The sequence below is a fragment of the Bradyrhizobium genosp. P genome (assembly GCF_049949265.1).
Classification (GTDB): Bacteria; Pseudomonadota; Alphaproteobacteria; order Rhizobiales; family Xanthobacteraceae; genus Bradyrhizobium.
On record NZ_CP188195.1, the window covers coordinates 2,194,720 to 2,308,258 of the forward strand.

Sequence of the window (113,539 nt, forward strand, 5' to 3'; positions counted from 1 at the left end):
CGCCATCCTGCAACGCAATTCCGAGATTGAGTGCGGCCTCGGCATAGTGGGGCTTGAGCTCGAGCACCTTGCGATAAGCGTGTGCGGCTCCGCCGTGATCCCGCTGGTCCTGCCGCGCGACGCCGAGATCGAACCAGACCGAGGCCGGCGCATCGCTCGCGGTGGCGCGTTCCAGCAGGTCCACGGCATTGGCGAGATCGCCGTCGTCCCAGGCCAGCCGGCCGAGCCGCGCGGTGGCTTCCTGATGCTGCGGGATAACCTTGAGGATCGCCTCCCAGGCCTCGCGCGCCTGCGCCTTCCGGCCGGCCAGTTCGAGCATGCGCGCCTTCTCGACGAAGACATCGCGCTGCGGCCTCAGCGCGATGGCGCGATCGAGATGCGTCAGCGCCGCATCGAACTCCTTTGCGGCGCCCGCGATGCGGGCGGCCAGCAGCCGGGCCGGGGCATTGTCCGGCCGCGCCGTCAGGCTCTTTTCGATATGCACGCGGGCCGGCGCGATCGCGCTCTCGGCATACAGCACCGCGGCCAGGAAATGGCTCAGCACCGGTTCTCCAGGCCGCCGGCGCAGACCCTGCTCGCAGAGCTGCTTTGCTTCGTCGCCCCGCCCGGCATTGAATGCAGCGGCCGCGCGGCGAACGATATCCTCGGCGTTGTCCTTGCTCATCCCTGTACGACCGTATTCAGCCCTGATCGATACGGTCTATGCCATGCGGCGCCGGACTCCAAGATCAGCGTTCATGGCCAGCGCTCACCGCGCAACAGAGGGGCTGGCCGCCGCGCGCATCTGGATAAAAGCCTGGTATTGCGCCAGCGTCAGCTCCTGGCTGACATGGGACAGCTCGGTCGCCGCGGCTTCGGCGGCCTGGCCGGCCGGCTCGGCGACACGGGCGAACATCTCGGCCTCATAGGTGCGCACCGCATCGCGCCAATCCTGCGACCCGGTGAGATGCTGCGCCAGCTCGGCTGCATCCAGCATCGCGGCGTTGACGCCTTCGCCGCCATAAGGCGACATCACGTGCGCGGCGTCGCCGAGCAGGGTGATGCCGGCGCGGTTGGTCCAGTGATGTCCGACCGGCAGCGCATGGATCGGGCGAATGGCGAACCGGTCGTTGCTGGCGCGGAACAGGTCGAGCAGGGCGTCGGCCCAGCCGGTGAATTCACCGACCAGCGCTTCACGCGCCGCCGCCGGCGAGGTGAGGTCGAACCGGCGCTCGGCCCATTCGACCGGCACCCGGAAGATCGCATAGCCGCGCAGATGGGCGTTGCCGTTGCGCTGGACGATCAGGCTTCGCCCGCCGCCTTCGATACCGATCTTGCCGCGACCCACGAGCCGCGACAGCGCAGGGTGCCGCGTATCGACCTCGTCAATGCCGAACTCGATGAAGGTGAGGCCGCTGTATTGCGGCTGGTAGCGCGACACGAGCGGTCGCACCTTCGACCACGCGCCGTCGGCGCCGACCACGAGATCGAACGGCCCCTTGCGCGCTTCGTCGAAGACGAGATCATAGCTGCCGTCGTCGCGCGGTGCGACCTCGCGCAAGGCGTGGCCCCAATAGACGGTGCCGGACGGCAGGGATTGCAGCAGCAAGGCGCGAAGGGCCGTGCGGTCGACCTCCGGACGGTCGCCGGTCGTGTCGTCGTCCGCAAGCAGCAATTGGCCGGCGCCGTTATAGAGCCGGCTGCCCTGGTCTTCGTAACGCGCGATGCGCAGGAATCCCTCATGGAGTCCGGCGCGCGTGAGCGCCAGTTGGCCGCTCTCGGCGTGCAGGTCGAGCGTGCCGCCTTGCGGCCGTTCGCTCGCGCTTGTCTCTCGTTCGAACACCCTGGTTTCGATTCCGGCAACATGCAGCAGCCGGGCGAGCGTCAGGCCGCCAGGACCGGCGCCGATGATGGCAATGCGGAGAGGGCTTGAATTCATTGACATCACGCCTTCACTGAGATACATAGGTGCCTATATAATATGGATAGGGACCTATGTAAATGGCTGATGCAACCGATTGGGAATCATTCGATCGTCCCGCGCCGCTGATCAACATGGCCTCGCGCAGTATCTTGAGACTGGGCGAACGCCGGGTGAAGCCGCTCGGTTTCAGCATCGGGCAGTTGCCGGTGCTCTATCTGCTGCGCGACGGCAAAGCCATGTCGCAACGTGATCTGGCCCGCACTCTCAGGGTCGAGCAGCCGTCGATGGCGCAGATTTTGGCGCGGATGGCGCGTGACGGATTGATCCGGCGCACGCCGATGCCGGGCGACGGCCGCAGCCAATTGGTGTCGCTGACCAAGGCCGCCATCCCGAGGCTGCCGGCCGCGCGCAAGGCGTTACACCGCAACCAGGATCAGGCGCTCGCGGGTTTCAGCGCGGCGGAGACCGCAACGCTGATGGATCTGCTGCGGCGATTGAATCGAAACCTCGACCGCATGGTCACCGAGGAAACGGAGAGCGATCAAGCCGTTGACGCATAGGATTGGTCCAGCGCGCGGCGCGCAATGAAAAAAAGGCCGGGAATGTAACCCGGCCTTTTTGTTCGGCGTCATTCCGGGATGGTCCGAAGGACCAGACCCGGAATCTCGAGATTCTCAGGTGCGCAATTGCGCACCATAATTCGATGCTTCGCATCGCCCCGGAATGACGGCGTAATATTTGCCGGCTTCCTTCCGTCATCCCAAGCGAAGCGAAGCAATCCATTGATCCGCGTACGCGGAAGGATGGATTGCTTCGTCGCTTCGCTCCTCGCAATGACGGCAGGAGGGAGAGATCGGAGTTGCCTTACTCCGCCGCTTCGGTCGCCTTGAGCGTCGGATAATCCGTGTAGCCCTTGGCGCCGCCGCCATAGAAGGTGTTCTTGTCCCAATCGTTGAGCGGCGCGCCCTTCTTCAGGCGCTCGACCAGATCGGGGTTGGAGATGAACGGCTTGCCAAATGCGATCAGGTCGGCGGCGCCGGATTCCAGTACCTTTTCGGCGAGCGCAAAGTCATAGCCGTTGTTGGCCATGTAGGCCTGCTTGAAACGCTTGCGCAGGCTTGCATAGTCGAACGGTGCGATATCGCGCGGGCCGCCGGTCGCGCCTTCGATGACGTGGAGATAGGTCAGCTTCAGCGCGTTGAGGTGGTCGACGATGTAGTCGAACAGCGGCTGCGGGTTGGAATCGGAGGCGTCGTTGGCGGGCGTCACCGGCGAGATCCGGATGCCGGTGCGGTCGCCGCCGGCTTCTCCAACCACGGCCTTGGACACTTCGAGCATCAGCTTGGCGCGGTTCTCGATCGATCCGCCATAGGCGTCGGTGCGCTTGTTGGTGCCGTCCCTGGCGAACTGGTCGAGCAGATAGCCATTGGCGCCGTGGATCTCGACGCCGTCGAAGCCGGCGGCCAGCGCATTCGCGGTGCCGCGTTTGAAGTCCCCTATGATCCCTGGGATTTCCGAAAGCTCCAATGCACGCGGCTCGGAGACATCGGCGAAGGTGCCGTTGACGAAGGTCTTGGTCTTGGCCTTGATCGCACTCGGCGCGACCGGCGCGCCGCCATTTGGCTGCAGCGCGACATGCGAGATGCGGCCGACATGCCAGAGCTGGATGAAGATGCGGCCACCGCGCTCATGCACGCGATCGGTGACCTTCTTCCAGCCTTCGACCTGCTCCTTCGAATAGATGCCGGGCGTGTCCTGATAGCCCTGGCCCTGATGCGAGACCTGGCTCGCTTCGGTGATCAGAAGGCCGGCGGAGGCGCGCTGGCTGTAATAGTCCGCCGCAAGCGGGCTCGGCACCATGCCAGGCGGCACCGCGCGGTTGCGCGTCAGCGGCGCCATCACCAGGCGGTTCGGCAAGTTCAGCGGGCCAAGCTTGAAGGGCTCGAAAAGTTTGGTCGGTTGGCTCATGGGCAAATGTTCCAGGATGTGACGGATAGGGGACAATTGTGCATTGCGGCGACGAGCGCAATGGCCGGACGCATTCGCGCCTTGCAGGTTAGCTGCGCACGATCCCGCCCATGTGGCCGGCATCCAGGAATAGTGTGTGCGCGTTCACGTAGGAGGATTCGTTCGAAATCAGGAACAGCGCGGTATAGGCCACCTCCCAACCGGTGCCCTGGCGGCCGAAAGGCACTGTCAAGGCCCGGTCCGGCCGCCTCCGGCTGGCGTCGCGGCCCATCGGCGTGTCCATGAGGCCGGGTGCGATCACATTGCAGCGAATGCCCTTTTCTTCGCCGGCCCGAGCGATCGCCCGGCCCAGCGCGATCTGCGCGGCCTTGGAGGATTCATAGGCCGGGTTGCGACCATTGGCGCGCTGGCTCGCCATCGACGAGATCAGGATGATCGCCCCGCCCGGAGCCATCACGTCCAGTGCCTTCTGCGCAAACAGCATGTGGCTGCGCACGTTGACCGCGTAATCCCGGTCCCACGCCTCCGCCGTCATTTTGGGCAGCGACAGGCCGGAGGAGATTCCGACGTTCAGTGCCAGACCGTCGAGGCCGCCGAGGTTCTGCGTGCAGCGCTCGACCGCAGGCGCGATCTGCGCGATGTCGGAGACATCGACCACGTCGGTGAACGCCTTGCCGCCTTCCTTCGTGATCTGCGCGACCGTGTTGTCGGCCGCCTCCTTGTTGACGTCGATACACGCGACCGATGCGCCCTCACGCGCGAACAGCACGCTCATCGCACGGCCGTTGCCGACAGGCGGCTCTTCATCGACGATTGTACGCTGTCCCGCGCCGACCACGATGATGCGGCGGCCGGCAAGCCGGCCATGGTTCTTCGCCAGCCCCAGCGATTCCGCATGCAGCGACGCGGAGGGATCGACGGATTTGGGTGCGTGGGTGGTGGTCGACATGGCGTGCTCCCTGACGTCTTGTTGTTGTCAGGGAGCAGTAGCACGGGTGCGCGGGGGAGGCGACGTGTCCGCCGAAGGCGGAAAATCCCGCGGCGGGGAATATCGTCTCAGTTCGCGCCGAGGAAATCGCGCTTGCCGATCTCGACGCCGTTGTGGCGCAGGATGCCGTGAGCCGTCACAGCGTGGAAATACAGGTTCGGGAACGAGAAGCCGGAGAGGAATTGCTGGCCCGTCACCGTCATGGTGCGACCGGCACCGATCGGGAAGGTGACCTCCTTGGCGTCGGCGCCGTCGAATTGCGCCGGGGTGAACGACTTCACATAGTCGATCGTCTTCGCCAGCCGCTGCTTCAATTCGCCGAACGTCGTCTCGGTGTCGGGCGTCGATGGCACCTCGCTATGCGTCAGCCGCGCGCAACCCCGCGAAGCGTGATCGCAGACCAGCTGCACCTGCTTCGACAGCGGCAGCATGTCCGGATAGAGCCGCGATCCCAGCAGCACCTCGGGCTGGATCTTCTTCGCCTCGCAATGCGCCTCGGCCTTGGTGAGAATGCCGGTGAGGCTGTTGAGCATTTGCAGGTAAGCGGGGACGACGGCGTCGTAAAAGGACATATGATGCTCGCTGTGCTGAGATGGATCCGGATCTTGCCGAACGGCGATGCTGCACATGGGGCGGGGGAGGGAAGAATACAACTGCGGAAGGCCGTAACAGGTGGTTAAATCTTCCTTCTCTTCACCTCGCCCCGCTTGCGGGGAGAGGTCGGATCGCATCGCAAGATGCGATCCGGGTGAGGGGGACTCACCGCGAGTCGTGTGCGTGGAGACAGCCTTTCACCCCAACCCTCTCCCCGCAAGGGCGGGGCGAGGGAGCGCCAACAACTACCGCATCCCCGGCATTGCGGCTTCCGTCGGCTGGGGGCGCGGACCGCGCATCCGGGCGAGCAATTCCGCGGATGGCCATGAATCCGCCGGCAGGCCGTATTTCACCTGCATCGCCTTCACGGCGGTGCGGCTTGCCTGTCCCAGCACGCCGTCGACCTTGCCGACGTCGTAGCCCGCGCGCACCAATAGCCCCTGCAGCTCCTTGATCTCGTTGAACGGCAGTTGCGCGACCGGCTGATGCGGCCGCTGCATCGGCGGTGCGCCCGCGATGCGGCTGGCGAGATAGCCGGCCGTGGTCGAATAGATCAGCGAGTTGTTCCACTCGGTGTAGGCGGCGAAATTCGGATAGGCCAGGAACGCCGGCCCGGTGCGGCCCATCGGCAGCAGCAGCGAGGCCGGCATGTCGTCGTTCGGCAACGGCTTGCCGTCGGTCGAGCTGACGCCGAGCGCGACCCATTTCGAACGCGGCAGCTTGACCGTCAGGTCGGCCTGATCCCACGGAAAATTCGCATTCTGCGGCACGCGCACTTCCTGCAGCCACGGCTCGCCGCGCCGCCACTTCAATCCGTTGGCGATGTAGTTCGCGGTCGAGCCGATCACGTCGGGCCCAGAGCGCAGCAGATTGCGTCGGCCGTCGCCGTCGTAATCGACCGCGTAGTTGAAGTAATGCGTCGGCAGGAATTGCGTCTGCCCGAGTTCGCCCGCCCAGGAGCCGACCATCTCTTCGGGCGTGAGGTCGCCGCGCTCGACGATCTTCAGCGCCGCGATGGTCTCGCCTTGGAACATCTCGGAGCGGCGGCAATCATAGGCGAGCGACACCAGCGATTTCAGCGTCGGCAGATTGCCCATGTTGGCGCCGAAGTCGCTCTCCAGTCCCCAGAACGCGGCGATCACCGCCGGCGGCACGCCGTATTCCTTCTCGGCGCGCGCAAACGCCGCCGCGTAGGTCCTGATGTATTGCTGGCCCTGCTGCATGCGATAGGTCGCGGCCATGCGTCCGGCGAACTCGGTGAAGATCTGCCCGAACACGCGCTGGCCGCGGTCGCGATTGACGATGCCCTGGTCGTAGGTGAGGTAGGGCGAGGCTTCCGCGATGGTCTGCTGCGAGACGCCGGCGGTGACCGCCTGGCTCTTCAGCTCGGTGAGGAAGCGATCGAAGCTTTGCCCGTTGTGGCAGGACGCCGCGCGCGGCACAGCCGCCGGCCGTGGCCTGGCAGGCGTGGGTTTTACGGGGGCCGGCAACAATGGCTGTTGCGCCGAAGCAACGGATGAGAGGGCCAGCGCAGCCGCTAACGCTGCGATCCTGATCGGGGCGCGAAGGGAAGCTGCTGGCATTGAAGTCACCGGCCGGAGATCGAGGGAAAGGTCTGCCCTGCATACACCAGCCCGGCACCGGGCAACAACGGGGTGGCCGCCGTTAGACCAATTGGGCTTCGGCAGGCGGATCGGCCGCCGCTATGATCGGCAGGTGATTCGCGGGCAGGTGTGTCGGCGGATCGATTGCGCCCGGAGGGACCCATGTGGAGTTTTCTCGAGCGTCTCTTGGACTCGTCGACGCTCTCGCCTCACGGCATTTGTCTGCTGTGGGAGCCGGAGCTGATCTGGCTTCATGTCATTTCCGACGCGATCATTGCCGCTTCCTATTTCTCGATTCCGTTCGCGCTCGCGATCGTCGTCTCCAAGCGCCGCGATTTTCAGTTCGGCTGGATGGCCTGGCTGTTCGCCGGCTTCATTCTCGCCTGCGGGCTGACGCATGTGTTCTCGATCTACACGCTATGGGTGCCGATCTACGGCATCGAGGGCCTGCTCAAGGCGCTGACCGCGATCATCTCGATCTTCACGGCAGTGCTGCTGTGGCCACTGATCCCGAAAGTGCTGGCGATCCCGACCGAAGCGCAATTGCGCGAGGCGCATGTTGCGCTCGAGGAGGAGGGACGGCAGCGCCAGCATTCGGAAGTCCTGCTGCGGCGCTTTCGCGAGGCCGAGGTCAACGAGAGCAAGATCCGCCAGGCGCAGAAGATGGAGGCGGTCGGCCAGCTTACCGGCGGCATCGCGCATGACTTCAACAACATCCTCACTGTCATCACCGGCACGATCGATATCCTGGCCGAAGCGGTGACGCACAACCGGCAGCTCGCCGAGATCACCGGCCTGATCCGCGACGCCGCCGAACGCGGCGCGTCGCTGACGCGGCATCTGCTGGCCTTTGCGCGGCGGCAGCCGCTGCAGCCGACCGCCGTCGACGTCAACGCGCTGATGGTCGACGCCATCGAGCTGCTGCGGCCGACCATCGGCGACCATGTCGACATCGACTTCCGCCCCGCGCACGATCTGCCGCGCGCGTTGGTCGATGCCAACCAGCTCGTCACCGCGATCATCAATTTGGCGCTGAACGCGCGCGACGCGATGCGGAAGGGCGGCAAGCTCAGGATCGAGACCTCTGCCGCCGAACTCAAGCCTTCCGATGTCCAGGGACATGACGGGCTGGTTGCGGGAGGCTATGTCGCGATCGCGCTGATCGACGACGGCCAGGGCATCGCGGAGGCGGATCTGGCGAAGGTGTTCGAGCCGTTCTTCACCACCAAGGAGGTCGGCAAGGGCACCGGGCTCGGGCTCAGCATGGTCTATGGTTTCGTCAAGCAATCCAACGGCCACATCGTGCTCGACAGCGAGGTCGGCCGCGGCACCAGGGTCATGCTTTATCTGCCGCGCGCCGCCGCGACCGTGCAGCCCGCCATCGCCCCGCCGCGGCAGCCGGATCTGCGTGGCGCGCAGGAAATCGTGCTCGTCGTCGAGGACGACAAACTGGTGCGCTCTTACGTGCTGACCCAGATCGCGAGCCTCGGCTACACCACGCTGTCGGCCAGCAACGGACCGGAGGCGCTCGCCGTGCTGGAGAGCGGCGCGGCGGTCGACCTGCTGTTCACCGACGTCATCATGCCAGGGCTGATGAACGGGCGCGACCTCGCCACCGAGGCCGAGAGGCGGCGGCCCGGCCTGCGTGTGCTCTTCACTTCCGGCTACACCGAAAACGCCATCGACCATGACGGCCGGCTCGACGAGGGCATCCTGTTCCTCGCCAAGCCCTACAGCCGTGCCGAGCTCGCGCGCATGCTGCGCGTCGCGCTGCGCGAGAGCGAATTGATCCCCGCGCGCGTGGCGGCGGGATGAGCCTGGCGTGTGTTCAGCCCCGCGCCGTCAGAAACACATCGTCCATGAACAGCGCGTCGATGCCGGACTTGCGAAACGTGACGATCGCGTCGTTGGGTGTGCAAACGATTGGTTCGCTGTCGTTGAAGGACGTGTTGACGACCAGCGGCACGCCGGTTTTCGCGAAGAAGCAGGAGATCAGCTCGTGAAAGCGCGGATTTGATTTGCGGCTGACGATCTGGACCCGCGCACTGCCGTCCCTGTGCACCACGGCAGGGATCAGATCGCGTCTGTCGGCCTTCACCGGGCACGCAAACAGCATGAACTCGTGGCTTGCCGTCTGCGCGCCGACATCGAACCATTCCTCGGCGTGCTCCGCCAGCACGCTCGGCGCAAAGGGGCGAAAATCTTCCCGGTGCTTGACCTTTTGATTGAGGATCGTGCGCATGTCCGGCCGCCGCGGATCGGCGAGCAGTGAACGGTTGCCCAGCGCGCGCGGCCCGAACTCCATGCGGCCCTGAAACCAGGCGACGATCTTGCCGTCGGCGATCATGGCGGCGGCATCGCGCGCGGGAGATTTGCTCTGCCGCGCCTTGAGGCCGGCCGACTTGACCGCAGCCAGAATGTCGCGCCGCTTGAATGCGGGTCCCAGATACGGCGTGGAATTGCCGCGCTCGGGGGGGCGCTTGTTCGTGGCGCAATGCACGGCAAAGGCGGCGCCGATCGCCGTGCCGGCGTCATGCGGCGCGGACGGGATGAACACATTCGCGAATTCACCGGATCGCCTGACCAAATCGTTGGTCACGCAATTGAGCGCGACGCCGCCGGCAAGGCACAGATTGTCAAACGGTACCCTGCGTTTGATGCGCCGTACGGCCGCCATGACCGCGGCGTCCGTTGCTGCCTGCAGCGCGGCCGCCATGTCGGCATGCCGCGGCAGGATTTCGTCGTCCTCGTAGCGCGGCGGACCGAAGATGGCTTCCATTCTGGCGAACCTGTCCGGGTGCGTGCCGAGAAACTCCCGCGCCACCCCGTAATTCACCTCGTCGGCATGCATGATCGACAGGAACTGCGGACGGAAAACCTCGGGATCGCCGTAAGCCGCCAGGCCCATCACTTTCGAGGCGTCGTAGTGCGAGAAGCCGAGATAGCCGCTGAACACCTCCCACAGGAAACCGATCGTATGCGGATACTCGAAGGTCTCGACGCTCACGATCCGCGTGCCGACGGCCTTCGCCAGCGAGGTGCCGGCGGTCTCGCCGATGCCGTCGATGCTGAGGATGGCCGCGCGGTCGAAGCCCGACGGGAAGTACGCGGACGCGGCGTGCGCCAGATGATGCGGCATGAAATGCAATCGTTGCCCGAGCGAACGTCCAAGCAGGTCGTCGATCGCGCGGGGTACTTGAGCAAGCCGCAGCCGAAAGGTCTCCTCCGACCGCGGATCCCACCACTCGGGGCGATATCGCCGCCGGCGCAGCCTGGGATCGAACGAATATGCGACATGATCGATATCGCCGGCGGTGAGCTTGGCGTGGTTCAGGCAAAAGCGGATCGCGCGTTCGGGCAGTTGATGGGGGTTGTCGAATTCAGACGGCTTGCCGTGCTTGATGCGATTGAACCGCTCCTCCTCGACGGCTGCGACGAGCTTGCCGTCGATCAGCAGCGCGGCCGCGGACTCGTGATACACCGAGTTGATTCCAAGAACGATCACCTTCCCTCCCAATACGCCTGGTTCCCGCAACGTATTACCCAATGTGTCGGGGCGAGTCAGGTGGTATTGCGGCCGGTGGGCTGCGGAAGCGCGGTGCGGCCGATGGCCGCGATGGCGGTGTTGCCAGCGATGGCGGCGCGTCGGGCACGCGCGGGCCGTGGTGACGCGATGCGCGTCCTCCTCGGACGCGGTGCGGCTGATGGCTGCTATATGCTCGAAGCGGCTGAAACGGTTCGTCGTTCCGTATTCTCAAAAGTGATGCAGAGCATAGGACCACAACGGCAGCGTCAAGAAAGAAAGCGATATGCCGAGCCCGACCATCAACGACACCAGGGGTGGGTTGAGGCCATGCTGCACGGCGACGATCGCGCCGCCGATTTGCGGACCCATCGCGGCTTCGAACAAGGTCACGCGCGTCGTTTCTTCCGTTGCGCCCAGGATGCCGAAATACAATACGGCGAGCGCGGCAGGCGCGAGAAGCAACTTGAACCCGAGGCCGGTCGCCAACGCGGTGACAAGCCCGCCGCTTTGATCGAACCTGAGCTGCAGGCCGACCGAAACCAGCGCCAGCGGCGCGAGCGTGTCGCCCAATCGCTTCAAGGCGTCGGTGATCCAGACAGGGAACTCAAACGGCATCAGGGCGAAAGCGATGACCAGCGCAATCAGCGGCGGAAACATGATAATCCGCTTGACGATGGCAGCCTTCGATTCCTTGCCGGCGGAATAAATGGCTGCAACAGTGATGCCCAACGTGCTCAGCACCAGATAGGTGCCGAGCTGATCGATCAGAATGCCGGTCGCCATGTCGGACGCGCCAAAAAACGCTTCAATCATCGGCAGGCCGACAAAAGACGTATTGGCGAGGCCACCGGCAAGCATCAGCGCGCCGGTCGTCTCCCGCGAAAACTTCAAACGAGCAGAGAGCGCCCAGAAGAACCAGACGCCGAGGCCGAACATCAGCCATGGCATCGCGATGCTGTACAGCAATGACGTCTGCAGCTTGACGGTATGGATCTGCAAAACGATCAGCGCCGGCAGCGATATGTGAATGATGAAGGCGTTGAGCGCGAGATGGGCGTTCTCCGGGGCTTTCTTGGCGACGCGGAGACCCATCCCGAGCAGCAGGCAAAGAAATAGCAAAACGATGTTGTTCATTGCATTTCTCCGAACGCCGCCTGTGCTGCAGGCGCCTAACGAGGGCCTTTACGTCAATGCGGAATACAAAAGGTGCGTGCCATTGAGGACCAGGAACAGCGCGAATAGCCCGGCCAAAATGCGCGAGGGCAGCCAATGCGCAACCGCCACGCCGAGACGCACGGTGAGCAGCGTTCCGGCAACGAGCGCTGCCAGCGCAGGCAAATTGATGTAACCGAGCATCCAATGGCCAAGTGGGATGTTGCGCCCCTCCCAGGCGTAGGCAAAGGCGCCCGCCAGACTGACCGGCAGTCCGATCGCCGCCGACGTGCCGATCGCAAGCTTCGGCTCCATGCCTGCCGCCTTGAAGTAGGGCGTGAACAGCGTTCCGCCTCCGATCCCGGCGAGGGCTGCAATGCCGCCAAAAGCCAGGCTGAATATTTTCAGTGAGAAGCCACGGCGCGCGATGATTTGCAGCGCGCTCATCTTCGATACGTCGGTCACCATCAACGCCGCCGCGAACAACTGGAAACAAGCCACAAAGATGAGCAGCGAGATTGCCTGCGCTTCGGCTGCGACTGCACTGCCAAATGCGACGCCGACGACGACCCAAGGCGTGGCTCGACGGATCATGACGGTGGAGGTGCTGCCGCGGCGATAATGGCCGTATGCGCTCTGCGCCGCCGAAAATACAATCGCAGCCATCGACGTTCCAAGCGCCATCGCCACTGCGTGCTCTGTGCCGGTGCCCGTTGTCTTGAAGGCGTACACCAGCACCGGGACCATGATCAGTCCTCCGCCGATGCCGAACAATCCCGCGAAGAACCCCGCGGCAACTCCACTTAGCCCGAACACGGCGAGAGTTAGCTCAGCGCCCACTTCGCCCTCCCTCGGCTCTCGCATCGCTGAGAGCAACCCGCCTTGTCTCTGAACGCACGAAAGGTTTACTACGGCGCCTCAACGAACGGAGGAGCGCGCCCATGAATGTCGTGGTCGATCGGAACCGCCAACGCTGCTTGAGGAGAACAGTGAACCAGAGAGAGGCGTCGACGGAGCGGCGCCGTTGTGCGTTCCGCCAGACCTCGGCAAAATCATCGCTGCCTGGATCACGCTGTTCATGTTGCACGGTCTAACTCCCAATAATATTCGGAGAAGTGCAATTTGCGCTGCGAGGACACGTCACCTCAGTGAGGCGGGTGAGCCTGCACGAAGCGCTTCCTGTATTTCCGGAGTGCCCGAAATCGCTTCCAGGCCGCTACCGAACGAAAATGATCTGTTACAAAGATAGACTGGCATCCCGGACCGTTGATAATCGGTCCACGATGAATGCAATACCGGCCTCTGCCAACGGCAAGGTGCGGTCAGGTGAGATTCACAAGCGTGCGCTACGGAAAAACTGTCATTGTGGCGAGATCGCCGGCTGCCGTTCCCGACGACAAGGCGTCTAGGTATATTGCGATCATGAGCACGATGGCGAAGGCCAGATAGCCCAGCATAATTGCCGTGTCGTGGCTTGTGCCTTGGCGTTGAATTGTCTGGGGCCTGACGCGCTGCACGATTTCCATTGTCTTGTCTCCAATGTGGTCGACGCGATCCAGTGCATCGCTGAAAATACATTCGAGGGCGACGGGGAGGTGTGAGACCGTTCACACCGGCCAAAATTAAAAAGTAGCAATCAACTTCTTCCAATACGTGTCAGCTTAAAGTCGCAACCTTTTCAGTTTTGCGACGAAGATGCGGGCAATCCGCAGATTTTATGCGATATCGGCATTTGAAACGTCGCGGCTTCGCTCGCGACTGGTTATCAGCAAGCCCCATACCAAAGTCGTCGCGATTGAAAACTCTATTGATTTTGTTTTCTGGCGAATCTGCCGTCTGCTTGGCAGGCTATCTTTTGTGCACGGTGCTCCGAAACGTGCAGCCGGTCGCGCCGATGGTCCGAGTGGGGCCAAGAGCCGACGTTCGCGCCCGGCGAACGGAAACTGGGGTTTGAGAAGCGTCGGGCGAGCGTCAGTTCCTTCTATGTGCTTGCTGTATCCAGGCGTTCAACCTGACTCTTTGTAAGCTCGAGCCGGGTTGCCGCAACGAGCGTTGCGACGTGCTCGGGCTTGGTCGCGCTCGCGATCGGCGCCGTGACGGACGGTTTTGCCATCAGCCAGGCGAGCGCGACCGCGGCAGGCTCGGTGCCGGTCTCGGCTGCAACCTCGTCGAGGCCAGCCAGGATGCGCATGCCGCGTGGATTCATGTATCTTGGAACGCTGCGTGCCCCGCGCACGCTCTTGCCGAAATCGGCCTCCGAGCGGTACTTGCCGGTCAGAAATCCCGCCGCGAGCGACCAGAACGTGATCACGCCGACGTCGTTGTCCTGGCAGACGCGTTGCAGCGCGCCTTCGTAGCTCGACCGCTCCGCCAGGCTGTATTCGGGTTGCATGCTTTCGTAGCGCGGAAGCCCGTCCCTCCCGGAAATTTCGAGCGCGTCCTTCAACCGCTCCGCGGAGAAGTTCGATGCGCCGATCGCCCTGACCTTGCCGGCCTTGATCAGCCTATCGTAGGCCGCAAGCGTCTCTTCCTGCGGCGTCGTTTCGTCGTCCTTGTGGGACTGGTACAGGTCGATGCTGTCGGTCTGCAGCCGTCGCAGCGAGTCCTCGACGGCGCGCGCGATATAGTCCGGCTTCAGCCCGACATTGCCGTTGCCCATGTCCATCCCGACCTTGGTGGCGAGGATGATCCGGTCGCGGTTGCCCCGCGCCTTCATCCATTTGCCGATGATCGCCTCGGACTCACCGCCGCTATGGCCCGGCACCCACCGCGAATAGACATCTGCCGAATCCAGAAACGTCAGCCCGTGGTCGAGCACGGTGTCGAGCAACCGAAACGACGTGGCCTCGTCCACCGTCCAGCCGAACACGTTGCAGCCGAAGCACAGCGTGGGAACGGTGAGGCCGGAACGGCCGAGCTGACGATGCTTCATGAGTTTCTTTCGCTTGTTCTTGGTAGCAGGTACTGACAACAGAACACTGAGGCAGATCGCCCTTGTTTGCAAGGATGCTAAGTCAGCAATCACAATCTGGCACGCGCAAGCGTCGCTTGACGGTTTCGTAGGATTGGTGGAGCGAAGCGATACCCATCGTGGGGCTGCTGCGGGAATGATGGGTATCGCTTCGCTCCACCCATCCTACGTCTACTGAAAGCCGACGTGCGAGCACGCGCCCTATGCGCGAAATCAGGCGGAGGTCTCGTGCGTGTGCGCTCGCCGCAGCTCCGGCCGCTGATGCCGTTTCTTGATCTCGGCGACCTCGTCCAGCATGTTTTTCAGCGCAATGACAGCGGGCTCGTCATCGAGTTCGTAGTTCTTCGGCATACGCTCGATCAGCACCAGCAGCGCGTCGCCGATCTGGCCGAGCTGCCGGCCGTAGGTGCCGACATCGGAGAGCACGTCGGATTCGACCGCGGGTGCGGAGGATTTGCCGAGCGTAATGTTGATGAGGCCGAACTGGCTCCCGATCGGGCTCATGAACGCGGTAAAGGGGCTGATGTTCTGCATGACATCGCCCGAAAGCGGCAGCTTGAAAATGGGCATGGCAACAAGTCCGCGTATGGTGGCAATGATGCCACCATAGCGTGTTTGGTCCGCCGGCCCGGTCACAATCGCCTCATCCGACGTCGGGTGCGTCCTCTGCCTCGGAATCCTGCTCCACCGCCTTCGGCGGCCAGGCGCCGCGCCGGATCAGCGCCTCGTGCAGCAGCTTCTCGATCTGCCCCTGCCGCGAGCGCAATTCCGCGGCGGCCAGCCGATCGAGGAGCTCCAGCAAGGGGCTGCCAAGCCGCAGCAGGACCGGCTCCTTGTCCGGCCCCTTGGGGCGGCCGCGCTTAGGCATAGAGCGTTCCGGTGTTGACGACCGGGGTGGCGTCCTTGTCGGAGACCAGGACGACGAGCAGGTTCGACACCATGGCGGCCTTGCGCTCGGGGTCGAGATCGATGTCGGTTTCCTCCCGCAGCTTGTCGAGCGCTTCCTTGACGATGTCGACCGCGCCCGCCACGACGAGCTTGCGGGCGGCGATGACGGCGCTGGCCTGCTGACGGCGCAGCATCACCGGCGCGATCTCGGGTGCATAGGCAAGATGGTTGATCCAGGCTTCGTCGACGGTCACGCCGGCGACGGCGAGGCGGTCCCTGAGGAGGGCGACGAGCTCGTTGGTGACCTGGTCGCCGCTCTCGCGCAGCGACAGCGTGCGTGCGGCCGGGTCTGATGTCGCGGCCACCTCGCTGACCGGGTGCGCGCCTGCTTCGTCGAAATCGTAGGGATGGCGACCGGCGATGTGCCGGAGCGCGGACTCGGTCTGCGCGCCGACGAAGTCGGCATAGTTGTCGATCTGGAACGTCGCCTTGGCACAGTCGTTGACGCGCCAGACCACGACGGCGCCGATCTCGATCGGATTGCCGATCAGATCGTTGACCTTCAGTTTCCCGCATTCATGATAGCGGACGCGCTGCGAGACCTTCTTGGCGCGGAACAGCGGAATGGTCGCGCGCAGGCCTGACGCGGAATCCGTGCCGGCATAGGATCCGAACAAAGTGAGCACCGCGCTTTCGTTCGGCTGCAGCGAATAGATCGAGCCGGCGAACAGCACGGCGATGATGAGGAGGCAAAACGCGCCGAACAGCGCGAGCCAGGAGACGTGGACGTCGCCATAGCCATCCCTTGAGAACGCGCCATAAGTGATCCAACCGGCAAGGACGAGGCAGACGAATCCGATCAGAAGCGCGACATATCCGCTGCCGACGACGATGGCGGGGCGGTCCTCCACCCTGGTGATGACCTTGATCGCGGGCGAACCGGAAGGGGCTTGAACGGTCATGGCAGCAATCCCTGATACAGTCAGCATAATTACTGATATTTTTTGATATCAGAAAATAGAGCTGAGTGTAAGGGGATGCTCGAGGCGGGGCCCTCAGCTCCGATTCCGTAGGTAAGACAATTGCATAGCTCGAGATGAAGGGTTGTCGTCGGTTGCCTCGGAAGGCCTTCCGGCAGAGGGGCGCCCTAGTCGCGCGGCGCCAGCGCAAGCTCCAGCAGTGCAATCCGTTGCAATGCGACGACCTCGCGTTCGCCGTCGTTCGCCGTGCGCAGGATCGATTCCGCGATCACATTGATATGTGAGGTGCTGACGGGATCCGGCAGCGTCGCAACCGACGATTCCAGCGCCCGCGTCATCAGGGCGATCACCTCAGGGGAAAACGCGGCATCGGAAAAATTCTTCATGGGTCCGGCCATCGCTAACTGCCCCCTGCTGCGATCTTAACTCCGGAGGCGTTGGACCGGTTCCGGCGTCATAACGCTGCAAAGTTGCGCGATCCGCGGGAACCAATGGCCCGACGGGCAACTCAGTGAAAACCTGTCAATCCCTGCGCATGATATATTCCGATTTTCGGAAGTGCAGATATGCCCGTCCCACCCGATTGAGGGGCGAGCGCACGTAGTGTTTCCGGTTACACCTGTGGTCCTACTCCCGTGCTTTTTGTTGCACGGGACCCATAGGTGCGATCGGCCCCCGGCTTTCCCTGCGCCCTCTATATCACGAGAGGGCAAACGAAATGCAGAGCTCGGGCAAATCATGTCGCGAGAATGCCAAGCTGCGTCCCCATCCACCGCGTCATCGCCCGGCCTTGTGCGCAATTGCGCATTGGGACCGGGCGACCCAGTACGCCGCGGCCCATCGGCTCAAGCACAACTGTCTCTGGAATACTGGATCACCCGCGTTCACGGGTGATGACACCGAACTTGCCCCCGATCGTGCAACAAACTCACTGTCGTCCCTGCGAAAGCAGGGACCCATATGTGGACGGCCCCCGTGGCACAAGAGCTTTTTGAGCGGATCGGATCGCTTGCATCCATATGTCCGGCCTTTTGAGTGCGATCGGATGGATCGCTGGCCAAGATGGTTTGCGCGATGCGAGTTCCAAACAACCACGCGGCCTGTTGACGGCCGATGGGTCCCACGGACTGTCTCGCATCGTTGCTCGATCGATCGCTCCATCTGCTCCTGCAGCTCCGGGTCGGCTGACGAGCGAGCCCGCCAGCCGGCCAATCTGTTAGACGGCGACTGCCGCGGTGGCATTGATCCGTGCGGCGTCATAACTCTCGCCGGTCGCCATCAGCTTCCAGGCGATGCGGGCCACCTTGTTGGCGAGCGCCACGGCGGCAAGCTTCGGTGGCTTGCGCTTGATCAGGGCCAGCAGCCAGCGCGAGTGATGGCCGCGCCCGCGTCTGGCCTGCTGGATGACCGCCGTTGCCCCGATCACCAGCAGGCGGCGCAGGTCCTCGTCGCCCGCCCGCGTGATCCTGCCAAGCCTGGTTTTGCCGGCGGTGGAGTGATCCTGGGGGGTGAGGCCGAGCCAGGCTGCGAAGTGACGGCCGGAGCGGAAAGCATGGGGATCGGGTGTCTTCATCACGAGCGTCGTTGCAACGATCGGCCCGACAGAAGGGATCTGCGCCAGACGCCGGCCCACGGCGTCGGAGCGGTGCCAGGCCATCAATCTGGCTTCGATCTCCTGCAGCTCGCCCACGAGTCTGGTGTAGTCGCGGCCCAGCACCGTAAACAGCTCGCGTGCCAGGGCAGGAAGCGTCTCGTCCTGCGCAATCCGCGCCAGCAGCGGCTCGATCTTGTCGGTCCCTTGGGCCCCGATCAGGCCAAACTCCGCCGCATGGCCGCGGATCATATTGCCGAGCTGGGTGCGCCGGGCGATCAATCCAGCGCGGACACCCGTCAGCATCAGCGCGGCCTGCTGCTCGACCGTCTTGACCGGCACGAACCGCATGCTCGGCCGGCTCATCGCTTCACACAGCGCCTCCGCATCCCGACCGTCGTTCTTGTTCCGCGACACATAGGGCTTCACCAATTGCGGCGCCATCAACTTCACCTCGTGGCCCAGCTTGCGAAGCTCCCGTGCCCAATGGTGCGAGGCCCCGCAGGCCTCCATCCCGATCACGGTCGGCGGCAACTTGGCGAAGAACTCCAGCACCTGCTTGCGCGCAAGCTTCTTGCGCAACACAGGCTGTTCCGCCGCATCAACCCCATGCAGCACAAAAATATACTTCGACGTATCCATTCCAATGCGGATAATCTCTCTCACGGACGGCTCCCTTGTCTGAGATTTGCAACAACCTCATTCTGGCACACTGATGCCGTAGGGGGCCGTCCACACCATCAACCGCGAATGAGAATTGTTGTACGATGCTGGGGCCACGGCCTTCTCTAACAACGCAATCCTGTGGTTATGGGTCCCTGCTTTCGCAGGGACGACGCGTGGGGTGAACACCATGGTCAAACAACAAAATGGAAATTCGCGTCGCGCGTTTATAGGTGCTGCACTCGCTGGACTTCCCGCGACGCTCCTCGTTCGGAACGCCCTTGCCTCGGACAAGATGACCAAGCCGCAGGCCGCATACCAGGAGACCCCGAACGGCATCTACTCCTGCGGCCTGTGCACGCTGTTCGTGGCGCCTGATGGTTGCAAGGTGGTCGAGGGTGCGATCAGCAAGGACGGCTGGTGCAAGGCGTTCGCGGCGGTGGATTGAGCGCTTCACAACTCGCGTGCGTTGGAGAACGCAAACGAACTCACCCGCCGCGTGTTCTCGTCGAGGATCAGACTGCGCGTGATCGGCGGCTCGGCGCGCTGGCTGCAATTCTCGCGCTCGCAGAGCCGGCAGTTGACGCCGATCGGGGTGCCCTCGACCTTTTCGAGGTCCATGCCGGTAGCATAGACGAGCTTGGCGGCGTGACGGATTTCGCAGCCCAGACCGATCGCAAAGCGCGGCTGCGGCTGCGGATACGGCGCCACCGGACGGCGCACCATCTGCGCGATCGAGAAATACCTGTTGCCGTCGGGCAATTCGATCACCTGGCTGAGCAGGCGATCGGGCATGTCGAAGGTCGAATGCACGTTCCAGAGCGGGCAGGTGCCGCCGAATTTCGAGAACGGGAAGGTGCCGGAGGAGAAGCGCTTCGAGACATTGCCGGCATTGTCGACGCGCAGCATGAAGAACGGCACGCCGCGCGCGTTCGGCCGCTGCAGGGTGGTGAGGCGGTGACAGACCTGCTCGAAGCCGGCGTTGAAGCGCTGTGCCAGCACGTGGACGTCGTAGCTCAAGGCTTCGGCCGCGGCATGAAACGCCTGATAGGGCATCATCGCAGCCGCCGCGAAATAATTGGCGAGCGTGATGCGGTAGAGCCTGCGCGCGGTGTCGTCGAGCGGACCGGCGCGGCTGACGATGGCATCGATGCCGGGCCCGCATTCGGCAAAGCCGATCTGCAGCGCGAGCTGAAAACTGCGGCTGGGATTGTCGACGAGTTCGGAGATCAGAAGTTGCCGGCGATGGCGATCGAAACGTCGCAGCGTCTCGCGCATCACGTCGACAGGCATCACGCGGGTGACGATCGAATGCTTTTCGCGCAAGCGAGTAGCGAGTGCGGCGAACAGGCTCTCGGCCGGCACGTTGAGTTCATCGCGCAGGTTTTCGGCGGCGGTCTCGAGCTCCGGGAAATAGTTGCGGTTGGCCTCGATCAGGTCGCGGACCCGCTCGATCGGGTTGGCCTCGAACTGCGAGCCTTCGCGGTCGGCCATCTGCGCGGCCACCAGCGTCTCGCCACGGCGCGCCTCGGTATAGGCGGCGTAGAGCCGCTGCAGCGCATGGGTCACGCCGGGGCAGAGCTCGGCCAGGTCGCGCAGCTCCTGCTTCGGCAGGTCGATCTGGCGAAACAGCGGGTCGGAGAAGATTTCGTTCAGCTCGGCGAAGAAGCGGTCCTCGTCGGCGGTGGCGAGGTCGCGCAGGTCGAGGTCGTAGGTCTCGGCCAGCCGCAGCAGGATCTGCGCCGTCACCGGGCGCTGGTTGCGCTCGATCAGGTTGATGTAGGAGGGCGAGATGCCGAGCCCCTCGGCGATCTGGGTCTGTGACAGCCCCAATTGCTGGCGAATCCGCCGGAAGCGGGGCCCGACGAACAGCTTTTTTCCGGACTCAGAGGGCATGGGTGGCTCCCGCCTCTCGCCGCAAGCTCTGATCGCCTCGCCCCGCTTGCGGGGAGAGGCCGGATCGCATCGCCAGATGTGATCCGGGTGAGGGGGATTCTCCGCGAGTCCAGCTGCGGAAAGAGCCCCTCACCCCAACCCTCTCCCCGCAAGAGCGGGGCGAGGGGGCTGAGAGACCGTCGTCGGAGTTGGCAGTCATGGCAGTCTTTCTGACCTATTTTGTGACAAGATTTACAAACCGACATTTATTACAAGTATGGATGTTACATGACATCACCATTCGGAAACAAGCTATCTATCCGAACTTCGTTTTCTCGCGTTTATGTCCCGCCACGCATTTCGCAATGCACTGTCAAGAATGTATGGCGAAGACAAACCCTGCTTCGGCAGGTTTGTCGTCACCGAAAGGGATCACGGACATGAACTACCAGCCACGCGGAATCAGTGACCAGGCACTCCAGGGACCGGCTTCCTATCTGAACGAGGTTGGAGCTGCTGAAGCGCTCCTCAAGACGCAGCCGACCTGGGACGGTATCACCGCCGAAGCCGTGGCGCGCACGCGTCTGCAGAACCGCTTCAAGACCGGTCTGGACATCGCTCGTTACACCGCGGCGCTGATGCGCGCCGACATGGCGGCCTATGACGCCGACCCGACCAAGTACACCCAGTCGCTCGGCTGCTGGCATGGCTTCATCGCGCAGCAGAAGCTGATTTCGGTGAAGAAGCATTTCGGCACCACCGACCGCCGCTATCTGTATCTCTCCGGCTGGATGATCGCAGCACTTCGCTCCGAGTTCGGACCGCTGCCGGACCAGTCGATGCACGAGAAGACCTCGGTGCCGGCCCTTATCGAAGAGCTCTACACCTTCCTCCGCCAGGCGGACTCCCGTGAGCTCAACGATATCTTCCGTTCGCTCGATGCCGCCCGCAAGGCGGGCGACAAGGCCAAGGAAGCCGCGTTGATCGAGAAGATCGACAACTTCCAGACCCATGTCGTGCCCGTCATCGCCGACATCGACGCCGGCTTCGGCAACGCCGAGGCGACCTATCTGCTCGCCAAGAAGATGATCGAAGCGGGCGCGTGCGCCCTGCAGATCGAGAATCAGGTCTCCGACGAAAAGCAGTGCGGCCATCAGGACGGCAAGGTGACTGTGCCGCACGAAGTGTTCCTGGCGAAGATCCGGGCCTGCCGCCACGCCTTCCTCGAACTGGGCGTCGAAGACGGCATCATCGTGACCCGCACCGACTCGCTCGGTGCCGGCCTCACGCAGCAGATCGCTGTGAGCCACAAGCCGGGCGATCTCGGCGACAAGTACAACAGCTTCCTCGATTGCGAGGAAGTGACCGCCGCCAACGCCAGGAACGGTGATGTCATCATCAACCGCGACGGCAAGATGATGCGTCCGAAGCGGCTTGCCAGCAACCTCTATCAGTTCCGTGCCGGCACGGGCGAAGATCGCTGCGTGCTCGACAGCATCACCTCGCTGCAGAACGGCGCCGACCTGCTGTGGATCGAGACCGAGAAGCCGCATATCGAGCAGATCGCCAAGATGGTCGACCGTATCCGTGAGGTCGTTCCGAACGCGAAGCTGGCCTACAACAACTCGCCGTCGTTCAACTGGACGCTCAACTTCCGTTGGCAGGTGTACGACGCGATGAAGGAAGCCGGCAAGGATGTCAGCAAGTACAATCGCGCCGACCTGATGAAGCCGGAATACGACGAGACGCCGCTGGCCATTGAAGCCGACGAGCGTATCCGCACCTTCCAGGCCGATTCGGCAAAGCGTGCCGGCATCTTCCACCACCTGATCACGTTGCCGACCTATCACACCGCGGCGCTGTCGACGGATAATCTCGCGAGGGAGTATTTCGGCGAGCAGGGTATGCTTGGATACGTGAAGAACGTTCAGCGTCAGGAAATCCGTCAGGGCATCGCCTGCGCCAAGCATCAGAACATGGCGGGCTCCGACATCGGCGATGATCACAAGGGTTACTTCGCCGGCGAGGCCGCTCTCAAGGCGGGCGGCGCCCACAATACGATGAACCAGTTCGGCTAACGCAAAATCCAGGCGACCGGGTAACAGGAGACTGACAATGACCAAAGGCAGCAATTTCTGGGTGATCGGCGGCGAGTTCGGTTCGATGAACTTCCACAAGCTCGTGGAAGGCTCGGCCCAGGTCCAGGGTCCGTTCAAGACCCGCAAGGAAGCCGAGGACGCCTGGAAGGTGGTCTCGGAAGAGAACCGCCACAAGGCCGGCGTACGCTTCTCGATCGTCGAGGAGCCGGCCCGGGTCACGGCCTGAGCGCTGCCTTTTCAACTAAGAAACGTCCAAGGACGGCGGCCCCATCCGGTTCATCCGGGTGGGGTCGTCCGCTTTCGGGACAGGTCTTTGAAGCTTTCGCTGGGGATAAGTGGCGGCGTAACCCCTTGGGAATAAACGCCCTTTGCGGACGTCATGGTTGCTGATAGGTTAAGGAGAGGAAAACCCGTCATCATGAGGCCGCGAGGCATGTCTGACCTCCAGAACATCGGCAACGAGGCGCGCGAGCTGCGGCCGACGCTGCGTGAGGCCCTGCGGCGGGCGCGGATCGAGGCGGCCGATCGTACCGGCGTCGTCGTCGAGTTGCGCGATGCCGAGGTGGCGCGGCTCGAGATCCTCAACGACGCGCTCGATCCGCTGTTTGCCCAGGTGCCTGACAAGGTCGACCTGTTCGACCGCGGCATCAGTCAGGGCGAGACGCCGCGGCTGTGGATCGACGTCGTCGCCCACATCGTGATGGGGCGCGACAAGCGGATCTATCGCTTTGTGCAGGATACGAGGTTCGGCCGCATCGTGCTCGCCGAATCGCACGACGTGCCTGTCATCGTCGATGCCGTCACCGACTATGTCGCGCGTCGCATGATCGAGCGCGAGCATGCGATGGTGGCGACCCCGCTTCCGGCTGCCGAGCAGCCGCCGCCGCTGCCGGTGGCCGCGCCCAAGCGCCGTGGCGGGTTCGGCACGTTCGTGCTGGGCTTCATCCTGGGCGCGTTGGCGCTGTTCGGCTTGGCGCTGTTTGCGAGCTTGCGCAATTTCTAGATCAGCCGCGCCGTCGACAGCTCCACGACGCGCCGCTCGCCATCGAGGCCGCGCACGGTCTGCTCGCACCGCCATCCATTGCCGTCGCGCTCGATCGAAAACAGATTATAGGCCGCCGCCGGATAGTGCTTGCGCGCCAGCGCCGACGCCGACGGCACGCCGATCGCCGGGATCTTGCAGTCAGGACCGTCGAACCACATCGTCGAATGGATGTGGTCGTGGCCGTGCAGCACCAGCTCGACGCCGTGCCGCTTGAGCAGCGCCAGCAGCTGGCGCGAGTCGGTCAGCCGCTTGGCGCGGCCGTCGGAGCGCAGCGGGTGATGCACCAGCAGGACGCGGAAGGCGTCCTCATCAGACAATTGCGCCAGGATCGTCTCCAGTGCGGCGAGCTGCGCACGGCCGAGCCGGCCGGTCGCCATCAAGGGCGGCGTCGGCACCGCCGAGGAGACGCCGATCAGCGCCACCGGGCCGCGCCGGCGCAGGAACGGAAAGCTGACGGGAGCACCATCGGCATCGCCGCGCAGATAATCGCTGAAGATGCCGATGAAACGGTGCCGCGTCGCGCGCACATAGGCGTCGTGATTGCCGGGGACCACGCTGACGTCGGCAGGACGGCCGACCCCTTCGAGCCATTCCCGGGCCGGCTTGAACTCGGCATCCAGCGCCAGATTGACGAGGTCGCCGGTGACGGCAATATGGTCCGGCTGCTGCGCCTGCATGTCCGACACCAGCGCATCGAGCACGTCACGGAGGTGGTATTTGTAACGGTTGCGCGTCCAGTTGAGGTAGCCGAACGCGCGCTTGCCGGCGAGGTCGCGCAGCCGCGCTACCGGCATCGGCGGCAGATGCGGGTCGGACAGATGGGCGAGCCGGAATGCCGTCATCATTCGGTCCCGCTCGGATCGCCTGTGAAAACTGGTCGGCACCCGTTCATGTCGTGCTATCCCGAAAATCCCGCTCTGTATTGGCAAGCGGTGCGCGTCCGCGCAAGGATCAAAGCAAGGATCGAACACGATGATGTCGAGGGTTCAGTGACGGTCCTTGAGGATTTGCGCCAGCGCTTCGAACCACAGATCAGACGGGTGTTTCATTTCTATTGGCGACTGGTCCGCGGCATGACGCTCGGGGTCCGCGCCGTCGTGCTCGATGCCGACAACAAGGTGTTCCTGGTGAAGCACAGCTATATCAGCGGCTGGTATCTGCCGGGTGGCGGGGTCGAGGTCGGCGAGAGCTTCCTCGAATCGCTGCGGCGCGAGCTGGTCGAGGAGGGGCGGATCGAACTCGTTGGCGAGCCGGTGCTGCATGGTGTCTTCTTCAACAGCCACGTCTCGCGGCGCGATCATGTCGCGGTCTATGTGGTGAGACACTTTCGGCAGGACCGCTTGCCGGAGCCGAATCGCGAGATCGTGGCCTGCGGCTTCTTCGACCCGGCGGCGCTGCCCGACGATACCACTCCCGGCACGCGGCTGCGAATCGCCGAGGTGCTCGACGGCAAGCCGTTGACGGTCACATGGCGGTGAACGCCGGCAGGTGAGAGCGATGGACCGCACGCCACTCAGATGCTATCCCGCGCCCCACCATGACTGAACCGTCCCTGACCATCCTGCCCGAGACCCCGAAAGACGCCCGGGCGATCGAACGCCTGCATGAGCGTACCTTCGGGCCGGGCCGCTTCGTGCTCAGCGCCTACCGGCTGCGCGAGCATGTCGATCATCTGCTCGATGTCTCCTTTACGGCGCGGATCGGCACGCTGTTGGTCGGTTCGGTGCGCCAGCTGCCGGTCTGTATCGGCGAGACACAAGCCCTGATGCTTGGCCCGCTGACCGTCGAGCCGCCGTTCCGTAGCCGCGGCGTCGGCCGCGCGCTGCTCGAGCGCGCGATCAACGACGCCCGCGCGAAAGGCCACCGGCTCATCGTGCTGGTCGGCGACGAGCCATATTATGCGCGCGTCGGTTTCAAGCCGATCCCGAAGGGCCGTGCGACCATGCCCGGTCCGGTCGATTACAGCCGCCTGCTGGTCATGGAGCTGGTCGATGGTGCCTTCGACGGCGTGTCGGGGCGGATCGAGCCGGACTGGAGCAAGGCGATTTAGCGTGATCGGGGCTCTGCCGGAACCCGGCTCTATGCTGTTGCGCGCCTCAAAAAACTGAAGCACAGTTGATGTGAAGCGGCGGAACCAGCCGGCGCATGTCACATCAAAGGGAGCGCGTCATGATCAAGGTCAGTGTCATGTATCCAAACAATCCGGGCGCGCGTTTCGATCACGATTATTATCGTGACAAGCACATGCCGCTGGTGAAGGCGCGGCTGGGCGATGCCTGCAAATACTACACGGTCGACAAGGGCCTCGCCGGCGGCGCACCGGGAGCGCCTGCAACGTATGTCGGGATGTGCCACATCTTCTGTGACTCGGTTGAGGCCTTCGCAGCGGGCATGGGGCAGCATGGCAAGGAGATCATGGGCGACATCCCGAACTACACCGATCTGCAGCCGGTGATCCAGATCAGCGAAGTCGTCGTCGGTCACTGACGACGCGCTGCTTCAGAGCTTCAAATCATCCTGGCGTATGGCGTGTGAACGCCATGCGCTGTCGTTCGCATCTGGCCCGTATTGCGGGGCGAACACGCCGATGCCCGAGCCGTCATTGCTCTGGAGCCCATCAAAATAGTTGCGTTCCGTCGAAGTGGTAGTTCACGCCGGCTTTGACTTCGTCGACCGCGGTCTTGATGGTCACGCTGTCGCCGAACGGATTCGCGAACGCCAAGGTTTTGCTGCCGAAATCGAGATGATTGTACTCGAGCTTTGCCGACCAGCGAGACCCGAGCATGTATTCCAGGCCGCCGCCGGCGATCCATCCCTGTCTGGTCGTGTTGGTCGAGGTGACACCGTCGAGCCCGCTATTCACCTGCATTGTGTAATCGGCATTCATCCATGCGGCGCCGGCCTTGCCGTAGAGCATCAGCGGTCCCATGACATAGCCGATCCTGCCGCTCACGGTGTCATACCAGTTGTGGTTGCTGGTAATCGAGAGGGATGCGGTGCCTGCCGGATCAACGAAATTGCTGATGCCTTGCGCCGAGGTCCAGGCGAGATCGCCCTCGATCCCGACCAGCCAGGTCGGAGCAAGCAGATAGTTGTAGCCGAGCTGCAAACCACCGAGCGCACCGGCCGGATTGGTTCGATCGGTGCCGATCGGCGTCGACACGTGCTCGCCCGCGCTGAATGCGCCGCCGAAGTTGGCGCCGACATAAGCGCCGGCCCAATGATATCCGACCGGAGCCACGGCCTTGGTGTAGAAGGCGGGCAAGACACCGGGCATATTCTCCGGATTTCCCAGCTTTTGCGAGATGCCGAAGTAGTATCCGCGGCGCGGTCCGTATTGTGGGGCAAACACGCCGATGCCGCTGCCGTTGCGGATCTGGTAGATGTAGTCGGCCACGTTGACCACGTCGAACCGCACCGTAACCGGCAGTCCGTTCCAGCCATTGGCAAACTCATGCGATACGCCGGTGTTGATCTGCCAATAGGACGGCAGATGGCCGCAGTTGGGACACCCTCCGTCCAGGGTTGTACGCAAACCGCTGCCGTAGATGAAGGTCGCGCTTGCGGTGGTGCCGTCCAGCCAGCCGTAGTGCGTGTCGGACCAGCGGTATGCGACCCGTCCCGAACCCGTGTAGGTTTGATCGTGGTCGGTGTGGATCCAATGGCTTTGGATGTAGACGAGGTCGTCCGGGCTAAACAGCGTCTGGTTTGATACAACAGTGTGTGCGTGCTGGACCCCCCATGCCCAACTGGTGTCAGCGGAGAAGCCGCCATACCTGAACCTGAGTTTCAGCTCGGCGCCGTAGTTCTCGGCTCTGTCGTAGTTGAACGCGGTGAGCGTGTAGGCTTGGCCGAACTGCCCGTCGTCAAGTAGGTCCTTGGCGGTCTTGTAATAGATGCTGGCGCCGAACTCGAGGCTCGGACAATTTGCGGCTGCGGCGGGTGCCTTGGCCGGCATTGCGCCCGCTATCGTCGGACATTGCGGCAGCAATTGCTGCGTGAAGCCCGCATCGTACACATTCGCCCGTTCGGGCTGGATCGCGCCGACGTTCTGAAGAGGCTGACCGGCCACCTGGCCCGGCAGCACGGCGGCTTGATCGGGCGTGACCGTCGGGGTCCCCGCGGTGGTCCCGTTAAAGATGTCGGTAGGAATGGTTCGGCCAAGCACTTGGGGCGGCGGTTCGAAAGTCCGCATGTAGCCGACGTGAAAGACGGTCGACCACCACGGCTTGTAGGTCAGGCTGGCGCGCGGACTGAGCTGGTTCGCATTGGTGTATTGGTAAATCTGGTCGAACCGAAGACCGTAATTGAGGGTGAGTTGCTGGGTCACGCGCCACTCGTCCGAGGCGTAGGCTCCGACCTGCCAGCCGAATAATTTGCTCTGGTCGAGAATGTTGAAGGGCGTATCGATCGCCGTGAGACCGTTCGGATCGTTCGGGTCGAGGGGCTGAACCGTGCTGACGGTCGCGACCTGGGTCTGCTCGCCATGGGTGTAAAAACCGGCGCGAACGGTGTGCGCATCGTTCAAGCGGTAGGAGAAGTCGCCGGAAACGCCGTTGAGGAACGAGCTGCGGTAAACATCAGATGCGACATTGTTGATGAAGAGATCGCCCACCGGGTCTGGAACGAAGTGAAGATCGCTGTAGCGCGAGTAATAGGAAAGCTGCGCATCGAAATTGCCTTCGGATTTCTGCCAGGCAACGACGTTGTAGGCGTTCTTCTCGTATTGGTTTTCATTGAGCGTGGCCGAGTTGAATCCGCCTTTGCCGAAGGCCGTATAAGCGGGAGCAGTCGGGTTCGGAGTACCATCCGCGTTGAGGCAGGGGTTCGCGGGGTCGAACGGACCACCGCAAAAGCCTCCTGCGTTGCCCGGCTGCCCGGGATTGTTGGGAATCTGATAGCGAGTCTCGCCGAATCCCGAAATGGTGACCACCCGCGTCGTCGGATCAAGCACGGTGGACGTATAGGCGAAAAACCGGTTCTGTTCGGAATGATCGTGAATGGCGTTGAGGGAAGGTAGGGGATTCTCGAGGCCGAGGCCGGTGTTGAGATAGCGGCCGGCGACATAATAGTCGGTGTTGCCTGCAACGCCGCCATATTCGAAGCTGGGCGTGATCGTCTGTCGGCTGCCGCCGTAGACGCTGACGCTGCCGCCGGACAGCGCCGCGCCGCTCTTGGATGTGATGTCGAGGACGCCGGCCGTACGCAAGCCATATTGCGCCGGCAGCGCGCCGGTGAGCAACTGTATGTTGCTGATGAAGGACGTCTCCAGAAGCTGCGAGAAGCCAGACACGCCGTCGGGCAGCAGAATCCCGTTGATCCTGTACTGAACGTTGGCGTGCTCGTTGCGGATGTGAAAATCGCCCGCGCTCGTCGAATCCTGATAGACCCCCGGAAATTGCAGCACGATGTCGCTGAGCTGAGCGGCGCCTCCCTGCGGGATGCTATCGAGGTCCTTCTGGGTCAGTTCATAGTTCGATGTGCCGGCCTTCGGCAGGAGGACATTGTCGCGCCGCTGGTCGAAATTCTGGGTCTGCTGGACGACCTGGCGATTGGCTGCGGCCTGGACCTGCTCCGGCGACGGCGGGGCTGGGGCAGGCGCTGCGGTGGCCGATGTTTCGCGGCGGTGGACGGTGACCACGCGCTTCTTGGGAGGCCCCGCGGTCTGCGCTTGGCGCGGTTTGACGACCTCGATTTTTGGCAGCGTGGTGGTGCCCTCCGATCCAGGGGACGGCGTCTGCGCGCTGGCGGCATGACCCAACCCGAGCAACACCGAGGCTGATGTGGACAAGAGGAGGGTAGCTCGGAACGGGGGCTTCATGGCTAGGATCCTGAAGGCCACCAGCAAGTCTGTATCAGTTGAGCTGGCAGGCCTTGCCGTCATTCGCGACGGACCGATTGATATATCTCTCCCGAGGTCGTGCCGCTTAACGTGGCCGAACCTCGGAGGCGCAGAATGCAATCGATGTCAGGACAAAGGAGGCGCGCGGGAGCGAAACGCCGCGGGCGTCGACTTCAGATGGAGGAATTCAGCATCGGTGGTGCGGCGGAGAAACTCCACCGCTTCCGGCAACAGCAGCACCGGCGGGCTTGCGACGAGCACACTGCCGGCCAGCGACATGACGGCGCAGATTGCGCAATTGTCGGCCGGGTCGTTGTCGTGGTGGGCGGGCGGTTGCTTGTGCACGACCTCGATTGCGAGGTCGGGTGTCGCGGAGGTCCCGATATAGGTGAAATCGAGCTGCGACAGTCCGGTTTGAACCGCCGGCGCCGCCTGCGCTGCCGCAATGGGATGAAAATGGCCGAACGACAACACGAGCTGCACAGCGAGCGCGAACAACGCTAGCCGCGAGCCAGTCCTGACGTGTTTACGGAACCACTTCATGCCTGATGACGCCTGCCCCACGGAGCGGCGCGAAGACCCCAGCCGCCCGATGTAACATTATAACATCGGAACACAATCGCGATGTCAACCGGAGTCGAAGCGGCGGCCTCCGATCAGACGAGTGTGTGTGATTGGCGCAACGGGGTCCTGTTGGACGTGACACGTCCAACAGGAAGTTCAGCGTCCTTCGCGCAGCCAAGTGGCTGCGAAGCCGCCCAGTAGCAGCAGCAGGCCGATCACGCCGGCAAACATCGGCAGCACGCCGACGCCCTTGACGACACTGGCATCGCGCATCTTGACGCCGAGCCAGCCGTCACCGCGGAAGATCGAGGAGGAGTGCACCGGCACGATGCGCGGCATGTCGAGGCTCGAGCCGTCGACGATGCGCCGCGCGTCGCCACCGGTTGCCTGCGCCAGCGGCTTCAGCGTCTCTGTTGTGGAGGTGACTTCCGAAAACTCCTTCGGATTGGTCGGGCCGACATTGATCAGCGCCTTCAACGTGCCGTCGGTGGCCTGCCACAGGCCAAGCTCATCGGCGGGCAGCGTCGCGCGCCATTCACCGGGATCGCCGGCGCTCAGGGTCAATTGGTGCGTGGCGCCGCTCGGCGAGGTCACGGTGACGGGCGAGACGGTGTCGGCCATGGTCTGGCGCACCACCATCAGGTCCTTGCCCTGCACCTGCATGCGCAGCGCCTCTTCGTCGAGATCAGGCTGCTTCATCAGCCAGTGCGACATCCGCCGCAACAGATCGAGATGCGGGCCGCCGCCTTCATAGCCGCGCGCCCACAGCCAGATATGGTCGGAGAGCAGCAGCGCGACGCGGCCTTCGCCGAAGCGCGACAGCAGCAGCAGCGGCTTGCCGTCAGCGCCGGTCATGACAGGCGGGGTGATCGCGTTGCGGGTATCGACGGTGCGGAAGAACCGGCTCCAGTGCGGCGGCTCGGAGGCCGAGCCTTCCAGCCCACGCGTCACCGGATGGCGTTTCCCGGCATCGCTCAAATGCGCGTAGAACGGCTTCTCGGTCACGCCGACCGGTTCGGCCGGCAGCACCGCATCCAGCGGCGTGCGCCAGATGCTGGTGGTCGAGGCGTAGTCGGGCCCGGCCGAGACTAGCACCGCGCCGCCGGAGCGGACATAGCGCGCGATGTTGTCGAAATAGGCGATCGGCAGCACGCCCTGGCGGGCATAGCGATCGAAGATGATCAGCTGGAATTCGTTGATCTTCTGCTGGAACAACTCGCGGGTCGGAAACGCGATCAGGGACAGCTCGTTGATCGGCGTCCCGTCCTGCTTCTCCGGCGGACGCAGAATGGTGAAGTGCACGAGGTCGACGCTGGGGTCGGACTTCAGCAGGTTGCGCCAGGTGCGCTCGCCGGAATGCGGCTCGCCCGAGACCAGCAGCACGCGCAGCTTGTCGCGCACACCGTCGATCGCGACCACGGCGCGGTTGTTGACCGGCGTCAATTCATTCTCGAGCGGCGAAGCCTCGATCTCGACGATGTTGGGCCCGGCGTGCTTGATGTCGATGTCGACGCTGGAGGTCTGGCCGCTGGTCAGCATGCGCTCGTTGATCACCTCGCCGTCGCGGCGGATCGTGATCTTGGCGCGCTCGCCGGTGACGCCCTGGTCGTCGAGCCGGTAAGTGATGGTCTGGGTCTGGCCGACGATGCCGAAGCGCGGCGCCGCGGTGATCGCGATGCGGCGGTCGCGCTCGTCCTTGCGGCCGGTGATCAGCGCGTGCACCGGGGCCTGGAAGCCGAGCGCCTGCGCATTGGCGGGAATGTCGTGCACGCGGCCATCGGTGATCAGGAACGCGCCGGCAACGCGTTCGACCGGGACATCCGAAAGCGCCGAGGCCAATGCGCCGAACAGTTTGGTGCCATCGGTTTCGCCGTCGGCCTGGCCACCCTCGACGACGCGGACTTCGAGACCCCTGACCTGCTTCAGGCTGTCGACCAGCGCCTCCCTGGCCTTTTCCGTCTCCTGGTTGCGGGTGCCGAAATTCTGGCTCGGGCTCTTGTCGACCACGACGACGGCGACGGAGGACAGCGGTTCGCGATCCTCGCGGGTGAAGGACGGGTTGGCGAGTGCGAGCAGGATCAGCGCCAGCGCCGCGACACGGATCGCGGCGCCGCGGGCGCGCGACAGCAGCAGCAGCGCTGATATGACGACGATCGCGCTCAGTGCGAGCCACAGCACGAGCGAGGGAACCAGCGGCGTGAACGCGATACCGTAATTCATGGCGTTACTCCGTCATTCCGTGGCGATGCGAAAGCATCGAACCCGGAATCTCGAGATTCCCCGATGCGCAGTGCGCATCTGTGGTCTGGTCCTTCGGACCATCCCGGAATGACGGTATGGGCATTGGAGCACATCACTCGCATCTCACTGTCCCAGCCGCTCGATGAGGGCAGGTGCGTGCACCTGGTCGGCCTTGTAGTTGCCAGTCAGCGTGTACATCACGATGTTGACGCCGGCGCGGAAGGCGAATTCGCGTTGGCGCGGCTCGCCCGGCGTCAGCGGCAGCATCGGCTGTCCGTCGGGACGGATTGCCCAGGCGCCGGCGAGGTCATTCGAGGTGATGATGAGCGGCGACACGCCGTCGCCGCCGCGCGCCGGATGCTGCGCGGTCTCCTCGTCGTCCTCGCGCGGCAGCGCCTCGACCCAGGTCTGGCCGGCGTTGAAACGGCCCGGGAAGTCGTGCAGCAGGTAGAACGTCTTGGTCAGCACGTGATCGCGCGGTACCGGCTCGAGCTCGGGCACATCGAGAGTGGCGAGCAGTTCGCGCAGCGTCTGCATCCCCGGCGTCTGTGCGGCGCCGTTGTCGCCCGGTGACGCCTCGAGCGCGTCGCGGGTGTCGAACAGGACGGTGCCGCCCTGCTTCATGTAGGCGTCGATCTTGTTGATCGCGTCCTGCGGCGGCTTCGGCGCGCCGGGCACGATCGGCCAGTAGATCAGCGGGAAGAACGCAAGCTCATCACGCGCGGGGTCGACGCCGACGGGATCGCCGGCCTCCAGCGCGGTGCGCTGCGCCAGAAACAGCGTCAGCCCGGACAGACCGGCCTTGACGATCGAATCGACATCGGCGTTGCCGGTCACGACATAAGCGAGCCGGGTCTGCGATGTCGCCTTGATGGCGAAATCGTCGCTGCTCTCGGCGCGCGTCGGCGAGGGCGCGATCGCCGCCAGCATGAAGGCGAAGGCAAGCACCGCGGGTGCCGCGCGGCGCCGCAGCAGCGCGGCGAGGCCGGCGCCGAGCATTGCCACCACGATCGCGTCGATCAGGAACAGTGCGAGCGCCGACGACAGCAGGATGCCGCGCAGGTCGCGCGGTTCGGTGTTGGTGTAGCTCGCATGCCGGGCGCGCAGGCCCGAGGTGTCGAGCGGCGCGATGCGGTCGGCGGAGGCCAGCGTGTTGACCGCGATCGGGCTTTCGGCCGGGCCGTAAAGGCCGGGCGGATGATCCACGGTGCCGCGGTCGCGATAGTCCGCCGGCATCGGCTTGGCGGTCGAAGGTGGCGGACCGAATGCGCCGAAACCGTCGAGCGTGCGCAGCGGCGCGACCGTCTCGGCCTTCGGGTCGCTGGCAACGCCGGGGCCGGGCTTCGAGGTGTAGCCGGACATGTCGACCAGCCGGCGGAGCATCTCGACGAAGGTGCCGGACATCGGCAGATCCGACCAGCGCATGTCGGCACCGACATGGAACAGGCTGATGACACCCTTGCCGTGATGTTCGCCGGTGACGAGCGGCGTGCCGTCTTCAAGCGACGCCCAGCTCTTGGTCGCGAGCACGGCATCGGGCTCGGCCAGCACCTGCCGGTTGATGGTGATGTCCTTTGGCACGGTGAGCCCGGCGAACGGGCCGTCGGGGGCGAACGAGGCCATATGCTGCGGCTTCTCCCAGGTCAGGCTGCCGCCGAGCGTGCGGCCGCCCTTGCGCAATTTGACTGGGACCAGGTCGTCGTCGGCTTGCGCAAGGCGGGGACCTGCGAAGCGCACCAGCACGCCGCCTTGCTCGATCCAGGCGTTGAGCCGGTCGCGGATCTCCGGCGACAGCGTGCCGACATCGGCCATCACGATCATCGGCAGGCGCTGATCGAGGAACTGCGCGATCACTTCCTGCGGCGCGCCGCGATCCCCCAACCGGACATCGGCAAACGGAGACAGTGCGCGGGAGAGATAGAAGGTCGAGGCGAGCAGCGGCTGCGCGGTATCGCTGCCTGATCCCGAGACCACGCCGATCGCGCGGCGGCGCCAGCGCTTGTCGAGCAACTGGACCGCTCCGGCCGAATGCTCGCCTGATATCTCGAGCCGTGCGATATCGTTGCGCAGTTCGACCGGAAGGTCGAACGAGGCTTCGGTCTCGCGCTCCTGCGGGCCGAAGGTGTAGCGGGCCTCGCCGATCGGCGAGCCCTTGGCGTCGACGGCGCGCACCGTACCAGCAGCGATCCCGCTCTCAGTGCGCAACACCTTCACGGTCATCTTGGCGGCGGCATTCTCGGCCGCGACCAGCGCCTGCGCGGACGGCGCGCCGCCCTCGAAGATCGTCAGGCTGCGGTTCTCGATCACCTTGCCCAGGCCTTCGGCGAACTCGCTGCCGCGGCCGGTGTCGACGCCGTCGGACAGCCAGGCAATGTCGCAATCGCCGGTCGCCTTGAGGAAGCGTCCGAGCGAAGCGAGGGTGTCGACACGGTCGATCGAGTAGGGTTTTGGCGCGAGCTGACGCAGCGCGACGCGGGCGGCGCCAGCCGGCATCAGCGTGATATCGCGCGTTGGTTCGGACAGCGGCACCAGCGCGACGCCGCGGCGATCGCTGTCGGCATCGGTGATCAGCTCGTCTGCGGCCTTGATCCGCGCGTCCCAGCTCGACGCGGCGCTCCAGCCGTCGTCGAGCAGGATCACCAGAGGCGATTTGCTGGCGGCGACGCCGGTTTGCGGATTCCAGATCGGGCCGGCCGCGGCAAAGATTACCAGCGCGGCGGCGGCGAGCCGCAGCAGCGTCAGCCACCACGGCGTGCGCGACGGCGTCTCCTCCTTCGGCGCGATCTCGAACAACAGCCGCGTCGGCGGGAATTCTATTCGCCGCGGCCGCGGCGGCATCACGCGCAACAGCCACCACAACACTGGCAGGCTGACCAGCCCCAGCAGCAGCATCGGTTCGGCAAAGGAAAGGGGGAGGCCTGCGATCATGCGCTTCGCCCCGCCTTGACCATCGGGCGTCCGCCGCCCTTGCTCACCATCATGCCGGCGTGCAGGAACAGCAGCAGCTCGGCCGCGGAGCGGCTGGTGGTGTGGGTCGAGAACAACCAGTCGAGCTGGTTGGTCTCCTCGCGGATCTGGTCGCGATGCAAGGCGACGCGGGCGACGTAGTCGTTGGCCCAGCTTTCGGCACGGCCCGCGGTGATCACGCTGCCGCCCTCGGGCTCGACGAATTCGACCCGACCTGAATAGGGGAAGGTTTCTTCCGCGGGATCGACGACCTGAATCAGCGTGCCATGCGCGCCGGACGAGGACAGACCGGCCAGCATGGTTGTGATCTCCGGTAACGGTGACCAGAAATCCGACAGCACCACGATCTCGGCGAGCGATGACGGCACGAAGGAGGGCGGCAAGCTCGCGCGGGTCGCGTCGTCGTGCAGCATCGCCTCCGCCATCTTGTCGACGACGGCGCGGCTCGAGGTCGGGTTCATCAGGCCGGGCACGCCGACGCGCTCACCGCCCGCAACCAGCAGTTCGGCAAGAGCAAAGGCGACGATCAATCCGCGTTCGAGCTTGCTGTCGCGCGCATTGCGTGAGGCAAAGGCCATCGACAGCGAGCGGTCGGGCCAGATCCACACCGTGTGCGCGGCCTCCCATTCCTGCTCGCGCACATAGAGATGGTCGTCGCGCCCGGAGCGGCGCCAGTCGACGCGCTGCGACGGCTCGCCGGAGACGAAGCGGCGGTACTGCCAGAAGCTTTCGCCGGCGCCGGCGCGGCGGCGGCCGTGCAGGCCGTGGATGACATTGGCAGCGATGCGGCGGGCCTCAAGCACCAGACGCGGCAGCGATGCGGCGAGCGTTCGGCTTTCGCCATCTGCACGTCGGACCGCCAGTATCTCCTCGTTCAGGTGCCTGTTGTCAGCGGCCATCAACCGATCCGCGCCTTCAATTGCTTGATCACGTCGGTAATGGTGCGGCCCTCGGCGCGTGCCGAGAAGGTCAGCGCCATGCGGTGCTTGAGCACGGGCTCGGCAAGATCGAGCACGTCATCGATCGATGGCGCGAGCCGCCCGTCGAGCAGCGCGCGGGCGCGCACGGCGAGCATCAGCGACTGGCTGGCGCGCGGACCGGGTCCCCATGCGATCAGCTTGCCGGCCTCACCGCCCTCGGGGCCGGGACGCGCGGCGCGGACCAGCGACAGAATTGCTTCGACCACGGAGTCGCCGACCGGCAGGCGGCGCACCAGCCGCTGTGCGGCGACCAGCGTCTCCGCATCCATCGACGCCTTCGCCACCGTCTCTTCGGCGCCGGTGGTTTCGAACAGGATGCGCCGCTCGGCGTCGCGATCGGGGTAGTCGACGTCGATTTCCATCAGGAAGCGGTCGAGCTGCGCTTCGGGCAGCGGATAGGTGCCTTCCTGCTCCAGCGGGTTTTGCGTCGCCAGCACGTGGAACGGCTTCGGCAGATCGTGCCGCGCGCCGGCAACGGTGATGTGCTGCTCCTGCATGGCCTGCAGCAGCGCCGACTGGGTGCGCGGGCTGGCGCGGTTGATTTCGTCGGCCATCAGGAGCTGCGCGAACACCGGACCGGAGATGAAGCGAAACGAGCGCTTGCCGCTCGAGCTCTCGTCCAGCACCTCGGCGCCGAGAATGTCCGACGGCATCAGGTCCGGGGTGAACTGGATGCGCTTGGCGTCGAGCCCGAGCGTGATGCCGAGCGTCTCGACGAGCTTGGTCTTCGCAAGTCCGGGAACGCCGATCAGCAATGCGTGGCCGCCTGAGAGGATCGTCACCAGGGTGTTTTCGATCACCCGGTCCTGACCGAAAATGACGGTGGATATCGCTGCCTTGGCGGCCCGGATCTGGCCGGCGACCTGTTCGGCCGAACGGACGATCACATCTTCCAGTTTCTCGACGCTGTCTGCACCGGCCATTCCGTCAGCTCCTTCTTGACGATGCGCGTGATCAGCGTCGTCATGACATGGCCCTCATGCTAAACCTGTGCGAAGGCCATGTATTCGTTGAATTAAACTATCCCCACCTTATCGGCATTTCAGGGTATGAACGACATCACGATGTGGCGAGAATAATACCCCGCTCACATCTCAAGATACGTGCACCAATCGTGCCAGATTGAGGATTGGAAACTTCAAGGTAAACAATGGCGAAGCAAGGGCAGACCAATCAGGACCGTGAAACCACGGCCCTTGAGCGCAAGGGTCTTGAAGGCCTCACCGCTGCGGCCAACCAGGCTGCGACATCGGCACCTGCCGGCCGCAAGGGCCTGCCTCCGGTGCATCTGTGGAATCCGCCGTTTTGCGGCGATCTCGACATGCGAATCGCCCGCGATGGCACCTGGTTCTACATGGGGACGCCGATCGGCCGTCCCGCGCTGGTGCGGCTGTTTTCCACCATCCTCAAGCGCGAGGACGGCAAGCACTTTCTCGTGACACCTGTGGAGAAGGTCGGCATTCGCGTCGACGACGCGCCGTTCCTTGCGGTCGAAATGCAGACACAGCAAGGCGCGCGCGGCCGCTTGCTCCGGTTCCGTACCAATGTCGACGACTGGGTCGATTGCGAAAGCGGCCACGGCCTGCGCTTTACGGCCGCCGAGGATGGCGGGCTGACGCCCTATCTGCATGTTCGTGCCGATCTCTGGGCCAAGGTCACCCGCGCGCTCTATTACGATCTGGTTGACATGGGCGAGGAGCGGGTGGTCGATGGTGAGGCGATGTTCGGAGTCGAGTCCGGCGGCGAATTCTTCGCGATGGCGGATGCGCAGCAGGTGAGGGACGCACTTTGAACGAGCCGTTGCTGAAGGCGGAGCCGGCGGCGGTCAGCTCGACGGAATTCTTTGCCCGCTGCCGCGCGCGGCTAAACTTCGACGTGCCGCCGGGCCTGTTCGATCCCCACATCATTCCGCGCACCGGCGATTCCGGCAACGACCGCATGCTCGAGATCGTGGCGAAGGAGCAGCCGGTGCGGCCGGCTGCCGTGCTGATCGCGGTGATCGATCGTCACGAGCCGACGGTGCTGTTGACGCAGCGTTCGCCGCATCTGTCGAGCCATGCTGGCCAGATTTCCTTTCCCGGCGGCAAGATCGACGCCACCGACGCCTCGCCGCTCGATGCAGCGCTGCGCGAGGCCTGCGAGGAGGTCGGGCTCAAGCGCGAGTTCGTCGAGCCGGTCGGCTATCTCGATCTCTACGGCACCGCGTTCGGCTTTCGAATCCTGCCGACGGTCGCAAAGGTGACGCCGGGCTTCACCTTGAAGATCAACGAAGCCGAGGTCGTCGATGCCTTCGAGGTGCCACTCGCGTTCCTGATGAACCCGGAGAATCACCAGATCCATACCCGGGAATTTCGCGGCATGGATCGATCCTATTACGCGATGCCGTACGCCGAGCGCTACATCTGGGGCGCGACCGCCGGCATCCTGCGCGTGCTGTATGAGCGGATCTACCTGTCATGATCCGCACGGTATTGACCGAGGTCGGCGTCTTCCTGATCCCGTTCGCGGTCTATGCCATCTTCCTGGTCGCGACCCGCTCCGGCGTAACGGTGCCGGACTCCTGGCCGCTGCACATGCTCGCGAAGCTGACGCTGGGAGCGCTGCTGCTCGTCATCGCGAGCTTCATCCTGCTCGCGGAGTACACCGGCGCGCCGGCGAACTCGACCTACGTTCCGGCCCATATCGAGAACGGCAGGCTGGTGCCCGGAGTCGAGAGATGAGCGAGGTGCGCCTGTTGTCCGACGCGCCATGGCTCGCCTCGGGTCCGGCGGCGCGCGTGCTCGGCTTGCTCAATGCCGGCGGCGAGGAGGCACGGGTGGTCGGCGGCGCCGTGCGCAACGCCCTGATGCGGATTCCGGTCAGTGAAATCGACATCGCCACGTCAGCCGTGCCCGACGAAGTGGTCCGCCGCGCGAAACAGGCCGGCATCAAGAGCGTGCCGACCGGCATCGAGCACGGCACGGTGACGCTCGTCGTCGAGGGCCAGCCCTTCGAAGTGACGACGCTGCGCGAGGACACCGAAACCTACGGCCGCAAGGCGAAGGTGACGTTCGGGCGGGACTGGGTGCGCGACGCCGAGCGGCGCGATTTCACCATCAACGGCCTTTCGGTCGATGCCGCCGGCGTCGTGTACGATCATGTCGGCGGGCTTGCCGACATCGAAGCGGGGCGCGTGCGCTTCATCGGCGATCCTGCGCGGCGGATCGCGGAGGATTACTTGCGCATCCTGCGCTTCTTCCGTTTCCACGCCGCCTACGGCGCCGGCGAAGCCGACCGCGCCGGCTATCTCGCCTGCATCGACGGGCGCGCCGGACTTGCCGGCCTCTCGGCCGAGCGCATCCGCATGGAGATGCTCAAGCTCGTGCTCGCAAACGGCGCCTTGGCCGCGGTCGTCGCGATGGCCGATGGCGGCCTGCTGTTAGAGCTATTCGGCGGCATCGCCTATACCGGGCCGTTCGCGGCGATGATCGAGATCGAGCAGCAGATGGATCTGGCGCCGAGCGCAGTGCGCAGGCTCGCCGCGTTGACAGTTGCCGTGACCGAGGACGCTCGGCGTATTGCGACCAGGCTGCGGCTGTCGAATGCCGAGGCCAAGGCGCTCGATTCGATGGGCCACCGTTGGTGGCGGCTGCCCGGCATGGACGAGGCGCATGCAAAGCGCAGGCTCTACCGGCTCGACGAAGGGCCCTACCGCGACCGGCTGCTGCTGGCCTGGGCGCGAACCGACGCAGGCCGGGACATCGGCCAATGGCGCGCGCTCGCCACGCTGCCGCAGCGCTGGCGTGCGCCTCACTTTCCCTTGAGGGCGTCGGATTTCATCGCACGCGGCATTGCCGAGGGACCGGCATTGGGGCATGTGCTGACACTGGCCGAGGATGCCTGGCTTGCTGCGGATTTTCCGCTGGAGCCGAACGCGCTGTCGGCCATCGCTGACCAGACCGCCTCCCGTTTCACCCGCGACCATCGGCTGTGAATATTCTGTCCGGCTTCGCTGACGGTTGTAGATCCACACCGCGATGCTTGATGCCGCCGTGATCATCGGCGGCGTGGTGATGATCACCACCGCGCTGCGTGGGTTCTGAGCAGCCGCGCAGACGATGCCGCCGGCATGCGCCAGGCAGCATCGCGCCGAGAGGAGTTACGCAACCTTGCGCTTCTTGGGATCGTCGTCGTCCTCTTCGCCCTCGTCTTCGTCCTCGTCGTCCTCTTCTTCGTCGTCTTCCTCATCGTCCTCCGGATCGATTTCGGTCGATTCGAGTGCAACGAGCGGCAGCGTTTCGCGAAACAGGTCGCCGTCTCCGCCCATCCAGAGGCATTCGACCTTGTCATCCTTGACTTCCACCACCGTGAGGGGATGGCCGCCGGATTTCAGCATGACAACGTCGCCTGGTTTCAGTTCCATGATCTTCCCTCGGCGCTTGATGACGCGGACCGCAGGCTATCGACGGCTGATGACAGCCCGATCACGGCCGGCCGCAGTGCGCTGGATTTGATGTGGAAACAGCTACTCGCGCCGGCCCGGCACCAGTTCGGCCAGCGAGCGGATGATCCGGTCGGGCTTGACCGTCGATCCCGGCGGCAGGCCGTCACCATGCACGTCCATCCAGATCGCGTAGATGCCGAGCCGCTGCGGCGCCACGACTTCCCATTCCAGATTGTCGCCGATCATCCAGGTCTCTGATGCGGTGACGCCGAGCGCCTCCATCGCGTGCAGATAGGCGCGCTCCTCCGGCTTGCCGAAGCCGTGCTCGCCCTCGATCTGGATATGGTCGAAGCGATGGCCCAGCGCGAACCGCTCGACCTTGGCGCGCTGCGTGTCGGCGGCACCATTGGTGACCAGCGCGAGCTTGATGCCGAGCGCCTTGAGCGCGTCGATCGCCTCATGCGCACCGGGGAAGACGAACATCTCCTCCTCGCGATAAATGGTGAATCGGTCGGCGATGCGATGGGGCAAGATCATCCGGCAGCGTGCGATGGCCGGCGGCCGCAAGCGCGGCGAAGCCGCCCTTCACGGTCAGCTGCCGTGCTTCGTGGAGCCTGAGCCGCCACACCGGCTCGGCCGTCGACCAGAATTGCCGCGCGTAACTGAGCACGGCAGCCGCGACCTGTTGCGGGGACAGGGGCGCCAGTTCCCCGGCGAATTCTGCGGTGACCTTGTTCCAGGCGATTTCCGGACGTCCATAGGCCGACAGGATGGTGTCATCCATGTCGATCAGCATCGCACGCGGCAGTTTCATCACGGCCATTTCACCTCCGGCGGCAGCGACGACAGGATCGAATCCACATTTCCGCCGGTCTTGAGGCCAAAGATGGTGCCGCGGTCGTAGAGCAGGTTGAACTCGACATAGCGCCCGCGACGGACCAACTGCTCCTCGCGATCCTCCACAGTCCAGGCCTCCGCGAAATTGCGCCGTACCAGGTCCGGATAGATCTTCAGGAAGCTGCGGCCGACGTCCTGGGTGAATACCAGATCCGCATCCCAGTCGCCGCTGTCGTGCCAGTCATAGAAGATGCCGCCGATGCCGCGGGCTTCCTTGCGGTGCGGCAGGTAGAAATACTCGTCGCACCATTTCTTGTACTTGTCGTAGTCGGCGACGCCATTCGCGCCGGTGCAAGCCGCTTTCATCGCGGCATGGAAGGCGACCGTATCGGGATCGTCCTGGGTGCGCCGCCGGTCCAGCACCGGTGTCAAATCGGCCCCGCCGCCGAACCAGGCTTTTGTCGTGACGACGAAGCGGGTGTTCATGTGCACGGCGGGCACGTTCGGATTGCGCAAATGCGCGATCAACGAGATGCCCGAGGCCCAGAAGCGCGGATCGTCGGCGGCGCCGGGAATCTGCGCGCGGAATTCGGGAGCGAATTCGCCGTGCACGGTCGAGCAGTGCACGCCGACCTTCTCGAACAGCCGGCCCTTCATGATCGACATCACGCCGCCGCCGCCCGGCGTGCCGGAGTGGTCGGTGCGGTCCCACGGCGTGCGCACGAACCGGCCGGCGTCGCCCGGATAGAGCGAGGCCGGCGCGTCGTCCTCAAGCCGCTCGAGGGCCGCGCACATATCGTTGCGCAACGCCTCGAACCAGCCTCGTGCACGGGCCTTGCGATCCTCGATGATGGCGGGGTCTGTGGGCAGCATGGCTAGTCCTGCGGTCCGTAGTACGTGCAGCTCTCGCTGCAGCTATCGCGGTGGACGCTGACGCGCGTCAGTTTTCCGGCATGCTGCAGCCGCTCCCAGATGAAGCGCGACAAGTTCTCCAGCGTCGGCGGCCCGAGCGCTGCGATCTTGTTCAAGAGCTTGTGGTCGAGCGTCTTGCGCACCTCCTCCATGCTGCGTTCGAGCAGGCCGAGATCGACCACCATCCCGGTCGCCGGATCGGGCTTGCCGCGCACCGTGACTTCGGTCCGGAAGGAGTGGCCGTGAATCTCCTCGCTGTCGGCGCCAAAGGTCGTTCCGGACAGCGCATGCGCGGCCTCGAACCGGAACGATTTCGTCAATTCCCACATCTCGTTCAACAATCCAGTTCTGTCTGATGGCAATTCATCTGGTGCAAGTTCATCTGGTGCAAGTTCATCTGATTCCAAGCGTCTTGTGCGTTTGCACGCTGAGCCGCCATTGCGGGTGACTGAGGCAATAATCGATCGCGCGCTCGGTGTTCGCGATCACGTCGGGGCCGTCCATCGGCTGCAGCGAGAAGCGCTCGAACGAAAGCTCGGCGAAATCCTCCGGTCTATTCTCCGCCTGCGGATAGACCAGCTTGAGCTCGTGTCCCCGGCGCACCACGAGCTCGGCGTTGGCCTTGGGGCTGACGCAGATCCAGTCGAGCCCGTCGGGCGGCGAGATCGTGCCGTTGGTCTCGATCGCAATCGTGAAGCCCCTTGCGTGCAGCGCCTCGATCAGGGGCCGGTCGACTTGCAGCAGCGGTTCGCCGCCGGTCAGCACCACGTAGCGGTCGGCCTCGCCGCCGGTCCATTGCGCCGCGACGGTGTTCGCGAGCTCGTCTGCGGTCGCATAGCGGCCACCCAGCGTGCCGTCGGTACCGACAAAGTCGGTGTCGCAGAACCGGCAGACCGCGCCGGCGCGATCCTGCTCGCGGCCGGTCCAGAGGTTGCAGCCGGCGAAGCGGCAGAACACGGAGGCGCGGCCCGCATGGGCGCCTTCGCCCTGCAGGGTCAGAAATATCTCCTTGACCGCGTAGCTCACAAAACAGTCCCTCAGATTACCGAGCCGGTGACTGGCGCACCGGTCTGGCGCAGTGCCTCGCCGACGGCCATGGCCACCGAGACGGCCACATTGAGCGAGCGCAAAGACGGTTTGATCGGGATCACCAGCCGCGCATCCGCAGCCGCCACGACCGCGTCGGTGACCCCTGCGGTCTCGCGCCCGAACAGCAGTACGTCGGAGGCGGTATAGCTGAAATCAAGGTAGGATTTCGCCGCCTTGGTCGTGAACAGGATCAGCCGACAGCCTGCCTCGGTACGCCATTCCTCGAATTTTGACCATGAGTCGTGACGCTTCAACCTGACATGGTCGAGATAGTCCATACCCGCCCGGCGGAAATTCCGGTCTGAGCTGTCGAAGCCCGCCGGTTCGATGATATGGGCTGTGACATCCAGGCAGGCGCAAAGCCGCAGAATCGTCCCTGTATTCTGGGGGATATCGGGCTGGAAGAGCGCGATCTGCATGGTGCTCTGGGCCTGTGAAGTTCGGATGAAATTGTCTCAATAAAACATCGCTCGGCGCGGATTTCGTGCATTGCACGCTTGCGAGCCGATAGCGGGCTTGCGCTCGTCCGGCAAGGGTGCCAATAGAACGATTCTGGACTGCTGTTCCGCCGTTTGGGGTGTGGAATGGCAGTTTTCTGCCGCCGCGGGGGCCGCGGGCGCCGGCAGCCTTTCTTGGGGCGCGTTCTGCGTCTCCGGGGCGGTTCCACCGGCTGCAGAAAAGAAAGGGCTTGGAATCGTGACGACAGCGTCTTCGGCGGACCATCCGACACGCCGTGATTTCCTTTTTGTTGCAACTGGAGCCGCCGCAGTAGTCGGCGCAGCCGCTACGGTCTGGCCGCTGGTTGCCCAGATGAACCCGGATGCCGCGACGATCGCGGCTGGCGCGCCGATCGAGGTCGACCTTGCGCCGGTTGCCGAGGGGCAGGACATCAAGGTGTTCTGGCGCGGCAAGCCGATCTACATCATGCATCGTACCAAGAAGCAGATCGAGGAGGCCCAGAAGGTGCCGCTCTCGAGCCTGCCCGATCCGCAGCCCGACTCGGCCCGTGTCAAGGCTGGCCATGATCAGTGGCTGATCGTGATCGGCATCTGCACCCATCTCGGCTGCATCCCGATCGCCCATGAGGGCAATTACGACGGCTTCTTCTGCCCCTGCCACGGCTCCCAGTACGACTCCTCCGGCCGTATCCGTCAGGGACCCGCGCCCGCCAACCTGGCGGTGCCGCCCTACCAGTTTGCTTCCGACACCAAAATCCAGATCGGCTAAGTCCCGGACCTCCCGGGATTTAGGCCTTCGCTTGGACCCATCGCGTCGTTTTTCTTCCTCAGGATCGCATCAATGAGCGGACCATCCGATTTTCAACCGACCAACCCCGCCCTGAAGTGGATCGAACGGCGCCTTCCGATCTTCGGCCTGATCCACTCCTCCTTCGTGGCCTATCCGACGCCGCGCAATCTGAACTACTGGTGGACCTTCGGCGCCATCCTTTCGCTGATGCTGGGGTTGCAGATCCTGACCGGCGTGATCCTGGCGATGCATTACACGCCGCACGCAGACCTCGCCTTCAAGTCGGTTGAGCTGCTCGTCCGCGACGTCAATTACGGCTGGCTGTTGCGCAACATGCATGCCGCGGGCGCGTCGATGTTCTTCTTCGCGGTCTACATCCACATGTTCCGCGGTCTCTATTACGGGTCGTACAAGGAGCCGCGCGAGGTGCTGTGGATCCTCGGCGTCATCATCTACCTCCTGATGATGGCGACCGGCTTCATGGGCTACGTGCTGCCCTGGGGCCAGATGAGCTTCTGGGGCGCCACCGTCATCACCAATTTGTTCTCCGCCATTCCCTATGTCGGTGAGAGCATCGTGACGCTGTTGTGGGGCGGCTATTCGGTCGGCAACCCGACGCTGAACCGCTTCTTCTCGCTGCACTATCTGCTGCCGTTCGTGATCGCCGGCGTGGTCGTGCTGCACATCTGGGCGCTGCATGTCGCGGGCCAGAACAATCCGGCCGGCGTCGAAGCCAAGACCGAAAAGGACACGGTGCGGTTCACGCCGTATGCGACGATCAAGGACGCGTTCGGCGTGTCCTGCTTCCTGATCTTCTTTGCCTGGTTCATTTTCTACATGCCGAACTATCTCGGCGACGCCGACAACTACATCCCGGCAAACCCGGGCGTGACGCCGGCGCACATCGTGCCCGAATGGTACTATCTGCCGTTCTACGCGATCCTGCGTTCGATTCCGAACAAGCTCGCCGGCGTCATCGCGATGTTCTCGGCGATCGTCGTGCTGGCGTTCCTGCCCTGGCTTGACAGCGCCAGGACCCGTTCGTCGAAATATCGTCCGCTGGCCAAGCAGTTCTTCTGGATCTTCGCCGTGGTCTGCGTCCTGCTCGGTTATCTCGGCGCGCAGCCGCCGGAAGGCATCTATGTGATCGCCGGCCGCATCCTCACGTTCTGCTACTTCGCTTTCTTCCTGATCGTGCTGCCGCTGCTCGCTCGCATCGAGACGCCGCGGCCGTTGCCGAACTCGATCGCCGACGACGTGCTGGCCAAGCACGGCGGCAAGGCGGCGACGATGGCCTCGGCGGTGATTGCGTTGCTGGTTGCCGGCGGGTTGCTGGTCGGAAGCGCGCAGAACGCCCGCGCCCAGGAGCACGACGTTTCGCCGCCGTCGCAGAAATGGTCGTTCTCCGGCCCTTTCGGCAAGTATGACCGCGGTTCGCTGCAGCGCGGCCTGAAGGTCTACAAGGAAGTCTGCTCGGCCTGCCACAGCCTGAACTACATCGCGTTCCGCAACCTCGCCGATGCCGGCGGTCCGGGCTATTCGGAGGCGCAGGCCGCCGCGTTCGCGTCCGACTACAAGATCAAGGACGGCCCGAACGACCAGGGCGAGATGTTCGACCGGCCCGGCCGGGTGGCCGATTACTTCCCGCCGCCGTTCCCGAACGAACAGGCCGCGGCCGCCGCCAATGGCGGCAAGGCGCCGCCTGACCTGTCTCTGATGGCCAAGGCGCGCTCCTACGAGCGCGGCTTCCCGCAGTTCATCTTCGACTTCTTCACCCAGTTCCAGGAACAGGGCCCGAACTACATCGACGCGATCCTGCAGGGCTTTGAAGACAAGCCGCCGGCCGGCGTCGAAATCCCGCAAGGCACATACTACAACAAGTACTACCCCGGCCACGCGATCAAGATGCCGAAGCCGCTGTCCGACGGCCAGGTGACCTTCGACGACGGTTCGCCGGCGACGGTGGCGCAATATGCCCACGACGTCACGACCTTCCTGGCGTGGGCCTCCGAGCCGCACATGGAAGAGCGCAAGCGGATCGGTATGCAGGTCTTCGTGTTCCTGATCCTGTTCGCCTTCCTGATGTACTTCACCAAGAAGAAGGTGTGGGCCAACGCGCACTGACGCGAGGCTCGGTATCGCGAACGATGAAAAAGCCCCTACGGGGGCTTTTTTGTTGCCTCGCGACGAACGCGCATGTTTGGGCTGAGATGACGAGTGCGCGAGCATGCCGCGGGACGATTGCGTCCATCACCGAGTGCGGACAAGATGCCGGCCAATCAGCCGGCAAACATTGTGGAGGAACTCATGGGTACCAGCATCAGCTTCAAGCGCCCCGACGGCAAGGACGCCAACGGCTATCTCGCCAATGCCGCGCGCGGCAACGCGCCGGGCGTGGTCGTGATCCAGGAATGGTGGGGGCTGTCGGACCAGATCAAGGGCCTGTGCGACCGCTTCGCGATCGCGGGCTTCGATGCGCTGGCGCCCGATCTCTACAACGGCAAGGTGGTACCGTATCATGACAGTGATGCCGCCGGCAAAGAGATGAACTCGCTCGACTTCATGGACGCCACCACGCAGACGGTGCGCGGCGCCGCGCAATATCTCGCGAGGAACGGCGCCAAGGTCGGCCTGACCGGCTTCTGCCTCGGCGGCGCCGTGACCATCATCGGTGCGGTGCATGTGCCGGAACTGACCGCGGGCGTCGTGTTCTACGGTATCCCGCCGGAGCAGGCTGCCAAGCCCGCCGACGTCAAGATCCCGCTGCAGGCGCATTTCGCCAATAAGGACGACTGGTGCACGCCCGAGCTGGTCAACGGCTTTGAGAAGGCGATGAAGGCCGCCGGCAAGTCGCTCGAGCTGTTCCGTTATGACGCCGAGCACGCCTTCGTCAACGAGCAGCGCCAATCCGTTCACGACCGCCACGCCGCCGAACTCGCCTGGGGCCGGGCGACGGATTTCTTCCGGAAGCATTTGGGGTAGGTCGGCCTGTCATCATCACCGCGTCGTCCCGGCGCAGGCGGGAACCCATACGCCGCGGCGGTCGTGGTTGAAGGAAGCTGGTCGACGGCTTCGCCAAGCAATGTTGGCTTGTGGTTATCGGTCCGGACTTCGCCGGGGCGACGCGGAGATTTAGCTCTCCGCCTTCACCCCGTCCCACCACGGGCACGTCCCCGACATCAGCTTGAAATTGCCGTCCATCACCTGCACGGGTGCGCGCTTGCCCTCGGCGGCAGCGCGCATGCGCATCTCGCGTGCCACCGCGCGGTCTTCCAGCGACAGCCAGACGCGCTCATGGCCCCAGAGGCTCGGGCCATCATGCATCTCGAACGGCATCCAGTCCGCCGGATCGATCTCCCGGCCGCCCCAGCCGCATTCGACCATGAAGGATGACGGCGATTTGACGTAGAACGACGTCATCAGATCGTTGGTGTGGCGGCCGAGCGTGACGTTGACGCGGTCCTCCTTCTGGGCGATGTCGTAGGCTTGGCCGACATCGTCGAGCGAGAACAGCTCCACCATCAGATGGTGCATGCCGTTGGTCCCGGTCTCGATCAGAGCCAGGCTGTGGTGGCGCGGATTGACGTGGAAGAAATAGGCGCGGAACGGCTTTTCGATGTAGTCGCTCAGACCGAAGCCGAGCACGTCGACATAAAAGGCCATTACCGGCGCGATGTGCTCGACCGTCAGCACGGCGTGACCGAGGCCTTGCGGTCCGGTGCGGAAGCCGGAGATCGAGCGGCCCGGCTTGAATGGCGTGTCGTCGATCTCGGCGCCGTGGAACGCCTCGAGGCGGTTGCCCGCAGGATCGTGGAACGAGATCAGGCCGCGCACCCGCCTGATATCGGCGAGCGATTGCGGTTCGGCGGTGACCGCAACACCGGCCTGCTCCAGCCGCGCCGCCAGCGCGTCGAGCGCTGTGGCATCCGCCACCTCCCAGCCGAAGAATCTTGTACCTTCGCCCAGCGCCCGGTCGATCACGATCCGTTGCTTGCGGTCGTCCATCCGGAAGGCGAGCAGTGAATTGCCGCGCTCGATGGCCTGCAACCCGACCAGGCCGGTACCGAACTGCCGCCAGTCGTCGAGTGTATCCGAGCCGAACCCGGCATAGCCGAGACCTAAAATCGCCATCTGCGCACCTCCGACTGTTGTCTATTTTTTGGGCGGTTCACGGCCCGCCAGCGAGGCAAATCCTACGCGAATTTCCGCCCTTTCAAACCGGAAAAGCCGTCCCGGCCCGGGGGCAGGGCGGCGGCCTCTCCCTTGACACGGCCAGCGCCGGATGGTGAGTAGCGCCCATGCGTACCGTTGCCATTCCATCCCGTCTTTGGTGGCCCACCTTCTCATAGGTGGCCGGTGCGATTTCATTTCCCTGAAACGTCGAAGGTCGCCATCGCAGCGCGACCGTTGGTTTGTTTGCCCTTCGTTTGTCCTGTGTGGCGCTCTCTCGGCAAGTCTCGTAAGAGGATCACATGAACAGGACAGCCTTCTCCTTGCCGGCCAAGAGCGAATACCTGACCCATGGCGGCCTTGCGGTCGCGCGCGTGGTCGAGCAGTTCAGCGGCGGCGCCAATCGTCTCGATGAGTTGATCGCGCTGCTGGATCGCCGCCGCGGCGTGGTGCTGTCCTCGGGCACCACCGTCCCGGGCCGCTACGAAAGCTTCGACCTCGGCTTTGCCGATCCGCCGCTGGTGCTTGAGACATCAGGCACCAATTTCTCGCTTTTGGCGCTCAATCCGCGCGGCGAGGTGCTGATCGCCTTCCTCGGCGACGTCTTGCGCGAACCCTGTGTCGTGATCTCCGAGCGGAGCGCGACGAAACTGGTCGGCCATATCATCCGCGGCGCCGCGCCGGTCGACGAGGACCAGCGCACCCGCCGCGCCAGCGTGATGTCGCTGGTGCGCGACATGGTCGCGGCGTTCTCCTCCAACGCTGATCCGCTGCTTGGCCTGTTCGGGGCCTTCGCCTACGACCTCGTGTTCCAAATCGAGGACCTCGTGCAGAAGCGCGCGCGCGAGGCCGACCAGCGCGACATCGTGCTCTATGTGCCGGATCGCCTGCTCGCCTATGACCGCGCCACCGGCCGCGGCGTCGCGCTTGCCTACGAATTCGCCTGGAAGGGCAAGTCCACCGCGGACCTGCAGCACGACACCGCGACAAGCGTCTATGCCAAGTCACCGCGGCAAGGCTTTGCCGATCACGCGCCGGGCGAATACCAGGCAACCGTCGAGGTTGCGCGCGCGGCCTTTGCCCGCGGTGATTTGTTCGAGGCGGTACCGGGACAGCTGTTCGCCGAGCCCTGCGAGCGCTCGCCGGCGGAGGTGTTCCAGCGGCTGTGCCGTATCAACCCGTCGCCCTATGGCGCGCTGATGAATCTCGGCGAGGGCGAATTCCTGGTTTCCGCGTCGCCGGAGATGTTCGTGCGCTCCGACGGCCGCCGCGTCGAGACCTGCCCGATCTCGGGCACGATCGCGCGCGGGTCGGATGCGATCGGCGATGCCGAGCAGATCCGCCAGCTCCTGAATTCGGAGAAGGACGAGTTCGAGCTCAACATGTGCACCGACGTCGACCGCAACGACAAGGCGCGCGTCTGCGTCCCCGGCACCATCAAGGTGCTGGCGCGGCGGCAGATCGAGACCTACTCAAAGCTGTTCCACACCGTCGATCACGTCGAAGGCATGCTGCGGCCAGGCTTCGATTCACTCGATGCCTTCCTGACCCACGCCTGGGCGGTGACGGTAACCGGGGCGCCGAAATTGTGGGCGATGCAGTTCGTCGAGGACCACGAGCGCTCGTCGCGGCGCTGGTATGCCGGCGCGATCGGAGCCGTGAATTTCGACGGCAGCATCAACACCGGCCTCACCATCCGCACCATCCGCATGAAGGATGGCCTCGCCGAAGTGCGCGTCGGCGCCACCTGTCTGTTTGACTCCGATCCGGCAGCCGAGGATCGCGAATGCCAGGTCAAGGCAGCCGCGCTGTTCCAGGCGCTGCGCGGCGATCCGCCGAAGCCGCTGTCGGACTTCGCGCCAGATGCCACCGGCTCCGGCAAGAACGTGCTACTGATCGATCACGACGATAGTTTCGTGCACATGCTGGCCGACTATTTCCGCCAGGTCGGCGCCAACGTCACCGTGGTCCGGCACATCCACGCCCATGACATGCTGAAGCGGAAGGGCTGGGATCTGCTGGTGCTGTCGCCCGGGCCCGGCAGGCCTGAGGACTTTGGCATCGCGAAAACCATCGGCACCGCGCTGGAGAACAAGCTGCCGATCTTCGGCGTCTGCCTCGGCGTGCAGGCGATCGGCGAATATTTCGGCGGCCAACTCGGTCAGCTCAGCCAGCCCGCGCATGGCCGCCCGTCGCGCGTTCAGGTGCGTGGCGGCCGCTTGATGCAGAACCTGCCCAATGAGATCGTGATCGGCCGTTACCATTCGCTCTATGTCGAGCGCGACAGCATGCCCGATGTGCTGACGGTGACCGCGACCACCGAAGACGGCGTCGCGATGGTGATCGAGCACAAGTCCCTGCCGGTCGCCGGCGTCCAGTTCCATCCGGAGTCGCTGATGTCGCTCGGCAACGAGGTGGGACTGCGTATTGTCGAGAATGCATTCCGGCTCAAGGCGCCGGCCAATTGAGGATTGCGAGACAGCAATGACCTTTGATCAGGACATCAAGTCGACCGTTCGGACCATCCCGGACTACCCGAAGCCGGGCATCCTGTTTCGCGACATCACCACGCTGCTGGCGGACGCTCGCGCGTTCCGCCGCGCCGTCGACGAACTGGTGCATCCCTGGGCAGGCTCCAAGATGGACAAGGTCGCAGGCATCGAGGCGCGCGGTTTCATCCTCGGCGGCGCGGTAGCGCATCAGCTCTCGGCCGGCTTCGTGCCGATCCGCAAGAAGGGCAAGCTGCCGCACACCACGGTGCGGATCGCCTATTCGCTGGAATACGGGCTCGACGAGATGGAGATGCATGCCGACGCCGTGCAGCCCGGCGAGCGCGTCATCCTGGTCGATGACCTGATCGCGACCGGCGGCACCGCGGAGGGCGCAGTGAAGCTATTGCGCCAGATCGGCGCCAACGTGATCGCCGCCTGCTTCATCATCGACCTGCCCGATCTCGGCGGGGCTGCCAAGCTGCGCGCGATGAACGTTCCCGTGCGCACGCTGATGGCGTTCGAAGGGCACTGATCTTCTTGCCTCGCCTCGCTCTTCATATGCGTTTGCGCGATTTCGGAATAATGGAATATTGCCGCTGATTTGCCCGACGTGTCAAGTTGTCGTGTTGATGTCGGCTGCCGCCGGCTACTTTGCATGGGGTTGTTTTCGATATTTTGGCAGTGATGCCATATGCGATAGCCCTCTCGCAAGAGCGGGGTGAGCGCGGCTGCGACCTCGCACCATGCAGGGCTACGATCGCTGCAGCAGCATGCTCAATTCGAGGTCGCGGAACGTGGTGTAGCTGCGGCGGATCCATTGATGCAGCTCGGTCGATGAATCCTTCTCCTGGCGCAGATAGCCGGTGAAGGAGAAGTTCAACCGGTCGATATAGGTCTTCAAAAACACCGGCAGCGCGGCGAAGCGAAGCACGCGGCTGCGGGACATCATAGGCGGCAGCTCGCCGCGCACCACGAATTCATTGTCGACCACGACCAGCCCATTCGGCGGGATCAGCGGCTGGATCGTCTGGTAGGCTCGCACCGATGCGCGGTCGGTATCGGCCACGAACAGGATGACCGGCGCGACGTGGCGGCGCATCGCCTCCTTCATCAGCCCGATCTGGTCGCACATTTTGAAGAATTCGTCGAAGGCGTGGTAGCCGAGGTCGATCACCTTGGCTGTGCCGTCATTGACGATGACCCGGTCCATCAGCTGCATCTTGCCGTAGGTGTCGATCACGTCGGCGGTCTCGGTGATCTTGGGCAAATAATCCAGCAGCGACGGCTCCTTCAGATTGATGTCGAAGGAAACCACCGCGCCGTTCTTCAGCAGCAGGAACTCGCTCAATAGCCGCGCGATCAGCGTCTTGCCGACCTGCGGGCGGGACGAGCAGATGATGTAGAGGGGCGTGGATGACATCGCCGGATATATCAGGCCAAATTTCCGCCCAATCCAGCCCCGTTGCGGCCGTTAAAGCTACTATTTTTCGCCGCCGCGGGTGGTCGACTTGCCGCCGACCAGGTCGGTCAGCTTGATCCGGTCGTACTCGCTCCAGACGTTGGCCAGCCAGTGCCGGACATAGCCGCGCAGCACGAAGGAATAGTTCGCGGCCTCGTCCTCCTTGCCCTTGTTGGCGACGAATTTCAGGAACGGCACCGAGGAGACTTCGACCTGCTCATAGGCCATTTCGTTGAGCTTGGGGATGGTGAGCTCGACCGCGTCCTTGATGCGGTGGAAATATGAATTGTAGGTCGCCTGGTCCCACTGGAAGAACTGGGTGTCGTTGATGAAATTCTTCACCAGGTAGTATTTCGCGCCCTGCATGAAATTCGCGGTCTCAGCGATCTCGTCCAGCGAGGCAATCGAGGGGCCCAATATATGGAACACGGCGAAGGTGATCTGGCCCGACCGCGCCGCATCGAGAAAGCCGATGTCGCGCAATGAGGCGAGCGCCGGCGACAACAGGCCGGCGCGGACGTCGATCACGGTGACCGAGGAGCCGGCGTTCAGCGTATCGAAGATCTTCATCTGGTCGGAGGTCGTCGTCATGTCGACGATCTGGGTGATCTCGGGGTGGAAGCGCATCAGCGTGCCGCGCGGCGATTCGGTATCGAACGCCCGGGTTGGCACGTTGTTGGCACTGAAATAGTCCAGGAGCGTCCGCGAGACGGTGGTCTTGCCGACCCCGCCCTTGTCAGCGCCCACCACGATCACGACCGGCTTTGCCATGGAAGTCCCTTGAAGCGTGCTCCCGATCGCGAGGGCGATCGGCGAGTCCCCACACCTGCTTTGGGCGCGAACATGGCAGAAACGAGGGAGAATTCAATTCCTTAAGGTGCCCACAATGGGTTTGGTGGGGATTTCCTTAATGGAACGAAAGACCTGCGGCTGCCTCAGGTACGCCGGCCCCAAGGGCCCTGCAGCGGGCCGAGTGGTCCCTGCGTCGGGCTGGTGCCTGGAAGAGGCGGCGGCCTGGTCGGCGGCGTAGTCGTGGCGTCGCCCCATGGGCCATGGCGGACCGGCTGGTCGCCGGTCGTCGGCGAGCTGTCCTGTGCCGTCTGGTCCGATGTTTCATCCGGCAGCGCCAGCAGCCCTGGATCGTGACCGCCGGCATATTTCACCAGCGCATCGACCCTGGACTGGACCGACGGGTGGGTCGCGAACAGGTCGGCAAAGCCTTCGCGCGGATTGTCGAGGCACAGTTCCATCACCGCCGAGGTCGCGCCCGGCAGTTCGCCGCGGTTCTCGATCTTGCGCAGCGCCGAGATCATCGCATCGGGATTCTTCGTCAGCTCGACCGAGCCCGCATCGGCGAGGAACTCGCGCGAGCGTGACAGCGCCAGCTTGACCACCTGCGACAGCAGCCAAGCCAGCAGGATCAGCGCGACCGCGATGATGATGACGATGATCGCACCGCCGCCCGAGCCCTTGCTTTCGCGGTCCGATGATGAGGACGACGAAGATGAGGAGGACCGAGACGAAGACCACCAGCCGCCACCGCCCGAGCTCCACGACAGATTTGTGAACAGGCGAAAGAATAGCTCGCCGAAGAAGCCGACGACGCCAGCGATGATCACGGCGACCACCATCAGCTGCACGTCGCCGTTCTTGATATGGGTGAGTTCGTGGCCGAGCACGGCCTCGATCTCCTGGTCGTTCAGCGCCTTTAGCAGGCCGGTGGTGACGGTGATGGAATATTGCCGCGGGTTCAGCCCGGTCGCGAACGCGTTCAGCGCCGGGCTGTCCATCACCTTCAGCTTCGGCATCGGGATGCCGCGCGAGATGCAGAGGTTCTCCAGCAGATTGTAGAGCCGCGGCTCCTGCTGCCGCGTCACCGCCCCGCCGCCGGTGATGGCGTCGATCATGTTCTGATGGAAGAAGTAGGCGATCACGATCCAGGCCACGGCGGCGATCGTCGCCCACGGGAAGGCTGAGATCAGGTCGTGCAAGGCCCGCATGAGGTAATAGTCGACCGTGCGGCCGCCATTGGTCATCACCTCGGCGACCAGCGCGCCGGCATAGACCAGCACATAGATCAGCACGAACAGCCCCGCGAGCAGCAGCATCGAACGAAACTTGTTCGATGCGATATGCGTGTAGAGACCGTAGGCGGCCATGAGCGGGCTGCTTTCGCGGGAGGCGAGCTGCGCCTCAGAACTTCACGCTCGGCGCGGCCTCGACTTCGGCGCGGCTGGCGCCGAGGTCGAAGAAATCCTTGCGGGTGAAGCCGAACATGCCGGCGAACAGAGCGGCCGGCATCTGCTGAATGCCGGTGTTGTATTCCTGGACCGCATTGTTGAAGAAGCGGCGGCTGGCGGCGATCTTGTTCTCGAGATCGGAGAGTTCCGAGGCGAGCTGCTGGAAGTTGGTATTGGCCTTGAGGTCCGGATAGGCCTCCGACAGCGCGATCAGCCGGCCGAGCGCACCGGAGAGCTGGTTTTCCGCAGCGGACACTTGCGCGGGCCCCTGTGCCGACATCGCAGCGCCCCGCGCCTTGACCACATCGTCAAGCGTGCCGCGCTCGTGGGAAGCGTAGCCCTTCACGGTCTCGACCAGGTTCGGGACCAGATCGTGGCGCTGCTTGAGCTGGACGTCGATGTCGGCGAAGGCCTGGCTGACGCGCTGGCCAAGCGCGACCAGCCGGTTGTAGGCGCTGAACGCAAACAGCACGAGAATGACGATGACGCCGATAACGATCCAGCTGGTCGACATGGCAGGGCAGCTCCTGATGGGACGAAACGGCGGTATCGTAGCCCATATCCGGGCACACGGCAGCCCGCCGGGAAGAGGTGGGCAGAGCTTTGGTCGAGGATGGACGCGAATGAGTTCAATCGGGATTTACGACCGCATCGCCCCATCGCCAGCGCCGGGCGCGCGCGTAGTCGGCTTTGCTGCGTCGCGGGACCTTTGCGACGACGACGTCCTCGGGCGTGCACAGCCTGGCCGAAATCTCGACCTTGCTGACATCAGGCTGCGCCAGCACGCGCGACGGCCGCGCCGTTACCGGCGTGCGCGTCAGCGCGACATAGGCAAATCGCTCGTCCTCGAACGGCACTTCGGCGCCCTTGACCTGCTTGTGCGCGCGCGAGCGCTGCAGCCGCTGGCTGAAATGGCACCAGTCGGGCGCAACCAGGGGGCACGCGCCATCATGCGGGCAGGGTGCGGCGACATGGGCGCCGGCCGCGATCAATCGTGCGCGGAGTGAGATGATCCGCGCATAGCCCGCCGGCGTGCCGGGTTCAACGACCAGCAGCGTGTCGTTTGTCTTTGCCCACATCGCGTCAGTGAGCGCGTCACGCTCGGCGTCGCCGATTTCGTTGATCACGTAGCTCGCGAGCACGAGATCGGCTGCATCGGTATGCGCGAGATAAGTGCGGGCCTGTCCGAGCTCGTACGTGATGCCACGCAGGCGGCCGCTCTTGCGGGTGACGTCCAGCGCCAGCGTGCGCAGCGCTTCATTGCCATCCAGCAGCGTGAAATCGTGCAGTGACGAAAAGGTTTCCGCTGCGGCCCAGCTCGCCGTACCAGGCCCTGCGCCGACATCAAGCAGGCTCGTCGGCGCAAAGTCCGGCCTGATCTCGGTCAGAGCGGTGAGGCTTGCGGCAACGGCCGCATAGGTCGCCGGCATCCGCGCCAGCGCGTAGGCCAGTGCGTCGGTCTCGGATCGGATCGTGCCGCCGGAGCCGCCGCCGGCACGATAGGTCTCGGAGATCGCCGCGGCCCGTTCGGCGGCAGCATTGCGCGACAGGCCTTCGAGCCTGGCGTTGAGTGCCGCTTTTAGTTCCGCAGGCAAGTCGGGCGATGTCATGCGAGATACCTTGCCACGTCGTTGCGAGCGAAGCGAAGCAATCCATAGCGCCGCATGTTGAGGCATGGATTGCTTCGTCGCGGTCGCTCCTCGCAATGACGGCGAGGGTGCGGGCGTGACCCTACGCCACGTTCTGGTCGAGGATATCCACCGCGCCCTGCAAATCGACCGAGACCAGTTGCGAGACGCCGCGCTCGGCCATGGTGACGCCGAACAGCCGGTTCATCCGCGCCATCGTGATCGGATTGTGCGTGATGATGATGAAGCGGGTTTCCGTCGACGAGGTCATCTCATGCAGCAGGGTGCAGAACCGTTCGACGTTGTGGTCGTCGAGCGGCGCGTCGACTTCGTCCAGCACGCAGATCGGCGACGGGTTGGTGAGGAACACGGCGAAGATCAGCGCCAGCGCCGTCAGCGCCTGCTCGCCGCCCGATAGCAGCGACAGTGTCTGCGGCTTCTTGCCCGGGGGCTTTGCGATGATTTCGAGACCCGCTTCGAGCGGATCGTCGCTCTCGATCAAATGCAGCGCCGCTTCGCCGCCGCCGAACAGCTCGGTGAACAGCCGCTTGAAGTGGCTGTTGACGGTCTCGAACGAGGTCAGGAGCCGCTCGCGGGCCTCGCGATTGAGGCTCTGGATGCCCTGGCGCAGCCGCTTGATCGCTTCGACGAGGTCATCGCGCTCGGTGGTCAGAGCGTTGTGCTGGGTCTCGACTTCCTTCAGCTCTTCCTCGGCGCGCAAATTGACGGCGCCGAGGCGCTCGCGGTCGCGGCGCAGCTTTTCAAGCTCTTCCTCGACCTGTGCGACCGGCGGCAGCTCCGCACCGGGTTCGATCTCGGCCATGCCGACGACCGCCTGCGGCTCGACCTCGAGCATGTCGTGGATCTCACGCTCGATATCGGCAAGGCGGCGGCGGGTGCCTTCCATGCGCTCCTCGGCGCGCGCGGTGGCTTCGCGGGAGTTGGAGAAGGCTTCGAGCGAGATTTTCGCGGCGCGGTCGGTTTCCGCCATCGCGGCCTCGGCCATGGCGAGCGCGTCGGCGGCGATGCGGCGATCGCTCTCGGAATGCTCGATCTCCGTGATCAGTGCGCTGCGCTTCTCAGCGAACACTTCCGGCGCGTGGGCGAGTTCCTCGCGCTCGATCGACACCTCGGCGATGCGGGCCTCGATGGTTTCGACCTGGGACGCGGCGCTGGTCTTGCGGTTCTGCCAATCGGTGCGCTCGGCGAGAATCGCCTGCACGCGGCGGTCGGCGAGCTCGGCCTCGCGGGCGAGCGCCTGCGCTTCGGCGCGCACTTGCGCTGCGGCGCGGCGCTGGTTGTCGATTTCGGAACGGACCCCGGCAAGCTGGGTCTCGGTCTCGACACTGGGCGGCAGTTCGGTCAGGGCCTCGACCGCGCTTTGATGCGCGGCTTCGGCCTCGGCGCGGTCGGCTGCGACGCGCGTATGGGCCTCGGTCAGGGCCGACTTGCGGGCGGCGTGGCGATTGATCTCGCGCTCGGTCGCGACATGACGCTCGCGCGCGGCATCAGCCTCGCGGCGGGAGGCGCGCACGGCCTCGCGGGACGAAGCCTCGGTCGCGGCGGCGGTCCGCAGTTCGGCTTCGGCCGTATCGAGCGCCTCGCGCTTGGCGGCGGCGTCAATGCGGGCCTGCTCAAGCTCGTGCTCGATATCGATGAGGCGGGCACGCTCGGCGAGGCGCCGCGCGGCCCCGGTCGGCGCATGGGCGTCGGCGACAAAGCCGTCCCAGCGCCAGACGTCGCCTTCGAGCGAGACCAGCCGCTGGCCGGTCTTGAGCTGTGACACCAGCGCCGCGCCGCGCTCCTTGGTGACGACGCCGATCTGCGCCAGCCGCCGCGCCAGCTCCGGCGGGGCCTGCACACGGTCAGCCAGCCGCTCGACGCCGTCGGGCAGCGACGGGTCTTCGCCCGTTGCAGCTGCATTGGTCCAGCGCATCGGCGCCGACGGATCGACCGGCGCGTCGAGATCGTCGCCGAGCACGGCGCCGATCGCCTTCTCATAACCCTTGGCGACCGTGATGCCGTCGATGATTGGCGGCCACAGATTCTTGGTCTCGCTGTTGACCAGCTTGGAGATCGTGCGGGCCTCGGTCTCCAGCCGCTGCACGCGCTTCTCGGCCTCAGCAAGCGGGCTGCGGGAGGATTCCAGCGTCTGCCGCGCGGCGACGTGATGGGATTCGTTGGCCTGCACGGCGGCCTCGGATTCGGCCAGCGTCTGCTGCGCGGTTTCCATGGTTGCCGCGAGCGCGTCGATGTCGCCGAGATCGCCGGTTTCCTGCGCGAGCTTCGCTTCCTCGGCCTGGACGTTGGCGATCTCCTGGTCGAGCCGCGCCAGCCGATCGCGATGGGTGCGCACGCCGGCTTCGAGCTGGTTGCGCTTGGCGGTGAGGTCGGCGAGCTGCGTGGTCAGCTCGGTGAACTGGCGCTCGATCGCGGCCAGCATGGCTTCCGCCTCAGCCACCCGCTCGTCGACGCCGGAACGCGTCTCGACGCGCGACTTGATCTCTTCCTTCAGCTCGGCGTCTTCGGTATCGAGTCGCTGCAGCGCGATGTCGGCATCCGAGGTCTGCTGCTGCTCGCGCGCGATGTCGGCGGCAAACTGGGTGAGGCGGCGATCGAGCTCGCCGACACGTTCCTTGGCGCGCTGCTCCTCGCGGTCGAGCAGCTCGCGCGCATTGGTCAGGCGCTGCAGGCCAGCGGCGGCGCGCGCTTCGGCGTCGCGCAACGCCGGCAGTTCGGAGGCGCGGATCGCCTGGATGCGGGCGGCTTCGGCCTGCTCGCGGGTGCGCTCGGCCATCTCGCGCACGGCGAGTTCGTGGGTATGCGCGGCATCGTTGACGTCGGCATTCGCCTCGATCCAGCGCAAATGATAGAGCATGGCCTCGGACTTGCGCACCTTGGCCGCGACCTCGCGGTAGCGGATCGCCTGGCGGGCCTGCTTCTTCAGACCGTCCATCTGGCCGGAAAGCTGGCCGATCACGTCTTCGACGCGGGTGAGGTTGGTTTCGGCCGCCTTGAGCCGCAGTTCCGCTTCATGCCTGCGGGCGTGCAAGCCGGCGACGCCGGCGGCGTCTTCCAGCACGCGGCGGCGCTGCTCGGGCTTGGCCTGGATGATCTCGCCGATCTTGCCCTGGTGGACCAGCGCCGGCGAGCGCGCGCCGGTGGCGGCGTCGGCAAACAGGATCTGCACGTCCCTTGCACGCACGTCGCGGCCGTTGATGCGATAGACCGAACCGGCCTCGCGCTCGATGCGGCGGGAGATTTCGAGCAGCTGGCTGTCGTTCATCGCCGCCGGCGCCGAGCGATCGGAATTGTCGATCGTCATCACCACTTCGGCGTGGTTGCGCGCCGGACGGTTGCCGGAACCGGCGAAGATCACCGCGTCCATGTCGGCGGCGCGCAGCGACTTGTGCGAGGTCTCGCCCATCGCCCAGCGCAGCGCTTCGACCAGATTGGATTTGCCGCAGCCATTCGGTCCGACGACGCCGGTCAAGCCCGGCTCGATCATGAAATCGGTGGGTTCAACGAACGACTTGAAACCGTGAAGGCGAAGGCGCGTGAGCTTCATGAACACAAATCTCGCTTGGCCGGGTGCGAATCTCCCAGCCGTGACAATACCATGGAAGGCAATGTCGGTGTGTGGGTGAACAGCTGCGTACAGCTCTCATGGAGCGGGACAATGGCGAGGCCGGCGCGTGAGAGCAACCGCTTGACCCGGCTTTTCCCAAGGGATTTGCAGCGGTTTGCCGTTGTTTATCGATGTCAAACTATCGGTGGAAATCCCGAGCGCGCGAATCAGGTTTTCAACAGCGAAATGCTGCGCGCGCCACATGGCGCGATCTCAAAGCCATCCGCAGTGATCGCGCCGAACGTCAGATCGATTCGGCGCGATGTTAGCCGGTTCCGCGGATCAGCTCTTCAGGAGCGGATCGATAAGCTTGCTGAATTCCTCAAACGACGTCTCGCCCTTCACTATCTCTCCGTTGACGAAGAAGGTCGGCGTCGAGTTCACCTTCAGCACATCATTGGCGTATTTCTGGTCGGCGGCTATCTTGTCGAGCAGCGTCTGGTCCTTCAGGCAGTCCTCGACCTGCTGCTGGCTGAGGCCGGCCTGCTTGCCGATCCGGGTCAACGTCTCGGTGGTGTTCTTGATCACCCAATCGTTCTGCTGGCGGAACAGCAGGTCGATCACGGCGTAGAATTTCGGCGCGTCGTCCTTGGCGATGCAGCGCGCCAGCATCGAGCCGGCGGCCGCCTTGATGTCGAGCGGGAATTCGCGAAACACGTAGCGGACCTTGCCGCTGTCGATATAGGCCGACTTGATCTTCGGGAACACCTCCTCGTTGAAACGTGCGCAGTGCGGACACGTCATCGAGGCGTATTCAGTGATGGTGACCTTGGCGTCCTTCGGGCCAAGCGCCATGTCGGGCAGCGATTGCGGCTTGGCGACATCGGCGGCGGTGGGGGTCTGTGCGAAGGCCTCCGTGATCAGGCGCAGCGGCGAGAGGCCGGCCACGGCGGCGAGCCCGGTCAGCGAGAGAGCGGTGTTGAAGGCGCGGCGCGTGATGATCAAGGTCTGCTCCCGGATCGGCGCATTCACGCCGGAATGAATGGGGTCGCGAAAAGAAGCCTTCGCTAGCTTGAAACGACCATTGTGGCAATGGCGGGTTGTCGCGCCCTGGCGGCCGAAAAGCGTCAATTTCGCTTGATCGAGGCGCCCAGCCGGGCCAGTGCAGCGCGCAAATCGTCGTCTTCGACAGCCGCCAGTGCCTCGGCCTCCCTGGCCACCGCCTTCGGATCAGGCGCGCGCAGCGGCTTGGACTGGTTGCGGCGCGACAGCGGCGCCTGCCGGATCGTCAGCCGGCCGACCGCATGCCAGCCGAAGAAGCGGTTCACCCGCTCCAGGATGACGTCCGAGGAGTGCTGGATCTCCAGCGCCATCGGTCCCTCGACCCGCAACACCAGCGTCGCCGGCTCCTGCGGCTGCCCCTCGACCGGCCGCGGCCACTGCATCTTCAACGGCTCGCTATAGGCCGCGATCCGCTCGCCGGCGATCTCGCCCCAGCGCGTCACCAGCTCGCGCGCGGCAAAGCCCTGCTTGGCGTAGGCGTCCGAGAAGACGTCGCTGAGCAGGATCGACAGGGGCTTTGCGCTGATCGGGCCGGGTCTGGGCATGGAGGGGGTATAGCATTTCGCGGGCGTTGATCGGAACTTTTCCGTCGTCATGGCCGGGCATAGCCGTCCGAAGGACGGCGTCGCTTCCGCTCGCCTATGTCCCGGCCATCCACGTCTGACGTCGGAAAGAAAGACGTGGATGCCCGGGTCAAGCCCGAGCATGACGTGGAGAGTTTTGTGTCGCGGCCTTACATTACTTGCATGAGTTCTCGCGCAGCCGCCAAAACCAAACCGACCGAAGACGCCGCCGATCGCCCGGCGCTGCTGCTCGCCTGGTACGACCGGCATCGCCGGCGGCTGCCGTGGCGGCCGGCGGCGGGGGAACCGGCTGATCCGTACCGGGTTTGGCTGTCGGAGATCATGCTGCAGCAGACCGGCGTCAAGACGGTCGGGCCCTATTTCGAGAAGTTCGTTGCACGGTGGCCCGACGTCGCGGCGATGGGGGGCGCCTCGCTCGACGACGTGCTGCGGATGTGGGCCGGGCTCGGCTACTATTCGCGGGCGCGTAATCTGCATGCCTGCGCGGTTGCGGTGCTCAACGATCATGGCGGGATATTTCCCGATACCGAGGATAGCCTGCGCGCGCTGCCAGGGATTGGCCCCTACACCGCGGCCGCGATCGCCGCGATCGCGTTCGGCCGCCGCACCATGCCGGTCGACGGCAATATCGAGCGCGTGGTCTCCAGGCTTTTTGCCGTCGAGGAGCCGCTGCCGCAGGCGAAGCCGCTGATCCAGCAACTGGCCGCGACACTGCTTGGCCCGTCTCGCGCCGGCGACGAAAAGGTTCGCGCCGGCGACGAGAGGTCTCGCGCCGGCGATAGCGCGCAGGCGCTGATGGATCTGGGCGCCACGATCTGCACGCCGAAGAAACCGGCCTGCTCGCTGTGCCCGCTGAACGACGATTGCGCAGGCCGCATGCGCGGCGATCAGGAGACGTTCCCGCGCAAGGCGCCGAAGAAGACCGGCACCTTGCGCCGTGGGGCGGCCTTTGTGGTGACGCGGGGTAATGAATTGCTGGTGCGCTCGCGCCCCGAAAAAGGCCTGCTCGGCGGCATGACCGAGGTGCCGGGATCGGAGTGGCTGGCGGGGCGGGACGACAAGGCGGCGTTGAAGCAGGCGCCCGAACTCAAGAGTGTCACGCGCTGGCACCGCAAGGCCGGCGTCGTGACCCATGTGTTCACGCATTTTCCGCTGGAACTCGTGGTCTACACGGCCAATGTGCCGCCGCGTACGCGCGCTCCCGACGGCATGCGCTGGGTGCCGGTCGCGACGCTTGCGGACGAGGCGTTTCCCAACCTCATGCGCAAGGTCGTCGCGCACGGCCTCAATTAAACTTCAGGCGGCGCGGGCGTTTACGCTGCTGACATCATGCTGGCAGCAGGGCTCGGCTACGACCGCTTCCAAACGGAGGCCGCCATGATCGCAACCGCGCTCGACCACATCCCCACGCCGCCCTGCGCAAAACTGCTCGGCTGGCGCCTCTTCGATGCTCGCCCGCAGGACGGCTGGATCAAGATCGTCTTCGACGGCAAGCCGGATTTCTGCAATCCCGCCGGCTTCGTCCAGGGCGGCATCCTGTCGGCGATGCTCGACGATACGATGGGGCCGGTGGTGTTCGTGATGACCGAAGGCAGGCTCTACACCACGACCATCACGATGAATGTGAACTTCCTGGCGCCGGCAAAGCCCGGACCGATCACGGGCGAGGCGACGGTGACCCAGCTCGGCAAGACCATTGCTTTTGTCGAGGGCCGGCTGACGGCCACAGATGGCACGCTGTTGGCGACAGCGACGAACAGCATTCGGCTGGTCGAGGCGGCGCGGGCGCTGCGCTGAGCTAGACTGTGCCCGCGTGCTGCACGATCGGCGGCTTGGCGTTCAGGCCCTCGACCTGGAAGCCGGCGACGCGCTTGTAATTGGCGGCGATGTCTTCCAGCTCTCTTTGCGACAGGACCTCGGTGACGACACCAAAACCGTCGGGCGCGCGCTCCTCGACGAGCTGCATCACCTGCTCGGGCCCGTTGCGGCGATTCAGCATCACGAGGTCGGTGGTGGCCGGCCGGCGTTCAGCCTCGAAGGCGGTGAGGGCTGCTTGCGTCGGCCCCTGCGCGAGAATCTCGCGTGTCAGCACGCGCGCATCCAGGATCGCCTGCGAGGCGCCGTTGGAGCCGATCGGGTACATCGGATGCGCGGCATCGCCCATCAGCGTGACGCGGCCGAAGGTCCATTGCGGGATCGGATCGCGGTCGACCAGCGGATATTCGTAAGCGTGCGGGCAATTCCGGATCAGGCCCGGCACGTCGAGCCAGTCGAACTTCCAGCTCTCGAACCACGGCAGGAATTCGTCCAGTCTGGCGGTGCGGTTATAGTCCTCACGGCGCCACTGATAGGTTGGCGGCATGTGGCGCTCGGCGACCCAGTTGATGTCGTATTTGCCGTCGGGGCCGGCCTGCTTCGAGATCGGGTAGCAGACGAATTTCAGGATCTCGTGGCCCGCCATAATCATGGTGCGGCCGGTGAGGAAGGCGTTGGCGCGGGTGATGCCACGCCAAAGGATGCGGCCGTTCCAGAGCGGCGGCCCCTCGTCGGGATAAAGCTTTTCGCGCACTGCTGAGTGGATGCCGTCGGCCGCGATCAGGATGGCGCCGTCGTAGCTGCCGGCCGGCTTGCCGGTCGCCCGGTCGATGAAGTCGGCACGGACGCCGTCCGCGGTCTCGGTCCAGCCGGCGAGGTGATGGCTGGTCAGGATGTTCTCGCGCCCCAGCCGCTCGGTCGCGGCATCGAGCAGCAGCTGCTGCAGCCGGCCGCGATGGATCGAGAACTGCGGCCATTTGTAGCCGGCCTCGAGCCCGCGCGGCTCGCTCCAGATCGGCTTGCCGTGCTTGGAGAAATAGGCGAGCTCGCTTGTGCGCACCGCCAGCGTGTCGAGCTGGTCGTGCAGCCCAAGCTCGATCAGTTCGCGCACCGCATGCGGCAACACGTTGATGCCGACGCCGAGCGGCTTGAGTTCCGGTACGCTCTCGAACACGCGTGCGGGAACGCCGATCTGGTGTAGGCTGAGCGCCAGCGTCAGCCCGCCGATTCCACCACCTGCGATGAGTACCGTCATAACAAGCCCTCGTGATCGGCCACGGTCATGGCACGACAGCGCCGCTGTGGGCAACCGCGAAAGGCTTGCAACACCGGACGGGGATGGACGACGACGGGGAGGGCGGTTAACGTTCGCCTGCAAAATAAAAACCTGGGCCGGGTTCAGATTCCACCTGAGCCGACAAGGCTGAAGAGGACAACATCATGCTCAAGCTCTATTACGTCCCGGGCACCTGCGCGCTCGCCTCCCACATCGCGCTGGCCGAGGCCGGTGCGCCCTACACGACCGAGCGGCTCGACTTCAAGACCAACCAGCAGAACAGCCCGGAATACCTGAAGATCAACCCGAAGGGCCGCGTTCCCACACTGGTGACCGACCGCGGCGTGCTGACCGAGACGCCGGCGATGCTGGCTTACATCGCGCAGACCTGGCCGCAGGCGAAACTCGCTCCGCTCGACGACGCCTTTGAATTCGCCAAGGTGCAGGCCTTCAACTCCTATCTCTGCTCCACCGTCCATGTGAACCACGCCCACAAGGGGCGCGGCTATCGGTGGGCGGCGGAAGAATCGTCGTTCGCCGACATGAAGAAGATGATCCCGAAGACCATGAGTGCCTGCTTCGGCCTGATCGAGCGTGACATGCTGAAGGGGCCGTGGGTGATGGGCGAGAGCTATACCGTCTGCGACGCCTATCTCTACACGCTGACGCTCTGGCTCGACGGCGACGGCGTCGATCTCGCGACCCTGCCGAAGGTGAAGGCCCACCGCGAGGCGATGGAGAGCCGCCCGGCGGTGCAGAAGGTGCTGGCCGAGCAGAGGGCGTAAGGACCGAATCGGACATTCTCCTCGCGTCATTGCGAGCGGAGCGAAGCAATCCATGTCACCGCAAAGCGAGAGATGGATTGCTTCGTCGCTTTCGCTCCTCGCAATGAGGCGGAAAGAGCGGCGTTACGCCTTCTTCCGCTCCAGCTCCCGGCCCGTTTCCAGCATCAGCTTGCGCAGCCAGAGCGAGCCCGGGTCCATCTGGGCGCGAGTCGGGTGGAACATGTGCTGCTCGTCGATCCCGGGATCGAGCGGCGGCGTCACCGTCACCAGCGACAGTTGCCTTGATAGCGCCGAGATCAGCCGGCGCGGCACGAAGGCGACGAGGTCGGTGCGCGCGGTGACGTGCAGCGCCTCGATATAGCCTGATACGACCAGCGCGATCCGCCGTTCGATGCCTTTTGCGCGCAACCAGGTGTCGATCAGGTCCTCGTTCTGACCGCGGATCACGACCGCGACATGCCGCGCCGCGAGGAAGTTATCGCGCTTCTTCAGCTTCGCGCCGAGGGGGTGGCCGCGCCGCACCGCGAGCGCGTCGCTGTCGGTGTAGAGCAGCTGGCGGTGAAAGCCCTTGAAGGCGTCGCCGATCGAAATCACGAGATCGATGGTGCGGCCGAAGTCGGGCGTGAAGATCGCAGGTCCCCGCCACGGCACCACGTCGATGGTGACGTTCGGCGCGATCTGCGTCACCTTCTCCATCAGCGGCGGCATCAGGAGTTCGACCGCGAGGTCGGGCATCATCAGCCGGAAATGCCGCTCGCTGCGCGCGGCATCGAAATCGTCGGGGACGAACAGCGCGCGCACCTGGTCGAGCGCCTGCACCAGCGGCCCGCGCAACGCCTGCGCCCGCGGCGTCAGCTCCATCCGGGCGCCGTTGCGCACCAGCAGCGGGTCGCCGATCAGATCGCGCAGCCGCTGCAGCGCGTGACTGGTCGCAGGTTGCGACAGATGCAGCCGCAGCGCGGCGCGGCTGACATTGACCTCCCTCAGCAGCGCGTCGAGCGCGACCAGCAGATTGAGGTCAAGTGAATTCAAATTCATGAGGTGAATATATATCATATCACCTATCGATTGGAAGAATGTGCGTCAGCGCTGCAAAGTTGGCTATCGAGCAACCGAGAAGGAATGCCGCCATGAGCGCAGCCGACAACAAGAAACTGGTGCAGGAGATGTTTGCGATCGCCGGCGATCCCGATCCCGCCGTCCGCGAGAAATCGCTGTTCATGCAAAACCTCGCTGATGACGCGACCTGGACGGTGACCGGGCAATATTCCTGGTCGCGCACCTTCACCGGCAAGCAGTCGATCCTCGACGATCTGCACGGCCATGTCCGCTCGCGGCTGGTCGAGCGTGGCCGCACCATTGCCCGCCGCTTCATTGCCGATGGCGACGTCGTCGCGGTCGAGGCCAAGGGCCACAACCTCACCAGGGAAGGCGAGCGTTACGACAACGATTATTGCCTGGTGCTGCGGTTCGACGGCGGCAGGATCAAGGAAGTCCGGGAATATTGCGACTCGGTGTTGACCGAGCGGGTGCTGGGGCCGTTTCCGGCGCCGTAGCCGCCTTAAAGCGAAAACGGCGCCCAAGCGGGCGCCGTTTGGTTTGACGTGATGCCGGAGCGCGCGTCAGCGCGAACCCGGAATCTCACGCCACAACCTCTGGATTTCCGGGTTCACGCGCGAAGCGCGTGCCCCCGGAATGACCGTGTACGTCACGCCACCTTGGTCTTGAGGTGGCCGAACATGATGCCGCGGGCCTCGTCGTCCATCTCGGTCTTGAAGGTATGCTTGTCCTTCAGCGCGATCGCGCGCACCGCCGCCGGCCGTACCGAGATCTCGTCGACCAGGCGCTTCACGTTCGGATATTTCGCGTAGCCTTCCTCGCCCAGCACGTGCGGCGCCATGCGTGCCCAGCCCCAGAACGCCATGTCGACGATCGTGTAGCCGTCGCCCACCATGTAGCGCGACTTCGCCAGGTGGTCGTCGAGGATCTTGTAGTGGCGGTGGGCCTCGTACTGGTAGCGGTTGTGGGCGTATTCGAGGTCCTTCGGCGCAGCGTGCTTGAAGTGCACCGCCTGGCCGGAATAGGGGCCGAGGCCGGTCGCGATGAACATCAGCCAGGACAGCGTCTCGGCGCGGGTGGCCGGCGTGTTGGGCGGCAGGAACATGCCGTTTTCCTCGGCGAGGTAGAGCAGGATGGCATTGGAGTCGAACACGAAGACGCCGTCGTCGTCGATCGCCGGCACCTTGCCGTTCGGGTTGACCTTGAGGAACTCGGGTGCGAACTGCTCGCCTTTTCGGGTATCGACCGGGATCGCCTCGAACGGCAGGCCGGACTCCTCCAGGAACAATGCAACCTTGTTCGGGTTCGGCGCGCCGTTGAAATAGAACTTGAGCATCAAAGAACTCCCTTGGTTTTGTGACCGTCGACATCGAGGGCGGCGTGGCGAGGCCGCGGGCGGTTCTTCATGCGCAAATTTCGCTGCAGCGCGCAAGCGATGAGTTTGTGAAACAGGTGCGCGCGGCGCGCTGGTCAGCCGAAATGGAGCAGGCCCGCCACGCCGGCGCCGACCAGCACGAGGCCCGCGACCTCCAGCACGGCCGCCGAGCGGGTCGCGGCATGCAGGTGGGACGCCTGCGTTGCGCGTTCGGACCGCCGCGCATAGCCGTGGACGATGATCTCTTCGTTGAACTCGCTGTGCGCCTCGAGGCCGAGGGTCAGTCCAACCGAGATCAGGAGGATGCCAAAAATGACCAGGCCGAAAAATCCCAACAGGCCGATCAGCAGCATCGGAAACATGCCGAGCAGGAAGATCGGCAGCAGCGGCACCAGCAGGTAAGTCTCGGATTGTCTTCGCATCGGGGTGGCCAATCGAAACAGTCACCGATGGCCGCAAGCTTAGGCTCCGATCAGTGGAGCATCAAGGCGATACTGATCAAATAGTCGTAGGATGGGTGGAGCGAAGCGATACCCATCAATTGGCGGCACGAAGGCGATGGGTATCGCTTCGCTCCACCCATCCTACGGAAAAGTTCAACCCGCCGCCATGCCGGAGCGGATCTCGGCGCGCAGCTCGTCGATCAGCCTCAAGCCGTTCTTGGTCTCGACGTGCCAGAAGGTCCAGCCGTTGCAGGCGCCGGAGCCCTGCGCGACCGCGCCGATGCGGTGGATCGAGCCGACCTTGTCGCCGAGCATGATGGCGCCGTCGGCGCGGACCAGCGCGCCATGGCGCTTCTTGGCGTCGACCAGTTTCGCGCCGGGCATGATCATGCCGCGTTCGATCAGTTCGGAGAAGGCGACGCGAGGCGCCTCGCGCGCGGTCATGAACGGCGCAAGGGTTTCTTGCGGCAGCGGCTCGATCGCGGCGATACGCGCTTCGGCCGCGGCGGCATAGGTCCGGTCGCGTTCGAAGCCGATATAGTCGCGGCCGAGCCGCTTGGCGACCGCACCCGTGGTGCCGGTGCCGTTGAAGGGATCGATCACGAGATCGCCGGGCTTCGATGACGACAGCAGCACGCGCGCCAGAAGCTGCTCGGGCTTTTGGGTCGGATGCACCTTCTTGCCGTCATCGCCCTTGAGGCGCTCTTCGCCGGTGCACAGCGGGATCAGCCAGTCGGAGCGTGCCTGCACGTCCTCATTGGCCGCCTTCAGCGCTTCATAGTTGAAGGTGTAACCCTTGGCCTTCTCGTCGCGTGCGGCCCAGATCATGGTCTCGTGCGCGTTGGTGAAGCGGCGGCCGCGGAAGTTCGGCATCGGATTGGACTTGCGCCACACGATGTCGTTCAGGAGCCAGAAGCCGAGGTCCTGCATGATCGCGCCGACGCGGAAGATATTGTGATAGGAGCCGATCACCCACAGCGTCGCCGACGGCTTCATCACGCGGCGGCAGGCGAGCAGCCAGGCGCGGGTGAAATCATCATAGGCGGCGAACGACGAGAACTTGTCCCAGTCGTCGTTGACGGCATCGACATGCGACTCGTCGGGACGCTTGAGATCGCCCTTGAGCTGCAGATTGTAGGGAGGATCTGCGAACACCAGATCGACCGAGCCTGCCGGAAGCTTCGACATCTCGGCGACGCAATCGCCAATGACGATGCGGCTCGACGGGTCATTCTCAAATTTAGTGCGGGGCGCCCTTGCAGACGCCCCGCGACGCGACACAACCATGACTCAAGAACTCTGACTCAGGCGACGCTGTCGGCGACGCGGGACTAAACAACCGACTGGCGTCACATTGACCGGCCAAAGTAAAAATCGACTTAATTGGGAATCTTTGCGCAAAAGATTGCAGCATCTCTCAAACGCGGCTTGCGATCGTCGTTCGTGTCGTGCTGCAGCATCGATGTGCTCGCGTGGCGCAATCGAAAATCATGAATTCGGCGCGATTCGACCGTCAACTTCCGTTCATCAAGGGCGATCGCACCGAGCGGATCGCGCAATCACGCACTAGGCAATTTTTGCCGGGCGGGTTATTGATTAACAGATTGGAAATTTTACCTGTCTGTCGCGTAAGGTCATCGACGGGAATCAAGGTCCTCGACCGGAATTAAAGTCCCCGACGGGAATGAAGGGAAACGCCATGCGTTATGATGACTTCCGCCGCAGCGACGACGTCGAAGACCGTCGCGACGATAGCGGGGGAGGCGGCGGTGGCGGCGGCTTCGGTCTTCCGATGGGCGGCGGTGGCGGGCTCGGCATCGGCACCATCATCGTGCTCGGCCTGATCGGCTATGCCTTCGGCATCGACCCACGCGTCTTGATCGGCGGTGCCGAAATCCTCAATGGCGGTGGCCAGTCGTCGACCACCCAGACCGACCGGCAGGCGTCGGGCGGACAGGTCAAGCGCGGCGCGCCGACCGACGAGATGGGCAGCATGATCGCGGGCATCCTCGGCGAGATCGACGACCGCTGGAGCGAGATCTTCCAGGCCTCGGGCCAGAGCTACACCGGTCCGAAGGTCGTGCTGTTCCGCAACGTCACCAATGGCGGCCGCTGCGGCAGGGCGGAGTCGGCGATGGGGCCGTTCTACTGTCCGCCGGACAAGACCATCTTCCTCGACACCGGTTTCTTCCGCGAGGTCGAGACGCGTTTCCATGGTTGCTCGGGCAATGCCTGCAAGTTCACCGCGGCCTATATCATCGCGCATGAGGCCGGCCATCACGTCCAGAACCTGCTCGGCATCCTCCCGCGCGTGACGCGGCTGCAGCAGCAGGCCGGCAGCAAGGCGGAATCCAATGCGCTGCAGGTCAAGGTCGAACTTCAGGCCGATTGCCTCTCCGGCGTCTGGACCAACCGCGAGGAGAAGAAGCGGCCGGGCTTCCTCGAGGCCGGCGATATCGACGCGGCGCTCACCACGGCAAATGCGATCGGCGACGACACGCTGCAGCGGCAGGCGACCGGCAGGGTGGTGCCCGACTCCTTCACCCACGGCTCCGCCGCGCAGCGCAAGCAATGGTTCATGACCGGCTACCAGCAGGGCACCGTGCAGGCCTGCAACACGTTTGCGGGCGGGTAGTTACGCCGGTAATCGCGGGACGTAGCCGTGAGTTCGGTTCACCTCTCCCGCTTGCGGGGGAGGTCGCCTCGCATCTTCAGATGCGAGGCGGGTGGGGGCTTTCTCCATACGAACCATCCGACTCGCGGCGGCGCCCCCACCCCAACCCTCCCCCGCAAGCGGGAGAGGGAGCGAGAGAGCAAGCCATGTCCTCCATCGACGAAACCAAAACATTCGTCCCGCTCAACATCGCGGTGCTGACGATTTCCGACACCCGCACGCTGGCGGATGACAAGTCGGGCACCACGCTCGCGGACCGTCTCACGGCGGCCGGTCACAAGTTGGCGGCGCGCGAGATTGTCACCGACGATGTCGAGGCAATCCGCACAGTCATCAGGCGCTGGATCGCGGATCCGGGGGTCGACGCCGTCATCACCACCGGTGGCACCGGCTTCACCGGCCGCGACGTCACGCCGGAGGCGATCGAGCCACTGTTCGAGAAGCGGATGGATGGCTTCTCGATTGCCTTCCACATGCTGAGTCACGCCAAGATTGGCGCTTCGACGATCCAGAGCCGCGCCACGGCCGGTGTTGCCGGCGCGACCTTCATTTTTTGCCTGCCGGGCTCACCCGGCGCCTGCCGCGATGGCTGGGACAGCATTCTCGCCGCGCAGCTCGACTACCGCACGCGGCCCTGCAATTTCGTCGAGATCATGCCGCGGCTGGACGAGCATCTGCGCCGGCCGAAGGCGCAAGGCGCGAGCGCGTAGCCACCGTCATTCCGGGGCATCGCGCAGCGATGAACCTCAGATGTGCAATTGCACATCGGGGAATCTCGCACCGTAACCTCTGGATTCCGGGTTCGCGCTTGCGCGCACCCCGGAATGACGGCTGTCATTACCGTCGGCGGATCGTCTTCACGAGCAACGACCACAGGGTCCGCATCGTACTGCGGTAGGCCTCGGCACGAAGCGCATGAGCGCGCTGCGCATAGAATGTGATGAGTTCCGCAGTCACGCGCCGCGCTCCGTCGCGGCGCTGCGGCCTCACAGCTCCAGCTCCCAGGTCTCGCCGACCAGGTCGACGCCAAAGCTGTGATGCCGCTCTTCCTTGACCTGGCGGAAACCGGCGCGGGCGTAGATGCCGCGCGCGGCGACCAGGATGCTCTGGGTCCACAGCGTCATCCGCTTGTAGCCGTTGTCGCGCGCCGTGCGAACGCATTGCTCGACCAGCGCTCGTCCGACGCCGAGCCCGCGCGCCTTCTCCTCGACCATTAGGAGGCGCAGCTTTGCAACGCCGTCGCCCCCGTTGACGAGGAAGATCGAGCCGACCGGCTCGCCCTCGACCTCGGCGATCCAGAAATGCTCGCGAGCGGGATCGAACGACTTGATGAATTGCGCGCAGATCTCGGCGACCAATGCCTCGTAGCTGATGTCCCAGCCATATTCCTCCGCATAGGCGCGTCCCTGCCGCGAGATCACCCAGCCGATGTCGCCGACGCGATGGCTGCGCAACAGGAAGCCGGCCGGCTTCTCCGCGGGCGGCTCCAACGCCTGCTCAATCGTGCTCATGGCATGGACGACGGCCGCGCGGCGATCTCGGTCGAGGCTATCAAGCATCGCCGCGACCTCGTCGTGCGACTCGCGGTCGAGCTTCGCAAAGGTCTGCCGCCCCTTGGCGGTGAGGTTGAGCCGGATCTGCCGCCGGTCGGACGGCAGCGGCTTGCGGGCGATCAGCCCGTCGTCGTCGAATTTCTGGACGATGCGGCTGAGATAGCCGGCGTCGAGGCCGAGCTCGATCCCGATATCGCGGGCCGCCGCGTCCTCGCGGTGGGCGAGTTCGTACAGCACCCGCGCCTCGCTCAGCGAAAACGCGCTCTGCAGCAAATGCTGGTCCAGCACGCCGAGCTTGCGGGTGTAGAAACGGTTGAAGCCGCGTACCGCGGCGACCTGGTCCTCAGGATCGGTCATGCTGCATCTCCAATACTTGCCACTGTCAAATAATTATTTGACTTTGGCAAGTATCGTTTATGCAATGACGATCCGGCTGCGCAGCATGGTGCGGGAGGAGCGGCCGAGCCGGCGTAGCAGGCGGGCCTCGGAGCGTGGCGCGTCGGGCCGGTAGCCGCCCAGCCGCTCGTAATGGCCGCGCGCGATCAGGAGGCCCTGTTCGGCCGACGGGCCTGCGATCATCCGGGCGACGAACTTGAAGCCGTCGCGCAGGCCGGAATCGGCGTAGGGCGAGCGGGCGTAGCGGAAGATGCCGGCGCGGTCCTTGCCGCTCGACGCCACCATCTGGATGAACTGGGTCGTCTCCTCGATCCAGCCCGGGTCGAGCACCGCGCCCGGATGCAGGAACATCAGCCAGGGCGAGCGGGCCTGCCTGGCGCCGGCGGCGAGCGCTGCGGCGCGCGTGCCCTCGAAGCGCAGGAAGCCGCAGCCCGCCACATCCGCGACGCGCTCCATCACGTCGGTATCGGTGCGATCGACCAGCAGCACCTCGCGGATCAGTCCCGCGGCCGCGCCCGGCACCAGCGCCGCCAGCGTCGCGACCGCGGTGCGTTCGATTCCGTCGGTCGGGATGATCACGCTCAGCATGATTGAGGCTTCATTGGCTCAAACGGTTGGAAAACCGAGCTGTGTTATCACCTTGTCATATTCAAAGCAGCCTTCTCAGCTGCAGATTTTTGCAGCACACTTTTGTGGATTTCGTGCGCGTTCGTTCTTGATTTGTTCTTTGGCTGTGTTAGCTTCGCAGCATGAGCCGAGCATCCTCTCATGCCCTCAAGCACCCGCCGGTAACGGCGCCCTCCGATAACCCGGCGGGTGCACCTTCCCCTTTGCCCGCCCCTTTGCCCGCCCCGTTTCCCGAGCTTGCAGTGGCGATCGAAAGCGAACGGCGGCGGGGCCGCGGTGCGCAGTCCAACGGCAGCGGCCGCTACGAGGCCGAAGCAAGGGTCGCTTTCGACGACGGCTGGCAAAGTCTAGACGATCTGCCGCCGTTCAAGACCACGGTCACGATCGACACCTCGCGCAAGGTGATCGCCCGGAACGAATCCCCTGACATCGGTTTCGACCGCTCGATCAATCCCTATCGCGGCTGCGAGCATGGCTGCGTCTATTGCTTCGCGCGGCCGACCCACGCCTATCTCGGCCTGTCGCCCGGGCTGGACTTCGAAACCAAATTGCTGGCCAAGCCCGACGCGCCGGAACTGCTCGAGAAGGAGCTCGCGGCGCCCGGCTATGAAGCGCGGATGATCGCGATCGGCACCAACACCGATCCCTACCAGCCGATCGAGCGCGAGCGGAAGATTATGCGCGGCATCCTCGAGGTGCTGGAGCGCGCCGGCCATCCGGTCGGCATCGTAACCAAGTCGGCGCTGGTGACCCGCGACATCGATATCCTGGCGCGGATGGCCAAGCGCAATCTGGTCAAGGTCGCACTCTCGGTGACGACGCTCGACCCGCAACTTGCCCGCACCATGGAGCCGCGCGCGTCGAGCCCGCCGAAGCGCCTGGAGGCGATCAAGCGGCTCGCGGACGCCGGCATTCCGGCCACCGTGATGGTGGCGCCCGTGATTCCGGCTTTGAACGACTCCGAGATCGAGCGCATCCTCGACGCCGCCGCCCATGCCGGCGCCAAGGAGGCAAGCTATGTGCTGCTTCGCCTGCCGCTCGAGGTCCGCGACCTGTTCCGCGAATGGCTGATGGCGAACTATCCCGACCGCTATCGCCACGTCTTCACGCTGATCCGCGACATGCGCGGCGGCCGCGACTACGACTCGCAATGGGGCACGCGGATGAAAGGCACCGGCCCGATGGCCTGGATGATCGGCCGCCGCTTCGAGATCGCCTGCGAAAAGCTCGGCCTCAACAAGCGCCGGACCAAGCTGACCACGGACCATTTTGCGAAGCCGAACCGCAACGGGCAGCAGTTGAGCTTGTTCTAGCAAGAATCAACCAACAGCGTCATTGCGAGCGAAGCGAAGCAATCCATGTCGCCGCACCGGGATCGATGGATTGCTTCGTCGCTATCGCTCCTCGCAATGACGGAGATAGGTAATAAAAATGAGTAACACTGCCCCAACCCCGCGCTTCACCGTCCTCACGCTCGGCGTCAGCGACATGCGCGCCAGCATTGCCTTCTATGAGTCGCTCGGTTTCACCAGGAAGATGCATGCGACCGGCGAGGAGGTCGCCTTCTTCGATACCGGCGGCACCGTGCTCGGGCTGTTTCCGTGGCATCTGCTTGCGGCCGACGCGGCACTGCCTGATCAGCCGCGTCCGGTCGCCTTCCGTGGCGTTGCGCTCGCCTGGAACTGCCGCGACGACGCCGAGGTCGATACCGTCATGGCGTTCGCACTCTCGAAGGGCGCCAGGCTGCTGAATCCCGCGCAGCCGACGAGCTATGGCGGCTATTGCGGTTATTTCGCCGATCCCGACGGCCATGCCTGGGAAGTCGTGCGCGCACCGGGCTTCGAGGTCGGCGATGACAGGCGGGTGTCGCTGCCTGATTAACATAACTGAATAGCGGGGAAGGGAGGGCGGTTCCCGGTTGCGCCGCGGGCCATGCTTGATCACCATCCCCCGCATGATTCGGGACAAATCCAGGAAGAAGCCGGTCGAGCCCGCCAAGCCGGAGAAGCGCGTGGTCGCGGTGACGCGGCCGAGCTTTCGGCGCGAGCGCGCGCTGATCAAGCGCGGCCTCTGGCCGATCGCGGGCTGCGACGAGGCCGGGCGCGGCCCGCTGGCGGGTCCCGTGGTCGCCGCCGCCGTGGTGCTGGACCCAAATCGAATCCCCAAAGGCATCGACGATTCTAAGCGGCTGACCGCAGAGCGCCGCGAGGAACTGTTCGAGGAGATTTGCGCAACGGCGGCCTTCTCGGTCGCGGTGGCCTCACGCGCGCGGATCGACCGTGACAATATCCTGCGCGCCTCGCTGTGGGCGCTGGCGCGCGCCGTCCATGCGCTGCCGGAACTGCCGAAGCACGTCTTTGTCGACGGCCGCGACAAGCTCGCGACGCCTTGCGACTGCGAGGCCGTGATCGGCGGCGACGGCCTGGTGCTGTCGATCGCGGCGGCCTCGATCATCGCCAAGGTGACGCGCGATCGCCTGATGTGCGCGCTGGCGCTGGATTGCCCGGGCTACGGCTTCGAGCAGCACAAGGGCTACGCCGTCCCCGAGCATCTCGAGGCGCTCGACCGGCTCGGCCCCACCGCCCACCACCGCAGCTTCTTCGCGCCCGTCGTTGCGGCGCGCGCGAAGCATTTCCCGACGCCAGCTGAAGCGGACCTGTTCACGGTGGACGCCGAAAGCGAAGCCGTGGCTTCCGCGGCCGCGTAGAGGGCAGCCGACGCACCCGACACTGTCATCGCCCGGCCTTGTGCGCAATTGCGCACTGGGACCGGGCGACCCAGTATTCCAGAGACAGCAGTCATCAATCGAGAGGCCGCGGCGTACTGGGTGCCCCGCCTAAAGCGGGGCATGACAGCGGAATTTGGTCGGACAACTCGTTTCGATCTTTGAACATTTCCAACGCCCGTTGCCTCCGCCGCCGCCGCCCGTTATCAAATCCCCCGGATCAGATTGCGCCGCTGACGCGGTGGCTGGGGCATTTCAGGCGTTTCATGCGGTTTACCTCCCTGGTTGTCGAACTGATCCGCGCCCGGCCACGGCTGGTGGTCTGGATCGTGGTGCTGGCGCAGGCGGCGATCTGGTTGTTGCTGCCGCTGATCTTCTACGGCAGTCCGCCCGGCGACGTCGCCACCGTGCTGGCGTTCGGCCGCGAATATCAGGTCGGCACCGACATGGGGCCGCCGCTGTCGTTCTGGCTCGCCGATATCGCCTTCCGCGCCGCCGGCAATCATGTGTTCGGCGTCTATCTGCTGGCGCAGGTCTGCGCTGCTCTGACCTTCATCGCCTTCTACCGGCTGGCGCGCGCCATCGTCGGCGGCCCGCAGGCCGTGCTCGCGGTGCTGCTGTCGATGACAGTCGTGGTGTTCTCCTCGCCGAGCGTCGAGTTCGGGCCGCTGATCCTGGCGCGGCCGCTATGGGCGCTGCTGCTGCTGCACTCCTGGCAGCTGATCGGCCAGAACCGGCGCAGCGCCTGGTTCGCCTGGTCGATCGACTGCGGCCTGCTGTTACTGACGACGCCCGCGGCGATCGGCATGATCGCCCTCGTCGCGGGCTTTGCGGTCGCAACGCCGCGCGGGCGGCGCATGTTGAGGGCCGTCGATCCGCTCTACGCGCTGCTCGTGATCCTCGTGCTGGCGCTGCCCTATCTGATCTGGCTGATCCGCGCCGATGTGCTGACATTGCCGCCGTGGCCCGCGATCGCTGTTCTCGGCGCCCGCGCGGTGCGCTGGGGCGTCGTGCTCGGCGGGCTGATCGTCGCGATGGCCGCCATCGTGCTGCTGGTGATAACAAATTCGCGCGGGTTCAGCCGCGCGGCCGAGGATGCGCCGATCATCTATCGCCCGCCGGTCGGGCCGCTGGCGCGCCAATTCGTCTATTTCTTCGCGTTTGCGCCGGCCATTGCGGGCAGCTTCGTCGCAGGCCTGTTCAATCTCGACCGCGTGTTCGGCGGCGCCGGCGTGGTGCTGTTGATGTCGGGGCTTGCCGTCGTCGTCGCGGCCGGCGACCTGATCCCGCTGCGGCGGCAGCGGCTGTTGCGTACGGTCTGGGCCTTCGCCGTCGGAGCCCCCGCGGCCGTGGCGCTGGCCGCGGCCCTGTTCCTGCCCTGGACCACCACCACCGACGTGCCGACCTCGCTGCCGGCGGCCGCGATCGGACGTTTCTTCGACGACAGCTATGAACGCCGCACCAACCAGCGCTTGCGCGCGGTGGCCGGCGATCCCGTGCTCGCCAGTTTGATCGCGATGGAAGCGCGGCGTCCGCATCTCCTGCTCGATGCAACACCGCAGCGGACGCCATGGCTGTCGATCGCAAAATTCAACGAGACCGGCGGCGTCGTGGTCTGGCGCGCGCAGGATACCGCGGGCACGCCGCCGCCCGAACTCACGCAGCGTTTTCCCGGCCTGGTGCCGGAAGTCCCGCACTCATTCGACCGGCTGGTCAACGGCCGGGAAGGGGTGTTGCGGATCGGCTGGGCCATCGTACGGCCGAAGGGGTGATGGCGAGGTGTAGGATGGGTGGAGCGTAGCGATACCCATCATCTCACCGCGCGGATGCAAGTGATGGGTATCGCTACGCTCCACGCATCCTACGAAGATGCCTACCCACCCACCTGCTCTAGCGCCTTCGCGATCGCGCGCAAATCCAGCCACGTCATCTTCTTGTACGACGGTGAGCGCAAGAGATAGGCCGGATGGAACGTGGCGATGGCGCGGATTGAGCGCGTGCCGGTGTCGTAGTCGGACCATTTGCCGCGCGTGCGCATGATGCCTTCGCGTGTGGACAGCAAGGCCTGCGTCGAGGGATTGCCGAGCGTCACCAGCACGTCGGGGTTCACCAGCTCGATCTGGCGCTGGATGAAGGGCAGGCAGATCTGCGTCTCCTGCGGCGTCGGCGTGCGATTTCCGGGCGGCCGCCACGGGATCACGTTGGCGATATAGGCTGAGCGGCGGTCGAGCCCGATCGCGGCGATCATGCGGTCGAGCAGTTTTCCCGAGCGGCCGACGAAGGGCAGGCCCTCGATGTCCTCGTCGCGGCCCGGCGCTTCGCCGACGAACATCACGCGCGCTTGCGGATTGCCGTCGGCGAACACCAGTTTCGTCGCGGTGTGCTTCAGCGCGCAGCCGTCGAAACTCTCCATCAGCGCGCGCAACGCCTCGAGCGTCGGCGCGGTGCGCGCGGCCTCGCGCGCCGAGGCGATCGCGGCCTCGGGCGCGACGGTGATTTCGCTCCGCGGAACAGAAGGCATCGGCACCGGCATCGGGCGCAACGGATTCGGCGGTGCCACCGCCGGGCGCGGGACTGTGGGCGCGGGAACTGCGTCCGGCTCCTCGAGCCGGTTGATCGGCGCGTCGCCAAGCGCGCAATCGACCCCGGCCTCAAGGTAAAAGGCCAGCAATTGCTGTAATGTAGGCGCGGTTTCGGGCGTCAGGGCCATGGTCAGGTCTATTTAGCGCATGATCCGGAAAAGTGGAGGCCGGTTTTCCGAAAAGATCATGCTCAAAAACGTGAACTGGGCGAGCGCGAAACCGCTCGAAGCGCAATTCCATGGTTGTCCTTCCGGCAAAAATCGGAAACAACGACCCCTAGAAAAGCTTGGAAGCGTTCTCAACGGGCTGAGACCAGATCATGAGTGAAGACCAGAACGTAGACTTGCCTCCGCGCGAGTCCATGGAATTCGACGTCGTCATCGTCGGCGCCGGCCCCGCCGGCCTTTCGGCTGCGATCCGACTGAAGCAGCTCAATCCCGAGCTCACGATCGTGGTGGTGGAAAAGGGCTCCGAGGTCGGCGCGCACATCCTCTCGGGCGCGGTGATCGATCCGGTCTCGCTCGACAAATTGATCCCGGACTGGCGCGAGGACGCCGACTGTCCGCTGAAGACGCAGATGAAGGACGACCGCTTCTACTGGATGACCGCAGGCGGCGCGATCCGGCTGCCGAACTTCATGATGCCGCCTTTGATGAGCAACCATCACTGCTATATCGGCTCGCTCGGCAATGTCTGCCGCTGGCTGGCGCCGAAAGCGGAAGCGCTCGGCGTCGAGATCTATCCGGGCTTTGCCGCCACCGAGGTGCTCTATGACGACAAGGGCGCGGTGAGGGGGATTGCGACCGGCGACATGGGCATTGCCAAGGATGGCACCCACAAGGATTCCTACACCCGCGGCATGGAACTCGTCGGCAAGTACACGTTGTTCGCCGAAGGTGCGCGTGGCTCGCTCTCCAAGCAGCTGATCGCGAAGTACCAGCTCGACGACAAGAGCGAGCCGGCGAAATTCGGCATCGGGCTCAAGGAAGTCTGGCAGATCGATCCGGCCAGGCATCAGAAGGGCCTGATCCAGCATTCGTTCGGCTGGCCGCTCAACAATTCCACCGGCGGCGGCTCGTTCCTCTATCACTACGACGACAACCGCGTCGCGGTCGGCTTCGTCGTGCATCTGAACTACGACGATCCGTACCTGTCGCCGTTCGATGAATTCCAGCGCTTCAAGACCCATCCTGCGATCCGCAGCGTGTTCGAGGGCGGCAAGCGTCTCGCTTATGGCGCGCGCGCCATCACCGAGGGCGGCTACCAGTCGGTGCCGCGGCTGACATTCCCGGGCGGCGCGCTGATCGGCTGCGCCGCAGGCTTCGTCAACGTGCCGCGCATCAAGGGCGTGCACAACGCGATGGGCACCGGCATGCTCGCCGCCGAGCACGTCGCCGCCGCGTTGTCCGCCGGTCGTGCCAATGACGAGATCGTCGACTACGAAAATGCCTGGCGCTCGTCTGCCGTCGGCAAGGACCTGCACCGGGTCCGCAACGTCAAGCCGCTATGGTCGAAATTCGGCACCATCATCGGCGTTGCGCTCGGCGGCATCGACATGTGGTGCAACACGCTCGGCTTCTCGCTGTTCGGCACCCAGTCGCATGCCAAGCCCGACCGGAAGACGCTGGATCCGTCGAAGCAGCACCAGCCGATCGCGTATCCCAAGCCGGACGGCAAGCTCTCGTTCGACAAGCTGTCCTCGGTGTTCCTGTCCAACACCAATCACGAGGAGGACCAGCCGGTTCATCTCAAGGTCGCCGACATGAACCTGCAGAAGACGTCGGAGCACGACGTCTTCGCCGGTCCCTCGAACCGCTATTGCCCGGCCGGTGTCTATGAATGGGTCGAGGAGGGCGCCGCGCCGCGCTACCAGATCAACGCCCAGAATTGCGTCCACTGCAAAACCTGCGACGTGAAGGACCCCAACGGCAATATCACCTGGGTTCCCCCGGAAGGCGGCGGCGGCCCGAACTACGAGGCGATGTAGTCCGACCAATTTTGCGTGAGCACGTTACAAAAGCTGCCACGGAACTGCGCTTCGCCTCCCCCCCTGTGGGAGAGGCCGGATTGCATCGAAAGATGCAATCCGGGTGAGGGGTCCAGGTCTCTCAAGGGACTTCGGGCCGATGGACAGACCTGAACCCCTCACCCGGATTTTCCGCTGGCGCGCAAAATCCGACCTCTCCCACAGGGGGAGAGGTGACCGGTTCTGTGGCCGCTGTCACGTTTCCCAACGCTAATGTGCTGATACCGGCCACGATACCGCCACAGTACCAGCGTTTTGCGGTAGCGCTGGCTGGATCGGCGGGCCTAAAGGCTTAATCTGCCAATCGATTCGTCACGCGTATCCTTGCGGTTAAACGCCAAAAGCGGCATTGTCGCTGATTGAGATGCCGCCGCTTGGGTTCGCATTTGAGACTGATCGCAAGATCTTGCTAGAAGGATCTTGGCCGTAAATCCCTGGAGCAAGGCGACCGTGATGCTGTTCACCCGTTTCAACCGCCTGACGATTGCCCTTCTCACCGCTGCCGCGCTTGCCGCGCCGGCGTCGCTGTCGGCGCAAACGCCCGAGCATACCGCCGATAATGCAGCGCAATTCCCAACCAAGAACGATCTGAAGGCGCTGACCACGTCCGGCAGCTACCTCGCGGCCCGCCATGCCAGCGTCGAGCGCGACGCGACCTCCGCTGCGGAGTTTTACCGCTCGGCGCTGCGCACCGATCCGAAGAACAGCGAGCTGCTCGATCGCGCCTTCATCTCCTCGCTCGCCGATGGCGACATCGACGAAGCCGTCAAGCTCGCCGACCGCATCCTGACCGTGGACAAGGCTAACCGCGTCGCCCGCCTCGTCATCGGCGTGCGCGACCTCAAGGCGAAGAAATACGCCAGCGCGCAGTCCAACATCAACCAGTCGGTGCGCGGCCCGATCACCGATCTGGTGGCGACGCTGCTGTCGGCCTGGGCAAGCTATGGCGCCGGCGACACCAAGGGCGCGGTCGCCAGCATCGACAAGCTGACCGGGCCGGATTGGTACCCGATCTTCAAGGATCTGCACGCCGGCATGATCCTCGAACTCGCCGGCAAGGACAAGGATGCCGGCACACGCTTCGAGCGCGCCTACAAGCTCGACGATTCGATGCTGCGCACGGTCGACGAATATGCGCGCTGGACCTCGCGCAACAAGGATGATGCGGCGGCCATTGCGCTCTATGAGGCCTTCGACAAGAAGCTGCCGCGCCATCCGCTGGTGCTGGAAGGCATCAAGGAAGCCAAGGCCGGCAAGAAGCTGCCGCCGCTGGTCGAATCACCGCAGGGCGGCGCCGCCGAGGCGCTCTATGGCATCGGAGCGACGCTGACCCGGCGCGGCGGCGAGGACCTCGCGCTGGTTTATTTGCAGCTTGCGCTCTATCTGCAGCCCAACCATCCGCTGGCGCTGCTCTCGCTCGCCGATCTCTACGAATCGGTGAAGAAGCCGCAGATGGCGATCAAGGTCTATGAGCGGATGCCGGCGTCTTCGCCGCTGAAGCGCAACGCGCAGATCCAGCTCGCGACCAATCTCGACGCCGCTGATCGCAGCGACGATGCGATCAAGATCCTGAAGGAAGTCACCGCAGACGCGCCGAAGGACGTCGAGGCCATCATGGCGCTCGGCAACATCGAACGCGGCCGCAAGAAATTCGCCGACTGCGTCGGCACCTATTCGCAGGCGATCGACGCGCTGCCGGAGGGCGGCGACAAGAACGCCTGGGTCACCTATTACTACCGCGGCATCTGCGAGGAGCGTTCCAAGCAGTGGAACAAGGCCGAAGCCGACATGCGCAAGGCGCTGGAGATGCAGCCTGAGCAGCCGCATGTGCTGAACTATCTCGGCTACTCCTGGATCGACCAGGGTACCAACCTCGACGAAGGCATGAAGATGATCAAGCGTGCCGTCGATCAGCGCCCTGACGACGGCTATATCGTCGACTCCCTGGGTTGGGCTTACTATCGGATCGGCAATTACGACGAGGCGGTGAAGAACCTCGAACGCGCGATCGACCTCAAGCCGGAAGATCCGACCATCAACGACCATCTCGGCGATGCCTATTGGCGCGTCGGCCGTACGCTGGAAGCCAAGTTCCAGTGGGCGCATGCGCGCGACCTCAAGCCCGAGCCGGAAGAGCTGCCGAAGATCGAGGCCAAGATCCAGAACGGCCTGCCCGATGATACCTCGTCGGCTGCCTCCGCCGACAAGAAGAAGGACGACGACAAGGGCGGCTGATCCGAAGCGCGCGCCGCGTTCTCATCTCCCTCCCCCGCAAGCGGGAGAGGTGAAAAGCCGGGAATTTCTGCCCAAACAAAGGGATAGGATCGTGATGCGATTTACGCTAATCGCATCGCGATCTCGTTTTTTAGGGGTATTTCGCCGTGCCGGCGCTGGTTGAAGAGGGGCGTGCCAAGGTCAACCTGACGCTGAAGGTGGTTGGGCGGCGCGTCGATGGATTTCACGACCTGGAAAGCGTCGTCGCGTTTGCCGATTGCGCCGATCGGCTCACGCTGGAGCCGGGCTCGGATCTTGCCTTGACGATGGAAGGACCGCTGGCCGATGCCTGCGGCGACACGTCGGACAATCTGGTACTCAAGGCCGCGCGCCTGCTCGGCGAGCGCGTCGCGGACCTCAAGGTCGGGCACTTCACGCTGGAGAAGGTGCTCCCCGTCGCGGCCGGCATCGGCGGCGGCTCGGCGGATGCCGCGGCTGCGCTGCGGCTCTTGGCCCGGCTCAACGAACTCTCGCTCGATGATGCCAGGATCATGGAGGTCGCGCTGCAGACCGGCGCCGACGTGCCGGTCTGCGTCGCCTCGCACGCCTGCGATATGTCCGGCGTCGGCGAGGACCTGCTGTCGCTCGACCTGCCGAAGATGCCCTGCGTGCTGGTCAATCCGCGGGTGCCGGTGGCGACCAGGGACGTTTTCAACGCGCTCGGCCTGCGTCACGGCGAGCTCCTGATCGGCGCCACCGACATCGTGATGCAGACGCCGTCGTGGCCCGACGCGAGCTGCGCGATCGACGACTGGATTGAGGCGCTGGCGCGCGGCAGCAACGATCTCGAACGCCCCGCCGCGCGCATCGAGCCCGTCATCAGCGCGGTGCTGACGGCGCTGCGCGAGGCCAGCGGCGTTCGCCTCGCGCGCATGTCAGGTTCCGGCGCGACCTGCTTTGCGATTTTCGCTGATGACACTGCCGCCCGGGCCGCCGGCGAAAAATTACGCGCCGAGCACCCCGGCTGGTGGGTGCACGCGGGCACACTGAGCTGAGGCCGTCGATCGCGGTGTCGTCCCTGCGAAAGCAGGGACCCAACCACCAATGTCAATTATTGCGTTACGCTGGAACGACGAGTCCCATTCACAACACGGGCCGCGGCGTATGGGTCCCCTGCTTTCGCAGGGACGACGGCGGTGAGTGTGGCTCGATAGGCGAGTACGGCGGCCTAATGCGACCGTGCCAGACAGAACGCCACCACCTCTTCCAGCGCCGTCTTCATCGGCGAGGGCGGGAACAGCGCGAGCGCGTCGACGGCCATGGCGCCGTAATGGTGGGCGCGGCTGATCGTGTCTTCGAGCGCGCGGTGCTTGGTCATCAAGCCGATGGCGTGGTCGAGATCGTTGGCGCCGATCTCGCCGCGCTCCAGCGCACGGACCCAGAACTTGCGCTCGCTGTCATTGCCGCGGCGGAAGGCCAGCACCACCGGCAGCGTGATCTTGCCCTCGCGGAAATCGTCGCCGACATTCTTGCCGAGCTTGGCGGACTTGCCGCCATAGTCGAGCACGTCGTCGACGAGCTGGAAGGCGATGCCGAGATTCATGCCGACCGAGCGGCAGGCGGTCTGCTCGGGCTTGGGCCGGTTGGCGATCACAGGGCCGACCTCGCAGGCCGCGGCGAACAGCTCGGCGGTCTTGCCTCTGATGACGGCGAGATATTCGTCCTCGGTGGTCGCGGTGTTCTTGGCGGCGGCAAGCTGCATCACCTCGCCCTCGGCGATGGTGGCGGCCGCAGCCGAGAGAATGTCGAGCGCGCGCAGCGAGCCGACCTCGACCATCATGCGGAAGGCCTGGCCGAGCAGGAAGTCGCCGACGAGCACGCTTGCCTCATTGCCCCACAGCATCCGCGCCGACAATTTGCCGCGGCGCAGCTCGCTCTCGTCGACCACGTCGTCATGCAACAGCGTCGCGGTGTGCATGAATTCGACCGCGGCGGCGAGCTTGATATGGCCGTCGCCGGAATAGTCGGAAAGCTGGGCCATCGCCAAGGTCAGCATCGGGCGGAGCCGCTTGCCCCCCGAGGAGATGAGGTGGTTGGCGACCTCGGGGATCATGGTGACCTCCGAGCCGGTGCGCGACAGGATGGTCGCGTTGACGCGCTCCATGTCGGCGGCGACAAGTCCCACCAGCCCGTCGATCGAAGCATTGGACGGGCTCTCGAAGGGTACAATAACCGCCACGCTGGTCTCCAATTTTGCCGAATTCGCACTATGCTTAGCTATAACAATAGAAACTGCGCAGTGAAGCGGCAAGGCCACGAAGTTGTTGACATATGTCGCAGCCGCCTGACAGCCGGGGCCACAGGAGAGCGGAATTTGCGGGAATTGGTTCGAACCAACGACATCGTGCTGGTCTCGGCCGTCGGCGCGCTGCTCGACAGCGCCAACATCCATCATCTGGTGCTTGACCAGAACATGAGCATCATCGAGGGCTCGCTCGGCGTGCTGCCGCGGCGGATCCTGGTGCATGAGGACGACAACCACGAGGCGCGCCAGCTCCTGACCGAGGCCGGCCTCGGCCATGAATTGCGGGCCGATGAATAGTCCTGCCCCTCTTGCCCCTGATGTCACCGAGGATGGATTCCTCGGCGGGCAACTCAAGTTGCGACAGCCGCGCAGTGGCCATCGCGCCGGCCATGACGCGATCCTGCTGGCCGCGGCGACGCCGGCACGGCCGGGTGATCGCGTCGTCGACCTCGGCTCCGGCGTCGGTGCGGCCGGGCTCGCGGTCGCACGCCGTGTCACCGGGATCGATCTCGCGCTGGTCGAGATCGACCCGGCCTTGGCAGCGCTCGCGCGCAGCAATGCCGAAGCCAATGCGATTCCCGCCGACGTGATCGTGCTGGATATCGAGGCCGCCGCTTCCGCCTTCGCCGACGCCGGCCTGGCGCCCGACAGCGCCGATGTCGTGCTGATGAATCCGCCGTTCAACGATCCTGCCAGGCACCGCGCCTCGCCGGATGCCGTGCGGGAGCGCGCGCATGTCGCAACCGCGACGACGCTGGAGAGCTGGGTTCATGTGGCGCGGCGGATGCTCAAATCGAACGGGCGGCTGGCGATGATCTGGCGGGCCGACGGGATCGCTGAGGTTTTGCAGGCGCTCGAGCGAGGTTTCGGCAGCGTCGAAATCCTGCCGGTTCACGCCGATGTGACGGTATCAGCGACCCGGATTCTGGTCCGCGCCACCAAGGGTGGGCGGGCGCCGGCGCGGCTTCATGCCGCGCTGTTGCTCAATGATGAATCAGGGCTGCCCAATAAATGGGTGCAGGAGATATTGGCTGGAAAGGGAGGGGTGTCGCTGTCACGGACATAGCGGGCAGTTCGCTGGCGGGCAGTGCGCTGCCCGCATCGTCATTGGCACCAAATCACTGCGGGGCCGTTTCCGACTGGCGGTCCGGCGTCGACGTGAAATGGATCGCAGCGAGCAGTGTACTGATCAGCAAAATCAGCAGATAGATTTTCATGTTGTTCTCCCCGCCGCGCGTTTCGGCCCCAACGACCAAAGTTCAAAACGCGTTCCATCCATTGCAATGACAGTGGCGTGATAAAAAGTGGTTAATTCGAGGTAGCTGAATGAGTGAACAAACAAGTGATCGCGACGGACGTCCGGGATGGCTGGAGCGGATGCAGCGCATGCTTCCGGCCCGGCTGCGGCGCGGCGTGGCTGTCGTTCCGGTGGTGCGGCTATCCGGCGTGATCGGCGCGGTGACGCCGCTCAGGCCGGGCATGACGCTCGCGGGCGTCGCAAAGCTGCTGGAGCGCGCCTTTGGCACAAGGAATGCCAAGGCGGTCGCGCTGGTGATCAATTCGCCGGGTGGCTCGCCGGTGCAGTCACGGCAGATTTACCTGCGCATCCGCCAATTGGCCGCCGAGAAGAAGCTGCCGGTGCTGGTGTTCGTGGAGGACGTCGCGGCCTCCGGCGGCTACATGATCGCCTGCGCGGGTGACGAGATCTATTGCGATCCGTCATCGATCCTGGGCTCGATCGGCGTGGTCGGCGGCAGCTTCGGTTTCGTGGAGGCGATCAAGAAGATCGGTGTGGAACGGCGGCTGTATACGGCCGGCACGCACAAGGCGACGCTCGATCCGTTCCTGCCGGAAAACCCCGACGACGTCGCGCGGCTGAAGGCGATCCAGCGCGAAATCCACGCCATCTTCATCGCGCTGGTGAAGCAGAGCCGCGGCGGCCGCCTGAAAGGTGCCGACGATGTGCTGTTCACCGGCGAATATTGGGCCGGTGGGAGCGCGATCGGTCTCGGGCTGGCCGACGGGATCGGCGATATCAGAGCGACGCTGCGCGCCCGCTATGGGGAGAAGGTGCTGACGCCGGTGATCGCGCCGGCCAGCGGCATGCTGTCCGGCCTGCTCGGCCGGCGCGCGCCGGGGGCGGGGTCGATGGCGCTGCTGGACGGGATCGGCGGCCTGCCCGACGACCTGATCTCGGCGCTGGAGACCAGGGCCATCTGGGCCAAATTCGGGTTCTGAACACGTGGATGTGAGCGCGCCATTTTGCCCCAAAAGCGCGATTGCGGTGCAGGCGCGGTTGGGCGAAAATGGTGTCCATTGGGGGCCTGACCGACGTGAACGACAAGGATCGACCGATGCCGCCGCTGATTGCATTTGCGGGTGCCCTGGGTGGTCTGGCCGTGGTCCGCTGGGCCTACAGGACTGCCATCCGGATCAACCAGGAATTGGAAGAGGCACGCCTCTCCCGCGTGGCCGAGACCGCCCGCGCGGGCGAAATCAAGACCCTGCGCCGCGACCCCGTGACCGGCGCCTATCGGCCGGTGTAGGGCAAGATTCTCCCTCGCCCCGCTCTTGCGGGGAGAGGGTTGGGGTGAGGGCTGTTTCCGCAAACTCGAGAGATGTGAGTTTGCGGTGAGTCCCCCTCACCCGAAATCCGCGCGGCGCGCGGATTTCGACCTCTCCCCGCAAGCGGGGCGAGGTAAGGCAGGCCGAACCCAGCCCCATCGCCTTGATTCCATTGGCCGCCGCCGATACGGTCCCGCGCGCTTCACACCCCCCTCGCGAGACCTGTAGAGACGATGGACGCCCTGCCTGACCACATGCGCCCGGAACGATCGTTCCAGGGCTTCATCCTGGCCCTCCAGCGGTTCTGGGCGGAGCAGGGCTGCGTCATCCTGCAGCCCTACGACATGGAAATGGGCGCGGGCACCTTCCATCCCGCCACCACGCTCCGGGCGCTCGGACCAAAGCCCTGGAACGCCGCCTATGTGCAGCCGTCGCGGCGGCCGAAGGACGGCCGTTACGGCGAGAATCCGAACCGGATGCAGCACTACTACCAGTTCCAGGTGATCATGAAGCCGTCGCCGCCGAACCTTCAGGATCTCTACCTGAAGTCGCTCGCTGCGATCGGCATCGATTCCAGCATACACGACATCCGCTTTGTCGAGGACGACTGGGAGAGCCCGACCTTGGGCGCCTGGGGCCTCGGCTGGGAATGCTGGTGCGACGGCATGGAAGTGTCCCAGTTCACCTACTTCCAGCAGGTCGCCGGCGTCGAATGCGCGCCGGTTGCCGGAGAACTCACCTACGGGCTCGAGCGTCTCGCGATGTACGTGCAGGGCGTCGACCGCGTCTACGACCTCAATTTCAACGGCCGCGAGGGCGCCGACAAGGTCACCTATGGCGACGTGTTCCTGCAAGCCGAGCAGGAATACTCGCGGCACAATTTCGAATACGCCGACACCGCGATGCTGTTCGAGCAATTCAAGATGGCCGAGGAGGCCTGCAAAAAATATCTCGCGGCCGGATGGCGCGAGGGAAGCAACCAGAAAGAGCATCTGATGGCCCTGCCGGCCTATGACCAGTGCATCAAGGCGAGCCACGTGTTCAACCTGCTGGATGCCCGTGGCGTCATCTCGGTGACCGAGCGGCAGAGCTACATCGCGCGCGTGCGCGATCTGGCGAAGGCCTGCGGCGAGGCGTGGATCCACACTGAAACGGGCAGGGCGGCCTGATGCCCGATCTTCTCCTCGAACTGTTTTCCGAAGAAATTCCCGCCCGCATGCAGGCGAAGGCGGCTGACGATCTGCGCCGCATGGTGACGGACAAGCTCGTCGCCGAGGGCCTCGTCTATGAGGGCGCGAAGGCGTTCGCGACGCCGCGCCGCCTCGCGCTCACCGTCCACGGCATCCCGGCGCGCCAGCCCGATTTGAAGGAAGAGCGCCGCGGCCCGCGCGTCGGCGGGGCCGAGCCCGCGATCCAGGGATTTTTGAAGGCGACTGGTCTCACGTCGATCAGCGAAGCAAAGATCCAGACCGATCCGAAGAAGGGCGATTTCTACATCGCGCTGATCGAGAAACCCGGTCGCGACGCGATCGAGGTGATCGCGGAGATGCTGCCGGTGATCATCCGCACCTTCCCGTGGCCGAAATCGATGCGCTGGGGCGCGCGCTCGGCCAAATCAGGTTCGCTGTCCTGGGTTCGTCCGCTGCACGCGATCACCGCAACCTTCGGTCTCGAGACCGAAGACCCTGATATCGTCAAATTCTCCGTCGACGGCATCGAGGCCGGGCAGACCACCTACGGCCATCGCTTCATGGCACCCGGCGCGATCTCCGTGCGCCGCTTCGAGGACTACGAGGCCAAGCTGAAAGCAGCAAAAGTCATCCTCGATCCGCAGGCGCGCAAGGATATCATCCTTGAGGACGCCAAGGAGCTGGCGTTCGCGCAGGGCCTTGAACTGGTCGAGGACCAAGTGCTGCTCGACGAGGTCTCCGGTCTCGTCGAATGGCCCGTCGTCATGATGGGATCGTTCGAGCAGGAATTTCTTGATATCCCGGACGAAGTGATCCGCGCCACCATCCGCAACAATCAGAAGTGCTTTGTGGTCAAGGACCCCAAGACGGGGAAACTGACCAACAAGTTCGTGCTGACGGCCAATCTCGAGGCAAGCGACGGCGGCAAGACCATCGTCGCCGGCAACGAGCGCGTGATCCGCCCGCGGCTGAGCGACGCGAAGTTCTTCTACGAGACGGACCTGAAGACGAAGCTGGAAGACCGGCTGCCGAAGTTCGAGCAGATCGTGTTCCACGAGAAGCTTGGCACGCAGGCAGATCGGATCAAGCGGATCGAGCGGCTGGCCGCGAAGATCGCACCGCTGGTTGGCGCCGACGTTGAGAAGACGAAGCGCGCCGCGTGCCTTGCGAAGGCGGATTTGCTGACCGAAGTCGTCGGCGAATTCCCCGAACTGCAAGGCTTGATGGGCAAATACTACGCGCTGGCGCAGGGCGAGGATGCCTCCGTCGCCGCGGCAAGCGAGGAACACTGGAAGCCGCAGGGGCCCACCGATCGCGTGCCGACCGATCCAGTGAGTGTCGCGGTGGCGCTGGCGGATAAGATCGATACCCTGGTGGGCTTCTGGGCCATCGACGAGAAGCCGACGGGGAGCAAGGACCCGTACGCGCTGCGTCGTGCCGCACTCGGCGTGATTCGATTGCTTGTTGAGAATGGCATTCGATTGGGCCTTATGAGTTTTCTAGATCGACATTACGACACAGTGCTGGATTCGATCGCGACCGTTCATCGAAAGGCCGGGACCACGTTCTTCGTCGGAAAAGGGGTGGTGGCTTGGAACGACACCAAGGTCGAGCAAAAGTGTGTTGATCTGCTCGCCTTCTTTGCCGATCGCCTGAAGGTCCAGCTACGCGATCAGGGCGCGCGCCACGATCTCGTCGACGCCGTTTTCTCGCTCGGCGGGCAGGACGATCTCCTGCTCGTCGTCCGCCGCGTCGAAGCGCTCGGAAAATTCCTCGATAGCGATGACGGCAAGAACTTGCTCGCCGGGACGAAACGCGCCAGCAACATCCTCGCGATCGAGGAGAAGAAGGATAAGCGCACCTTCGATGGTGCGGCTGATCCTGCGCTCTACAAGCTCGACGAGGAGAAAGCGCTGGCGAAAGCTATCGATCAGGTGAGGAGCGAAGCCTCCGCGGCCGTCGCCAAAGAAGACTTCGCCGCAGCGATGAGCGCGATGGCCAAGCTCCGTCCAGCCGTCGACGCATTCTTCGACAAGGTCAAGGTCAACGACGATGACCCCAAGGTGCGCGAGAACCGCCTAAAACTGCTCAACGAGATCCGCGCCGCGACGCGCGCGGTGGCGGATTTCTCCAAGATCGAGGGCTGACTGATGGACCGCGCAACGCTCGCCGCTTACGACAAGGAAGCGGCGGCGTTTGCGTTAGCCTGGCACGACCAGCCGGCGCCGGTCGACCTGCAAGAGATCGTCACGCGCTTCCTCATCAAGGGCGGCAAGACCGCCGATATCGGTTGCGGCAGCGGCCGCGAGGTAGCGTGGCTAAACGCCAACGGTTTTCTGGCGGAAGGTTTTGACGCCTCCGAGGGTCTGCTCACCGAGGCCCGTTCGCGCTATCCGCAGGCCCGCTTCACGCATGCTGAGCTGCCGGAGCTATCCGGCATCGCGTCCGGCAGTTTCGACAATGTGCTGTGCGAGACCGTGATCATGCATCTCGACCACGCACTGATCGCGCCGTCGGTTCGCCGCATGCTCGACCTCGTGAAGCCCGGCGGCGTCTTCTATCTGAGCTGGCGTGTGACCGAGGGCGCCGATTTGCGCGATGCGCACGGCCGGCTCTATGCGGCGTTCGATGCGACGCAGGTGCGGGCGGAGCTTGGAGCTGTGAAATTGTTGCTCGATGAGGAGTTGGTCAGCGCATCCTCCGGCAAGGCCATCCACCGGATCATCGCACGGAAGGGCGGGTAACGCATTCGCAAATACCGGGATGAGACAAGAGGCGAAAAACCCCGTCCGGAGGGGAGGCCGGGCGGGGCTTTCTGGTCCGGTCGATCTTCGCGCACATCCGCTTGCGCGGCGTCCGGACTCAACGTTCAGGCAGTCGCGGGGCTACTCGACGACCTGAACGATGCGACGCGAGCGCGGCTCGACCAGCACGGTCTCGCCGTTCACGACTGTGTACCGATAGGGCGTCCCGCCGAACCGTTGCGGAACGTCGTAAGTGGTCACGCCGGCTTCCGGCAGCACGGTGCCGACCACGACGCGATCCGGAATGGTGTAGTTCGGCACGCGTTCGCGCACGATGTATTCGCGGAACGCCGGCCGTTGTTCGACCATGATGCCTTCGTTCTCATCGACCACGACCGGACCGCCACCGGCGATGCCGACCGTCTGCGCCTGTGCGGCAACAGCCGGCACCGTGATCGCAGCAGCCACCGCTGCAACGGCAAGTATTCTGTTTCGCATGGCTTGCTCCATTGTCATGCTGCACGACGCCGACCGTCCATGACCCTAGCTTCTACGGCTTCGGCTAGCGCACATGGCGAGCCAATTCATGCTGCGTGATGATGTTCCGGAAAAATCACCGCCATATACGCGGCATTTTCGGGCAAATTTCGTGAGCGAGGGAACCTGTTGGCGCGACAGGCGTCTTGATGTCGGAACTCCCCCAGCGGATAACTGCCGCCCTCGATTCGAACTTCCTGAAAACAGCCGGAGAAATTTCAAATGGTCATCACCGCTGCGCATGTGCCTGCCATCGTGGCTCTGATTGCAGGCATCCTGATCCTGATCATGCCGCGGCTGCTCAACTTCATCGTCGCGATCTACCTGATCTTCATCGGATTGGTCGGAATGGGGCTCCTGCATTGGCTACACATGTAGCGGGAAAGCGGGGTTTCGCGGCTTGCGCGGACCCCCCCAAAATGGTGTAAGCGCGCATCTTCGACCCCTCTTTACGGATTGTTGTCTGACATGGCCAAAGCCGTCGCGAAGTCCAAGAAAACCCCCGAGAAAATGGCAGCGAAATCAAAGACGTCTGCGCCGGCCCGCAAGGCCGTGCCGCAGGCGCGCCAGGCGCTGAAGAAGAGTGCTCCCAAGGTGGCGCCGAAGGCCGCCAAGCCGGCTGCAAAGCCTGTCGCCAAGGCGCCGGTTGCCAAGGCTACGCCTGCTGCGATCAAGGCTACGCCTGCTACGATCAAGGCAGCACCTGCTGCAATCAAGGCAGGCAAGTGGGTCTATACGTTCGGCGACGGTAAAGCGGAGGGCCAGGCCGGCTTGCGCGATCTGCTCGGCGGCAAGGGCGCCAATCTTGCGGAGATGGCCAATCTCGGACTGCCGGTGCCGCCCGGCTTCACCCTGCCGACCGCGGTCTGCACCTATTTCTACGAACACGACAAGACCTATCCGAAGGAATTGAAGGCGCAGGTCGAGAAGGCGCTGGATCATATCGGCAAGCTGACCGGCAAGGCGTTCGGCGACACCAAGAATCCGCTGCTTGTCTCGGTGCGCTCCGGCGCCCGCGCCTCGATGCCGGGCATGATGGACACCGTGCTCAATCTCGGTCTCAACGACCAGACGGTGGAAGCGCTCGCCGAACTCTCCGGCGACCGCCGCTTCGCCTATGACAGCTATCGCCGCTTCATCACGATGTATTCGGATGTCGTGCTCGGCTTCGAGCACCATCACTTCGAGGACATCCTCGACACCTTCAAGGACGGCCAGGGCTATTCGCTCGATACCGATTTGACCGGCGACGACTGGGTCGAACTGGTCGGCAAGTACAAGGACGCGGTGGCCAAGGAGACCGGCCACGACTTCCCGCAGGATCCGCACGACCAGTTGTGGGGCGCGATCGGCGCGGTGTTTTCATCCTGGATGAACGCGCGCGCGGTGACCTACCGCCGGCTGCATGACATTCCGGAATCCTGGGGCACCGCCGTCAACGTGCAGGCGATGGTGTTCGGCAACATGGGCGAGACCTCGGCGACCGGCGTTGCGTTCACGCGCAACCCCTCGACCGGCGAGAGCAAGCTCTATGGCGAATTCCTGATCAATGCGCAGGGCGAGGACGTCGTCGCCGGCATCCGCACGCCGCAGGACATCACCGAAGAGGCGCGCAAGGACAGTGGCTCCGACAAGCTCTCGATGGAAGCCGCGATGCCCGAGGCGTTCAACGAGCTGACGCGGATCTACACCCTGCTCGAGAAGCACTACCGCGACATGCAGGACATGGAGTTCACGGTCGAGCAGGGCAAGCTGTGGATGCTGCAGACCCGCGGCGGCAAGCGCACCGCGAAGGCGGCGCTGCGCATCGCGGTCGAGCTCGCCAACGAAGGCTTGATCTCCAAGAAGGACGCGGTGGCGCGGATCGATCCGGCGTCGCTCGACCAGCTGCTGCACCCGACCATCGATCCCGCAGCCAAGCGCGACGTGATCGCGACCGGCCTGCCGGCCTCGCCGGGCGCGGCCTCAGGCGAGATCGTGTTCTCGTCGGACGAAGCCGCCAAGCTGCAGGCCGACGGCCGTAAAGTGATTTTGGTCCGGATCGAGACCAGCCCGGAAGACATCCACGGCATGCACGCCGCCGAAGGCATCCTGACCACGCGCGGCGGCATGACCTCGCACGCGGCGGTGGTCGCCCGCGGCATGGGCAAGCCCTGCGTCTCCGGCTGCGGCACCATCCGCGTCGACTACGGCCGTGGCACCATGAGCATCGGGTCGCGCACCTTCAAGACCGGCGACGTCATCACCATCGACGGCTCGGTCGGTCAGGTGCTGGCCGGCCGCATGCCGATGATCGAGCCGGAGCTGTCCGGCGAATTCGGCACGCTGATGGGCTGGGCCGATCAGGTCCGCAAGCTCGGCGTCCGCGTCAACGGCGACACGCCTGACGATGCGCGCACCGCGGTGAAGTTCGGCGCCGAAGGCATCGGCCTCTGCCGAACCGAGCATATGTTCTTCGAAGAGACCCGAATCCGCACCGTGCGCGAGATGATCCTCTCCGAGGACGAGCAGTCACGTCGCGCCGCGCTGTCGAAGCTGCTGCCGATGCAGCGCGCCGACTTCGTCGAGCTGTTCGAGATCATGCAGGGTCTGCCCGTCACGATCCGCTTGCTCGATCCGCCGCTGCACGAGTTCCTGCCGCACACCCAGGCCGAGATCGAGGAAGTGGCGCGCGCCATGAACACCGATCCGCGCAAGCTTGCCGACCGTGCCCGCGAACTGTCCGAGTTCAATCCGATGCTCGGCTTCCGCGGCTGCCGCCTCGCGATCGCCTATCCTGAAATCGCCGAGATGCAGTCGCGCGCGATCTTCGAGGCCGCCGTCGAGGCCGGAAAGCGCACCGGCAAGGCTGTCGGCCTCGAGGTGATGGTGCCGCTGATCGCGACCAAGGCCGAGTTCGATCTGGTCAAGGCGCGCATCGATGCGACCGCGAATGCGGTGATGAAGGAGACCGGCGTCAAGCTGAGCTATCAGGTCGGCACCATGATCGAGCTGCCGCGCGCCTGCCTGATGGCGGGCGAGATAGCGGAGACCGCGGAGTTCTTCTCCTTCGGCACCAACGACCTGACGCAGACCACCTACGGCATCAGCCGCGACGATGCCGCCAGCTTCCTCGGTACTTATGTCGCCAAGGGTATCCTTGCGATTGACCCGTTCATCTCGGTCGACCGCGACGGCGTCGGCGAGCTCGTCAAGATCGGCGTCACCCGCGGACGCAAGACGCGGCCGAACCTCAAGGTCGGCATCTGCGGCGAGCACGGCGGCGATCCGGCGTCGGTGGCGTTCTGCCACGAGGTCGGGCTCGACTATGTCTCGTGCTCGCCCTATCGCGTGCCGATCGCGCGCCTCGCAGCGGCGCAAGCCGCGCTGGGCAAGGCGATCGCAAGTCAGGCGTAACCGACAGGCACTTCCGATGTGGCAATGGCTGGGACCATGTCCCGGCCATTTTGCTTTTGCGCTGCCCATCGATGGCGCTGCGCGATCGCACGCAAGACTTTCTTCATCATCTTCATTGAGAGAAAATTTACCAGTTCCATCCGCCGCGCATTTACCAACGCGCGCGATGCAACGCGCAAAGAGCTTACGATCGCTTGCGTGTAGCGCGGGTGCAACGCGGATTAACCGCGCGGCAACCTAAACACGATAGCAACAAAAAAGGTCGAATTGCGCGAATGGACCGCGTTCGATTGCACTCAGTAAGCGTTGCGTGAGCGTACGATGTTTGTGTTGCGTAACCAGCCGAAGAGCGCACGGCTTGCGCTCTTCGGCTTAGGTCTCAGCATCTTCGCCTTGATGCCGACCGAGATCGGATATCAGGATATCGCCTCACTGCTGGCCCGGCAGCCGGGCGTCGCGGAGCGTTGGCAAAAGCGCGTGTTCGCGTCCGCGGTCGGTTCCATCCAGGTCGCCACCTACAGCTTCGGCCGTCCGATCGGAACCGCCGCGCCCGAAGCGCCGAGCTTGGTTCTCGCAAGCCTCGACAATCAGAGCGCCGATATCACGGGGGCCCTGACCCGCAATCCGATCGCGGCGCCGCCGCCGCGCTACCAGGCTTCCGATTTTCCCAAGGTCGACCGCACGCTGAAGGGTGATCGGCTCGTCGTCGCAAAGCCGGATGCGGCGGTGCCCGCAAGCGCCACACCGCCGAATGAGGATCCTGCGACCTCCAATTCATCCGTCAGGGGCATGAAGAGCGCCGGCAAGGCACCGGCCGAGAGCGCGCCGCTCGATCCCGAATTGCAGGAAGCGCTGCGCGCTCCGCCATTACCGCAATATTCGACGTCGCCGCCGCCGTCGTACGATGTCTCGATGTCGCTCGAGGCCGACCCGCTCGATGATCTGAAGCCCGCGCCTGCGGTGCAAGCATCCGTCACCCACGCGGCGCCGCCGCACGATGCGTTCTCGTTCCAGACATCGAGCCTTTTCTTCGGTTCGTCGCTCGGCTCGCCCGAAAACATCGAGCGCTGGCAGCCGGGCGAGGCGCCGACCATCGTGATGCCGGCGGCGTTGCCGGATCCCGACATGAAGGTGATGGCCTCACTGCCGGTCGATGCCGATGGCCCGGTCAAAGCCGGCGAGACGGGCGAGAGCATCGCGCCGAAGGGCGAGGTCAATACCGACAACCAGCGCGCCAAAACGCCGGCGGAGCGGCTCGGCCTGCTCGACGAGAAGTCGCGCGCCAAATCGGAAAAGTGCCTGGCCGAAGCAGTTTATTTCGAGGCCCGCGGCGAGGCGGTGCGCGGCCAGATCGCGGTGGCCCAGGTGGTGCTGAATCGCGCGTTCTCCGGCAAATATCCGGAAACCGTGTGTGGCGTGGTTTACCAGAACAAGAACCGCCATTACGCCTGCCAGTTCACCTTCGCCTGCGACAACATTCCCGACGTCATCCGCGAGCCCGACATGTGGGACCGCGCCAAGAAGATCGCGAAGGCGATGCTCGATGGCAAATTATGGCTGCCGGAAGTCGACCGCTCGACCCACTATCACGCCTATTGGGTGCGGCCGTCCTGGGTCAGCGAAATGAAGAAGATGTACAAGTTTGGCGTCCACACCTTCTATCGTCCGCGCGCCTGGGGCGACGGCAGCGATGCGCCGAGTTGGGGCAACCCCGCCGAAACCGCGGCAATCTCGGCCCAGCTCGCCGAAGCGGCGCAGAGCTCGGCCGAGCAGGCCAGCGCGAAACGATAGCTGTTCACCCCATCACGGTCATTCCGGGATGGCCCGCAGGGCCAGACCTCAGATGCGCGCGGCGCATCGGGGAATCTCGATGTCGTGCATCAGCTACTTCGAGATTCCGGGTTCGCGCTTCGCGCGCCCGGAATGACAGTCCCAGAATTCCGCAGAGCTGCCTTGCAGGCGAAAATTCTTCTCCGTGCCCCCTTGGGGTTTTCATGCAATTGCATTAACTCCCTGTAACGTTGCGCGGGGGCGGCTGCCGCGCGGGGGGCAGTTGCGGGGAAACGATCAGATGGCTGTAACAACCGGGGACCTTCGTGCGGCGTCCGGCACGTGGCGCACGCCGCTCGTGATCATCGTCTGCGGTTGCGCGATCGCATTGTTGAGCTTCGGGCCGCGTTCGAGCCTCGGTTTCTTCGTGCAGCCGATGAGCCGCGAGTTCGCCTGGGGCCGCGACGTGTTCGGCCTCGCGATCGCATTCCAGAACCTTTTGTGGGGTCTCGGCCAGCCGATCGCGGGCGCGATTGCCGACCGCTTCGGCCTGCTGCGCGTCATGTTCGTCGGCGCCTTGCTCTACGCTGCCGGCCTCTTGCTGATGCGCTACGCGACGACGCCATTGTCGCTCGACATCAGCGCCGGCGTGCTGATCGGCTTTGGCCTGTCGGGCTCGTCGTTCAATCTGGTGCTGGCGGCCTTCAGCAAGCTGTTGCCGCCGGAGCGGCGCGGCATCGCGCTTGGCGCCGGCACCGCCGCCGGCTCGTTCGGTCAGTTCCTGTTTGTCCCGTTTGGCGTCGCCATGATCGATAATTTCGGCTGGCAGACCGCGCTTGTCGTGTTCAGCGCCTTGATGCTGTTGATCTTGCCGCTGTCGCTCGCGCTAGCAACGCCGCGTGCCGAGACCACCAGTGTTCCGGTCGCCGACCAGCAATCGTTCAAGACTGCGCTCGCCGAAGCCTTTGGCCATCGCTCCTACGTGCTACTGGTGCTTGGCTTCTTCACCTGCGGCTTCCAGCTTGCCTTCATCACCATCCATCTGCCGGCCTATCTTGCCGATCGCGGCATTCCAGCGTCGACCGGCGGCTGGGTGGTTGCGGCGATCGGCCTGTTCAACATCATCGGCTCGCTCGGTGTCGGCTGGCTGCAGAACTTCTTTCCGAAGCGCTACCTGCTGTCGGTGATCTATTTCACGCGCGCGCTTGCGACGGTCGCCTTCATCTCGTTCCCGGTCACGCCATTCTCGGCGATTGCGTTCGGCGCCGTCTCGGGGCTGTTGTGGCTATCCAGCGTGCCGCCAACCTCGGCGCTGGTCGCGTTGATGTTCGGCACCCGCTGGTTCTCCACGCTCTACGGGTTCGCCTTCGTCAGCCATCAAGTCGGCGGATTCCTCGGCGTCTGGCTCGGCGGCGTCGTGTTCGTTCAGTTCGATTCCTATACGCCGATCTGGTGGCTTTCGATCCTGTTCGGCGTGCTGTCGGCGCTGATCAACCTGCCGATCGTCGAGGCGCCCGTAGCGCGCCCGGTTGCGCAGCCTGCCTGATGGGATAAACATGCCCGAAACCAGAATTCGGGGAGTGCACATCGTGGCAACGTTCAAGGCGATCAGGATCGACAAGGCGGACAAGGGTACCACCGTCGCGCTCACCCAATTCGACGACGCCGAGCTGATGGATGGTGACGTTACGGTACGGGTCGAGTGGTCGACGCTGAACTACAAGGACGGGCTGGCGCTAACCGGCAAGGCGCCCGTGGTCCGCCGGTTCCCGATGATCGGCGGTGTCGATTTCGCCGGCACCGTCGAGCAATCCAGCCATCCCGACTGGAAGGCAGGCGACAAGGTCGTCGGCAACGGCTGGGGGATGGGTGAAACCCATCTCGGAGCCTATGCCGAAAAGGCCCGCGTCAAGGGCGACTGGCTGGTGCGGCTGCCCGATGGCATCTCGGCGCGCGACGCGATGGCGATCGGCACTGCCGGCTATACCGCGATGCTTTCAGTGCTGGCACTGGAGAAACATGGCCTGGCGCCGAAGAGCGGCCCGGTCGTGGTAACGGGCGCCGCCGGCGGCGTCGGCTCGGTCGCGATCGCGGTACTGTCGAAGCTCGGCTACCAGGTCATCGCCTCGACCGGGCGGACGTCGGAGGCCGACTATCTGAAAGGGCTCGGTGCGTCCGAAGTGATCGACCGCGCAGAGCTGTCAGGCCCCGCCAAGCCGCTTGCCAAGGAGCGCTGGGCCGGTGGCGTCGACAGCGTCGGATCCAATACGCTCGCAAATCTGCTGTCCATGACCCGATACGGCGGCGCCATCGCGGCCTGCGGTCTGGCCGCCGGTATGGACTTGCCGTCATCGGTCGCGCCCTTCATTTTGCGGGGAGTGTGCCTTCTCGGCATCGACTCGGTGATGTGCCCGATCGAGCTGCGGAGAACCGCCTGGCGCCGCCTCGCCGTCGATCTGGACAAGGTAAAACTCGCTGATATTACTCACGAAATTTCGCTGGACGAGGTCATCTCGTACGGCCCGAAAATCCTCGGCGGCGAGGTCCGCGGCCGGATCGTGGTAAAAATAGTCTAGCGATGTTCAGACTTTACCAACCAAGCTGCTCCAATGTTGCCACGGTTGGTATGGTAAGCAGCGGGTAAAGAGACTTGCGGCATGGTCCGGGGACCGGTTTCCTCTGGCACAGACGTGAAGAGCGTTTGTGCGGAGATCATGCTCAAACAAGGAGCGGGAGCCCGCGCTCGTGAGTTGGAGTAGCTGCATGCTTGCGCGTTTTGTGTTGGGGGCCGTCACGGCCGGAGCAATGGTCGTACCGGCGTTCGCAGGCATGATGAACGCTGATGAGGCGCGCAAGTTTGTCGCCGGCAAGGTGTTCGCCTTCACCTGTTTCGACGGTACCCGCGGCGCCGGCCGCATCCTCGAAGACATGGGCGCCACGGGCGCGATCCAGTTCTCCGGCTCCGGTCCGGTCCGCCGTGTGCGCTTACCCGGCAATACGCTGCAAATCCGCGGCCAGAGCGTTTGCGCCTCGCTGAAGGGCGTGCCGTTCGAGCCCTGCTTCAACCTCGACAAGCACGACGAAGTTTCGTTCCGCGGTTCGGTCTCCGGCATGGGCTTCGCCTATTGCGAATTCCATCACCAGGGTGGCCAGCAGATGCTGATGGCGCGCGCTGTGGCACGGCCTCGCTCGCTGCGTGCGCGCGAGCAGGCCCGTTCGGCGGACGCCACGCCCACCGAGGTGACGGCACGCGTGGAAACGCCGCGCGTCGAGAGCAACAAGCTCGAACCGGTCAAGTCCGAGCCGGCAAAGACCGAGAGTCCGCCGGAATTGCGTCGTTCGACCGACTGACCGCAGCGCTTGGTTTCCGCACGGCAATCAATATTGGCGGCCAAGCCGTAGTCATACGGATGGCGGCCTTCATGCGTTGGTAGCTACTCAATGTTCAACGTCTGCGGACGAGGCGGGCGTTGGCCCCCTGCATTTGAGTAGATTTATGGCGATGTATTTTTTTCGGATCAGTCACGGTGATTACGCAGGCGCGTCCGATCAGGCGACGGAGTTCGAGAGCCGTGAGGTCGCCTGGGCGGAAATGACCAAAGTCTGCAGCAACTTCCTCGGCAGCATCTCGCGCAATCTCAAACAAGACAGCGAGTGGCACATGGAGCTGCTTGACGAGGGCAGGAAGCCGGTGTTCCGGATTCGCCTCGTCGCTGAATCGATCGACTGACATCCGACCTCGATGTTCCGCCACCGCGCCATTTATCTGCCCGGTTGCGGGACAGGCGGTGGCGGCGCGGTTTGCCGGCGGAACAGGATCCGCTGGTACAGCCAGCCGATTGCGACCAGCACGATGCCGAGGCACATGAACGACAGCGCGCGGTAGACACCGGTCAGTGTCGACATATCGATCAGGAACGCCTTCGCGACCGTCAGGCCGATCACTGCAGCGGAAGCGAGCCTCGCGCGTTGCGAGTTGACCAGGATACCGACGCCGAGCAGCGCGACGCCGAACATCAGCCAGGCGATCGAGTAGGTATATTGCTCCGCGTCCGTCGTCCCGCCACCGCTCAGCACTGGTCCGTGATAAAGCCTGCGGATCTCAAAGGTCACATAGGCGAGCGCGAGGATCAGCGCGCCGGTCGCGATCGTGTTGGCGTAGGCTGCGGGACGATGGCCCGCAACTGAATAGGACAACAGCAACGCCAGCACGGCGGGCAAGGCGTAGCCGAGCAGCAGCAGGTTGATGACGCTGCCGCCGACATCCTCGGACCACAACATCGGGTTCTCCAGCCCCAGTAGTCCGAACACGCTTGCAAGCCCGGCGAAGGCGGTCAGCAGGATCGCCCCGACATTGTGGACGATACTGCCGCTGCGCAGCAGCAGCCGCTCCAGCCCGATCGCCATCGCGATCGTCACGGAGACCTGCAACGCTACCTCGGTCAGCCCGGCGGTATCACGGTAGACATCGCCGCGGTTGACGGCGTGGCGGATCTCCATGAAGGCGAGCAGTACCGTGAACAGGATCGCCGCCGACTCGACCACGCGCAACGGGACGTCGTCGCCGTTGCGGCGCAGGAAGTGGCCTCCCACCCAGAACGATAGTGCGGGAACGCCGTAACCCCACAACAGCCAGTTGAAGATCGGCGTGGTGCCGATGGCATCGCCGGCGATCCGCGGTTCATAGCCAATGCGGAGCACCACGATGCCGGCGAGGATCGCAGCGAGCCAGCGCAGGAAAGGAATCGGCCGTTGCACCGAGATCCACGCCGTGCCCATCGACGCCAGCGCCAGCGCGATGGTGAGCCAGCCCTTGTCGAGTGCAAAGGTGAGCGCCAGGGCAAGCGAAGCGAGCGCGCCGGTGGCGAACAGCGCGATCGATGGGGACAGTTCCGGCCGTTCGCCGCGCCGGGTCAGCGCTTCGGTCGCAGCCGCGTAGACCGCAGCGAGCAGCACGGCTGACATCGCGAACGGAATCGAACGGTCCAGATGCGCGATGCGCGCATAGAGTGCCACCAACAGCGCGACCGGCGTGAACACGGCTGCCGCGGCCCAGGTCACCGTGATCTTCGTGGTGGCGAACCGCATCTGCGCGAGAAAGCCGGCGACGCCAAACGCAGCGGCGAAAATTGCCGCGGTGACGAGATGCAGCGAGACTGAACCGTCGGTCGCCGACGGACCGATGCCCGGGATCGCGCCGCCCGGCAGCACCAGCAGGTCGACGTTGCGTCGAACAGCCCATTCGCCGAACACGATGAAAACGAAGACCGACGCGGCGCCGACCGCACCTGCTGCGGCTTGCGCGCGCCACGCGACAAAAAGTGCTCCGGCCACCAGCAGCGCGAAGGTGATCATCGCAGCATCGGCGTGGGCGCTGTTCAGCACGATCATGACAGCGCCGAACAGATAGGCCGCGAGCGAACCCGACGAGATCGGCTCGATCTCTTCGCCGTCGCCCGCGGGGCCGAACATGAAGCCGCAAACCACCAGCAGCGCCGCGAGCACGAAGCCGACGATCACGTGGAAGGCGTGCGGTGCGACCATGTCGGGTCCGCATTGCAGGCAAGGCAAGGTCCACAGCAGCTCGAAGACGATCGTCGTGACCGCAAGCCAGCGCCACAGCCGGATCCGCGCGAGGGCGAAGGATGCCGCGGTGACGATCGCAAGATAGATATAGAGCGACCAGAAGTCGGGCTTGTCGGATGAGACCAGGATCGGCGTGACGAAGGCGCCGGCGATGCCGAGCCCGGCGAGCGCAGGTCCGTGCAGCAGCGCGGCGGCGAGCGTGCCGAGCGCGACCATGCCGAGCAGGATGAACGCGGTTGCCGGCACGAGGAAGTCGTACAGCGCATAGGCGGCGTAGACGGTAGCGAATGCGACTGCGGTGCCGGCGGCGGTGAGGATCGCCGGAATGTTGGCGATCGGCAGCGCTACGATGGTCGAGATGCTTTCCTTGCGCCGCGTCCATTCGCCGGCGGCAAGCAGCGCCAGTGCGAACAGGCCGCCGAGCATGGTGCGCACGCCGGGGCCGAGCAGGCCGGCCTCGATCGAGTAGCGCACCATGAAGAAGCCGCCGAGCGCGAGCGTCAGGCCGCCGATCCACACCACCCAGCGCGTGCCGAGGCTCTCCTCAAAGCCTGGCGCCGGCTGCCGCAATGGCGGCGGCGCAGCGCTCTGAGCGGTCGCAGCCTCCCGCGCAGGCATTTCCGATGAAACGGGAATGGTCTCGGGCAGGGGCGGCGGTGCCTGCGTGGGCGGTGCTGTCGGCCGAAGCGTTTGTTCGAACTCCTGCAGCGGGGTCAGTGGGGGAGCCGTGAGCGGCCGTGCGGCGCTGGCCGCGGCCTCGATCGCATCCAGCCGGCTCTGCAGCGCGGCAATCTGGTTCTGAGCCTTGCGGGCGAAGATGATCGCCACGATGGCAATGACCAGCGTGAGGAAATCGAACGGCGAGTCAAACATTGGGCCTCCGGCAACGTGCGCCGGACCTTTGGCCGGTCGGCGGCCCGTCGCAATCTAGTGGCTCTGCACAGTGATTTTGACGGGTTGGGTCGGCGGTCAGATTAGCTCCGGCAGGTCGTTGGGATCAACGAGGACTTCGATACTACGAGGTGTCCTGGGCTGCCTTTTGATGAGGCCGCCTCGCTCGAGCGAGAGCACCATTTGGTGAACCGAAGGCGGGGTGACGCGAAAATACTCTCGCATGTCGGTTTCCGCCGGGGGTCTGCGGTGCAGACGCGTATAGAGGTGGATGAAGGCGAGGTACTGCCCCTGTTTGGGCGTGAAGGCTTTTGCCGAAGGACTCACGCCGGCCATCCGATTCAGTTGTTCGTGCGTGCCTCGATCAAGGAGGCAGGCATGAATGTACGCTATCGGGTGTGCGCCGTGAAAAGGCGGCGCTTTCCAGTGGGTGCAAGTCCCACCCGGCAACCGCTCCAGCCGGAAGCAACCGGAGCAGTCATGGAGGTAACGAAATGGCTGAAGCCTCTGGTTAGCGTGTCACGATATACGGTGACAGCGCGAGTGTGCAGGCCGTAACGCGAGTAAACGCCGAGCAAGCCTCGAAAAGGACGATGCGCAGGCCGACCCGACAACCCTTTCGGGGAAGGCTGATACGGCTGGGTGAATGAGCGAAGCAGTACGCCCAGCCGCTGCGCCGGGGTAGTGGCGACAGCATGTACACAAGGAAAGCGTACGCAACACGGGAGACCCCAGGACGTGGTCAGGGATGATCAACCGGATGCCCGTGAGGGACAGGCCGGGCGCCCTGGGGAGACGGAGAGGTTCGCAGTACCGCTGAAGCCGGGTAATGCCGGGGGAGGGAAGGGACCTCAGTTCAAGACGAACGCAAGACGTAGTGAGGGACCTGGAGATTGGGCAACCTATCAACTCCGAAAAGTGTTCAGAAGCTGCAGACGGCGTTGCACGCGAAAGCGAAGGCAGAAGCCGGCTATCGCTTCTATGCCTTGTACGACAAGATCAGCCGCGAGGACATCCTGGCCCATGCCTATGCCCAGTGCCGCTCCAACAAGGGCGCACCGGGCGTGGATGGGCAAGATTTTGCGGGCATCGACGCGTATGGGGTGCAGCGGTGGCTTGGCGAACTGGCGCTTGCGCTCAGGCAGGAGACTTACCGACCGGACCCCATCAGAAGAGTGTTCATCCCGAAGGCCAACGGCAAACTCAGGCCGCTGGGCATCTCAACCCTGCGGGATCGGGTCTGCATGACAGCAGTGATGCTGGTGCTGGAACCGATCTTTGAAGCCGACCTTCCACCAGAGCAGTACGCTTACCGTCCCGGGCGCAATGCCCAACAGGCGGTGGTCGAAGTGGAAGCGCGGCTGTTCCGAAGCCACCCGGAAGTCGTTGACGCCGACCTCGCGGACTACTTCGGGAGCATTCCGCATACCGAACTTCTAAAGTCGGTAGCGCGCCGGATTGTTGATCGGCGCGTGCTGCATCTGATCAAGATGTGGTTGGAATGCCCCGTGGAAGAAACCGACGATCGAGGAAGGAAGACACGTACGACCGAAGCCCGGGACAACCGGCGCGGCATCCCGCAAGGTTCACCGATCTCACCATTGCTGGCAAATCTCTACATGCGCCGGTTCGTGCTGGGATGGAAGATGCTCGGGCTGGAACAAAGCCTCGGCTCTCGCATCGTGACCTACGCCGACGACCTTGTGATCCTGTGCCGGAGAGGCAAAGCCGAAGAAGCCTTGCAGCGACTGCGCGAGATTATGAGAAAGCTGAAGCTCACGGTCAACGAGGAGAAGACACGAATCTGCAAGGTCCCGGAAGGGGAGTTCGACTTCTTGGGTTACTCGTTCGGGCGGATGTACTCAGCGAGGACCGGCCAGGCACGCCTGGGTTACCGGCCATCAAAGAAGAGCATTAAGCGCATGGTCGAGAACGTCCACGCGCTGACCGACCGATCGGGGACATGGCAAGAAACCACAGAGCTAGTGGGCAAGTTGAACCGCACGCTACGCGGATGGGCCAACTACTTCAACGTAGGCACCGTCAACAAGGCGTATCGAGCGATCGACAACTACACAGCTGTGCGGTTGCGCCGGTGGTTGCGCATCAAGCACAAAGTTAGGCGACGCAAGGGCGGGACTTATCCACTCTCGCACCTCTACGGGCACTTCGGGCTCGTACGCTTAACTGCGCGTGGGCGCGACGTGCCGTGGGTGAAGGCGTGAAGTCTTGTCCGAGAGCCGGATGCGAGAGATTCGCCCGTCCGGTTCGATGAGCGGGATGTGGAAACGGAGTCATGGTTGAACCACTAAGGCACCGCCAGACGAAAGAGGCGGCAACAGATATGTTCAGCCTAAAGCCACCGCGCCACATCTCGACTCTACCGAACTCAGCCAAGTCGAGCGGACCGAACTCAAGGTGCTGCTTAGCGGCGGCAAGCATGCGTCCCGCAAGCTCAAGCGAGCACAGATTTTGCTGGCTGCCGATGCCGCGGCCGGCGACGAGGAGATCGCCAGGAGCGTTGGCGTGAGCGGCTCGACCGTGTACCGGACCAAGCGACGCTTCGTGGAAGGCAATCTGGAGCGGGCGCTGAGCGAAGAGCCGCGTCCCGGAGCGGAGCGCAAACTCACGGGCAAGGAAGAAGCCTTGCTGGTGGCGACCGCCTGTGCCAGCCCCCCAAAGGGCCGTGCCCGCTGGACGCTCAAGCTGCTGGCAGGTGCGATAGTCAATCTCACCGAACACGACAGCCTGTCGCACGAGACGGTTCGGCGACGCCTGGCGGAAAATGACCTCAAACCATGGCGCAAAGATATGTGGTGCATTCCGCAGGTCGATGGCGAATACGTCGCCCGCATGGAGGACGTGCTTGATCTCTATGCCGAGGTGCCCGATCCCAAGCGGCCGGTCGTGTGCCTCGACGAAAGTCCGGTGCAACTCATCGGCGAGGTCCGTCAGCCAATCCCGATGAAGCCGGGCCGGCTCGAACGTTACGATTACGAGTATCGTCGCAACGGGACGGTCAATCTCTTCGTTCTCCTCGACGTGCATCGTCCCTGGCGCAAGGTCAAACTTACAGAGCGACGAGCGGCAAAAGATTATGCCGAATGCGTACGTGACCTCGTCGACATCCATTATCCCGATGCCGAGACCATCCGGGTCGTGCAGGATAACTTATCGACCCACTCCGCCGGCGCCCTGTATCAGACCTTTCCGCCCGCCGAAGCCAGACGGATCTTGCGGCGGATCGAGTTCCACTTCACTCCCAAGCACGCAAGCTGGCTCAACATGGTTGAGATCGAGATCGGCGTCTTGCGGGGACAGTGCCTCGCTCGCAGGATCGACGACCCCAAGCGACTGCGCCGCGAAATCACCGCTTGGGAACGGCAGAGAAATGCTGCACGCTCCCGCATCAAATGGATGTTCACGACAGAAAAAGCCCGCGCAAAAATGGGCCGAGCCTACCCAGACGCTTCCAAAGAGTCATAATCACTGTGCAGAGGTACTAGTATGTGTACTCTTCTAAGTGCACTCTTGGAGACTGGAAGTTCAAGCGGTGGGGTGCGGCACGTTCGTGCTATTCCAAATCGAGGCGGAACGGGCGGCCTTCGACGGTCATGATGCCCGGGCCCATCGCATCGAGCGCGCGCAGCATCCGGCCCTCGCGTCCAAGTGCCTTGTCGGCGAGGCTCACGATCAGCCGGTTGGGTGCTGCGATCGGCGACGCTTCGCGGATCAGCCGAGCGATTGCCATTTCATCGCGATGCGGATTGAGCGCGCACACTGTGGCAAAGGCGCTCGCGGTCGAGCGGCTGATTCCGGCATAGCAGTGCACCACCAACGGTGCGCGGCGGTCCCAGCCACGCACGAAGGTCAGCACTTTCTCGATATGCGCCTCCGACGGCGCGACGAAGCCGTCCATCTCCTCGGTGATGTCGTCCATCTGCACGCGCAGGTGATTGGCCTCGAGCACGGATTGCGGCCGCTGCACCTGTGCGACGTTCGCCATCACGGTGAGGATATGGCTGGCGCCGGTGGCCTTGACGGTATCGGGAAGCGCGGCGAGCGAGCAGACGTGAAGCATGATGGTCCTTGGGTCGGTGACCTGGATTATAGCGGTTACGCTAGGGTGGGCAAAGGCGCGCTTGCGCCGTGCCCACCCTACGGCAAATGCGCCGCCTCGAAGCGTTCGAGGAACTGCTTCTCGGCTCTGGCCGCGGTCCATGGCGTCAGGAAGTCCCGCTCGGATGATTCGGGCAGTCCGGGGTCGTGGCCGAACAGCCGCTTGGCCTCAGTCACCGAAAATCCCGCAAGGTGCGTTGCCTCGAGATAGGCAGCGCCGCGATCGGCGGCCTTGATCTGCTGGGTGATCTCGTCCGCCAGCACGGCCGGCAGTCCGAAGCGGATATGGATCGCCGACAGCAGCCGTTTCTCCACCACCTTGTAGTCGCCACCGAGCACCGCCTTGAACGGCGAGATCATGTCGCCGATGACATATTCCGGCGCGTCATGCAGCAGCGCGGCAAGGCGGCAGCGGACGTCGACGCGCGGCATCTGCTGGCGCATCACGGCTTCGACCAGCAGTGTGTGCTGCGCCACCGAGAAAATGTGTGCGCCGCTGGTCTGGCCGTTCCAGCGCGCGACCCGCGCCAGTCCATGCGCGATGTCGACGATCTCGATGTCGAGCGGCGACGGGTCGAGCAGGTCGAGCCGGCGGCCGGACAACATCCGCTGCCAGGCGCGGGTGGACTCGGTCGATTTGCGCGCAGTCATTTCGTCTTGAGCCGCGGCGTCCGGACTTTGCCGCTGCAGGCCGCGTGACAGAAGCAGGTGACGAGGTGATCGTTGACCATGCCGGTCGCCTGCATGAAGGCATAAACAATGGTCGGGCCGACGAACTTGAAGCCGCGTGCGCCGAGTTCCTTGGAGACCTTGATCGAGACCGGCGTCGAGGCCGGTACGCTCGCCGTGGTCTTGAACAGGTTCACCTTCGGCTTGCCGTCGACGAAGTCCCACAGGAATTTCGAAAAGCCGGGGCCTTTCTCCATGATCTCCAGATAGGACTTCGCGCTCGCGATGGTGCCTTCGATCTTGGCGCGGTTGCGGACGATGCCGGCGTCGTTCATCAACGCATGCACCTTCTTGTCGCTGTAGCGCGCGATCTTCTCAGGTCTAAAATCGTCGAAGGCTTTGCGGAAATTCTCGCGTTTGCGCAGGATCGTGATCCAGGACAGCCCGGCCTGGAAGCCGTCGAGGATCAGCTTCTCGTAAAGCGCGCGGTCGTCATAGTCCGGCACGCCCCATTCGGTGTCGTGATAGGCGACATAGAATGGATCTTCACCTGGCCACGGGCACCGTGTCTTGCCGTCGGGATGTTCTCGCGCAGAACGGCTCATGCAACGGTCTGCTTGGGCGGGGCGCGAACGACATCCGGCTCGGCGAGACGCAGCCCCAGGCCGCCCGCGGTCAGCGGCAGCCCTGCGTCGAGCGCGTCGGCGACGCGGTCGGTTCGGATCAGCGCGAGGCCGTTTCGGCCCGCGGTCGAACCGATCGTGCCGACCGGCTTGTCGCCGGCCAGGATCGTTGCGCCGGCTTCGGGCGAGGGGCCGTCAAGGATGATCTTCACGGTGCGGGTGCGCGCGGTGCCGCGGTGCTGCATGCGTGACACCACCTCCTGGCCGACATAGCAGCCCTTGTCGAAATCGACGCCATGCAGGCGGTCCATGTTGGTCTCGTGCGGGAAGGCATCGCCATACATGAAGTCGAGGCCGCCGCGCGGCACGCCGGCTGCGATACGATGCGCCTCATAGGCACCGCTGTCGACAAGGTCGGCGCCGATCAGATCGGCAAGCTTCTGCTTCAACTCTTCCGGTATGAGGATCCGCCAGCCGAGCGCCGCGTTGCGCGGATCGGCAAAGGACAGATCGGGCTGCATGGCGGGCGCGCCATCCCAGGCCGCGAGCACGCCGAGGCTATCGGACAGGTTTTCAACCACGACCTTGGCGCGCAGCTTGTAGAAGCCGAGCTTGTCGGCGAGCCCCTTGGCCAGTGCGCGCGGCGCATCGATCAGGAAGCCGCCACCATGGCCGGATGGCGCCTCGGTGATCAGGAAATCGATGATGATCTTGCCCTGCGGCGTCAGCAGCGCGCCGAACCGGGCAAGTCCAGGGCGCAGCTCCTCGAGGTCAGTCGTGATGAGGCCGTTGAGAAAGTCGCGGGCGTCCTCGCCAGAAACCTTGACCACGCCCCGATCTGGAAGAAACGCTGCTTTCATTCGCAAAATTGGCTCTTTTCCAAGTTCCTTTGGGAAACGCGCGGCGCGCGGATATCCCCTGCCTAACTAAGGCGCTAGAGTGCACCGAACAAGGTCCGCGCGACAGCGGAAAAACGGGCGCCGAGGACCGATGAATCAGCATTTCGACACCATTCTAAAATCCGGCACCGTGGTCAATCAGGACGGCGAGGGCGTGCGCGATATCGGCATTGCCAACGGCCGCATTGCCGCGATCGGCTCCCTCGGGGAGGCCTCGGCCGGTGAGGTGATCGACTGCAGGGGCCTGCACATCCTGCCCGGCGTGATCGACACCCAGGTGCATTTCCGCGAGCCGGGCCAGACCCACAAGGAGGATCTGGAGACGGGGTCGCGCAGCGCCGTGATGGGCGGCGTTACTGCCGTGTTCGAGATGCCCAACACCGATCCGCTGACGGTGACGGAGGCGACCTTCACCGACAAGATCAAGCGCGGCCGTCACCGCATGCATTGCGATTTCGCCTTCTTCATCGGCGGTACCCGCGAGAACGTGCAGGACCTGCCGGAGCTCGAGCGGGCACCGGGCTGCGCCGGCGTCAAGGTGTTCATCGGCTCGTCCACCGGCGCGCTGCTGGTCGAGGACGACGAGAGCCTGCGGAAGATATTCCAGGTGATCCGGCGCCGTGCGTCGTTTCATGCCGAGGACGAATACCGGCTGAACGAGCGCAAGCCGCTGCGGGTCGAGGGCGATCCGCGCTCGCATCCGGTGTGGCGCGACGAGGCTGCGGCGCTGATGGCGACCGAGCGCCTGGTCAAGCTGGCGCGCGAGACCGGCAAGCGCATCCATGTGCTGCATATCTCGACCAAGGAAGAGATTCTCTATCTGCGCGACCACAAGGACGTCGCGTCCTGCGAGGCGACGCCGCATCATCTCACGATGGCCGCGCCGGAATGCTACGAGCGGCTCGGCACCCGCGCGCAGATGAACCCGCCGGTGCGCTCGGCCGATCACCGCGCCGGCATCTGGTACGGCATCGAGCAGGGCATCATCGATGTGCTCGGCTCGGATCACGCGCCGCATACGCTTGAAGAGAAAGCGAAGACCTATCCGGCGTCGCCCTCGGGCATGACCGGCGTGCAGACGCTGGTGCCGCTGATGCTCGACCACGTCAACGCCGGCCGGTTGTCGCTGCAGCGCTTCGTCGACTTGAGCAGCGCAGGTCCCGCACGTCTGTTCAACATCGCCTGCAAGGGCCGTATCGCCGCCGGCTATGACGCCGACTTCACCATCGTCGACCTCAAGCGCAGCGAGACCATCACCAACAAATGGATCGCCTCACGCGCGGGCTGGACACCCTATGACGGCGTGCGCGTGCAGGGCTGGCCGGTCGGCACCTTCGTGCGCGGCAAGCGTGTGATGTGGCAGGGCGAAGTAACGACGCCGTCGACCGGCGAGCCTGTGCGATTCCTGGAAACGCTGAAGCCGTAATTTCTATTGCCTGGCCAGCGCCAGCGAGAACTCGCCGTTGCGCACGCGCGCGCCGAGTCCTTCGGCGAATTTTGCGACCGCATCCTCGCCATAGGTGGTGACAAGCTCGGCCAGCGCCGCAAACAGGCTTGCCTGCGCCAGGCAATCGCCATCGACGCCATCATGACGCGCTTCCGCCCAGGCCTCGTTGAGATAGGTCAGCGCGGCCTGCTTTTGCTCGTGATCGGGGCGTGGGTCTTGGGGGAGGGAAAAGGACGCTGGGTGGCGCATGAAACCCATCAAAATGTATGCGCGGTCCGGGAGCGAACCGCGGCGAGATGCGCGAGATGTATCATGCAGACGGGGACCGCCTAGCCCATATCTTTAAGAAAGGTTAACGCGGGTTGACGCATTTAAAGGGGAATTCCGCGCCGCTCGCAGACGTCAGCCAAACGAGCTGTGGATATGGTCGAACACTGCGCGCGGCGAGGCGCAGAGGTGGCTCGCGCCGGCCTCGATCAGCTCCTCGCTTGTGCCATAGCCATAGGTGACGCCGACCGCGCGGATGCCGTTGCTGATGGCGCCGATCACGTCATGGCTGCGGTCGCCGATCATCAGCGCCTGCGTGGGATCGACACCGGTCTGCTCGATCGCGTAGGCGAGCAGATCTACCTTGTTGACGCGGGTGCCGTCGAGCTCGGACCCGAACACGCGGTCGAAATAGCCGGCCAGTTCGAAATGCGCGATGATCCGCGTCGCGAAGACGTGCGGTTTGGAGGTTGCCACGAACATGCGCCGCGGCCTCTCGCGCAACGCGGCCAGCACCTGCGCGATATCGGGATAGACGCTATTCTCGAACAGCCCGACATCGGCGAACCGCTCGCGGTAGAGCTCAATCGCGCGGTCGGCGAGTTGTTCGCCGCCGAGCAGCAGCACAAAGCTCGCCCGCAGCGGCGGCCCGATGCACCAGGTCAATTCGTCCTGCGAGGGGACCGGGCGGTCAAGTTTCCGCAGCGCATACTGGATCGAGCCGGTGATCCCCGGTTTGGGGTCGGTCAGCGTGCCGTCGAGGTCGAAGAAGATCGCTGACTCAGTTGGCATAGCGGGCCGTCAGGTCGCGCGAAATCTTGGAGCCTT

Annotated in this window: 104 protein-coding genes and 1 pseudogene (2 of these 105 running past the window's edge); 48 read left to right on the plus strand and 57 right to left on the minus strand. The window is 64.4% G+C overall.

Annotation, left to right across the window (positions count from 1 at the left end):
* Positions 1-664: the 5' portion of a tetratricopeptide repeat protein gene (locus tag ACP2YO_RS10770; protein WP_426440856.1), read on the minus strand. It extends 146 nt beyond the left edge of the window; 664 of the gene's 810 nt are visible here — the first part of the coding sequence; the start codon lies at positions 662-664; the stop codon falls past the left edge of the window.
* An 84-nt stretch (positions 665-748) separates the two neighbouring features.
* Positions 749-1,918: an FAD-dependent oxidoreductase gene (locus ACP2YO_RS10775; RefSeq protein WP_426440857.1), complete on the minus strand. Its 1,170-nt coding sequence runs from the start codon at positions 1,916-1,918 to the stop codon at positions 749-751.
* A gap of 62 nt (positions 1,919-1,980) precedes the next feature.
* On the opposite strand from ACP2YO_RS10775, the gene ACP2YO_RS10780 reads away from it, so the two are divergent.
* The gene (locus ACP2YO_RS10780; protein ID WP_426440858.1) at positions 1,981-2,463 is read left to right on the plus strand and encodes a MarR family winged helix-turn-helix transcriptional regulator; all 483 of its coding nucleotides are present in this window, start codon (positions 1,981-1,983) and stop codon (positions 2,461-2,463) included.
* A gap of 304 nt (positions 2,464-2,767) precedes the next feature.
* Here the strand turns inward: ACP2YO_RS10780 and ACP2YO_RS10785 are convergent, their stop codons facing one another.
* From ACP2YO_RS10785 to ACP2YO_RS10800, 4 genes are all read right to left on the minus strand, one after another.
* Entirely contained in the window at positions 2,768-3,871 is a 1,104-nt protein-coding gene (locus tag ACP2YO_RS10785) for an alkene reductase (protein ID WP_426440859.1), read from the minus strand.
* An 88-nt stretch (positions 3,872-3,959) separates the two neighbouring features.
* Complete coding sequence (locus tag ACP2YO_RS10790) at positions 3,960-4,820, minus strand: SDR family NAD(P)-dependent oxidoreductase (protein ID WP_426440860.1); 861 nt, start codon at positions 4,818-4,820, stop codon at positions 3,960-3,962.
* Between the two features lie 107 nt (positions 4,821-4,927).
* Positions 4,928-5,431, minus strand: coding sequence for a DUF1993 domain-containing protein (locus ACP2YO_RS10795; RefSeq protein ID WP_426440861.1), 504 nt, complete (start codon positions 5,429-5,431; stop codon positions 4,928-4,930).
* 267 nt (positions 5,432-5,698) lie between these two features.
* Positions 5,699-7,036 (minus strand): lytic murein transglycosylase, encoded by a 1,338-nt coding sequence (locus ACP2YO_RS10800; protein ID WP_426440862.1) that lies wholly within the window; start codon positions 7,034-7,036, stop codon positions 5,699-5,701.
* Positions 7,037-7,219: 183 nt separating this feature from the next.
* On the opposite strand from ACP2YO_RS10800, the gene ACP2YO_RS10805 reads away from it, so the two are divergent.
* Positions 7,220-8,872 (plus strand): ATP-binding protein, encoded by a 1,653-nt coding sequence (locus tag ACP2YO_RS10805; protein ID WP_426440863.1) that lies wholly within the window; start codon positions 7,220-7,222, stop codon positions 8,870-8,872.
* Between the two features lie 13 nt (positions 8,873-8,885).
* Here the strand turns inward: ACP2YO_RS10805 and ACP2YO_RS10810 are convergent, their stop codons facing one another.
* The 10 genes from ACP2YO_RS10810 to ACP2YO_RS10855 form a co-directional block, all read right to left on the minus strand.
* Positions 8,886-10,562, minus strand: a complete 1,677-nt coding sequence (locus tag ACP2YO_RS10810; protein ID WP_426440864.1) for a carbamoyltransferase family protein — start codon at positions 10,560-10,562, stop codon at positions 8,886-8,888.
* A 249-nt stretch (positions 10,563-10,811) separates the two neighbouring features.
* Entirely contained in the window at positions 10,812-11,717 is a 906-nt protein-coding gene (locus ACP2YO_RS10815) for an AEC family transporter (protein WP_426440865.1), read from the minus strand.
* A gap of 48 nt (positions 11,718-11,765) precedes the next feature.
* Positions 11,766-12,575, minus strand: coding sequence for a sulfite exporter TauE/SafE family protein (locus ACP2YO_RS10820; protein WP_426440866.1), 810 nt, complete (start codon positions 12,573-12,575; stop codon positions 11,766-11,768).
* 506 nt (positions 12,576-13,081) lie between these two features.
* Positions 13,082-13,261 (minus strand): hypothetical protein, encoded by a 180-nt coding sequence (locus tag ACP2YO_RS10825; protein ID WP_426440867.1) that lies wholly within the window; start codon positions 13,259-13,261, stop codon positions 13,082-13,084.
* Between the two features lie 455 nt (positions 13,262-13,716).
* The gene (locus ACP2YO_RS10830; protein ID WP_426440868.1) at positions 13,717-14,667 is read right to left on the minus strand and encodes an aldo/keto reductase; all 951 of its coding nucleotides are present in this window, start codon (positions 14,665-14,667) and stop codon (positions 13,717-13,719) included.
* Positions 14,668-14,919: 252 nt separating this feature from the next.
* Positions 14,920-15,276, minus strand: coding sequence for a hypothetical protein (locus ACP2YO_RS10835; RefSeq protein WP_426440869.1), 357 nt, complete (start codon positions 15,274-15,276; stop codon positions 14,920-14,922).
* Positions 15,277-15,349: 73 nt separating this feature from the next.
* Complete coding sequence (locus tag ACP2YO_RS10840) at positions 15,350-15,574, minus strand: hypothetical protein (protein ID WP_426440870.1); 225 nt, start codon at positions 15,572-15,574, stop codon at positions 15,350-15,352.
* The gene (locus tag ACP2YO_RS10845) at positions 15,567-16,556 is read right to left on the minus strand and encodes an SPFH domain-containing protein (protein ID WP_426440871.1); all 990 of its coding nucleotides are present in this window, start codon (positions 16,554-16,556) and stop codon (positions 15,567-15,569) included. Before ACP2YO_RS10845 ends, ACP2YO_RS10840 begins: the two co-directional genes overlap by 8 nt.
* A 185-nt stretch (positions 16,557-16,741) precedes the next feature.
* Complete coding sequence (locus tag ACP2YO_RS10850; protein ID WP_426440872.1) at positions 16,742-16,960, minus strand: hypothetical protein; 219 nt, start codon at positions 16,958-16,960, stop codon at positions 16,742-16,744.
* A gap of 830 nt (positions 16,961-17,790) precedes the next feature.
* The gene (locus ACP2YO_RS10855) at positions 17,791-18,831 is read right to left on the minus strand and encodes an IS110 family transposase (protein WP_426434766.1); all 1,041 of its coding nucleotides are present in this window, start codon (positions 18,829-18,831) and stop codon (positions 17,791-17,793) included.
* Positions 18,832-19,018: 187 nt separating this feature from the next.
* Here ACP2YO_RS10855 and ACP2YO_RS10860 point away from each other — a divergent pair, with 187 nt between their 5' ends.
* Entirely contained in the window at positions 19,019-19,276 is a 258-nt protein-coding gene (locus tag ACP2YO_RS10860; RefSeq protein ID WP_426440873.1) for a high-potential iron-sulfur protein, read from the plus strand.
* A 5-nt stretch (positions 19,277-19,281) separates the two neighbouring features.
* Here the strand turns inward: ACP2YO_RS10860 and ACP2YO_RS10865 are convergent, their stop codons facing one another.
* Entirely contained in the window at positions 19,282-20,724 is a 1,443-nt protein-coding gene (locus tag ACP2YO_RS10865; RefSeq protein ID WP_426440874.1) for a helix-turn-helix domain-containing protein, read from the minus strand.
* Between the two features lie 419 nt (positions 20,725-21,143).
* On the opposite strand from ACP2YO_RS10865, the gene ACP2YO_RS10870 reads away from it, so the two are divergent.
* The 3 genes from ACP2YO_RS10870 (at position 21,144) to ACP2YO_RS10880 (ending at position 23,805) form a co-directional block, all read left to right on the plus strand.
* Positions 21,144-22,781 (plus strand): isocitrate lyase, encoded by a 1,638-nt coding sequence (locus ACP2YO_RS10870; protein WP_426440875.1) that lies wholly within the window; start codon positions 21,144-21,146, stop codon positions 22,779-22,781.
* A gap of 37 nt (positions 22,782-22,818) precedes the next feature.
* Positions 22,819-23,028 carry a DUF4170 domain-containing protein gene (locus tag ACP2YO_RS10875; protein ID WP_426440876.1) on the plus strand — a complete coding sequence of 70 codons (210 nt, stop codon included), beginning with the start codon at positions 22,819-22,821 and terminating at the stop codon, positions 23,026-23,028.
* A 207-nt stretch (positions 23,029-23,235) separates the two neighbouring features.
* Positions 23,236-23,805: a hypothetical protein gene (locus ACP2YO_RS10880; protein WP_426440877.1), complete on the plus strand. Its 570-nt coding sequence runs from the start codon at positions 23,236-23,238 to the stop codon at positions 23,803-23,805.
* Here ACP2YO_RS10880 and ACP2YO_RS10885 read toward each other — a convergent pair.
* Entirely contained in the window at positions 23,802-24,689 is an 888-nt protein-coding gene (locus ACP2YO_RS10885) for a metallophosphoesterase family protein (RefSeq protein ID WP_426443127.1), read from the minus strand. The two genes, ACP2YO_RS10880 and ACP2YO_RS10885, sit on opposite strands and share 4 nt — an antisense overlap.
* Before the next feature lie 147 nt (positions 24,690-24,836).
* Here ACP2YO_RS10885 and ACP2YO_RS10890 point away from each other — a divergent pair, with 147 nt between their 5' ends.
* From ACP2YO_RS10890 to ACP2YO_RS10900, 3 genes are all read left to right on the plus strand, one after another.
* The gene (locus tag ACP2YO_RS10890) at positions 24,837-25,325 is read left to right on the plus strand and encodes an NUDIX domain-containing protein (RefSeq protein WP_426440878.1); all 489 of its coding nucleotides are present in this window, start codon (positions 24,837-24,839) and stop codon (positions 25,323-25,325) included.
* A gap of 59 nt (positions 25,326-25,384) precedes the next feature.
* The gene (locus tag ACP2YO_RS10895) at positions 25,385-25,897 is read left to right on the plus strand and encodes a GNAT family N-acetyltransferase (RefSeq protein ID WP_426440879.1); all 513 of its coding nucleotides are present in this window, start codon (positions 25,385-25,387) and stop codon (positions 25,895-25,897) included.
* A 119-nt stretch (positions 25,898-26,016) separates the two neighbouring features.
* Entirely contained in the window at positions 26,017-26,334 is a 318-nt protein-coding gene (locus ACP2YO_RS10900; RefSeq protein ID WP_426440880.1) for an EthD family reductase, read from the plus strand.
* Between the two features lie 130 nt (positions 26,335-26,464).
* On the opposite strand, the gene ACP2YO_RS10905 is transcribed toward ACP2YO_RS10900, so the two are convergent.
* From ACP2YO_RS10905 to ACP2YO_RS10930, 6 genes are all read right to left on the minus strand, one after another.
* Positions 26,465-29,668, minus strand: a complete 3,204-nt coding sequence (locus ACP2YO_RS10905) for a TonB-dependent receptor domain-containing protein (protein WP_426440881.1) — start codon at positions 29,666-29,668, stop codon at positions 26,465-26,467.
* A 147-nt stretch (positions 29,669-29,815) separates the two neighbouring features.
* Positions 29,816-30,232 (minus strand): DUF2946 family protein, encoded by a 417-nt coding sequence (locus tag ACP2YO_RS10910; RefSeq protein ID WP_426440882.1) that lies wholly within the window; start codon positions 30,230-30,232, stop codon positions 29,816-29,818.
* Positions 30,233-30,409: 177 nt separating this feature from the next.
* On the minus strand, positions 30,410-32,473 hold the full coding sequence (locus ACP2YO_RS10915; RefSeq protein WP_426440883.1) for a hypothetical protein: 2,064 nt from the start codon (positions 32,471-32,473) through the stop codon (positions 30,410-30,412).
* Positions 32,474-32,617: 144 nt separating this feature from the next.
* Positions 32,618-35,419 (minus strand): DUF4159 domain-containing protein, encoded by a 2,802-nt coding sequence (locus tag ACP2YO_RS10920; protein WP_426443128.1) that lies wholly within the window; start codon positions 35,417-35,419, stop codon positions 32,618-32,620.
* Complete coding sequence (locus ACP2YO_RS10925) at positions 35,419-36,360, minus strand: DUF58 domain-containing protein (protein ID WP_426440884.1); 942 nt, start codon at positions 36,358-36,360, stop codon at positions 35,419-35,421. The genes ACP2YO_RS10920 and ACP2YO_RS10925 overlap by 1 nt, the downstream gene beginning before the upstream one ends.
* The gene (locus ACP2YO_RS10930) at positions 36,360-37,364 is read right to left on the minus strand and encodes an AAA family ATPase (RefSeq protein WP_426440885.1); all 1,005 of its coding nucleotides are present in this window, start codon (positions 37,362-37,364) and stop codon (positions 36,360-36,362) included. The genes ACP2YO_RS10925 and ACP2YO_RS10930 overlap by 1 nt, the downstream gene beginning before the upstream one ends.
* Positions 37,365-37,591: 227 nt before the next feature.
* Between ACP2YO_RS10930 and ACP2YO_RS10935 the strand changes: the two genes are divergently transcribed.
* From ACP2YO_RS10935 to ACP2YO_RS10950, 4 genes are read left to right on the plus strand one after another with little or no spacing between them, the layout of a single operon-like run.
* Positions 37,592-38,233, plus strand: coding sequence for a DUF1285 domain-containing protein (locus ACP2YO_RS10935; protein WP_426440886.1), 642 nt, complete (start codon positions 37,592-37,594; stop codon positions 38,231-38,233).
* Entirely contained in the window at positions 38,230-38,901 is a 672-nt protein-coding gene (locus ACP2YO_RS10940; RefSeq protein ID WP_426440887.1) for a CoA pyrophosphatase, read from the plus strand. The genes ACP2YO_RS10935 and ACP2YO_RS10940 overlap by 4 nt, the downstream gene beginning before the upstream one ends.
* The gene (locus tag ACP2YO_RS10945) at positions 38,898-39,161 is read left to right on the plus strand and encodes a DUF6111 family protein (protein ID WP_426440888.1); all 264 of its coding nucleotides are present in this window, start codon (positions 38,898-38,900) and stop codon (positions 39,159-39,161) included. The genes ACP2YO_RS10940 and ACP2YO_RS10945 overlap by 4 nt, the downstream gene beginning before the upstream one ends.
* On the plus strand, positions 39,158-40,414 hold the full coding sequence (locus tag ACP2YO_RS10950) for a CCA tRNA nucleotidyltransferase (protein ID WP_426440889.1): 1,257 nt from the start codon (positions 39,158-39,160) through the stop codon (positions 40,412-40,414). Before ACP2YO_RS10945 ends, ACP2YO_RS10950 begins: the two co-directional genes overlap by 4 nt.
* A gap of 165 nt (positions 40,415-40,579) precedes the next feature.
* Here the strand turns inward: ACP2YO_RS10950 and ACP2YO_RS10955 are convergent, their stop codons facing one another.
* From ACP2YO_RS10955 to ACP2YO_RS10980, 6 genes and pseudogenes are all read right to left on the minus strand, one after another.
* Positions 40,580-40,843 (minus strand): YodC family protein, encoded by a 264-nt coding sequence (locus tag ACP2YO_RS10955; RefSeq protein WP_426440890.1) that lies wholly within the window; start codon positions 40,841-40,843, stop codon positions 40,580-40,582.
* Positions 40,844-40,945: 102 nt separating this feature from the next.
* Positions 40,946-41,687: pseudogene (locus tag ACP2YO_RS10960) on the minus strand (HAD family hydrolase).
* Positions 41,678-42,574 (minus strand): oxygen-dependent coproporphyrinogen oxidase, encoded by an 897-nt coding sequence (hemF, locus tag ACP2YO_RS10965; RefSeq protein ID WP_426440891.1) that lies wholly within the window; start codon positions 42,572-42,574, stop codon positions 41,678-41,680. The pseudogene ACP2YO_RS10960 and the gene hemF overlap by 10 nt, the downstream one beginning before the upstream one ends.
* A 2-nt stretch (positions 42,575-42,576) precedes the next feature.
* Positions 42,577-42,942 carry a 6-pyruvoyl trahydropterin synthase family protein gene (locus ACP2YO_RS10970; RefSeq protein WP_426443129.1) on the minus strand — a complete coding sequence of 122 codons (366 nt, stop codon included), beginning with the start codon at positions 42,940-42,942 and terminating at the stop codon, positions 42,577-42,579.
* Positions 42,943-43,006: 64 nt separating this feature from the next.
* Entirely contained in the window at positions 43,007-43,639 is a 633-nt protein-coding gene (gene queE / locus ACP2YO_RS10975; protein ID WP_426440892.1) for a 7-carboxy-7-deazaguanine synthase, read from the minus strand.
* Between the two features lie 11 nt (positions 43,640-43,650).
* Complete coding sequence (locus ACP2YO_RS10980) at positions 43,651-44,121, minus strand: tRNA (cytidine(34)-2'-O)-methyltransferase (RefSeq protein WP_426440893.1); 471 nt, start codon at positions 44,119-44,121, stop codon at positions 43,651-43,653.
* A gap of 277 nt (positions 44,122-44,398) precedes the next feature.
* Here ACP2YO_RS10980 and petA point away from each other — a divergent pair, with 277 nt between their 5' ends.
* From petA to ACP2YO_RS10995, 3 genes are all read left to right on the plus strand, one after another.
* On the plus strand, positions 44,399-44,929 hold the full coding sequence (petA, locus tag ACP2YO_RS10985) for a ubiquinol-cytochrome c reductase iron-sulfur subunit (protein WP_426440894.1): 531 nt from the start codon (positions 44,399-44,401) through the stop codon (positions 44,927-44,929).
* 72 nt (positions 44,930-45,001) lie between these two features.
* On the plus strand, positions 45,002-47,074 hold the full coding sequence (locus ACP2YO_RS10990) for a cytochrome c1 (RefSeq protein ID WP_426440895.1): 2,073 nt from the start codon (positions 45,002-45,004) through the stop codon (positions 47,072-47,074).
* Between the two features lie 183 nt (positions 47,075-47,257).
* Entirely contained in the window at positions 47,258-47,932 is a 675-nt protein-coding gene (locus tag ACP2YO_RS10995; RefSeq protein WP_426440896.1) for a dienelactone hydrolase family protein, read from the plus strand.
* A gap of 150 nt (positions 47,933-48,082) precedes the next feature.
* On the opposite strand, the gene ACP2YO_RS11000 is transcribed toward ACP2YO_RS10995, so the two are convergent.
* Positions 48,083-49,081, minus strand: coding sequence for a VOC family protein (locus ACP2YO_RS11000; protein WP_426440897.1), 999 nt, complete (start codon positions 49,079-49,081; stop codon positions 48,083-48,085).
* 341 nt (positions 49,082-49,422) lie between these two features.
* On the opposite strand from ACP2YO_RS11000, the gene ACP2YO_RS11005 reads away from it, so the two are divergent.
* Together ACP2YO_RS11005 and ACP2YO_RS11010 are read left to right on the plus strand one after the other, a co-directional pair.
* Complete coding sequence (locus ACP2YO_RS11005) at positions 49,423-51,588, plus strand: anthranilate synthase component I (RefSeq protein WP_426440898.1); 2,166 nt, start codon at positions 49,423-49,425, stop codon at positions 51,586-51,588.
* A gap of 16 nt (positions 51,589-51,604) precedes the next feature.
* Positions 51,605-52,144, plus strand: coding sequence for an adenine phosphoribosyltransferase (locus ACP2YO_RS11010; protein WP_426440899.1), 540 nt, complete (start codon positions 51,605-51,607; stop codon positions 52,142-52,144).
* Between the two features lie 219 nt (positions 52,145-52,363).
* Here ACP2YO_RS11010 and ACP2YO_RS11015 read toward each other — a convergent pair whose 3' ends face one another.
* The 8 genes from ACP2YO_RS11015 to ACP2YO_RS11050 form a co-directional block, all read right to left on the minus strand.
* Complete coding sequence (locus tag ACP2YO_RS11015; RefSeq protein ID WP_426440900.1) at positions 52,364-53,032, minus strand: hypothetical protein; 669 nt, start codon at positions 53,030-53,032, stop codon at positions 52,364-52,366.
* Between the two features lie 60 nt (positions 53,033-53,092).
* Positions 53,093-53,842, minus strand: coding sequence for a hypothetical protein (locus ACP2YO_RS11020; protein WP_426440901.1), 750 nt, complete (start codon positions 53,840-53,842; stop codon positions 53,093-53,095).
* Between the two features lie 164 nt (positions 53,843-54,006).
* Positions 54,007-55,230 carry a M48 family metallopeptidase gene (locus tag ACP2YO_RS11025; protein ID WP_426440902.1) on the minus strand — a complete coding sequence of 408 codons (1,224 nt, stop codon included), beginning with the start codon at positions 55,228-55,230 and terminating at the stop codon, positions 54,007-54,009.
* Positions 55,231-55,264: 34 nt separating this feature from the next.
* A complete protein-coding gene (locus ACP2YO_RS11030; RefSeq protein WP_426440903.1) occupies positions 55,265-55,825 on the minus strand; it encodes a LemA family protein in 561 nt (186 codons plus the stop codon).
* Positions 55,826-55,940: 115 nt separating this feature from the next.
* Positions 55,941-56,921 carry a small ribosomal subunit Rsm22 family protein gene (locus ACP2YO_RS11035; RefSeq protein WP_426440904.1) on the minus strand — a complete coding sequence of 327 codons (981 nt, stop codon included), beginning with the start codon at positions 56,919-56,921 and terminating at the stop codon, positions 55,941-55,943.
* Between the two features lie 121 nt (positions 56,922-57,042).
* Entirely contained in the window at positions 57,043-60,507 is a 3,465-nt protein-coding gene (gene smc, locus ACP2YO_RS11040; protein WP_426440905.1) for a chromosome segregation protein SMC, read from the minus strand.
* 342 nt (positions 60,508-60,849) lie between these two features.
* Positions 60,850-61,512 carry a DsbA family protein gene (locus ACP2YO_RS11045; RefSeq protein ID WP_426440906.1) on the minus strand — a complete coding sequence of 221 codons (663 nt, stop codon included), beginning with the start codon at positions 61,510-61,512 and terminating at the stop codon, positions 60,850-60,852.
* 122 nt (positions 61,513-61,634) lie between these two features.
* A complete protein-coding gene (locus tag ACP2YO_RS11050; RefSeq protein ID WP_426440907.1) occupies positions 61,635-62,114 on the minus strand; it encodes a DUF721 domain-containing protein in 480 nt (159 codons plus the stop codon).
* Between the two features lie 201 nt (positions 62,115-62,315).
* Here ACP2YO_RS11050 and ACP2YO_RS11055 point away from each other — a divergent pair, with 201 nt between their 5' ends.
* Positions 62,316-63,446, plus strand: coding sequence for an A/G-specific adenine glycosylase (locus ACP2YO_RS11055; RefSeq protein WP_426443130.1), 1,131 nt, complete (start codon positions 62,316-62,318; stop codon positions 63,444-63,446).
* Positions 63,447-63,530: 84 nt separating this feature from the next.
* Positions 63,531-63,950 carry a PaaI family thioesterase gene (locus tag ACP2YO_RS11060; RefSeq protein WP_426440908.1) on the plus strand — a complete coding sequence of 140 codons (420 nt, stop codon included), beginning with the start codon at positions 63,531-63,533 and terminating at the stop codon, positions 63,948-63,950.
* Between the two features lies 1 nt (position 63,951).
* On the opposite strand, the gene ACP2YO_RS11065 is transcribed toward ACP2YO_RS11060, so the two are convergent.
* The gene (locus tag ACP2YO_RS11065; protein WP_426440909.1) at positions 63,952-65,223 is read right to left on the minus strand and encodes a flavin-dependent oxidoreductase; all 1,272 of its coding nucleotides are present in this window, start codon (positions 65,221-65,223) and stop codon (positions 63,952-63,954) included.
* Between the two features lie 185 nt (positions 65,224-65,408).
* On the opposite strand from ACP2YO_RS11065, the gene ACP2YO_RS11070 reads away from it, so the two are divergent.
* Entirely contained in the window at positions 65,409-66,029 is a 621-nt protein-coding gene (locus ACP2YO_RS11070) for a glutathione S-transferase family protein (RefSeq protein ID WP_426440910.1), read from the plus strand.
* Between the two features lie 123 nt (positions 66,030-66,152).
* Here the strand turns inward: ACP2YO_RS11070 and ACP2YO_RS11075 are convergent, their stop codons facing one another.
* Complete coding sequence (locus ACP2YO_RS11075) at positions 66,153-67,067, minus strand: LysR family transcriptional regulator (RefSeq protein ID WP_426440911.1); 915 nt, start codon at positions 67,065-67,067, stop codon at positions 66,153-66,155.
* A gap of 92 nt (positions 67,068-67,159) precedes the next feature.
* Here ACP2YO_RS11075 and ACP2YO_RS11080 point away from each other — a divergent pair, with 92 nt between their 5' ends.
* A complete protein-coding gene (locus ACP2YO_RS11080; RefSeq protein ID WP_426440912.1) occupies positions 67,160-67,585 on the plus strand; it encodes a nuclear transport factor 2 family protein in 426 nt (141 codons plus the stop codon).
* A gap of 152 nt (positions 67,586-67,737) precedes the next feature.
* Here ACP2YO_RS11080 and ACP2YO_RS11085 read toward each other — a convergent pair whose 3' ends face one another.
* The 3 genes from ACP2YO_RS11085 to ACP2YO_RS11095 form a co-directional block, all read right to left on the minus strand.
* Positions 67,738-68,424, minus strand: coding sequence for a glutathione S-transferase family protein (locus ACP2YO_RS11085; protein WP_426440913.1), 687 nt, complete (start codon positions 68,422-68,424; stop codon positions 67,738-67,740).
* A 134-nt stretch (positions 68,425-68,558) separates the two neighbouring features.
* Entirely contained in the window at positions 68,559-68,885 is a 327-nt protein-coding gene (locus ACP2YO_RS11090) for a hypothetical protein (RefSeq protein WP_426440914.1), read from the minus strand.
* Between the two features lie 174 nt (positions 68,886-69,059).
* A complete protein-coding gene (locus ACP2YO_RS11095) occupies positions 69,060-70,193 on the minus strand; it encodes a site-specific DNA-methyltransferase (RefSeq protein ID WP_426440915.1) in 1,134 nt (377 codons plus the stop codon).
* Positions 70,194-70,605: 412 nt separating this feature from the next.
* Here ACP2YO_RS11095 and ypfJ point away from each other — a divergent pair, with 412 nt between their 5' ends.
* Entirely contained in the window at positions 70,606-71,541 is a 936-nt protein-coding gene (gene ypfJ, locus ACP2YO_RS11100) for a KPN_02809 family neutral zinc metallopeptidase (protein WP_426440916.1), read from the plus strand.
* A gap of 185 nt (positions 71,542-71,726) precedes the next feature.
* Positions 71,727-72,290: a molybdenum cofactor biosynthesis protein B gene (gene moaB, locus ACP2YO_RS11105; protein WP_426440917.1), complete on the plus strand. Its 564-nt coding sequence runs from the start codon at positions 71,727-71,729 to the stop codon at positions 72,288-72,290.
* A gap of 276 nt (positions 72,291-72,566) precedes the next feature.
* Here the strand turns inward: moaB and ACP2YO_RS11110 are convergent, their stop codons facing one another.
* The gene (locus tag ACP2YO_RS11110; protein WP_426440918.1) at positions 72,567-73,490 is read right to left on the minus strand and encodes a bifunctional helix-turn-helix transcriptional regulator/GNAT family N-acetyltransferase; all 924 of its coding nucleotides are present in this window, start codon (positions 73,488-73,490) and stop codon (positions 72,567-72,569) included.
* 57 nt (positions 73,491-73,547) lie between these two features.
* A complete protein-coding gene (locus ACP2YO_RS11115) occupies positions 73,548-74,117 on the minus strand; it encodes a glycosyl transferase (RefSeq protein WP_426440919.1) in 570 nt (189 codons plus the stop codon).
* Between the two features lie 161 nt (positions 74,118-74,278).
* Here ACP2YO_RS11115 and ACP2YO_RS11120 point away from each other — a divergent pair, with 161 nt between their 5' ends.
* The 4 genes from ACP2YO_RS11120 to ACP2YO_RS11135 all read left to right on the plus strand — a co-directional run bounded on the left by ACP2YO_RS11120 (position 74,279) and on the right by ACP2YO_RS11135 (position 78,653).
* Entirely contained in the window at positions 74,279-75,469 is a 1,191-nt protein-coding gene (locus tag ACP2YO_RS11120; RefSeq protein WP_426440920.1) for a PA0069 family radical SAM protein, read from the plus strand.
* Positions 75,470-75,587: 118 nt separating this feature from the next.
* Positions 75,588-76,037: a VOC family protein gene (locus ACP2YO_RS11125; protein ID WP_426440921.1), complete on the plus strand. Its 450-nt coding sequence runs from the start codon at positions 75,588-75,590 to the stop codon at positions 76,035-76,037.
* Between the two features lie 73 nt (positions 76,038-76,110).
* Positions 76,111-76,863 (plus strand): ribonuclease HII, encoded by a 753-nt coding sequence (locus ACP2YO_RS11130; RefSeq protein ID WP_426443131.1) that lies wholly within the window; start codon positions 76,111-76,113, stop codon positions 76,861-76,863.
* 284 nt (positions 76,864-77,147) lie between these two features.
* Positions 77,148-78,653, plus strand: a complete 1,506-nt coding sequence (locus ACP2YO_RS11135; protein ID WP_426440922.1) for a glycosyltransferase family 39 protein — start codon at positions 77,148-77,150, stop codon at positions 78,651-78,653.
* 101 nt (positions 78,654-78,754) lie between these two features.
* Here the strand turns inward: ACP2YO_RS11135 and ACP2YO_RS11140 are convergent, their stop codons facing one another.
* Positions 78,755-79,585, minus strand: a complete 831-nt coding sequence (locus tag ACP2YO_RS11140) for a uracil-DNA glycosylase (RefSeq protein WP_426443132.1) — start codon at positions 79,583-79,585, stop codon at positions 78,755-78,757.
* A 197-nt stretch (positions 79,586-79,782) separates the two neighbouring features.
* On the opposite strand from ACP2YO_RS11140, the gene ACP2YO_RS11145 reads away from it, so the two are divergent.
* The 3 genes from ACP2YO_RS11145 to ACP2YO_RS11155 all read left to right on the plus strand — a co-directional run bounded on the left by ACP2YO_RS11145 (position 79,783) and on the right by ACP2YO_RS11155 (position 84,758).
* Complete coding sequence (locus ACP2YO_RS11145; RefSeq protein WP_426440923.1) at positions 79,783-81,450, plus strand: electron transfer flavoprotein-ubiquinone oxidoreductase; 1,668 nt, start codon at positions 79,783-79,785, stop codon at positions 81,448-81,450.
* A gap of 492 nt (positions 81,451-81,942) precedes the next feature.
* Positions 81,943-83,724: a tetratricopeptide repeat protein gene (locus ACP2YO_RS11150; RefSeq protein ID WP_426443133.1), complete on the plus strand. Its 1,782-nt coding sequence runs from the start codon at positions 81,943-81,945 to the stop codon at positions 83,722-83,724.
* A 146-nt stretch (positions 83,725-83,870) separates the two neighbouring features.
* Positions 83,871-84,758, plus strand: coding sequence for a 4-(cytidine 5'-diphospho)-2-C-methyl-D-erythritol kinase (locus tag ACP2YO_RS11155; protein WP_426440924.1), 888 nt, complete (start codon positions 83,871-83,873; stop codon positions 84,756-84,758).
* A gap of 173 nt (positions 84,759-84,931) precedes the next feature.
* Here ACP2YO_RS11155 and ACP2YO_RS11160 read toward each other — a convergent pair whose 3' ends face one another.
* Positions 84,932-85,942, minus strand: coding sequence for a polyprenyl synthetase family protein (locus ACP2YO_RS11160; RefSeq protein ID WP_426440925.1), 1,011 nt, complete (start codon positions 85,940-85,942; stop codon positions 84,932-84,934).
* Between the two features lie 135 nt (positions 85,943-86,077).
* Between ACP2YO_RS11160 and ACP2YO_RS11165 the strand changes: the two genes are divergently transcribed.
* From ACP2YO_RS11165 to ACP2YO_RS11195, 7 genes are all read left to right on the plus strand, one after another.
* Positions 86,078-86,305, plus strand: coding sequence for a DUF2007 domain-containing protein (locus tag ACP2YO_RS11165; RefSeq protein ID WP_426440926.1), 228 nt, complete (start codon positions 86,078-86,080; stop codon positions 86,303-86,305).
* Entirely contained in the window at positions 86,298-87,074 is a 777-nt protein-coding gene (locus tag ACP2YO_RS11170) for a tRNA1(Val) (adenine(37)-N6)-methyltransferase (protein ID WP_426440927.1), read from the plus strand. The genes ACP2YO_RS11165 and ACP2YO_RS11170 overlap by 8 nt, the downstream gene beginning before the upstream one ends.
* 260 nt (positions 87,075-87,334) lie before the next feature.
* Positions 87,335-88,246 carry a S49 family peptidase gene (locus tag ACP2YO_RS11175; RefSeq protein WP_426440928.1) on the plus strand — a complete coding sequence of 304 codons (912 nt, stop codon included), beginning with the start codon at positions 87,335-87,337 and terminating at the stop codon, positions 88,244-88,246.
* A 116-nt stretch (positions 88,247-88,362) separates the two neighbouring features.
* Positions 88,363-88,554 (plus strand): hypothetical protein, encoded by a 192-nt coding sequence (locus tag ACP2YO_RS11180; protein ID WP_426440929.1) that lies wholly within the window; start codon positions 88,363-88,365, stop codon positions 88,552-88,554.
* Between the two features lie 252 nt (positions 88,555-88,806).
* Positions 88,807-89,742 (plus strand): glycine--tRNA ligase subunit alpha, encoded by a 936-nt coding sequence (locus tag ACP2YO_RS11185; protein ID WP_426440930.1) that lies wholly within the window; start codon positions 88,807-88,809, stop codon positions 89,740-89,742.
* Positions 89,742-91,910: a glycine--tRNA ligase subunit beta gene (glyS, locus tag ACP2YO_RS11190; protein WP_426440931.1), complete on the plus strand. Its 2,169-nt coding sequence runs from the start codon at positions 89,742-89,744 to the stop codon at positions 91,908-91,910. Before ACP2YO_RS11185 ends, glyS begins: the two co-directional genes overlap by 1 nt.
* A gap of 3 nt (positions 91,911-91,913) precedes the next feature.
* Positions 91,914-92,507, plus strand: a complete 594-nt coding sequence (locus ACP2YO_RS11195; protein ID WP_426440932.1) for a class I SAM-dependent methyltransferase — start codon at positions 91,914-91,916, stop codon at positions 92,505-92,507.
* 141 nt (positions 92,508-92,648) lie between these two features.
* On the opposite strand, the gene ACP2YO_RS11200 is transcribed toward ACP2YO_RS11195, so the two are convergent.
* Positions 92,649-93,005 (minus strand): DUF1236 domain-containing protein, encoded by a 357-nt coding sequence (locus tag ACP2YO_RS11200; protein ID WP_426440933.1) that lies wholly within the window; start codon positions 93,003-93,005, stop codon positions 92,649-92,651.
* Positions 93,006-93,266: 261 nt separating this feature from the next.
* On the opposite strand from ACP2YO_RS11200, the gene ACP2YO_RS11205 reads away from it, so the two are divergent.
* From ACP2YO_RS11205 to ACP2YO_RS11235, 7 genes are all read left to right on the plus strand, one after another.
* Entirely contained in the window at positions 93,267-93,422 is a 156-nt protein-coding gene (locus tag ACP2YO_RS11205; protein WP_426440934.1) for a DUF3096 domain-containing protein, read from the plus strand.
* A gap of 90 nt (positions 93,423-93,512) precedes the next feature.
* Positions 93,513-96,440, plus strand: coding sequence for a pyruvate, phosphate dikinase (gene ppdK / locus ACP2YO_RS11210; protein WP_426440935.1), 2,928 nt, complete (start codon positions 93,513-93,515; stop codon positions 96,438-96,440).
* A 321-nt stretch (positions 96,441-96,761) separates the two neighbouring features.
* Positions 96,762-98,231, plus strand: coding sequence for a cell wall hydrolase (locus tag ACP2YO_RS11215; protein WP_426440936.1), 1,470 nt, complete (start codon positions 96,762-96,764; stop codon positions 98,229-98,231).
* A 280-nt stretch (positions 98,232-98,511) separates the two neighbouring features.
* Positions 98,512-99,756, plus strand: a complete 1,245-nt coding sequence (locus ACP2YO_RS11220) for an MFS transporter (protein ID WP_426440937.1) — start codon at positions 98,512-98,514, stop codon at positions 99,754-99,756.
* 43 nt (positions 99,757-99,799) lie between these two features.
* Entirely contained in the window at positions 99,800-100,786 is a 987-nt protein-coding gene (locus tag ACP2YO_RS11225; protein ID WP_426440938.1) for an MDR family oxidoreductase, read from the plus strand.
* A gap of 187 nt (positions 100,787-100,973) precedes the next feature.
* Entirely contained in the window at positions 100,974-101,561 is a 588-nt protein-coding gene (locus tag ACP2YO_RS11230; RefSeq protein WP_426440939.1) for a hypothetical protein, read from the plus strand.
* A 145-nt stretch (positions 101,562-101,706) separates the two neighbouring features.
* Positions 101,707-101,940 carry a DUF6894 family protein gene (locus ACP2YO_RS11235; RefSeq protein WP_426440940.1) on the plus strand — a complete coding sequence of 78 codons (234 nt, stop codon included), beginning with the start codon at positions 101,707-101,709 and terminating at the stop codon, positions 101,938-101,940.
* Positions 101,941-101,972: 32 nt separating this feature from the next.
* Here ACP2YO_RS11235 and ACP2YO_RS11240 read toward each other — a convergent pair whose 3' ends face one another.
* On the minus strand, positions 101,973-104,669 hold the full coding sequence (locus ACP2YO_RS11240) for a DUF2339 domain-containing protein (RefSeq protein ID WP_426440941.1): 2,697 nt from the start codon (positions 104,667-104,669) through the stop codon (positions 101,973-101,975).
* A gap of 1,004 nt (positions 104,670-105,673) precedes the next feature.
* Here ACP2YO_RS11240 and ltrA point away from each other — a divergent pair.
* On the plus strand, positions 105,674-106,912 hold the full coding sequence (gene ltrA, locus ACP2YO_RS11245; protein ID WP_426434049.1) for a group II intron reverse transcriptase/maturase: 1,239 nt from the start codon (positions 105,674-105,676) through the stop codon (positions 106,910-106,912).
* A gap of 193 nt (positions 106,913-107,105) precedes the next feature.
* Positions 107,106-108,173: an IS630 family transposase gene (locus tag ACP2YO_RS11250; RefSeq protein WP_426440942.1), complete on the plus strand. Its 1,068-nt coding sequence runs from the start codon at positions 107,106-107,108 to the stop codon at positions 108,171-108,173.
* 88 nt (positions 108,174-108,261) lie between these two features.
* Here the strand turns inward: ACP2YO_RS11250 and ACP2YO_RS11255 are convergent, their stop codons facing one another.
* From ACP2YO_RS11255 to ACP2YO_RS11270, 4 genes are all read right to left on the minus strand, one after another.
* A complete protein-coding gene (locus ACP2YO_RS11255) occupies positions 108,262-108,768 on the minus strand; it encodes a tyrosine phosphatase family protein (protein ID WP_426440943.1) in 507 nt (168 codons plus the stop codon).
* A gap of 77 nt (positions 108,769-108,845) precedes the next feature.
* On the minus strand, positions 108,846-109,457 hold the full coding sequence (locus tag ACP2YO_RS11260) for a hydrolase (RefSeq protein ID WP_426440944.1): 612 nt from the start codon (positions 109,455-109,457) through the stop codon (positions 108,846-108,848).
* Positions 109,454-110,080, minus strand: coding sequence for a DNA-3-methyladenine glycosylase I (locus ACP2YO_RS11265; RefSeq protein WP_426440945.1), 627 nt, complete (start codon positions 110,078-110,080; stop codon positions 109,454-109,456). Before ACP2YO_RS11265 ends, ACP2YO_RS11260 begins: the two co-directional genes overlap by 4 nt.
* Positions 110,077-110,958: a YgfZ/GcvT domain-containing protein gene (locus tag ACP2YO_RS11270; RefSeq protein WP_426440946.1), complete on the minus strand. Its 882-nt coding sequence runs from the start codon at positions 110,956-110,958 to the stop codon at positions 110,077-110,079. The genes ACP2YO_RS11265 and ACP2YO_RS11270 overlap by 4 nt, the downstream gene beginning before the upstream one ends.
* 130 nt (positions 110,959-111,088) lie before the next feature.
* Between ACP2YO_RS11270 and ACP2YO_RS11275 the strand changes: the two genes are divergently transcribed.
* Positions 111,089-112,423 carry a dihydroorotase gene (locus tag ACP2YO_RS11275; protein ID WP_426440947.1) on the plus strand — a complete coding sequence of 445 codons (1,335 nt, stop codon included), beginning with the start codon at positions 111,089-111,091 and terminating at the stop codon, positions 112,421-112,423.
* A gap of 3 nt (positions 112,424-112,426) precedes the next feature.
* Here the strand turns inward: ACP2YO_RS11275 and ACP2YO_RS11280 are convergent, their stop codons facing one another.
* The 3 genes from ACP2YO_RS11280 to ACP2YO_RS11290 all read right to left on the minus strand — a co-directional run.
* Positions 112,427-112,693: a hypothetical protein gene (locus ACP2YO_RS11280; RefSeq protein WP_426440948.1), complete on the minus strand. Its 267-nt coding sequence runs from the start codon at positions 112,691-112,693 to the stop codon at positions 112,427-112,429.
* A 153-nt stretch (positions 112,694-112,846) separates the two neighbouring features.
* Positions 112,847-113,503 carry an HAD family hydrolase gene (locus ACP2YO_RS11285; protein WP_426440949.1) on the minus strand — a complete coding sequence of 219 codons (657 nt, stop codon included), beginning with the start codon at positions 113,501-113,503 and terminating at the stop codon, positions 112,847-112,849.
* Positions 113,493-113,539, minus strand: the 3' portion of a protein-coding gene (locus ACP2YO_RS11290; RefSeq protein ID WP_426440950.1) for a TIGR02301 family protein. It continues 331 nt past the right edge of the window; the window shows 47 of its 378 coding nt (coding positions 332-378); its start codon lies beyond the right edge, outside the window — the gene reads right to left on this strand; it ends in the stop codon at positions 113,493-113,495. Before ACP2YO_RS11290 ends, ACP2YO_RS11285 begins: the two co-directional genes overlap by 11 nt.

Bases quoted from the DNA above. Each gene is read 5' to 3' on its own strand.
- ACP2YO_RS10775 (WP_426440857.1), bottom strand. From the start codon at position 1,918: ATGAATTCAAGCCCTCTCCGCATTGCCATCATCGGCGCCGGTCCTGGC.
- ACP2YO_RS10780 (WP_426440858.1), top strand. From the start codon at position 1,981: ATGGCTGATGCAACCGATTGGGAATCATTCGATCGTCCCGCGCCGCTG.
- ACP2YO_RS10785 (WP_426440859.1), bottom strand. From the start codon at position 3,871: ATGAGCCAACCGACCAAACTTTTCGAGCCCTTCAAGCTTGGCCCGCTG.
- ACP2YO_RS10790 (WP_426440860.1), bottom strand. From the start codon at position 4,820: ATGTCGACCACCACCCACGCACCCAAATCCGTCGATCCCTCCGCGTCG.
- ACP2YO_RS10795 (WP_426440861.1), bottom strand. From the start codon at position 5,431: ATGTCCTTTTACGACGCCGTCGTCCCCGCTTACCTGCAAATGCTCAAC.
- ACP2YO_RS10800 (WP_426440862.1), bottom strand. From the start codon at position 7,036: ATGCCAGCAGCTTCCCTTCGCGCCCCGATCAGGATCGCAGCGTTAGCG.
- ACP2YO_RS10805 (WP_426440863.1), top strand. From the start codon at position 7,220: ATGTGGAGTTTTCTCGAGCGTCTCTTGGACTCGTCGACGCTCTCGCCT.
- ACP2YO_RS10815 (WP_426440865.1), bottom strand. From the start codon at position 11,717: ATGAACAACATCGTTTTGCTATTTCTTTGCCTGCTGCTCGGGATGGGT.
- ACP2YO_RS10825 (WP_426440867.1), bottom strand. From the start codon at position 13,261: ATGGAAATCGTGCAGCGCGTCAGGCCCCAGACAATTCAACGCCAAGGC.
- ACP2YO_RS10830 (WP_426440868.1), bottom strand. From the start codon at position 14,667: ATGAAGCATCGTCAGCTCGGCCGTTCCGGCCTCACCGTTCCCACGCTG.
- ACP2YO_RS10835 (WP_426440869.1), bottom strand. From the start codon at position 15,276: ATGCCCATTTTCAAGCTGCCGCTTTCGGGCGATGTCATGCAGAACATC.
- ACP2YO_RS10840 (WP_426440870.1), bottom strand. From the start codon at position 15,574: ATGCCTAAGCGCGGCCGCCCCAAGGGGCCGGACAAGGAGCCGGTCCTG.
- ACP2YO_RS10845 (WP_426440871.1), bottom strand. From the start codon at position 16,556: ATGACCGTTCAAGCCCCTTCCGGTTCGCCCGCGATCAAGGTCATCACC.
- ACP2YO_RS10850 (WP_426440872.1), bottom strand. From the start codon at position 16,960: ATGAAGAATTTTTCCGATGCCGCGTTTTCCCCTGAGGTGATCGCCCTG.
- ACP2YO_RS10860 (WP_426440873.1), top strand. From the start codon at position 19,019: ATGGTCAAACAACAAAATGGAAATTCGCGTCGCGCGTTTATAGGTGCT.
- ACP2YO_RS10865 (WP_426440874.1), bottom strand. From the start codon at position 20,724: ATGCCCTCTGAGTCCGGAAAAAAGCTGTTCGTCGGGCCCCGCTTCCGG.
- ACP2YO_RS10870 (WP_426440875.1), top strand. From the start codon at position 21,144: ATGAACTACCAGCCACGCGGAATCAGTGACCAGGCACTCCAGGGACCG.
- ACP2YO_RS10875 (WP_426440876.1), top strand. From the start codon at position 22,819: ATGACCAAAGGCAGCAATTTCTGGGTGATCGGCGGCGAGTTCGGTTCG.
- ACP2YO_RS10880 (WP_426440877.1), top strand. From the start codon at position 23,236: ATGTCTGACCTCCAGAACATCGGCAACGAGGCGCGCGAGCTGCGGCCG.
- ACP2YO_RS10885 (WP_426443127.1), bottom strand. From the start codon at position 24,689: ATGACGGCATTCCGGCTCGCCCATCTGTCCGACCCGCATCTGCCGCCG.
- ACP2YO_RS10895 (WP_426440879.1), top strand. From the start codon at position 25,385: ATGACTGAACCGTCCCTGACCATCCTGCCCGAGACCCCGAAAGACGCC.
- ACP2YO_RS10900 (WP_426440880.1), top strand. From the start codon at position 26,017: ATGATCAAGGTCAGTGTCATGTATCCAAACAATCCGGGCGCGCGTTTC.
- ACP2YO_RS10905 (WP_426440881.1), bottom strand. From the start codon at position 29,668: ATGAAGCCCCCGTTCCGAGCTACCCTCCTCTTGTCCACATCAGCCTCG.
- ACP2YO_RS10910 (WP_426440882.1), bottom strand. From the start codon at position 30,232: ATGAAGTGGTTCCGTAAACACGTCAGGACTGGCTCGCGGCTAGCGTTG.
- ACP2YO_RS10915 (WP_426440883.1), bottom strand. From the start codon at position 32,473: ATGAATTACGGTATCGCGTTCACGCCGCTGGTTCCCTCGCTCGTGCTG.
- ACP2YO_RS10925 (WP_426440884.1), bottom strand. From the start codon at position 36,360: ATGGCCGCTGACAACAGGCACCTGAACGAGGAGATACTGGCGGTCCGA.
- ACP2YO_RS10930 (WP_426440885.1), bottom strand. From the start codon at position 37,364: ATGGCCGGTGCAGACAGCGTCGAGAAACTGGAAGATGTGATCGTCCGT.
- ACP2YO_RS10935 (WP_426440886.1), top strand. From the start codon at position 37,592: ATGGCGAAGCAAGGGCAGACCAATCAGGACCGTGAAACCACGGCCCTT.
- ACP2YO_RS10945 (WP_426440888.1), top strand. From the start codon at position 38,898: ATGATCCGCACGGTATTGACCGAGGTCGGCGTCTTCCTGATCCCGTTC.
- ACP2YO_RS10950 (WP_426440889.1), top strand. From the start codon at position 39,158: ATGAGCGAGGTGCGCCTGTTGTCCGACGCGCCATGGCTCGCCTCGGGT.
- ACP2YO_RS10955 (WP_426440890.1), bottom strand. From the start codon at position 40,843: ATGGAACTGAAACCAGGCGACGTTGTCATGCTGAAATCCGGCGGCCAT.
- hemF (WP_426440891.1), bottom strand. From the start codon at position 42,574: ATGCTGCCCACAGACCCCGCCATCATCGAGGATCGCAAGGCCCGTGCA.
- ACP2YO_RS10970 (WP_426443129.1), bottom strand. From the start codon at position 42,942: ATGTGGGAATTGACGAAATCGTTCCGGTTCGAGGCCGCGCATGCGCTG.
- ACP2YO_RS10980 (WP_426440893.1), bottom strand. From the start codon at position 44,121: ATGCAGATCGCGCTCTTCCAGCCCGATATCCCCCAGAATACAGGGACG.
- ACP2YO_RS10990 (WP_426440895.1), top strand. From the start codon at position 45,002: ATGAGCGGACCATCCGATTTTCAACCGACCAACCCCGCCCTGAAGTGG.
- ACP2YO_RS10995 (WP_426440896.1), top strand. From the start codon at position 47,258: ATGGGTACCAGCATCAGCTTCAAGCGCCCCGACGGCAAGGACGCCAAC.
- ACP2YO_RS11000 (WP_426440897.1), bottom strand. From the start codon at position 49,081: ATGGCGATTTTAGGTCTCGGCTATGCCGGGTTCGGCTCGGATACACTC.
- ACP2YO_RS11005 (WP_426440898.1), top strand. From the start codon at position 49,423: ATGAACAGGACAGCCTTCTCCTTGCCGGCCAAGAGCGAATACCTGACC.
- ACP2YO_RS11010 (WP_426440899.1), top strand. From the start codon at position 51,605: ATGACCTTTGATCAGGACATCAAGTCGACCGTTCGGACCATCCCGGAC.
- ACP2YO_RS11015 (WP_426440900.1), bottom strand. From the start codon at position 53,032: ATGTCATCCACGCCCCTCTACATCATCTGCTCGTCCCGCCCGCAGGTC.
- ACP2YO_RS11020 (WP_426440901.1), bottom strand. From the start codon at position 53,842: ATGGCAAAGCCGGTCGTGATCGTGGTGGGCGCTGACAAGGGCGGGGTC.
- ACP2YO_RS11025 (WP_426440902.1), bottom strand. From the start codon at position 55,230: ATGGCCGCCTACGGTCTCTACACGCATATCGCATCGAACAAGTTTCGT.
- ACP2YO_RS11030 (WP_426440903.1), bottom strand. From the start codon at position 55,825: ATGTCGACCAGCTGGATCGTTATCGGCGTCATCGTCATTCTCGTGCTG.
- ACP2YO_RS11035 (WP_426440904.1), bottom strand. From the start codon at position 56,921: ATGACATCGCCCGACTTGCCTGCGGAACTAAAAGCGGCACTCAACGCC.
- smc (WP_426440905.1), bottom strand. From the start codon at position 60,507: ATGAAGCTCACGCGCCTTCGCCTTCACGGTTTCAAGTCGTTCGTTGAA.
- ACP2YO_RS11050 (WP_426440907.1), bottom strand. From the start codon at position 62,114: ATGCCCAGACCCGGCCCGATCAGCGCAAAGCCCCTGTCGATCCTGCTC.
- ACP2YO_RS11055 (WP_426443130.1), top strand. From the start codon at position 62,316: ATGAGTTCTCGCGCAGCCGCCAAAACCAAACCGACCGAAGACGCCGCC.
- ACP2YO_RS11060 (WP_426440908.1), top strand. From the start codon at position 63,531: ATGATCGCAACCGCGCTCGACCACATCCCCACGCCGCCCTGCGCAAAA.
- ACP2YO_RS11065 (WP_426440909.1), bottom strand. From the start codon at position 65,223: ATGACGGTACTCATCGCAGGTGGTGGAATCGGCGGGCTGACGCTGGCG.
- ACP2YO_RS11070 (WP_426440910.1), top strand. From the start codon at position 65,409: ATGCTCAAGCTCTATTACGTCCCGGGCACCTGCGCGCTCGCCTCCCAC.
- ACP2YO_RS11075 (WP_426440911.1), bottom strand. From the start codon at position 67,067: ATGAATTTGAATTCACTTGACCTCAATCTGCTGGTCGCGCTCGACGCG.
- ACP2YO_RS11080 (WP_426440912.1), top strand. From the start codon at position 67,160: ATGAGCGCAGCCGACAACAAGAAACTGGTGCAGGAGATGTTTGCGATC.
- ACP2YO_RS11085 (WP_426440913.1), bottom strand. From the start codon at position 68,424: ATGCTCAAGTTCTATTTCAACGGCGCGCCGAACCCGAACAAGGTTGCA.
- ACP2YO_RS11090 (WP_426440914.1), bottom strand. From the start codon at position 68,885: ATGCGAAGACAATCCGAGACTTACCTGCTGGTGCCGCTGCTGCCGATC.
- ACP2YO_RS11095 (WP_426440915.1), bottom strand. From the start codon at position 70,193: ATGGTTGTGTCGCGTCGCGGGGCGTCTGCAAGGGCGCCCCGCACTAAA.
- ypfJ (WP_426440916.1), top strand. From the start codon at position 70,606: ATGCGTTATGATGACTTCCGCCGCAGCGACGACGTCGAAGACCGTCGC.
- moaB (WP_426440917.1), top strand. From the start codon at position 71,727: ATGTCCTCCATCGACGAAACCAAAACATTCGTCCCGCTCAACATCGCG.
- ACP2YO_RS11110 (WP_426440918.1), bottom strand. From the start codon at position 73,490: ATGACCGATCCTGAGGACCAGGTCGCCGCGGTACGCGGCTTCAACCGT.
- ACP2YO_RS11115 (WP_426440919.1), bottom strand. From the start codon at position 74,117: ATGCTGAGCGTGATCATCCCGACCGACGGAATCGAACGCACCGCGGTC.
- ACP2YO_RS11120 (WP_426440920.1), top strand. From the start codon at position 74,279: ATGAGCCGAGCATCCTCTCATGCCCTCAAGCACCCGCCGGTAACGGCG.
- ACP2YO_RS11125 (WP_426440921.1), top strand. From the start codon at position 75,588: ATGAGTAACACTGCCCCAACCCCGCGCTTCACCGTCCTCACGCTCGGC.
- ACP2YO_RS11130 (WP_426443131.1), top strand. From the start codon at position 76,111: ATGATTCGGGACAAATCCAGGAAGAAGCCGGTCGAGCCCGCCAAGCCG.
- ACP2YO_RS11135 (WP_426440922.1), top strand. From the start codon at position 77,148: ATGCGGTTTACCTCCCTGGTTGTCGAACTGATCCGCGCCCGGCCACGG.
- ACP2YO_RS11145 (WP_426440923.1), top strand. From the start codon at position 79,783: ATGAGTGAAGACCAGAACGTAGACTTGCCTCCGCGCGAGTCCATGGAA.
- ACP2YO_RS11150 (WP_426443133.1), top strand. From the start codon at position 81,943: ATGCTGTTCACCCGTTTCAACCGCCTGACGATTGCCCTTCTCACCGCT.
- ACP2YO_RS11170 (WP_426440927.1), top strand. From the start codon at position 86,298: ATGAATAGTCCTGCCCCTCTTGCCCCTGATGTCACCGAGGATGGATTC.
- ACP2YO_RS11175 (WP_426440928.1), top strand. From the start codon at position 87,335: ATGAGTGAACAAACAAGTGATCGCGACGGACGTCCGGGATGGCTGGAG.
- ACP2YO_RS11180 (WP_426440929.1), top strand. From the start codon at position 88,363: ATGCCGCCGCTGATTGCATTTGCGGGTGCCCTGGGTGGTCTGGCCGTG.
- ACP2YO_RS11185 (WP_426440930.1), top strand. From the start codon at position 88,807: ATGGACGCCCTGCCTGACCACATGCGCCCGGAACGATCGTTCCAGGGC.
- glyS (WP_426440931.1), top strand. From the start codon at position 89,742: ATGCCCGATCTTCTCCTCGAACTGTTTTCCGAAGAAATTCCCGCCCGC.
- ACP2YO_RS11195 (WP_426440932.1), top strand. From the start codon at position 91,914: ATGGACCGCGCAACGCTCGCCGCTTACGACAAGGAAGCGGCGGCGTTT.
- ACP2YO_RS11200 (WP_426440933.1), bottom strand. From the start codon at position 93,005: ATGCGAAACAGAATACTTGCCGTTGCAGCGGTGGCTGCTGCGATCACG.
- ACP2YO_RS11205 (WP_426440934.1), top strand. From the start codon at position 93,267: ATGGTCATCACCGCTGCGCATGTGCCTGCCATCGTGGCTCTGATTGCA.
- ppdK (WP_426440935.1), top strand. From the start codon at position 93,513: ATGGCCAAAGCCGTCGCGAAGTCCAAGAAAACCCCCGAGAAAATGGCA.
- ACP2YO_RS11215 (WP_426440936.1), top strand. From the start codon at position 96,762: ATGTTTGTGTTGCGTAACCAGCCGAAGAGCGCACGGCTTGCGCTCTTC.
- ACP2YO_RS11220 (WP_426440937.1), top strand. From the start codon at position 98,512: ATGGCTGTAACAACCGGGGACCTTCGTGCGGCGTCCGGCACGTGGCGC.
- ACP2YO_RS11230 (WP_426440939.1), top strand. From the start codon at position 100,974: ATGCTTGCGCGTTTTGTGTTGGGGGCCGTCACGGCCGGAGCAATGGTC.
- ACP2YO_RS11235 (WP_426440940.1), top strand. From the start codon at position 101,707: ATGGCGATGTATTTTTTTCGGATCAGTCACGGTGATTACGCAGGCGCG.
- ACP2YO_RS11240 (WP_426440941.1), bottom strand. From the start codon at position 104,669: ATGTTTGACTCGCCGTTCGATTTCCTCACGCTGGTCATTGCCATCGTG.
- ACP2YO_RS11255 (WP_426440943.1), bottom strand. From the start codon at position 108,768: ATGCTTCACGTCTGCTCGCTCGCCGCGCTTCCCGATACCGTCAAGGCC.
- ACP2YO_RS11260 (WP_426440944.1), bottom strand. From the start codon at position 109,457: ATGACTGCGCGCAAATCGACCGAGTCCACCCGCGCCTGGCAGCGGATG.
- ACP2YO_RS11265 (WP_426440945.1), bottom strand. From the start codon at position 110,080: ATGAGCCGTTCTGCGCGAGAACATCCCGACGGCAAGACACGGTGCCCG.
- ACP2YO_RS11270 (WP_426440946.1), bottom strand. From the start codon at position 110,958: ATGAAAGCAGCGTTTCTTCCAGATCGGGGCGTGGTCAAGGTTTCTGGC.
- ACP2YO_RS11275 (WP_426440947.1), top strand. From the start codon at position 111,089: ATGAATCAGCATTTCGACACCATTCTAAAATCCGGCACCGTGGTCAAT.
- ACP2YO_RS11280 (WP_426440948.1), bottom strand. From the start codon at position 112,693: ATGCGCCACCCAGCGTCCTTTTCCCTCCCCCAAGACCCACGCCCCGAT.
- ACP2YO_RS11285 (WP_426440949.1), bottom strand. From the start codon at position 113,503: ATGCCAACTGAGTCAGCGATCTTCTTCGACCTCGACGGCACGCTGACC.